Source organism: Arthrobacter sp. Y3221087 (genome assembly GCF_059089905.1).
In genome coordinates, this window is sequence record NZ_JBNHFE010000001.1 from 57,178 (window position 1) to 170,702 (window position 113,525).

The 113,525-nt window shown below is 64.9% G+C and carries 103 protein-coding genes, 1 pseudogene and 1 riboswitch (2 of these 105 only partly in view); of the genes and pseudogenes, 54 read left to right on the forward strand and 50 right to left on the reverse strand.

Translation table 11 applies throughout. The features are described 5' to 3' along the window. A protein-coding gene (locus tag AC5RUO_RS00250) for a LacI family DNA-binding transcriptional regulator (protein ID WP_494102472.1) crosses the window boundary here: on the reverse strand, positions 1–321 show its start. It extends 735 nt beyond the left edge of the window; only the first 321 of its 1,056 coding nucleotides appear in the window; its start codon is at positions 319–321; its stop codon lies beyond the left edge, outside the window. A gap of 188 nt (positions 322–509) precedes the next feature. On the opposite strand from AC5RUO_RS00250, the gene uxaC reads away from it, so the two are divergent. From uxaC to AC5RUO_RS00270, 4 genes are all read left to right on the forward strand, one after another. Then, a complete protein-coding gene (gene uxaC / locus AC5RUO_RS00255) occupies positions 510–1,931 on the forward strand; it encodes a glucuronate isomerase (protein ID WP_494009784.1) in 1,422 nt (473 codons plus the stop codon). 83 nt (positions 1,932–2,014) lie between these two features. Next, positions 2,015–3,367: a mannitol dehydrogenase family protein gene (locus tag AC5RUO_RS00260; RefSeq protein ID WP_494102473.1), complete on the forward strand. Its 1,353-nt coding sequence runs from the start codon at positions 2,015–2,017 to the stop codon at positions 3,365–3,367. A 22-nt stretch (positions 3,368–3,389) separates the two neighbouring features. Then, positions 3,390–4,619, forward strand: coding sequence for a D-mannonate dehydratase ManD (manD, locus tag AC5RUO_RS00265; RefSeq protein ID WP_494009782.1), 1,230 nt, complete (start codon positions 3,390–3,392; stop codon positions 4,617–4,619). A 10-nt stretch (positions 4,620–4,629) separates the two neighbouring features. After that, a complete protein-coding gene (locus tag AC5RUO_RS00270; protein WP_494009781.1) occupies positions 4,630–5,151 on the forward strand; it encodes a gluconokinase in 522 nt (173 codons plus the stop codon). A gap of 242 nt (positions 5,152–5,393) precedes the next feature. On the opposite strand, the gene AC5RUO_RS00275 is transcribed toward AC5RUO_RS00270, so the two are convergent. From AC5RUO_RS00275 to AC5RUO_RS00295, 5 genes are all read right to left on the reverse strand, one after another. Then, entirely contained in the window at positions 5,394–6,272 is an 879-nt protein-coding gene (locus AC5RUO_RS00275) for a 2-hydroxy-3-oxopropionate reductase (RefSeq protein WP_494102474.1), read from the reverse strand. Positions 6,273–6,316: 44 nt separating this feature from the next. Next, on the reverse strand, positions 6,317–8,149 hold the full coding sequence (gene uidA / locus AC5RUO_RS00280; protein ID WP_494009779.1) for a beta-glucuronidase: 1,833 nt from the start codon (positions 8,147–8,149) through the stop codon (positions 6,317–6,319). Positions 8,150–8,222: 73 nt separating this feature from the next. Continuing rightward, positions 8,223–8,657 (reverse strand): GlcG/HbpS family heme-binding protein, encoded by a 435-nt coding sequence (locus AC5RUO_RS00285; RefSeq protein ID WP_494009778.1) that lies wholly within the window; start codon positions 8,655–8,657, stop codon positions 8,223–8,225. A 22-nt stretch (positions 8,658–8,679) separates the two neighbouring features. Beyond that, positions 8,680–10,881, reverse strand: a complete 2,202-nt coding sequence (locus tag AC5RUO_RS00290; protein WP_494102475.1) for a malate synthase G — start codon at positions 10,879–10,881, stop codon at positions 8,680–8,682. After that, positions 10,881–12,356: an FAD-binding oxidoreductase gene (locus tag AC5RUO_RS00295; protein ID WP_494102476.1), complete on the reverse strand. Its 1,476-nt coding sequence runs from the start codon at positions 12,354–12,356 to the stop codon at positions 10,881–10,883. Before AC5RUO_RS00295 ends, AC5RUO_RS00290 begins: the two co-directional genes overlap by 1 nt. A gap of 748 nt (positions 12,357–13,104) precedes the next feature. Here AC5RUO_RS00295 and AC5RUO_RS00300 point away from each other — a divergent pair. The 4 genes from AC5RUO_RS00300 to AC5RUO_RS00315 all read left to right on the forward strand — a co-directional run bounded on the left by AC5RUO_RS00300 (position 13,105) and on the right by AC5RUO_RS00315 (position 14,965). Then, positions 13,105–13,884, forward strand: a complete 780-nt coding sequence (locus tag AC5RUO_RS00300) for an alpha/beta fold hydrolase (protein WP_494009775.1) — start codon at positions 13,105–13,107, stop codon at positions 13,882–13,884. Positions 13,885–14,012: 128 nt separating this feature from the next. Beyond that, positions 14,013–14,159 (forward strand): hypothetical protein, encoded by a 147-nt coding sequence (locus AC5RUO_RS00305; RefSeq protein ID WP_494009774.1) that lies wholly within the window; start codon positions 14,013–14,015, stop codon positions 14,157–14,159. Between the two features lie 54 nt (positions 14,160–14,213). After that, the gene (locus AC5RUO_RS00310) at positions 14,214–14,465 is read left to right on the forward strand and encodes a hypothetical protein (RefSeq protein ID WP_494009773.1); all 252 of its coding nucleotides are present in this window, start codon (positions 14,214–14,216) and stop codon (positions 14,463–14,465) included. 5 nt (positions 14,466–14,470) lie between these two features. Further along, positions 14,471–14,965, forward strand: a complete 495-nt coding sequence (locus AC5RUO_RS00315; RefSeq protein ID WP_494009772.1) for an SDR family NAD(P)-dependent oxidoreductase — start codon at positions 14,471–14,473, stop codon at positions 14,963–14,965. Positions 14,966–15,823: 858 nt separating this feature from the next. Here AC5RUO_RS00315 and AC5RUO_RS00320 read toward each other — a convergent pair. Genes AC5RUO_RS00320 through AC5RUO_RS00335 form a run of 4 tightly spaced genes read right to left on the reverse strand, consistent with a single transcriptional unit; the run spans position 15,824 to position 21,545 of the window. Continuing rightward, on the reverse strand, positions 15,824–17,899 hold the full coding sequence (locus tag AC5RUO_RS00320) for an alpha-amylase family protein (RefSeq protein WP_494102477.1): 2,076 nt from the start codon (positions 17,897–17,899) through the stop codon (positions 15,824–15,826). A 48-nt stretch (positions 17,900–17,947) separates the two neighbouring features. Further along, on the reverse strand, positions 17,948–18,814 hold the full coding sequence (locus tag AC5RUO_RS00325; protein ID WP_494009770.1) for an ATP-binding cassette domain-containing protein: 867 nt from the start codon (positions 18,812–18,814) through the stop codon (positions 17,948–17,950). Continuing rightward, entirely contained in the window at positions 18,814–20,634 is a 1,821-nt protein-coding gene (locus tag AC5RUO_RS00330) for a dipeptide/oligopeptide/nickel ABC transporter permease/ATP-binding protein (protein WP_494009769.1), read from the reverse strand. Before AC5RUO_RS00330 ends, AC5RUO_RS00325 begins: the two co-directional genes overlap by 1 nt. Continuing rightward, entirely contained in the window at positions 20,604–21,545 is a 942-nt protein-coding gene (locus AC5RUO_RS00335) for an ABC transporter permease (protein WP_494009768.1), read from the reverse strand. The genes AC5RUO_RS00330 and AC5RUO_RS00335 overlap by 31 nt, the downstream gene beginning before the upstream one ends. 688 nt (positions 21,546–22,233) lie before the next feature. Here AC5RUO_RS00335 and AC5RUO_RS00340 point away from each other — a divergent pair. Both AC5RUO_RS00340 and AC5RUO_RS00345 read left to right on the forward strand, forming a co-directional pair. Continuing rightward, positions 22,234–23,259 carry a D-2-hydroxyacid dehydrogenase gene (locus AC5RUO_RS00340; protein ID WP_494009767.1) on the forward strand — a complete coding sequence of 342 codons (1,026 nt, stop codon included), beginning with the start codon at positions 22,234–22,236 and terminating at the stop codon, positions 23,257–23,259. Between the two features lie 32 nt (positions 23,260–23,291). After that, on the forward strand, positions 23,292–24,833 hold the full coding sequence (locus AC5RUO_RS00345; RefSeq protein WP_494009766.1) for an ABC transporter substrate-binding protein: 1,542 nt from the start codon (positions 23,292–23,294) through the stop codon (positions 24,831–24,833). Positions 24,834–25,093: 260 nt separating this feature from the next. Here the strand turns inward: AC5RUO_RS00345 and AC5RUO_RS00350 are convergent, their stop codons facing one another. After that, positions 25,094–25,591, reverse strand: a complete 498-nt coding sequence (locus tag AC5RUO_RS00350; RefSeq protein ID WP_494009765.1) for a TetR/AcrR family transcriptional regulator — start codon at positions 25,589–25,591, stop codon at positions 25,094–25,096. Between the two features lie 93 nt (positions 25,592–25,684). Here AC5RUO_RS00350 and AC5RUO_RS00355 point away from each other — a divergent pair, with 93 nt between their 5' ends. From AC5RUO_RS00355 to AC5RUO_RS00385, 7 genes are all read left to right on the forward strand, one after another. After that, the gene (locus AC5RUO_RS00355) at positions 25,685–26,464 is read left to right on the forward strand and encodes an SDR family NAD(P)-dependent oxidoreductase (RefSeq protein ID WP_494009764.1); all 780 of its coding nucleotides are present in this window, start codon (positions 25,685–25,687) and stop codon (positions 26,462–26,464) included. Between the two features lie 101 nt (positions 26,465–26,565). Then, positions 26,566–28,212, forward strand: a complete 1,647-nt coding sequence (locus AC5RUO_RS00360; RefSeq protein WP_494009763.1) for an FAD-binding protein — start codon at positions 26,566–26,568, stop codon at positions 28,210–28,212. Between the two features lie 56 nt (positions 28,213–28,268). After that, entirely contained in the window at positions 28,269–28,724 is a 456-nt protein-coding gene (locus AC5RUO_RS00365) for a MarR family winged helix-turn-helix transcriptional regulator (protein ID WP_494009762.1), read from the forward strand. 99 nt (positions 28,725–28,823) lie between these two features. Next, positions 28,824–30,278 carry a glycoside hydrolase family 43 protein gene (locus AC5RUO_RS00370; protein ID WP_494009761.1) on the forward strand — a complete coding sequence of 485 codons (1,455 nt, stop codon included), beginning with the start codon at positions 28,824–28,826 and terminating at the stop codon, positions 30,276–30,278. A 306-nt stretch (positions 30,279–30,584) separates the two neighbouring features. Then, a complete protein-coding gene (locus AC5RUO_RS00375; protein ID WP_494103355.1) occupies positions 30,585–31,781 on the forward strand; it encodes an MFS transporter in 1,197 nt (398 codons plus the stop codon). Positions 31,782–32,075: 294 nt separating this feature from the next. Then, on the forward strand, positions 32,076–32,702 hold the full coding sequence (locus tag AC5RUO_RS00380) for a TetR/AcrR family transcriptional regulator (RefSeq protein ID WP_494009760.1): 627 nt from the start codon (positions 32,076–32,078) through the stop codon (positions 32,700–32,702). Further along, complete coding sequence (locus tag AC5RUO_RS00385) at positions 32,699–34,300, forward strand: MDR family MFS transporter (protein WP_494009759.1); 1,602 nt, start codon at positions 32,699–32,701, stop codon at positions 34,298–34,300. The genes AC5RUO_RS00380 and AC5RUO_RS00385 overlap by 4 nt, the downstream gene beginning before the upstream one ends. 12 nt (positions 34,301–34,312) lie before the next feature. On the opposite strand, the gene AC5RUO_RS00390 is transcribed toward AC5RUO_RS00385, so the two are convergent. After that, positions 34,313–35,626: a glycoside hydrolase family 1 protein gene (locus tag AC5RUO_RS00390; RefSeq protein ID WP_494102478.1), complete on the reverse strand. Its 1,314-nt coding sequence runs from the start codon at positions 35,624–35,626 to the stop codon at positions 34,313–34,315. 256 nt (positions 35,627–35,882) lie between these two features. Further along, a complete protein-coding gene (locus AC5RUO_RS00395) occupies positions 35,883–38,507 on the reverse strand; it encodes a hypothetical protein (protein ID WP_494102479.1) in 2,625 nt (874 codons plus the stop codon). 267 nt (positions 38,508–38,774) lie between these two features. On the opposite strand from AC5RUO_RS00395, the gene AC5RUO_RS00400 reads away from it, so the two are divergent. Next, complete coding sequence (locus AC5RUO_RS00400) at positions 38,775–40,283, forward strand: ABC transporter substrate-binding protein (RefSeq protein WP_494009756.1); 1,509 nt, start codon at positions 38,775–38,777, stop codon at positions 40,281–40,283. A gap of 220 nt (positions 40,284–40,503) precedes the next feature. Here the strand turns inward: AC5RUO_RS00400 and AC5RUO_RS00405 are convergent, their stop codons facing one another. Next, positions 40,504–41,106 carry a TetR/AcrR family transcriptional regulator gene (locus AC5RUO_RS00405; RefSeq protein ID WP_494009755.1) on the reverse strand — a complete coding sequence of 201 codons (603 nt, stop codon included), beginning with the start codon at positions 41,104–41,106 and terminating at the stop codon, positions 40,504–40,506. Positions 41,107–41,279: 173 nt separating this feature from the next. Here AC5RUO_RS00405 and AC5RUO_RS00410 point away from each other — a divergent pair, with 173 nt between their 5' ends. Further along, entirely contained in the window at positions 41,280–41,663 is a 384-nt protein-coding gene (locus tag AC5RUO_RS00410) for a VOC family protein (protein WP_494009754.1), read from the forward strand. A gap of 11 nt (positions 41,664–41,674) precedes the next feature. Here AC5RUO_RS00410 and AC5RUO_RS00415 read toward each other — a convergent pair whose 3' ends face one another. Then, on the reverse strand, positions 41,675–42,343 hold the full coding sequence (locus AC5RUO_RS00415; RefSeq protein ID WP_494009753.1) for a GntR family transcriptional regulator: 669 nt from the start codon (positions 42,341–42,343) through the stop codon (positions 41,675–41,677). 124 nt (positions 42,344–42,467) lie between these two features. On the opposite strand from AC5RUO_RS00415, the gene glyA reads away from it, so the two are divergent. The 7 genes from glyA to purU are packed head-to-tail and all read left to right on the forward strand — an operon-like array spanning position 42,468 to position 51,355. Continuing rightward, entirely contained in the window at positions 42,468–43,808 is a 1,341-nt protein-coding gene (glyA, locus tag AC5RUO_RS00420) for a serine hydroxymethyltransferase (protein ID WP_494009752.1), read from the forward strand. After that, positions 43,805–45,025, forward strand: coding sequence for a sarcosine oxidase subunit beta family protein (locus tag AC5RUO_RS00425; protein ID WP_494009751.1), 1,221 nt, complete (start codon positions 43,805–43,807; stop codon positions 45,023–45,025). Before glyA ends, AC5RUO_RS00425 begins: the two co-directional genes overlap by 4 nt. 28 nt (positions 45,026–45,053) lie before the next feature. Then, positions 45,054–45,464, forward strand: a complete 411-nt coding sequence (locus AC5RUO_RS00430; protein WP_494009750.1) for a sarcosine oxidase subunit delta — start codon at positions 45,054–45,056, stop codon at positions 45,462–45,464. Next, positions 45,461–48,403 carry a sarcosine oxidase subunit alpha family protein gene (locus AC5RUO_RS00435; RefSeq protein ID WP_494102480.1) on the forward strand — a complete coding sequence of 981 codons (2,943 nt, stop codon included), beginning with the start codon at positions 45,461–45,463 and terminating at the stop codon, positions 48,401–48,403. Before AC5RUO_RS00430 ends, AC5RUO_RS00435 begins: the two co-directional genes overlap by 4 nt. Beyond that, positions 48,396–49,040: a sarcosine oxidase subunit gamma gene (locus AC5RUO_RS00440; protein ID WP_494102481.1), complete on the forward strand. Its 645-nt coding sequence runs from the start codon at positions 48,396–48,398 to the stop codon at positions 49,038–49,040. The genes AC5RUO_RS00435 and AC5RUO_RS00440 overlap by 8 nt, the downstream gene beginning before the upstream one ends. Beyond that, positions 49,040–50,455 (forward strand): L-serine ammonia-lyase, encoded by a 1,416-nt coding sequence (locus AC5RUO_RS00445; RefSeq protein ID WP_494102482.1) that lies wholly within the window; start codon positions 49,040–49,042, stop codon positions 50,453–50,455. Before AC5RUO_RS00440 ends, AC5RUO_RS00445 begins: the two co-directional genes overlap by 1 nt. A gap of 3 nt (positions 50,456–50,458) precedes the next feature. Next, positions 50,459–51,355 (forward strand): formyltetrahydrofolate deformylase, encoded by an 897-nt coding sequence (gene purU, locus AC5RUO_RS00450; RefSeq protein WP_494102483.1) that lies wholly within the window; start codon positions 50,459–50,461, stop codon positions 51,353–51,355. A 75-nt stretch (positions 51,356–51,430) separates the two neighbouring features. Here the strand turns inward: purU and AC5RUO_RS00455 are convergent, their stop codons facing one another. Continuing rightward, on the reverse strand, positions 51,431–52,036 hold the full coding sequence (locus AC5RUO_RS00455) for a TetR/AcrR family transcriptional regulator (protein WP_494102484.1): 606 nt from the start codon (positions 52,034–52,036) through the stop codon (positions 51,431–51,433). 155 nt (positions 52,037–52,191) lie between these two features. On the opposite strand from AC5RUO_RS00455, the gene AC5RUO_RS00460 reads away from it, so the two are divergent. From AC5RUO_RS00460 to AC5RUO_RS00470, 3 genes are all read left to right on the forward strand, one after another. Continuing rightward, on the forward strand, positions 52,192–52,536 hold the full coding sequence (locus AC5RUO_RS00460) for a cupin domain-containing protein (RefSeq protein WP_494102485.1): 345 nt from the start codon (positions 52,192–52,194) through the stop codon (positions 52,534–52,536). An 8-nt stretch (positions 52,537–52,544) separates the two neighbouring features. Beyond that, entirely contained in the window at positions 52,545–53,873 is a 1,329-nt protein-coding gene (locus AC5RUO_RS00465) for a flavin monoamine oxidase family protein (RefSeq protein WP_494102486.1), read from the forward strand. A 91-nt stretch (positions 53,874–53,964) separates the two neighbouring features. Further along, positions 53,965–55,440 (forward strand): APC family permease, encoded by a 1,476-nt coding sequence (locus AC5RUO_RS00470; protein ID WP_494102487.1) that lies wholly within the window; start codon positions 53,965–53,967, stop codon positions 55,438–55,440. Here the strand turns inward: AC5RUO_RS00470 and AC5RUO_RS00475 are convergent. Next, on the reverse strand, positions 55,437–56,069 hold the full coding sequence (locus AC5RUO_RS00475; protein WP_494102488.1) for an AmiS/UreI family transporter: 633 nt from the start codon (positions 56,067–56,069) through the stop codon (positions 55,437–55,439). The two genes, AC5RUO_RS00470 and AC5RUO_RS00475, sit on opposite strands and share 4 nt — an antisense overlap. A gap of 191 nt (positions 56,070–56,260) precedes the next feature. On the opposite strand from AC5RUO_RS00475, the gene gdhA reads away from it, so the two are divergent. Next, positions 56,261–57,598, forward strand: coding sequence for an NADP-specific glutamate dehydrogenase (gdhA, locus tag AC5RUO_RS00480; protein ID WP_494102489.1), 1,338 nt, complete (start codon positions 56,261–56,263; stop codon positions 57,596–57,598). Positions 57,599–57,613: 15 nt separating this feature from the next. On the opposite strand, the gene AC5RUO_RS00485 is transcribed toward gdhA, so the two are convergent. The 3 genes from AC5RUO_RS00485 to AC5RUO_RS00495 form a co-directional block, all read right to left on the reverse strand. Continuing rightward, the gene (locus tag AC5RUO_RS00485; protein WP_494102490.1) at positions 57,614–58,573 is read right to left on the reverse strand and encodes an AraC-like ligand-binding domain-containing protein; all 960 of its coding nucleotides are present in this window, start codon (positions 58,571–58,573) and stop codon (positions 57,614–57,616) included. Between the two features lie 131 nt (positions 58,574–58,704). Next, a complete protein-coding gene (locus tag AC5RUO_RS00490; protein WP_494102491.1) occupies positions 58,705–59,811 on the reverse strand; it encodes an alanine racemase in 1,107 nt (368 codons plus the stop codon). Continuing rightward, entirely contained in the window at positions 59,808–60,398 is a 591-nt protein-coding gene (locus tag AC5RUO_RS00495; protein ID WP_494009737.1) for a TetR/AcrR family transcriptional regulator, read from the reverse strand. Before AC5RUO_RS00495 ends, AC5RUO_RS00490 begins: the two co-directional genes overlap by 4 nt. Positions 60,399–60,521: 123 nt before the next feature. On the opposite strand from AC5RUO_RS00495, the gene AC5RUO_RS00500 reads away from it, so the two are divergent. Together AC5RUO_RS00500 and AC5RUO_RS00505 are read left to right on the forward strand one after the other, a co-directional pair. Then, positions 60,522–62,462 carry a primary-amine oxidase gene (locus AC5RUO_RS00500; RefSeq protein ID WP_494102492.1) on the forward strand — a complete coding sequence of 647 codons (1,941 nt, stop codon included), beginning with the start codon at positions 60,522–60,524 and terminating at the stop codon, positions 62,460–62,462. Then, a complete protein-coding gene (locus tag AC5RUO_RS00505) occupies positions 62,446–62,865 on the forward strand; it encodes a hypothetical protein (RefSeq protein WP_494102493.1) in 420 nt (139 codons plus the stop codon). The genes AC5RUO_RS00500 and AC5RUO_RS00505 overlap by 17 nt, the downstream gene beginning before the upstream one ends. Here AC5RUO_RS00505 and AC5RUO_RS00510 read toward each other — a convergent pair. From AC5RUO_RS00510 to AC5RUO_RS00525, 4 genes are all read right to left on the reverse strand, one after another. Beyond that, positions 62,862–64,547: an alkaline phosphatase D family protein gene (locus AC5RUO_RS00510; RefSeq protein ID WP_494102494.1), complete on the reverse strand. Its 1,686-nt coding sequence runs from the start codon at positions 64,545–64,547 to the stop codon at positions 62,862–62,864. The genes AC5RUO_RS00505 and AC5RUO_RS00510 overlap by 4 nt on opposite strands. Positions 64,548–64,605: 58 nt before the next feature. Beyond that, positions 64,606–65,355, reverse strand: a complete 750-nt coding sequence (locus AC5RUO_RS00515) for a ThuA domain-containing protein (RefSeq protein ID WP_494102495.1) — start codon at positions 65,353–65,355, stop codon at positions 64,606–64,608. Next, positions 65,355–66,488 (reverse strand): Gfo/Idh/MocA family protein, encoded by a 1,134-nt coding sequence (locus AC5RUO_RS00520; RefSeq protein ID WP_494009733.1) that lies wholly within the window; start codon positions 66,486–66,488, stop codon positions 65,355–65,357. The genes AC5RUO_RS00515 and AC5RUO_RS00520 overlap by 1 nt, the downstream gene beginning before the upstream one ends. A 137-nt stretch (positions 66,489–66,625) precedes the next feature. Beyond that, on the reverse strand, positions 66,626–67,624 hold the full coding sequence (locus tag AC5RUO_RS00525; protein WP_494009732.1) for a LacI family DNA-binding transcriptional regulator: 999 nt from the start codon (positions 67,622–67,624) through the stop codon (positions 66,626–66,628). A gap of 289 nt (positions 67,625–67,913) precedes the next feature. On the opposite strand from AC5RUO_RS00525, the gene AC5RUO_RS00530 reads away from it, so the two are divergent. Next, positions 67,914–69,203, forward strand: a complete 1,290-nt coding sequence (locus AC5RUO_RS00530; RefSeq protein ID WP_494009731.1) for an ammonium transporter — start codon at positions 67,914–67,916, stop codon at positions 69,201–69,203. A gap of 115 nt (positions 69,204–69,318) precedes the next feature. Here AC5RUO_RS00530 and AC5RUO_RS00535 read toward each other — a convergent pair whose 3' ends face one another. Further along, positions 69,319–70,326 (reverse strand): family 43 glycosylhydrolase, encoded by a 1,008-nt coding sequence (locus tag AC5RUO_RS00535; RefSeq protein WP_494102496.1) that lies wholly within the window; start codon positions 70,324–70,326, stop codon positions 69,319–69,321. A 195-nt stretch (positions 70,327–70,521) separates the two neighbouring features. On the opposite strand from AC5RUO_RS00535, the gene AC5RUO_RS00540 reads away from it, so the two are divergent. The 3 genes from AC5RUO_RS00540 to map all read left to right on the forward strand — a co-directional run bounded on the left by AC5RUO_RS00540 (position 70,522) and on the right by map (position 74,157). Then, positions 70,522–71,568 (forward strand): DUF808 domain-containing protein, encoded by a 1,047-nt coding sequence (locus AC5RUO_RS00540; RefSeq protein ID WP_494009729.1) that lies wholly within the window; start codon positions 70,522–70,524, stop codon positions 71,566–71,568. 56 nt (positions 71,569–71,624) lie between these two features. Next, positions 71,625–73,220, forward strand: a complete 1,596-nt coding sequence (locus AC5RUO_RS00545) for an HNH endonuclease signature motif containing protein (protein WP_494102497.1) — start codon at positions 71,625–71,627, stop codon at positions 73,218–73,220. A gap of 154 nt (positions 73,221–73,374) precedes the next feature. After that, positions 73,375–74,157, forward strand: a complete 783-nt coding sequence (gene map / locus AC5RUO_RS00550) for a type I methionyl aminopeptidase (RefSeq protein WP_494009727.1) — start codon at positions 73,375–73,377, stop codon at positions 74,155–74,157. Positions 74,158–74,194: 37 nt separating this feature from the next. Here the strand turns inward: map and AC5RUO_RS00555 are convergent, their stop codons facing one another. The 8 genes from AC5RUO_RS00555 to AC5RUO_RS00590 form a co-directional block, all read right to left on the reverse strand. After that, the gene (locus tag AC5RUO_RS00555) at positions 74,195–77,662 is read right to left on the reverse strand and encodes a DEAD/DEAH box helicase (protein ID WP_494103356.1); all 3,468 of its coding nucleotides are present in this window, start codon (positions 77,660–77,662) and stop codon (positions 74,195–74,197) included. A 119-nt stretch (positions 77,663–77,781) separates the two neighbouring features. Then, on the reverse strand, positions 77,782–78,669 hold the full coding sequence (locus tag AC5RUO_RS00560; RefSeq protein WP_494009911.1) for a sugar phosphate isomerase/epimerase family protein: 888 nt from the start codon (positions 78,667–78,669) through the stop codon (positions 77,782–77,784). After that, a complete protein-coding gene (locus tag AC5RUO_RS00565) occupies positions 78,669–79,505 on the reverse strand; it encodes a carbohydrate ABC transporter permease (RefSeq protein ID WP_494053583.1) in 837 nt (278 codons plus the stop codon). Before AC5RUO_RS00565 ends, AC5RUO_RS00560 begins: the two co-directional genes overlap by 1 nt. Continuing rightward, positions 79,499–80,299 (reverse strand): carbohydrate ABC transporter permease, encoded by an 801-nt coding sequence (locus AC5RUO_RS00570; protein WP_494009725.1) that lies wholly within the window; start codon positions 80,297–80,299, stop codon positions 79,499–79,501. The genes AC5RUO_RS00565 and AC5RUO_RS00570 overlap by 7 nt, the downstream gene beginning before the upstream one ends. Positions 80,300–80,481: 182 nt before the next feature. Next, positions 80,482–81,801 (reverse strand): ABC transporter substrate-binding protein, encoded by a 1,320-nt coding sequence (locus AC5RUO_RS00575; protein ID WP_494102498.1) that lies wholly within the window; start codon positions 81,799–81,801, stop codon positions 80,482–80,484. A gap of 179 nt (positions 81,802–81,980) precedes the next feature. Further along, positions 81,981–83,084, reverse strand: a complete 1,104-nt coding sequence (locus tag AC5RUO_RS00580) for a LacI family DNA-binding transcriptional regulator (protein WP_494102499.1) — start codon at positions 83,082–83,084, stop codon at positions 81,981–81,983. Positions 83,085–83,143: 59 nt separating this feature from the next. Then, complete coding sequence (locus AC5RUO_RS00585; protein WP_494102500.1) at positions 83,144–84,022, reverse strand: PfkB family carbohydrate kinase; 879 nt, start codon at positions 84,020–84,022, stop codon at positions 83,144–83,146. 99 nt (positions 84,023–84,121) lie between these two features. Then, positions 84,122–85,123 (reverse strand): SIS domain-containing protein, encoded by a 1,002-nt coding sequence (locus AC5RUO_RS00590; RefSeq protein WP_494102501.1) that lies wholly within the window; start codon positions 85,121–85,123, stop codon positions 84,122–84,124. Positions 85,124–85,384: 261 nt separating this feature from the next. Here AC5RUO_RS00590 and AC5RUO_RS00595 point away from each other — a divergent pair, with 261 nt between their 5' ends. Then, positions 85,385–86,233, forward strand: a complete 849-nt coding sequence (locus AC5RUO_RS00595; protein WP_494102502.1) for a DMP19 family protein — start codon at positions 85,385–85,387, stop codon at positions 86,231–86,233. Between the two features lie 53 nt (positions 86,234–86,286). Here AC5RUO_RS00595 and AC5RUO_RS00600 read toward each other — a convergent pair whose 3' ends face one another. Next, positions 86,287–86,943 carry a DUF5655 domain-containing protein gene (locus AC5RUO_RS00600; protein ID WP_494009719.1) on the reverse strand — a complete coding sequence of 219 codons (657 nt, stop codon included), beginning with the start codon at positions 86,941–86,943 and terminating at the stop codon, positions 86,287–86,289. A gap of 151 nt (positions 86,944–87,094) precedes the next feature. Here AC5RUO_RS00600 and AC5RUO_RS00605 point away from each other — a divergent pair, with 151 nt between their 5' ends. From AC5RUO_RS00605 to AC5RUO_RS00615, 3 genes are all read left to right on the forward strand, one after another. Continuing rightward, positions 87,095–87,772 carry a protein tyrosine phosphatase gene (locus AC5RUO_RS00605; protein ID WP_494102503.1) on the forward strand — a complete coding sequence of 226 codons (678 nt, stop codon included), beginning with the start codon at positions 87,095–87,097 and terminating at the stop codon, positions 87,770–87,772. Positions 87,773–87,967: 195 nt separating this feature from the next. Further along, complete coding sequence (locus AC5RUO_RS00610; protein WP_494009717.1) at positions 87,968–88,531, forward strand: RNA polymerase sigma factor; 564 nt, start codon at positions 87,968–87,970, stop codon at positions 88,529–88,531. After that, a complete protein-coding gene (locus AC5RUO_RS00615; protein WP_494102504.1) occupies positions 88,524–89,306 on the forward strand; it encodes a hypothetical protein in 783 nt (260 codons plus the stop codon). Before AC5RUO_RS00610 ends, AC5RUO_RS00615 begins: the two co-directional genes overlap by 8 nt. A gap of 55 nt (positions 89,307–89,361) precedes the next feature. Here AC5RUO_RS00615 and AC5RUO_RS00620 read toward each other — a convergent pair whose 3' ends face one another. Further along, positions 89,362–89,925 (reverse strand): COG4315 family predicted lipoprotein, encoded by a 564-nt coding sequence (locus AC5RUO_RS00620; protein WP_494009715.1) that lies wholly within the window; start codon positions 89,923–89,925, stop codon positions 89,362–89,364. Positions 89,926–90,092: 167 nt separating this feature from the next. Between AC5RUO_RS00620 and AC5RUO_RS00625 the strand changes: the two genes are divergently transcribed. Next, positions 90,093–90,590, forward strand: coding sequence for a sigma-70 family RNA polymerase sigma factor (locus tag AC5RUO_RS00625; protein WP_494102505.1), 498 nt, complete (start codon positions 90,093–90,095; stop codon positions 90,588–90,590). Beyond that, positions 90,587–91,246 carry a zf-HC2 domain-containing protein gene (locus AC5RUO_RS00630; protein WP_494102506.1) on the forward strand — a complete coding sequence of 220 codons (660 nt, stop codon included), beginning with the start codon at positions 90,587–90,589 and terminating at the stop codon, positions 91,244–91,246. The genes AC5RUO_RS00625 and AC5RUO_RS00630 overlap by 4 nt, the downstream gene beginning before the upstream one ends. Here AC5RUO_RS00630 and AC5RUO_RS00635 read toward each other — a convergent pair. Together AC5RUO_RS00635 and AC5RUO_RS00640 are read right to left on the reverse strand one after the other, a co-directional pair. After that, positions 91,233–91,718, reverse strand: coding sequence for an SRPBCC family protein (locus AC5RUO_RS00635; protein ID WP_494102507.1), 486 nt, complete (start codon positions 91,716–91,718; stop codon positions 91,233–91,235). The two genes, AC5RUO_RS00630 and AC5RUO_RS00635, sit on opposite strands and share 14 nt — an antisense overlap. 44 nt (positions 91,719–91,762) lie before the next feature. Then, positions 91,763–92,620, reverse strand: a complete 858-nt coding sequence (locus AC5RUO_RS00640; protein ID WP_494009711.1) for a DUF1206 domain-containing protein — start codon at positions 92,618–92,620, stop codon at positions 91,763–91,765. A gap of 256 nt (positions 92,621–92,876) precedes the next feature. On the opposite strand from AC5RUO_RS00640, the gene AC5RUO_RS00645 reads away from it, so the two are divergent. Both AC5RUO_RS00645 and AC5RUO_RS00650 read left to right on the forward strand, forming a co-directional pair. After that, positions 92,877–94,451 (forward strand): fimbrial protein, encoded by a 1,575-nt coding sequence (locus tag AC5RUO_RS00645; protein WP_494102508.1) that lies wholly within the window; start codon positions 92,877–92,879, stop codon positions 94,449–94,451. Between the two features lie 2 nt (positions 94,452–94,453). Beyond that, on the forward strand, positions 94,454–94,897 hold the full coding sequence (locus AC5RUO_RS00650; protein ID WP_494102509.1) for a hypothetical protein: 444 nt from the start codon (positions 94,454–94,456) through the stop codon (positions 94,895–94,897). Positions 94,898–94,930: 33 nt separating this feature from the next. Here AC5RUO_RS00650 and trmB read toward each other — a convergent pair whose 3' ends face one another. Beyond that, complete coding sequence (gene trmB, locus AC5RUO_RS00655; protein ID WP_494053566.1) at positions 94,931–95,854, reverse strand: tRNA (guanosine(46)-N7)-methyltransferase TrmB; 924 nt, start codon at positions 95,852–95,854, stop codon at positions 94,931–94,933. A gap of 78 nt (positions 95,855–95,932) precedes the next feature. Further along, positions 95,933–96,355 (reverse strand): hypothetical protein, encoded by a 423-nt coding sequence (locus AC5RUO_RS00660; RefSeq protein ID WP_494009707.1) that lies wholly within the window; start codon positions 96,353–96,355, stop codon positions 95,933–95,935. A gap of 134 nt (positions 96,356–96,489) precedes the next feature. Between AC5RUO_RS00660 and AC5RUO_RS00665 the strand changes: the two genes are divergently transcribed. Further along, positions 96,490–97,806 (forward strand): MFS transporter, encoded by a 1,317-nt coding sequence (locus AC5RUO_RS00665; RefSeq protein ID WP_494102510.1) that lies wholly within the window; start codon positions 96,490–96,492, stop codon positions 97,804–97,806. Between the two features lie 9 nt (positions 97,807–97,815). Then, on the forward strand, positions 97,816–99,201 hold the full coding sequence (locus AC5RUO_RS00670; protein WP_494102511.1) for an MFS transporter: 1,386 nt from the start codon (positions 97,816–97,818) through the stop codon (positions 99,199–99,201). A gap of 68 nt (positions 99,202–99,269) precedes the next feature. Here AC5RUO_RS00670 and AC5RUO_RS00675 read toward each other — a convergent pair whose 3' ends face one another. Continuing rightward, the gene (locus AC5RUO_RS00675) at positions 99,270–100,019 is read right to left on the reverse strand and encodes a class I SAM-dependent methyltransferase (protein WP_494009705.1); all 750 of its coding nucleotides are present in this window, start codon (positions 100,017–100,019) and stop codon (positions 99,270–99,272) included. 316 nt (positions 100,020–100,335) lie between these two features. Here AC5RUO_RS00675 and AC5RUO_RS00680 point away from each other — a divergent pair, with 316 nt between their 5' ends. Further along, complete coding sequence (locus AC5RUO_RS00680) at positions 100,336–102,222, forward strand: DEAD/DEAH box helicase (RefSeq protein WP_494009704.1); 1,887 nt, start codon at positions 100,336–100,338, stop codon at positions 102,220–102,222. Here the strand turns inward: AC5RUO_RS00680 and AC5RUO_RS00685 are convergent, their stop codons facing one another. The 7 genes and pseudogenes from AC5RUO_RS00685 to AC5RUO_RS00715 form a co-directional block, all read right to left on the reverse strand. Next, entirely contained in the window at positions 102,223–102,873 is a 651-nt protein-coding gene (locus AC5RUO_RS00685; protein WP_494009703.1) for an MBL fold metallo-hydrolase, read from the reverse strand. It abuts the gene before it with no gap. A 37-nt stretch (positions 102,874–102,910) separates the two neighbouring features. After that, a pseudogene (locus AC5RUO_RS00690) lies at positions 102,911–103,719 on the reverse strand (aldo/keto reductase). Between the two features lie 30 nt (positions 103,720–103,749). Continuing rightward, the gene (locus AC5RUO_RS00695) at positions 103,750–104,376 is read right to left on the reverse strand and encodes a nucleoside/nucleotide kinase family protein (RefSeq protein WP_494009702.1); all 627 of its coding nucleotides are present in this window, start codon (positions 104,374–104,376) and stop codon (positions 103,750–103,752) included. A 29-nt stretch (positions 104,377–104,405) separates the two neighbouring features. Beyond that, on the reverse strand, positions 104,406–104,783 hold the full coding sequence (locus AC5RUO_RS00700; RefSeq protein ID WP_494009910.1) for a DMT family transporter: 378 nt from the start codon (positions 104,781–104,783) through the stop codon (positions 104,406–104,408). Then, on the reverse strand, positions 104,783–105,106 hold the full coding sequence (locus AC5RUO_RS00705) for a DMT family transporter (protein WP_494102512.1): 324 nt from the start codon (positions 105,104–105,106) through the stop codon (positions 104,783–104,785). The genes AC5RUO_RS00700 and AC5RUO_RS00705 overlap by 1 nt, the downstream gene beginning before the upstream one ends. A gap of 9 nt (positions 105,107–105,115) precedes the next feature. Then, positions 105,116–105,181: riboswitch (guanidine-III (ykkC-III) riboswitch) on the reverse strand. A 68-nt stretch (positions 105,182–105,249) separates the two neighbouring features. Beyond that, positions 105,250–105,780: a ferritin gene (locus AC5RUO_RS00710; RefSeq protein ID WP_494009701.1), complete on the reverse strand. Its 531-nt coding sequence runs from the start codon at positions 105,778–105,780 to the stop codon at positions 105,250–105,252. A 99-nt stretch (positions 105,781–105,879) separates the two neighbouring features. Further along, positions 105,880–106,461: a HutD/Ves family protein gene (locus AC5RUO_RS00715; RefSeq protein WP_494102513.1), complete on the reverse strand. Its 582-nt coding sequence runs from the start codon at positions 106,459–106,461 to the stop codon at positions 105,880–105,882. Positions 106,462–106,569: 108 nt separating this feature from the next. On the opposite strand from AC5RUO_RS00715, the gene AC5RUO_RS00720 reads away from it, so the two are divergent. Beyond that, positions 106,570–107,181, forward strand: a complete 612-nt coding sequence (locus AC5RUO_RS00720; RefSeq protein WP_494009699.1) for a phosphoribosylanthranilate isomerase — start codon at positions 106,570–106,572, stop codon at positions 107,179–107,181. A 106-nt stretch (positions 107,182–107,287) separates the two neighbouring features. Then, positions 107,288–107,689 (forward strand): YccF domain-containing protein, encoded by a 402-nt coding sequence (locus tag AC5RUO_RS00725; RefSeq protein WP_494009698.1) that lies wholly within the window; start codon positions 107,288–107,290, stop codon positions 107,687–107,689. A 15-nt stretch (positions 107,690–107,704) separates the two neighbouring features. Here the strand turns inward: AC5RUO_RS00725 and AC5RUO_RS00730 are convergent, their stop codons facing one another. Continuing rightward, complete coding sequence (locus tag AC5RUO_RS00730) at positions 107,705–108,532, reverse strand: 2-phosphosulfolactate phosphatase (protein ID WP_494009697.1); 828 nt, start codon at positions 108,530–108,532, stop codon at positions 107,705–107,707. Continuing rightward, positions 108,529–109,398, reverse strand: coding sequence for a DUF4031 domain-containing protein (locus AC5RUO_RS00735; protein ID WP_494009696.1), 870 nt, complete (start codon positions 109,396–109,398; stop codon positions 108,529–108,531). Before AC5RUO_RS00735 ends, AC5RUO_RS00730 begins: the two co-directional genes overlap by 4 nt. A 118-nt stretch (positions 109,399–109,516) precedes the next feature. On the opposite strand from AC5RUO_RS00735, the gene AC5RUO_RS00740 reads away from it, so the two are divergent. From AC5RUO_RS00740 to AC5RUO_RS00755, 4 genes are read left to right on the forward strand one after another with little or no spacing between them, the layout of a single operon-like run. Continuing rightward, on the forward strand, positions 109,517–109,927 hold the full coding sequence (locus AC5RUO_RS00740; RefSeq protein WP_494009695.1) for a TOBE domain-containing protein: 411 nt from the start codon (positions 109,517–109,519) through the stop codon (positions 109,925–109,927). Continuing rightward, the gene (gene modA, locus AC5RUO_RS00745) at positions 109,924–110,709 is read left to right on the forward strand and encodes a molybdate ABC transporter substrate-binding protein (RefSeq protein WP_494009694.1); all 786 of its coding nucleotides are present in this window, start codon (positions 109,924–109,926) and stop codon (positions 110,707–110,709) included. The genes AC5RUO_RS00740 and modA overlap by 4 nt, the downstream gene beginning before the upstream one ends. Beyond that, the gene (locus tag AC5RUO_RS00750) at positions 110,706–111,554 is read left to right on the forward strand and encodes an ABC transporter permease (RefSeq protein WP_494009693.1); all 849 of its coding nucleotides are present in this window, start codon (positions 110,706–110,708) and stop codon (positions 111,552–111,554) included. Before modA ends, AC5RUO_RS00750 begins: the two co-directional genes overlap by 4 nt. Then, positions 111,551–112,609 carry a sulfate/molybdate ABC transporter ATP-binding protein gene (locus tag AC5RUO_RS00755; protein WP_494102514.1) on the forward strand — a complete coding sequence of 353 codons (1,059 nt, stop codon included), beginning with the start codon at positions 111,551–111,553 and terminating at the stop codon, positions 112,607–112,609. Before AC5RUO_RS00750 ends, AC5RUO_RS00755 begins: the two co-directional genes overlap by 4 nt. A gap of 90 nt (positions 112,610–112,699) precedes the next feature. Here the strand turns inward: AC5RUO_RS00755 and AC5RUO_RS00760 are convergent, their stop codons facing one another. Further along, complete coding sequence (locus AC5RUO_RS00760) at positions 112,700–113,083, reverse strand: YciI family protein (RefSeq protein WP_494009691.1); 384 nt, start codon at positions 113,081–113,083, stop codon at positions 112,700–112,702. Between the two features lie 155 nt (positions 113,084–113,238). On the opposite strand from AC5RUO_RS00760, the gene clpB reads away from it, so the two are divergent. Continuing rightward, positions 113,239–113,525, forward strand: the 5' portion of a protein-coding gene (gene clpB / locus AC5RUO_RS00765) for an ATP-dependent chaperone ClpB (RefSeq protein ID WP_494009690.1). The gene runs 2,356 nt beyond the window's last position; the window shows 287 of its 2,643 coding nt (coding positions 1–287); it begins with the start codon at positions 113,239–113,241; its stop codon lies beyond the right edge, outside the window.

A 113,525-nucleotide genomic window follows, 5' to 3' on the forward strand; every position in this document is an offset into this window, starting at 1 on the left:
CTCTGCTCCTCGTATCGTTCCAAAGAACGTCGGGTTGGCTATGTCAGCAACGATAAGGCCGATCGTGTTCGTCCTCCCGGTAGGGAGAGCTCTCGCAAAAGGGTTGACCTTGTAGTTCAGTTCGGCGGCAGCGTCCTCGATAAGCTTCCTGGTCCCCGCACTGACCCGGCCCGGCTTGCTAAGGGCCCTTGAGACGGTGGACGGGTTGACCCCTGCCAGCTTGGCGATGTCGTAGATGGTGGCATTGGGCTTGCCCGCCTTGCCATCGGCTTTGCCTCGAGGAAGCTCGGCCTCTACTTCAGGGACAGGAAGTTTAGTCATGGCTCAATGATATCCGCTCATGCAGCAAATCCCATCCGGTTGCCAAATAATCGAATGATGTCCCTGCGGCAGCTAGTCAGGACGGCGGCTGGTCGGCCTGCTCTCGGGCTCTATTGACGTCTTCCGCGCGAGCAACCGTTTATGGCAACCGGTTGACAAAGACCGCGTGCTAAGCCACGATGGGTGCCATGCCTCAGTCTCTCGCCCACCCAGACCGGCTCCTGCCCGCTGACCCCGGAATGCGGAGCATTGCCCGCGATCTGCTGGCGCGCGTCCAGGACTTGCCCATCATTTCTCCCCACGGCCACGTTGACGCCGCCGTCATCGAGCACAACACGGCATTCCCGGACCCGGCAGCGCTGCTTGTCAGCCCGGACCATTACGTGACCCGTTTGATTCACGCGAGCGGCGTTGACCACAACCTGCTGCGCCCCCAGGCCGGAGCGCAGGGGGACCCCAGTGCGGTTCCGGATGCACGGTCGGTCTGGCGCGAGTTCTGCAAAGCCTGGCCCCTGTTTGAGGGAACGGCCTCGGGCTACTGGCTCCGGAATCAGTTCCAGAGTGTTTTCGGTCTCCGGCAGGAGCCGAGCGCGGACAACGCGGATGTCAGTTACGATGCCATCTCGGCACGGCTCCAGGAGCCCGGGTTCCGTCCCCGGGAGCTTTTCAAGGACTTCAATATCGAGGTGCTGGCCACCACTGATGATCCGCTCGACAGCCTTGCCAGCCACCAAACAATCGCCGCGGATCCCTCGTTCCACGGCCGGGTCCTACCCACCTTCCGGCCAGACCAGTACCTGGACGTTAGCCACCCGCAGTGGCAGGGCAACGTGGAACGGCTCATCGCGGCAGCAGGCGATGGCCGCACAGGCTACACCGGGTACATTACGGCGCTGGAGAACCGCCGCCAGTATTTCGTGGAAAAAGGGGCCGTCTCGGCGGACCATGGTGTCCGCACGCCCGCGACGCTCAAGCTCAGTCAATCAGAGGCAGCTGGCCTTTTTGAACGGGCACGCTCCGGCAACGCAACGCCGGAGGACCGGGACGCCTTCGAAGCGCACATGATGTACCAGATGGCGCGGATGTCCGTGGAGGACGGCCTGGTGATGACCATCCACCCAGGTTCATACCGCAACCACCACGAACCCACGTTCAACACCTTCGGTGCGGACAGCGGCCATGACATTCCTTTCGCAGTCAACTACACCGAGGCTATCCGGCCTCTGCTGCAGGATTTCGGCACCGCCAAGGACTTCCATCTGGTGCTCTTCACCTTGGACGAAACTGTCTTCTCCCGCGAACTCGCGCCCCTTGCCGGGTTCTACCCGTCTGTCTACCTTGGCGCGCCGTGGTGGTTCCTCGACGCGCCGGATGCCATGCTGCGCTTCCGCTCTGCCGTCACCGAAACTGCCGGGTTCTCCCGGTCCTCCGGCTTCATTGACGACACCCGCGCGTTTTGCTCCATCCCGGCCCGGCATGACGCCGCCCGGCGTGTGGAGGCTTCGTTCCTGGCCCGCTTGGTCGCAGAGCACCGGGTCAGCGAGGACCGCGCCCACGATCTCATCATCGATATTGTTGACGCCTCACCCCGAAGGGTCTTCAAACTGTGACCGGGGGAGTCGACTACCCGGTCACGACGCCAGTGAAGATACAAAACCTCAGCCGCTCCCTGTGGCCATCCCCTACGCCTCCAGTGCGAATCGTCCACCTTGGCCTTGGTGCTTTCCACCGTTCACACCAAGCCTGGTACACCCAACACGCAGGCGACGCCGCCGAGTGGGGTATTGCAGCGTTCACCGGGCGGCGTCCTGACGCTGCAACCGCCCTCGCGGAACAGGACGGGTTGTACACTCTCGTGGAACGAGGCGACACCAGTGACACCTTGGAGGTCATCGGCAGCATTGTGGAAGCGGTGGACGGCGCAGACATCGGCAGGCTGACTGCGCTGATCGCCGCGGCACCCACCGCCGTCGTAACGCTGACTATCACCGAAGCCGCCTACGGCCTCGGCCCGGACGGACGCCTTAACCCCTCCGCCCCCCATGTTGCCGCGGACCTTCAGGAACTGCGGGCCGGCGCTTCCGGGAGACCCGCCACGCCGGTGGGCCGCTTGGTCGGTGCCTTGGCTGAGCGCAAACGTGCCGGCGCCGGTCCACTCGCCGTCGTCTGCTGCGACAACCTGTCCAACAACGGCATCGTGGCACGCAATGCCGTGGTGGGTATGGCCGAAGCATGGGACCCGGAGCTCGGAGTCTGGATAGGGGACAACATCAGCTTTGTCAGCAGCTCAGTTGACCGCATCACACCGCGGACCACTGAGGCCGACGTCCAGGCCGTGAGAGAGGCCTGCGGCTACCTGGATAACTCCCCGGTGGTGGCCGAGCCTTTCCGCAACTGGGTCCTGAGTGGCCGCTTTCCGGCCGGGCGTCCCCGCTGGGAAGATGCGGGTGCGGTCTTCGTGGATGAGATCGAACCTTACGAAAACCGCAAGCTATGGCTGCTCAATGGCGCACATTCCCTGCTCGCTTACGCGGGCCAGCTGCGCGGTCATTCCACCGTTGCCGAAGCATTGGCAGATACTGTGTGCCGGTCCGCCGTTGAGGGTTTTTGGGATGAGGCGGAAGCGAACCTCGCCGGACCGGCAGCGCATGGTGCCGACCTGCAGGTTCCGGCTTACCGGGCGGAGTTGCTGGCCCGGTTCCGGAACGCCCGGATTGCCCACCACCTCGCGCAAATCGCCATGGATGGCAGCACCAAGCTGCGGATGCGTGCCGTTCCGGTGCTCAAAGCTGAGCGAAAGGCCGGACGGTCGGGATCTGGTGCTGCGCTCATGATCGCAGCGTGGATCGACTATTCCCTGTCGGCTGCTGTGCTCCAGGATCCACTGGCAGAGGCCATTGCATCCGCCAACCTGCTCAGAGGCGCGCAGCGAGTTCGTGCCCTGTTGGAACTTGTCGATGGTGAATTGGCCGCCGATGCCGCCGTCGTAGATCTCGTCGCTGGTCAATGCGGCGCTTTTTCCCTGCCCAATCAAGATTTGAATTAGTCTTTTTCAGAAAGGACCTGCTGTGAAAATCACTGCCGCAGAAGTGTTCGTGACCAGCCCCTCACGGAACTTCGTGACCCTCCGGATCACCACCGAGGACGGTGTCACCGGCATCGGTGACGCCACCCTGAACGGCCGGGAACTGGCCGTTGCCGCCTACCTCAAGGAGCACGTTGCGCAGCTGCTGATTGGCAAGGACCCGCACCGGATCGAGGACACTTGGCAGTTCCTCTACCGCAGCTCCTACTGGCGCCGCGGCCCGGTTACCATGGCCGCGATTGCCGCCGTGGACATGGCGCTGTGGGACATCAAGGGCAAAATGGCCGGCATGCCGGTCTACCAGCTCCTGGGCGGGGCATCGCGCAATGGGCTCCGCGCCTACGGCCACGCCTCCGGCTCGGACATCCCGTCGCTGTTCGACTCCGTCCGTGAGCACCTGGAACTGGGGTACAAGTCCATCCGCATCCAGACCGCTGTTCCCGGCATCAAGGCCGTGTACGGTGTCGCCGCGCAGGCGCAGGCCTCCGGTGAACGTTACGACTACGAGCCCGCCGGCCGCGGCGCATTCCCTCTGGAGGAGGACTGGGACACGCGTGCCTACCTCCGCCACCTGCCCACCGTGTTCGAAGCGGTCCGGAACGAGTTCGGCCCGGAAATCCCGCTGCTGCACGACGGCCACCACCGGATGACCCCCATCCAGGCGGCCAAACTCGGCAAGGCACTGGAACCGTATGACCTGTTCTGGCTCGAGGACTGCACCCCTGCTGAAAACCAGGAAGGCCTGCGCCTGGTCCGCCAGCACACCACCACCCCGCTGGCCATCGGTGAAATCTTCAACACCGTGTGGGACTACCAGACCCTGATCAAGGAACAGCTGATCGACTACGTCCGTGCCGCGTCCACCCACTTCGGCGGGATCTCCCCGCTGAAGAAGGTGATGGACTTCGCTGCGCAGTACCAGATCAAGTCCGGCTTCCACGGCCCTACCGACATCTCCCCGGTCGGCTTTGCCGCCCAGCTGCACGTCGGCCTGGCCATCCACAATTACGGCATCCAGGAGTACATGAAACACTCCGATAAGACCAACGAGGTCTTCGAGCAGTCCATGACCTTCAAGGACGGCTACCTGCACCCGGGCGACAACCCCGGCATCGGCGTCGAATTCAATGAGGAAGCCGCTGCAGCCTACCCCTACCAGCAGGCTTACCTGCCCTATAACCGCCTCGTTGACGGCACCGTCCATGACTGGTGAGGCGCAGGCAATGACCAAGCACCGGATCATCGTGATGGGTGTGTGTGGCTGCGGTAAGACCACCATTGGTGACCTCGTGGCCCGCGAACTCGGCGTCCCCTTTTTGGACGGTGATTCGCTCCACCCGGTGGAGAACGTGGCCAAGATGGCGGCCGGGACGCCGTTGACGGACGAGGACCGCTGGCCCTGGCTCGCCACCGTGGGTTCCGAGCTGGCCAAAGCAGGTGACGGGGGCATGGTCCTGGCATGCTCCGCGCTGCGCCGCAGCTACCGGGATGCAATCAGGAAGCAGGCGCCGGACACCGTTTTCCTGCACCTGCACGGCAGCAAGGAAGTCCTCAGCCAGCGCCTTGAAGGCCGGTCCGGGCACTTCATGCCGGCAGCACTGCTGGAATCCCAGCTCGCCACGCTGGAACCGCTCGAAGCTGACGAAGCCGGGATGGTCGTCGACATCGCGGCCCCCGTTCAGCAAGTAGTGGCCGAGGCACTTGCCGGGATTGCCAGGGTGAAACTAACTGCCGGGCAGGTGTAATAGCTGCCCGGCCTAATCCAAGGTCCCCCCGCCCTTGATTGAAGGGACGGGGGGTTCTTTGTTGGTAGTCATACCGGGATTTTGGTTGGCACTTCTGCAAGTACGCGCCCTTGCAACGACCCTTGTTAAAGAGGTCGATAAACCACAGCATCCAAACGGGTTAAACGCAGAAAACCGCCGTCGTGATGTACGACGGCGGTTGTCCCGTTTGTGCTTGTTATCGCGCCTTTGGCGCGGGTGCTTTACTTCCGGCCGCTGAGCTGGAGGACCTGCTTGAAGAGTCCGGAGTGGTCCAGTGCGCCGTCGCCCTGGTTGACGGTGGCGGCGACGAGCTGGGCGACGACGGCGCCGAGGGGGACGGCGACGTTGGCTTCACGGGCGGCGGAGGTGACGATGCCGAGGTCCTTGTGGTGCAGGGCGAGGCGGAAGCCGGGGTCGAAGTTGCGGTCCAGCATCTTCTGGCCCTTCTGGTCCAGGACCTTGGAGCCGGCCAGGCCGCCGCCGAGGACCTTGAGGGCGGCGTCGGTGTCCACTCCGTAGGCCTCGAGGAAGGCGATGGCCTCGCCGAGGACCTCGATGTTGACGGCGACGATGAGCTGGTTGGCGGCTTTGACGGTCTGGCCGGAGCCGGAGGGGCCGACGTGGACGATGGTTTTGCCGACGGCGTTCAGGACGTCCTGGGCGGCGTCGAAGTCTTCTTTGTCGCCGCCGACCATGATGGACAGGACGGCGTCGATGGCGCCCTGTTCGCCGCCGGAGACCGGGGCGTCGAGGGGGCGGATGCCGGCTTCGCGGGCTTCGTCGGCGAGGCGCTTGGCGACGTCGGAGCGGATGCTGGACGCGTCGATCCACAAGGTGCCCTGTTTGGCGTTGGCGAAGACGCCTTCTTCGCCGCTGACCACGCCCTCAACGTCAGGGGAGTCCGGGACCATGGTGATGACCACGTCGGCGTCCTTGACGGCGTCAGCGATGCTGGTGGCACCCTTGCCGCCTTCGGAGACCAGCTTGTCGATCTTGTCCTGGCTGCGGTTGAAGCCGGTGACCGTGTGGCCGGCCTTGACCAAGTTGATGGCCATGGGCAGGCCCATGATTCCGAGTCCGATAACTGCAACGTTGCTCATAAGACTTTCTTTCACGTTTCTAGGATGGATTGGGCAACCAGGTGCTAGTGGAAAACCGGGTTTTCCACGGGGGTCTGGAGCTCGGGAGCAGTAGCTGAGGGCTTGCGGTTGCCGATTCGCCGCCAACGGGCGCGAAGCGCATGTGCCGCAGCCTTGGGCTGCCGTGCCCGGGTGAAAACACCCTTTTTGTTGCCGTCAACGCGGTGAATGCCGTTGCTGGTCTGGAAATCCGCGAAGTTCCATATCTGTTCCCCTACGAATTGCGGAAATTCGTCGAAGACACGGTGATGCATGTCCAGGAACGCTGTCTGGTATTCCTCCGACCAGGGCTGATCCCATACAGAATGAACGCCCGGCTGCGTATCGGCGCCGTACTCGGTCATCATGATGGGCTTGTCCACCCGGTCAATCCAGCCCTGGATATCCATCCGGAGATATTTTTCTGCGGACTCGAGGTCCCCGCTCATGATGTACCAACCGTAGTAGCGGTTCAGGCTCACAACATCGAAGAGGTCAATGATCTGGTCATTTTTGAAGGTGGCAAACATGACGATTGCGTAGGTGAGGGGCCGGGTAGGATCCAGTTCCCGGGCCAATTCCACCAGCGGCGAAAAGTACTCGCGTGCTCCGTCCTCGTTGGAAGCGGGTTCGTTGGCGATGCACCACATGACAACGCTTGGGTGGTTCTTGTCCCGGGAGATGAGCTCACGAATGTGCTGGGCGTGCGCCTCCCGGGTCTGGTCATTAAAGGTGTCAGTTGAAAATGACGGCGTAGTCGGCTTTCCTGAAAGCCCGCCCTGGACGCCGAGGTTCAAGCCAACTGCTGCTGTCTCGTCGATGACCACAATGCCGTGCCGGTCCGCGAATTCGAGTACTTCCTCTGCGTAGGGGTAGTGGGAGGTGCGGAATGAGTTTGCACCGATCCAGTCCATGAGCTGGAAATCGTGCACCAGGTAGGCATCGTCATGCCCCTTACCGCGGATGGCAGTGTCCTCGTGTTTGCCAAAGCCGGTGAAGTAGAACGGCTCACCATTGATCAGGAACTCCGTTCCACGGACTTCTACAGTCCGCACCCCAAAGCTTTCGGTGTAGGAATCGACAACCGCCTCACCGTCCAGGAGTTCAATGAGCAATCGGTAAAGGTACGCGGCGCCAGGCTGCCAGAGCCTTACTGCATCGACTTCAAGGGATCCGTGCAGCCCGTTGGACGTCCCAACCTGCGCTCCCTCTTCGTCCAAGACCGTAACCCTGGCTTCTGCTATGCCGTCTGCCTGAAGGTTGTAAGAGACGATGCCCGTTGTTCCGTTGACCTCCGTCGTGATTGTTACGTCCTGCAGATAGGTCCGCGGCGTGCTGTAGAGCCAGACCGATCGGGCAATGCCGGCATAGTTGTAAAAATCGTGAAGGTACGACTGGGTCCGGCGGCCGCTCTGCGACACGGAAATGGTGCCCGGAGGAATGGTTACGTTGGTGAGCTCGTTCCCTACTCCTACGGTCAGCCGGAACTCCTCGCCCGGGGTGACGAGGTCGGTGATGTCGGCATCAAAGGGTGTGTAACCGCCCACATGTTCAGCGACCTTGGTGTCGTTGACATAGACCCGGCTTTCATGGGTTACTGCATCAAAGCGCAGGACGATCCGGTCTTCGGCCCAACCTCTAGGGACACGCACTGCCTTCTGGTAGTACACCCAGCCCACATGGTTCCGGACCTCGGGGGAAACAAACTGATCGTTGTAACTTGCCGGTACGGCGGCTTCAAGCTTGGTGTCCAGGGTGCGGGTCCAAGGCGCCTCGCCGGCTTCGGTATCGAGGGCAAAGAGCCACAATCCGTCCAGGTTGACCAGCTCGCGGGTTGGTGTGGAACGGGGTTTAAGCATCTGGGTCTCCTGGAAGTTCAAGAATAGTTGGTCTGGTTTTGCGGCGTCTTCAGCTGCTGACTGCGTGGGCCGGTCAGTTTCCGACCGAAAGCCGTTCACTGCTCAGGGCGTCCAGGACTGCCTGTCCTATTTCGGCGTCCTGGTCCGGAGTTCCACCAGCGATACCCAAGCCGCCCAGGTGCTTTCCGTCCAGGGTCAGCGGGAAACCTCCCCGGATGTTCGTGAGCAGGTTCCCCGTTCCCATAGGCAGGGCGGTTGCGAAATCGCCTTGCATCCAGCCGCTGGGCCTCCGCGACGAGGCGGCAGTGTTGGCTTTCCGCCGGCTCGTTTCCACGCTGTGTGGCATGGACCCGTCGGCCCTACCGAAAGCCACCAGGCCCATAGTGGGGTCAACTACGGCGACTGATACGAGAACGCCCCGCTTTTCCCCTTCTTCCACTGCCAAGGAAACAGCGCGGGCGGCGGCGGCATAGCTTACCGTGACTGATTCAACGTAATACTTTTCCATGTCTAGCTCCTGCCGTGGGGGTTCAGTTGTGGATGGTCATCGCGGCGGCCTGGGAGAATTTTGATTTGGCCTCCCGGCGCCGCTTGTGCAGGAGGGGTTCGGTGTAGCCGTTGGGCTGGTTCCTTCCCTCAAACACCAGATCCGCAGCGCACTGGAAAGCAATGCTTTCCTCGAAGGTGGGTGACATGGGGCGGTACAGGGGGTCGGAAGCATTCTGTTCATCGACGACGGCGGCCATACGGCGCATGCTTTCGTGCACCTCCTCTTCGGTCACCACTCCATGGCGAAGCCAGTTGGCAATGTGCTGGCTGGAAATGCGCAGGGTTGCCCGGTCCTCCATCAATGCCACGTTGTGGATGTCCGGGACCTTCGAGCACCCCACCCCTTGGTCGACCCAGCGCACCACGTAACCAAGCAGTGACTGCATGTTGTTGTCGAGCTCCTCCCGGCGCTCTGCGGGCGACCAGTCGGGGTGAGCGGCGACAGGCAGTGTCAGTATGTCCTCGAGGGTGCCACGCCTGCCTCCACCGGCGATCTCCTGTTGCCGGGCCTGTACGTCTACACGGTGGTAGTGGATGGCGTGCAGGGTCGCCGCGGTGGGAGAAGGCACCCATGCGGTAGTGGCCCCGGCCTTGGGATGGGCAATTTTTTGCTGGAGCATGTCGGCCATCAGGTCCGGCATGGCCCACATGCCTTTGCCAATCTGGCCGTGGCCTGGCAGCCCTACTTCAAGGCCGATATCGACGTTCTGGTCCTCATAGGCTGAAATCCACGCCTGGTTGCGCATCTCTGCCTTGCGGACAGAAGGCCCAGCCTCCATGGAGGTGTGGATTTCGTCCCCGGACCTGTCCAGGAAGCCGGTGTTGATAAAGACCAGCCGCTCCTGTGCTTCCGCTATGCAGGCTTTTAGATTCACCGTGGTCCGCCGCTCCTCGTCCATGAGGCCGAGTTTAAGGGTGTTCGGTGGCAAGCCAAGGAGGTTCTCCACTCTAGAGAATAGTTCCACCGTGAAGGCTACTTCGGACGGTCCATGCATCTTTGGCTTGACGATATAGATGGAGGCTTCGGAGCCGTTTCGCCGCGGGTTTGAGGGGTTCCGGCCCGGGAGCGCAGCCAGTGCGGTGATGACCGCGTCCATGATGCCTTCCCCGATCTCATTGCCGGCAGCATCGAGTACGGCGTCGGTGGTCATGAGATGGCCGACGTTGCGGACAAAAAGCAGAGCCCGTCCCGCTTTCAGGACCTCGCCTGCTCCGTCTGGAGAGGTGTAGCGGCGGTCGTCGGCCAGTTGCCGAACCACCAGTTCGTTGCCTTTTTCGAAGGTGTCGGTAAGGTCACCTCGGTTGAGTCCCAGCCAGTTTCGATAGCAGAGAATCTTGTCCTCTGCGTCAACAGCCGCTACGGAGTCCTCGAAGTCAACGATGGTGGTGATGGCGGATTCCATGATGACGTCGGAGATACCGGCGGCGTCTCTTCGGCCGACTTCCGTCGCGGGATTGATGGTGATCTCGACGTGGAGCCCATGATGGCGCAAAAGGATTGCCGTCGGGGAGTCCGGTGTGCCTGTGTAGCCGACCAGAAGTCCGGGCTGGACCAGATTGCTGACGGTCCCGTCTGAAAGCTCCACGGTCAGTGCACCGTCCCGTACCGTGTACCTGACCGAGTCCACGTGGCGTCCGGACGCCAGGGGAAAAAATTCGTCCAGCAAGCCGCGAACATAGGAGACAACAAGTTCCCCCCGTGCTGGATCGAAACCCCTGGATGCTGTGGCCGGTGCCAGCGCATCGGTCCCGTAGAGGGCATCGTAAAGAGAGCCCCACCGTGCGTTGGCGGCGTTGAGCGCGTAACGAGCGTTCGAGATGGGCACCACCAACTGGGGACCTGCAACAAACGCAACTTCATCGTCAACACCTGTGGTCACCACTTGTACGTCGTCCGGCTCTGGAAGGATATAGCCGATGTCTTCCAGAAATGACCGGTACGCGACGGGATTGACGGGAGCGGGATTCTCGGCATGCCATGGGTCGATTTGTGCCTGGAGCTCGTCGCGCCGCGCGAGCAACTCGCGGTTCCTCGGTGACAGGCTCTGGACAATATCTGCGAATCCCCGCCAGAAGTAGTCTGGTTCGATGCCCGAGCCGGTCAACGCTTCATTCTCAATAAAGCGGTGTAGTGCAGGGTCAACGGCAAGGCCGGCAACGTGGATGCGATCTGCCTGTGTCATCAGAGTCCTGTCCTGGTGGAGCCGGGTGTACCGGCGGCGAAAATAGAGCCGGGGTTGAGAATTCCTGCCGGATCAAGGGCGCGCTTCACGTTGTGCGAGATCTCAAGCAGGTCTTCGCCGATTTGATCCACAAGCCACGGCCGCTTCAACCGGCCCACGCCGTGTTCACCGGTGATCGTGCCTCCCAGCTGAATGGCGAGATCCATCACTTCTCCATAGGCGAGGTAGGCGCGTTCCTTCATGTCGGCGTCGTCCGGGTTGAAAACAATCAAGGGGTGGGTGTTGCCGTCGCCGGCATGGGCGATAAAGGCAATGACCACCTCCCGGGCTTTGGCGATTTCCTCAACGCCGAGGATGAGTTCTCCAAGCCGGGGGATGGCGACGCCCACGTCTTCAAGCAGCAATGTGCCCATTCGTTCCACAGCAGGGATCGCGATCCGGCGTGCCTGGGCAAACCTTTCACCTTCCTGCTGGTCTGCGACTTCAAACGCCTCGAAAGCGCCGTGCCGCTGGAAGGCCTCCAGCATGATGGTGGCTTCGGCGCCGCTGGGGCTTTGGTCATCGGAGCGCGCAACGACGAGGGCGGCGGCATGCCGGTGCAACCCCATGCCGAGCTCGTCTTCGACTGCATTGATGGACGTTGCGTCCATGTACTCGAGCATCGAGGGGCGGATGCTTGATGCGATATCGAGGATCGCGCCGGCAGCCTCCTTGCTACTGGAGAACCAGCCGATTACCGTCCGTGCAGGCGGCGCTGGCGGCAAAAGGCGCAGGGTTAGCTCTGTGATGATGCCCAGTGTTCCCTCGCTGCCTACGAAGAGCTTCAGCATGGACAGGCCTGCCACGTCTTTCAGCCTGGGGCCTCCAAGTTTTACGGCGCGGCCGTCAGCGGTAACGACTTCCATGCCCAGGATGTAGTCGGAAGTAACTCCATACTTGACGCAACACAGGCCGCCCGCATTGGTAGCCGCGTTACCGCCGATGGTGCAGATTTCATAGGACGCAGGATCCGGCGGATACCAGAGCCCTTTCTGTGCAGCGGCCGCCTTTACCTCAGCGTTGAAAAGGCCAGGCTGCACGACGGCAGTACGGGTAATGACGTCGATGTTGATGTTGCGCATCCGCTCGGTGCTCAGCACGATTCCGTTGCTGAGGGCAGTTGCTCCGCCGGAGAGCCCGGTCCCTGCACCTCGGGGGACGACCGGAACCTGGTGTTTAGCCGCCCACCGCATAGTGACTTGAACCTGCTCGGTGGTTGCGGGCAACACGACCGCCAAGGGCATACCCGCAGCGGGATCCAGTGCCCGGTCCTGCCGGTAGGACTCCATGAGACCGGGATCAGTGCACACAACATCTGACGGCAGTGCGAGACGGAGTTCGTCGAGAGCCACCGGTCCGCCTGAGAGGGGCTGGTCCTGTGCAGGGGATGCGTGGGTTTCGATGGCTGTATCCTGCAAATTCGCAGCTTTCGACATGTCGTCTTGCTCCTTGCGTCAATGTTGATGAATGTGTGCCGCGCACGGGGTTGAAGTGGCATCAATAGGGCTAAGCCCCATGCACCAAGACCAGGCAAAACAACCTAAGGCGCCTGGGGTTTTGGCAAGTGCAAACCAAGCAGAAGGTGCTGAATAAGTTGGGTTGGCGTAGCTGGTTTGAGCTGATGCCATCCGATCCGATGCCCTCTCCGTGCAGGATGCGCGGACAAACGAAGCCGTCGCCGCCGGGCAATAGTCGCCGTCGGTGGACAACCGCCCCTTGAAACTGATGGCATCGCGACCCCTTTGTCGATTGCTTCTACCCATACCTTGATGGCTTGAGGTCCGCGGTAACGCTGCCTGCCAATACCGCATGAAATGAAGTAAAGCATGCGCAGCTCGTTTTGACAACCGCTTGCCGCTTGAGGTGGCACGAGCAGGCAAAGGCGGAAATACGTGAAGTTCCAAATCGTAGCGGGTCTGAATAGCCCACATAGTGGGGTGAGGGGGGTATGTGGGAAAGCTGGCTTGGCAACCGGTTGACACTAGCATGATTTGGCAGTGATACTTGCTGGAGGCATTTATCGTTGGGTGTCCTGTTGCGGACGTCCAGCTGGCTGAAAAATCCAGGGCCCGGAAAACTCGAAGATGACGGTGGCCGCAGGTTTCAGGTAGGTCTACACGGACCTCACCTAACCCCTGTCCTGCAGCGCCGCTGAGCATCGAACCTTTGAAAGGAAGTCATGCCATGAGCGGTGGCGGTTTTAACGCAGTTATCGAAAGAAGGCTTGGTTCCGGACCCGGCCAAGAAACCATCATCTTCGTCAATTCTCTCGCCACCACCAGCGGCATGTGGGACGACGTGGTTGCCAACGTCCCACCTGACTTCGACGTGGTTCGCTTTGATCAACGTGACCGCGGAGGCCCGAAAGGGAACAGCCCATTCCATCTCGATGATCTGGTCGGGGATCTGTTTCACGTTTTGGACACCGAAGGAATCGAACAGGCACACATAGCCGGGGTCTCCCTGGGAGGGCTGGTCGCTTTGCGGGCGGCAGCCCTCCGGCCTGAGCGGACAAAGTCCGCTGTGGCGATGTGCTGCGCGGCGCGGTTTTCCCGTGATGTCTGGGTGGACCGGGGTGTCATGGTGCGGTCTGGGGGAATTGATCCAATGGTTCCCCAAATTATTGACCGTTGGTTTACAGCTGAGTTCCAGCAAAAGCATCCCGATACGGTTGGCCGGCTCCGCCAGATGCTCGCATCCACTGACCCCGTCGGGTACGCGTTCGCGTGTGACCTTCTTGCGGAAGCAGACGTGCGGGCGGACCTGCCGGCCCTGCAGGTGCCGCTGCTTGTTATCAGCGGGGAAGCCGATAATGCCAACCCGATTGACGACCAAAAGCTGATCGCGCATCTTGCGCCCCATGCCCGACACGAAGTACTGCGGGGAACTGCTCATCTCGCTCCGGTCGCGGAACCTGCGCTAGTCGCCCGGCTTGTCTCGGATCACGCCAAACTGAACAGTTAGCGGCTAACAAGATGAAACCTGCAGCTCAGTTGATCAGCCCTGCGCCGCCTGCGACGTCTGACATTCGCGTTCACAGCTGCAGCCAGGTGTCCCCAGGGGACGCCATAGAGGCCAGGGTAGGAGTCATCGTGCACGTATTGGGTCATGTAACCGACGTCCTGCCGCTGATGGAATTGTTCTGGGTCGTAACACCGGATGGAAGCAGGCGAATTGTGGAACTCTCCGAATTCGACGTCTACCTGGCAGCCTCGCCCTGGCTTCCTTCCGCACTATAAACACTCCTCGAGCAATGTCTGTAAGCGATGCATTGGATAGATGGGACCAAAATCATGGCATCACTTTCTGCTAATACCAGTATTGGCGCATGGCTCGACCATCCTCTTGGTGGTGAGGTGGTGCGGGGCCTGCTTGCGCAGATAGGTGCAAGTGAGGAATCCCTTGAACCGATCAGGGGGCTTCCCCTGCAGCAACTGGTGGTGCTTAGCCAGGGCAAGATGCCCCAGTCGGTCATCGATGACCTGGTTTTGAATGTCAACGGAGGAGAAGAACCTGAACAGGATCCGGCTGGCAGGAACAAATGATTGGGGTGGCCGCGGACATCACGGACCAAGCGGCCATTGACGCCGTTGTCCGCACAGCAGGGGAAAAATTGACGCGCTTTGCCAACATCGCCGGAAACAAGGAGGACCTCTCTCCTCTGCATGAAACTTCGGACGCCGTCTGGGAGCGCGTCCTCGGCGTCAACCTAACCGGCGCCTTCAAACCTACCCGGGCTGTGTTGCCACTCATGTTGGAAGCCGAAGGCGGTTTCGTCGTTAATGTCTCCAGTGAGGCAGGTCTTCGTGGAAATGCTTCAAGGAAACGCATACTCAGTGTTCAAACACGGCGTATCGGGCTCACTAAGTCGGCCGCCTATATGTACGGCCCCAGAGACGTCCGAGTAAATGCTGTTGCAGCTGGCGGGGTCGCTACCCGCATTCCTCTCTGCAAGCACGTATCCGAGGCCGGTTTAGCATGTCTGCGCCCGTTCCAGGCACAAACCCTACTGTCGCAACCGCGGATCAGCTGGCCGCTTCAATAACGTTCCTGCTCTCCGATGACAGCGTCAACATCAACGGAGCTATTCTGGCCTCCGACGGAGGATGGTCCGTCCAATAATGCCCCAGGCTTCAGACACCAGACCTTGATCGACGCGCGCTCGATCTAGCCTCCCGGCAATTGTGCTGGGCATCTGTGGCTGGTGCTAGCACCAGGACCCTGCGCCTGGCTGCCCGGTGTGGCCCGAATAAGCGGGGTTGCAGCCGAGGTGCCATCCCTCGGCCCCAGGTAGCGAGAGCAACTTCCTGCCACAAGGCCACACGGCCGACCCCGAGATGGACCCGCCGGAAGACGGACGTTCCCGTGCCAACCTGCTACCCCGGATCCCTGCGTCTCGGCTCGAGACTTTGATACCAACACCCGCTGTTGTGTAGGGCCAGCTGAGAGCGGCAGATATCGCACGAGGTCCCGTTACCAAGCGCGGCGTCAACCCATTCGGCTGTACACGCCGCTGGTGCGACAATGGCTGGCCTTGGCATGGGCGCCAGAAGCGTGTGAACGCAACACAGTAAACACCAGGGCGCAAGTGCCGCTGATCTTGCGGAGAGTGGATGGTGATTGAACACTGTCCATCACTCTAAGCAATGTTATCCAGCCGGAATGGCGGCGTGTTAGGTCCCAACCCTCGCTACACAACCGGCCCCGAGTATTCTCGAATGATCCAAAAGGACAGCCGAGAATGCTTGGGGCCGTTTCGCGCTGTCTCTTTGCCAATGGACCTGGCCGGCTCGATTATGTGGTTCCAACAGCTCCCGCAGTAGCGGCCCCATTACTACCCGCCCTGGGTACTAATGGGGCCGACAACTTGGATGCTCGGCCGATACTGGCGGCCGCTAATTGGTCATGCGGGTGTAATCGTCACGACTTGAAAGAGATTGATCGTTGGAAGGTCGAAAACCAAGTCATTTCCTTCGTTGCGCTGTGGCAGGGTAGCTCCTCCAACGAGCGCTTGGGCTGCGACCTTCGCACCGGCTTGTCCAATAAGTCGCAGCTGGCCTCCCGAGATCGGAATGTGGGGACGATATGACCGGCGGCGAGCTCCGCTGTGGTTGATCAAATGAACGACAGTGCTCTTTCCGCTTTGCCCCAGTATCGTCTCCACAGACTCGTGAATGTCTGTAGTAACGCTTGGTTGCCACACTGAGTGGATCAAGTTGATGATGTGGTCCCGTGATTCTGATTTTACGAATTCACGGTAGGACCGTCCCACTGTCCATGGAACATGCAGGACGCTACCGCGGCCGTAGGTGGCGCGAACAGCGCCCGGGTCGCCGCTCATTATATGGCCGTAGCACAGTTCTGGAGGCCCAAACGGGGCACGAGGAAGGACAGCCCCCACTTTGGTTGCACCTGGTTTCCAGGCAAACCGCTGATAGCGCCCTACAACAGGGACCAGTGGCCCGGCGTAGCGGTACTCATCGACCCGAGGCTGCGGGGCGTCGGTGACAAAAGTTGAGCGCAGGTCGTTGCCCTCAAGTACCGGCACCAACGCCTGGAGGGCAGGAGCACTAGCCAACTCCACGGATCCGGCGTGGCTCAGGCCTGAGGACCCGGTCATGAGGAGAGCGCCCCCTCCCTGCACGTACTCGTCGACCGCGCTGGAACCATCGCGGAGTGTGCCAATGTCAGGCAGCACCACGAGGCGATACCTGGCAAGAGAACCATTGTCAGCAAGGGTACTCACTCGATCGACTGGTACTACGTCGAACGGAATATGCGCCTCCTGCAGTGCGAGATAAAAGCCCCGGAACTCTTCCAGTGCGTTCCAGTAATACCCCCGGGGGGCAGAACCGTAGTCCGGTCTTACCAGCGCTACATCGGCGGCCGGGCGGAGGCCAGCGTATAGCTGCCGGTTTCGCGCCTGAAACTGCATTACACCCCGCCCAACCGAGATTGCCGGTTCCATGGGTAGGCGCCCGGGTGCTCCGAAGAAGTAGGCTGAGGGATTTCCACCGCGAGCGATCGACTGCACGAGATACTGGGCAAAATGCTCCGGCTCCTCGTTGGCCAGCCGATAGGTGCTGTCGACAAAGGCCACACAGTTCACCATTACTGCCGCCCCAGGGCGTGAGGAGACGTGGGCACTGACCGCTTCTGCAACCGCATGGGGCCACAGCTCGTTGCCAGGCATTGCTTTGTAGTGATTGTTGCCCTCCACATATTCAATAGGGGCGCCTCGGCGGAGGATCACGCCCACATCCTCCTTCCGCTGGGCGACATGGTCGGCGATCCTCGTCGTCAGCTGGGCCAGAGTGGCGGCAGTGTACTGCCGATACAGGCCGAACGTTGGGGACGACATGTCACGGGGGTGTTCGCTGCCATTGCTGAATTTGGCGAAGCCTTCTGTGCACCCTTCGCAGTGGCATGGCCCGTGCATCACTTCGTCATAGTCACGTTCGTTGAAGTTGAACCAGTTGAAGAAGACGGCGTCAACGTCATACCGTCCCAGCACCTCGTCCAGCACATCAAAGGCGCGCGACTGATAGTACTCACCTGAGGGGCAGGTACTGTACAAGTTGTTGTAGATCTGTGGTTCCCCGTCGGCTGACCGGTAGAGCCACTCCGGGTGTGCAGCTGCAATGCGAGGGGCGACCTTAGACATGTCGAACCGGGCGATGATCTTGATGTCGCGTCGTTTCGCTGCCGCCACCGCGTCGCCCAGAAGGTCGCCCGACTCCCTTGCATCGAGCAGCGGGTTCCGTGTCTGAAACGGCAGGTCGGTCGGGTAGAAGGACGATATTCCGCCGGCATTAAGAAGCCATGTGTCGGCGCCGTATTCCAGGACCGCATCAACGGCGGCCTCTACGTCCATTCCTGCATCTATGTCCTGGAGATTTGTTTGCAGGACACCGAACGGCTTAAGCCACCGGCTGCCGGCAGGCAGATCGCGTTCCGTTGGGGCGGGATTTGTGGGCATGGGAAACCTAACTAAGTGAAGATGTGATCGTCGAAGGACCGGGGGAAGCTACCTGGCGGGGGAGGGAGCGGTGCCGCGCTCCAGCAGTTCCTCCTCAGCGAGCAGGCGCCGTTCCTTGCGACGGCGGCGCTGTTCAATGGGGTCTGCCACGGGCGCTGCGAGGAGGAGGCGCTTGGTATAGGGGTGTTCGGGATTCGAGGTGACCTTTGCCGCGGGTCCCGTCTCAACGAGGTCACCCTTATATATGACCGAAACCCGGTGACTGATGTGTCGGACGACCGCGAGATCGTGCGAGATGAACAGGAACGCTACTCCCGTCTCGGCCTGGATATCCATCAGCATTTTCAAGACAAGTGCCTGTGTCGACAGGTCCAGGGCGGAGACGGGTTCATCGCACACAATGAGTTGGGGCTCAGGTGCGAGTGCCCGGGCGATTGCGACCCGCTGCCGCTGTCCTCCACTGAATTCCCGTGGTAGACGGTCTACAGCATCATGCGGTAGTTGCACTTGATCAAGGAGGCCCTTGACGCGGCTGCGGGCGTCCTTCGGGGTCGCGCCTTGGACAATCAGTGGCTCGCTGAGAATGTCTCCGACGGTGAGTGCAGGATTAAGGGATGAGTACGGATCCTGGAACACTACTTGGATGTTGCGCGCCAGTTCCCGGCGGCGGGCCTGGTGGGCGTGGGTGATGTCCTCACCCTTGAACCGGATCGTTCCGCCACTTGGTTTGACGAGTCCGAGAACGGCTCGGCCGATGGTGGTCTTGCCTGAGCCTGATTCCCCGACCAGACCCAATACCTCCCCGTCGGCGATGGAGAGGGACACACCGTGGAGTACTTCATGGGTCTTCGCCCGGAACCCCTGCCCCTTGAACTCAACACGGAGGTCCTCAATTTCAAGTAATTTCTTGGGCATCAGTTGGATTCCTTCAATAGGTCGCCGGCCAGTCCGGAGTGGTCCTCGCGAACGGTCGTCTCGTCGAGAATTGAAGCGAGGAGCTTGCGTGTGTACGGATGCTGAGGGTTGCGGAATACTTCCACCACGTCACCGGATTCCACGACAACACCGTTTTGCATAACCGCCATGCGGTCGCAGATGTCAGCTACGACACCAAAGTTGTGGGTGACCAATAGTATGGCCATTCCCATTTCCTTCTGCAGGTCCCTGAGAAGGTCCAGAATCTCGGCCTGGATGGTAACGTCCAGCGCGGTTGTCGGCTCGTCGGCGATCAGGACCCGGGGCCTGCACGCGACAGCGGTGGCGATGAGCACCCTCTGGGCCATGCCTCCTGAGATCTGATGAGGATACGAACGCATCGTCCGCTCAGGATCAGTGATTCCAACGTGTTGAAGTAGTTCGAGAGCCCGTTGCTTTGCCTCTGAACGGGACAGCGAGGACGCCGCCCGGATGCTTTCGATCATCTGCGCACCGATAGTGAACGACGGGTCCAGGTTCGACATCGGTTCCTGCGGAACATACGCGATTTCTTTACCGCGCAGGGAGCGCAGTTGCCGCTCTGAAAGGCCTATAAGTTCCCGGCCGTCGAGCTTGATGGACCCCTTGGGAATGGTGGCTTCCACGGGCAGGACGCCCAAGACGGAAAAGGCGGTCTGCGTCTTGCCGGAGCCGGACTCACCAACAAGTCCCATAGTTTCCCCCGGGCGAACGGACAGCGAAACGCCCTTCAGAACAGCTTTGGCGTTGCCTCCTGGATCGGGGTAGTCGAGGTGCAGATCCCGAATGCTCAGCAGTGCATCATCGTCGGTGTCCGAAGATGCAGTGTCCTCGGCAACGCTGTTGGAGAGAGCGGACTTGGTCACCTTTGAAGGCTTGGGACGTGCACCCTCAAGGGCGTCGCGGAGCGCGTTCCCAAGTAAGACCAGGGCGGCGGTGGACATCCCTAGCAAGAGGGCCGGCCAAACAAACTGCATGGAATCTACATACAGGTTAGTGAACCCATCGGAGATCATGGCGCCAAAGCTTGGAATATCGGTGGAGCCCACGCCCAGGAATGCAAGGCCTGCCTGCACGCCGATCGCCGAGCCCATGAGGAATGCCATCGAGATAATGACGGGACCCCGCACGACGGGCATCACGTGGCGTCCGAGGATTCGAGGCGTTGAGAGACCTGCGACGCGTGCAGCGTCGACATACAGTTCATTCCGTACGCCCACTGTGATGTTCCGGACCAACCTGTAGATTCCGGGTGCCAGCAGCACACCGAAAATAAGCATGGTTATCCGGAAGTCGCCCTTCGTCACGGGCATCAGGACGATCAGAAGCAGGAGACCGGGAAAGGTCATGATGAGGTTGAAGAGCCATTCCAGCGAGCCTCTGACGCGGCCGCCGAAGTAGCCGCCAATCAGCCCGAAGGTCAGGCCGATAATGACACCAATACCAGCGCCGATAACAGCGGAGATAGCACTCGTATTGATGGAAAAGAGTAGACGCGCGAAGATGTCCCGCCCGTTCTGGTCGCCGCCCAGCGGATAGCCGGGCGTGCCGATTGGGGCGTTCACCGCCGACAGCGAGGCATCATTCGGTCCGTGGCTTGTAATCCAGGGTGCAAGAATGCCCAGCAGGACAACGATCAGCAGGAACGCCGCGGTAATAACGGCCTGGGGATCTTTCAGCAGCTTCCGGACGACGGAGCGGCGCGGTGCTGCCGGTGTCGGCTCGATCAGGGCAGATGGTTCTTGGATGCTCAATGGATTCTCGCCTTCGGGTTTAGCCATCCGTTGATGAGGTCTGTCAGAAGGTTCACACTTACAACGAGCAGTACGCTGAAAACCGTAATGCCCAAAATGCTCGGAATGTCACCTTGGATGGCTGAGTTGAATGCAAACACGCCGAAACCTGGCAGGGCGAACACGTTCTCAATAATCAGTGTGCCCCCCAACATGGAGAGGAACTCCAGTGACATGACCACCAGGGCAGGGGCCGCGGCGTTTCGCAGAGCGTGCTTGTAGACGATGGACCAGGCGGGGACTCCCCGGGTACGGAGAGTGCGAACATAATCCTTACGCAGTTCCCCGATCATGGTCCCTCGAATTTGTGACGCCATATTGGAGATGCCGTTAATGACGAGCACGATCACGGGAATGGTGATTGAGGCGGCCCAGCCTGAGGGGCTCTCACTGAACGGGACAAAACCCGTTGCCGGCAATAAGCGCAGATTGATGGCGAGCAACACCACGAGACCGATGGCAATGAGCAGGTTCGGCAAAAGGAGGCCGAGCAAGGAAACGCCCTGCGCCAGCCGGTCCACCGCTCCGGCCCGGGAGGCAGCCAGCACGCCCAGGGCCACACTGACAACGATGGTGAGCGCCATAGCCACAAAAATGATAGACAGGGTGACTCCGAGTCGCGCGGTGACTGCTTCTGCGACCGGCTCGCTCGTGAAGTACGAAATCCCGAAGTCTCCCCGGAACATGCCGAAGAACCAGTCGAAGTACTGGACGAGGAACGGCCTGTCCAATCCCATCTGCATCTTCAGCGCCACGACTGCCTCTGTCGACGCCGCTGGACCCAGGATGTTTGACACTACCCCGTCGAAGGAAAAGCTCAGGAGCCAGAAGGTAATGAAGGTTACCAGCACGGCCAGAATGACACCCGTCGCTGCACGACGGAGGATATATGGAAGCATCAGCAACCTCCACTCAGGCAGGTGCCTGCTCCGGTTTCCCGGAACCAAGTTCGTATCGGCTTGCATAAGAAGCGATAGAGCATCGCTAGGACCCCTTTGTCAGGAATTGGCGGGATCTCGTCCGGTGGGTTCGGACTACGGGGTTTCCCGTACCGCAGTAAAAACAAGTAAAACATGGCCCAGCTCACATGACAACCGGTTGCCGGAGTCGAGTGTAAAAATCTCGAGGGATCGCTTGTTACACCTCCCCTAGTGCCCAATGCAGGAAGTCACGCGTATGTCCACTTCCAGCGATTGTCCGTGCCGCATTCTCGGATCATGATTCCCAACAAGCATCTGGAATGCTTGTTACCTTCTCTGGGCAACCGATTGGCACCAGCCCGTCTGCTATCGATGCTGACAGCGAAAGGGCGAGGAGTCGCCAGGGGTAGGTGGAGTAGCTTTCATGTTTTTTTGGCCTGGCGTGTCTGTTTCTGGACGCGGTGGCCCACTTGCGCCTTCGAAACGGGTTGCATCGATGGCTCGCAGGCAACCGATTGGAAGCCCAAGTCCCGCGGTTGCAGGTGGACCAAAAGTGTTTTGGCCCTTTTTTCTGGCAACCGGTTGACATGCTCTAGTCCCGGCCGTACGCTGGCTCGGAAGAGCCAAAGATTCTTCAGGCTCGGTTCATACAAAGGAGTTCATACCGATGCAAGACGAGCTTCAGCCACGCGAAATCCATACTGTGCTTTCAACTGTGCTGTACCACCCGCATGAGGTTCAGCAGCTCCGGGAAGCTTTCGCCCCCGCTGAGTTCATCCATCTGCACCCCCGCGACTCCGCTGGCATTGAGGATGCCTTGCAGCGAGCTGATGTTGCCATCCTGCCGATCGACATTGATGACAGGTTCCTGGCTGCGCCTCATCTCCGCTGGGTACACTGCGACCACTCAGGGCTCGCCAAATCGGCGCGTCCCGAAACGTTCGAGCGCGGACTTATCATTACGGGTTCGGCGGGACGGTCAGCAGAGGCCCTGGCACAGCACGGCTTTTACTTCGCCCTCGGACTCACCTTCGACGCCCATCGGCTTTTCCAGATGCAGGAGGCGCATATTTGGCGCGGTATCCCCGACTACCATAACCGTCTGGCGCTGTGGGGAAAGACTCTCGGAGTCGTAGGATTCGGCAACACCGGTGAGGCCATGGCCAAGCTCGGGAAGGCCTTCGGCATGCGCGTCATCGCCTCACGCCGGCGAGCAGGCCAATCACACCCCGCAGTAGACCTCATGCTCTCCACGGACGCGGGGGACTCCATGGATCCGCTCATCCGGGAGTCGGACGTAATTATGATTGCTGCACCCTTGACGGACGAGACTTACCGTCTCTTCTCATCGCAGCAGTTCGCTGCCATGAAAAACGACGCATACATCGTGAACATGGCGCGGGGCCAGCTCATAGACCAGGACGCGTTGATCGAGGCCCTTACGGAGGGCCAAATCGCCGGGGCCGGGCTCGACGTCACTGATCCCGAGCCGCTGCCGGAGGATTCACCCCTCTGGGACATGCCCAACGTCATTATTACCCCTCATATGACGCCAGCGCTCCCCGACAGGACGCAACGCTCCATCAGCCTGATCCTGGAGAACCGGGACCGGTACCTGCGAGGGGAGCCACTTTTGAATGCAATTACCCCCCGTGACGTTTTCAGTAAATCCCCAACCCAAGTTCACCCCTAGCCACTTGGCACCCCTGAGTAAAGGAGCTCCCAATGCCAAATAAAACACCTCGTAGGCTCACGTATGGCGCCGCAATCGCCATATTGGGGCTCGCCTTGACCGGATGCGGCGGCGCTTCCGAAACCAAGACCGACAACGCCCAAGGTGCAAAAGCGACTGACGGCACGCTGACCTTCGGCATACAGGCGCCGCCGAACTCGTTCGACCCCGCCCAGATTCACGACGGAACCCAACGCTACGTATGGGGCTCGCTTTACGACACCCTGCTCTACAACGATAACGAAGGTAAACTCCAGCCAGGCGCTGCAGAGAGCTGGGAGTACTCCGACGACGCACGCAAGCTGACACTCAAGCTGCGCGACGACATGAAGTTCAGTGATGGTGACCCTGTTACCTCCGAGGCTGTCAAGGTGACACTTGAACGCACCAAGAACACGGCGGGCCCGCAGCAGAGCAACCTGGGTGCAGTCGATTCCATCGACACCCCTGACGACCACACGGCAGTGCTTAACCTGAGTCGCCCCGACCCGAATCTGCTGGTGGCACTCTCCTTCGGTTCTGGTGTGGTCGCCGACCCCGACACTGTCAATGATGAGAAGTCAGCATTGGACCCCGTGGGATCCGGCCCTTACGTGCTCAACAAAGCCCAGACTGTGAATGGAAACAAGTACGTACTTGACCGGCGGGACGATCACTGGAACGTCGAGGCCTACCCATTCAAAACCATAACGGTTCGCGCAATCCAGGACCGTACTGCCTTGTTCAACGCCCTTAAAACCGGCGAGCTTGACGCGGGCACCGTTGATGCGACGCAGGCAAAGCAGCTCGGCGGGTCGCTTAAGACCACCGAGGTCAAGGGACATACTGTTGGCCAGGTAGTTTTGGCCGACCGAAACGGCGAGGTGGCGCCGCCACTTTCTGACGTACGGGTTCGACAGGCAATCAATCATGCCTTCGACCGGCAGAAAATCATCGACGCCATTTACCAGGGTATGGGAACGCCGACGACACAGATCTTCAACCCGATGTCACCCGTTTATGACGAAGGTCTTAACGACAAGTACGAGTACAACGTCGAAGAGGCAAAGAGGCTGCTCAAAGAAGCGGGCTACCCGGATGGATTTACACTCACCATGCCGGCGAATCTGGCCGTTCAGCAGATCCAGCCGACCCTCACGCAGGCATTCTCCGATATCGGCATTAAGGTCGAATGGGAGCCGGTGCCCGCGCAATCATCCGGTCAAACCACCAGGTGGGGAATGTACTTCAACCAGGGCGCCGTAGCACCGCCGTCACGTACCACCGTTCTTTACTTCAGGGAGAACGGTTCCCACAACCCGTTCAAGGTCAAGGACCCTAAGCTGGACGCTCTCCTGGAAAAGCTCGCCACGGAAACCGACCCCGAAGCCGCGAACGAGATTTACAAGGACATCAACGAGTTCGCCATCGACAACGCCTGGTTCGCACCGATCTACCTGCAGACGGCAGTTTGGGCAACCAAGAAGGAAGTGGACTTCGTTGGTACTGCCAGCTCGCTGTTCGACGTCCGTACCTTCGCAGTAAGCGGCAAGTAAAGAAGATCCCAAGCTGCTCCCCACTGTTCAGGCTGAGCATTTCAGTTCTGAATGCTGGGGAGCAGCTCCGTTAACGGAAGCGCCCGCATCCCACCACCCTCCACGGAAGCCGGTGCTCCGACCTTCAGGCGTAGGAGGTCAAGCCGAACGAGCAGGTCAGGGCCTGCCCAGATGCAGGACGGCCAGCGCTGCCTGCAGATGCGCGGTGGGGGAAGGCTCGTTGCCGGCCGCCCACTGCAGCCAGGCTTCAAATGAGGCGCCTATGAGTGCGGCGCACAGATATCGCGCTGTCGCCTCGGGAACGCCTGGGCAGTCAGGTAGGAACGCGTCCTGTCGCGTTGTGTCCCCAGGAAGTCGTAGCTTCGGCTCATCAGTTCCGGATGTTCCGCAATCAGCCGCAACCGACCGCGGGTAACCGCCAGATCGGGAAGGGCGTTCACCCCCGCAATCAGCGCATCTCGAAGGCCAGCCATAACCTCTTCGGCCGACATATGAGGAGCTGGAGGCACCTCCAATAGAGGTGCGGAGGCTTCGATCGCCGGTTCCATGCCGCCCCAGACCAGCTCAGCTTTATTTGCGAAATGGCGGTAGAGCGTCTTGCGCCCAACCCCGGCCTCGCGGGCAATGTCCTCCATGGAGGTGTGCTCGTACCCGCGCTCAGCAAACATATGCAGCGCAAGGGCTGCAATGGCCTCAGGGTTGATGCTAATCGGCCGCCCCACTGACCGGGTGGGCGTCACCAGTTCGTCCGTACACATCCCATCAGTATTCACCCTTCCATAACGATACTGTGTGTCATAAAGTGGGCGAAGGCAAAAAGCCGAACCAACTCCAACGTCCGAAGGGACATCATGGGCAACGAAGCCACGTGGCAGGAAGCCATCAGCACTAACCGTTTTGCTGGAAAAACCGTCATTGTCACCGGTGCAGCCTCCGGGATCGGGCAGGCCACTGCCCTGCGCGTCGCGAAGGAGGGCGGCAGGGTCATCGCCGCGGACATCAGCAAGGAACGCCTCGACACACTGGTTGAAGAGAACCGCGGCCTGGACCTGGTCCCCGTGGCCGGTGACATTTCCACCGAGGAAACCGTAGCCGCTGTCGTTGCTGCCGCAGGAGGACGCGTCGATGCCCTGGCCAACGTCGCCGGGATCATGGACAACTTTGCCCCCATCCATGAGGTGGATGACGAACTTTGGGACCGCGTCTTCCGGATCAATGTCACTGCCCTCATGCGCCTCACCCGCGCCGTAACGCCGCTGATGCTCGACGCCGGTGCGGGCTCAGTCGTGAACGTCTCCTCCGAGGCCGGTATTCGAGGCTCGGCCGCCGGCGCCGCCTACACCGCGTCCAAGCATGCCGTCGTGGGCCTGACCAAGAACTCGGCCGTGATCTACGGACCCAAAGGCCTGCGCTTCAACGCGGTGGCGCCCGGGCCCACGATCACCGGGATTGTGGCGAACTTCGGGTCCCGGATGGCCGCAGAACGCCTCGGCCCAATCATGCAGGCCAGCATCCCCACCCCGGCCACCGCCGCGCAGCTGGCTGCCTCCATCACCTTCCTGCTCAGCGAGGACGGCACCAACATCAATGGTGCCGTCCTCGCCTCCGACGGCGGCTGGTCAGCCCTCTAATGAACTGAAGCGGACGACGGCGGGAGGTTCCGCCGTCGTCCGTGTCCAGAGCCTGTCCGAGCCAAAAGCGGAACGGCGTCCATGAAGTGAAGGAGCAAAGCATGTCAGAGTCAAAACCTTTTGACCACAGCTATGACGTCGTTGTCGTCGGCACAGGCGCGGCGGGACTGGCGGCCGCCATGGGTGCCGCAGATGAGGGACTGCGGGTCCTCCTGCTGGAGAGCACCGAAAAGTGGGGCGGCAACACGGCCATGTCCGGGGGCGGCATGTGGCTGCCCAATAACCCGCTGATGCAGCGGGACCGCGCCGGCGACTCCCGTGACGAGGCCCTGACCTACCTCGAGGCGACGGTCGGCGACGAGGGCCGCGCCACGGCGCGCACCCGCAAGGAGGCGTTCGTCGACGGCGTCGCCGACTTTGTCACCACCGCGGAGAAGTACGGGGTGACGTTCGTGCGCGCAGCGGACTACCCGGACTACTACCCCGAGCTCCCGGGCGGCAAGATCGGGCGTGGCCTTGAGGTCAAACCGTTTGACGTCAAAAGGATCGGGGGCTGGTGGAAAACCTGCCAGGCACCGGCCGCGCTGCCGATTAAAACCGACGACGTGTGGCTCCTGGGCCGCGCCTGGTCTACGCCCGCCGGATTCATCCGCGGCGCCCAACTTGTCTTGCGCGCCCTCGGCGGCGTAGTCACCGGCAAGAAGCTCGCCGGCATCGGCGCTGGATTCGCAGCTGCGTTCCTCGATGTGGTCGTGCAGAAGCAAGGTGCCGACCTGTGGCTGAATGCCCCGCTGCAGGAACTCATCGTCGAGGACGGCCGTGTCGCAGGGGTTCGAATTACCAGGGACGGCAAGCCCCTGACCATCGGTGCCACGCGTGGCGTGATGCTGGCCGGCGGCGGCTTTGACCACAACAAGGACCTTCGCCAAAAGCATCACGGCATTGATGGCGCCCCGTCTGGCGCTCCGGGCAACCTCGGGCTCCCCATCGAGATCGCGCAGGAGAACGGAGCTGCACTTGAACTGATGGACGACGCATGGTGGGGAGGATCTGTCGCCGGGGCGCCTGGCCACGGCCCCGCCTTCATCGTCGGTGAACGCTCCCTGCCCTACTCAATCATTCTCGACGCCCAAGGAGACCGGTTCGTGAACGAGTCCGAGTCCTACGTCGACCTCGGCCACCACATGCTCGAACACGACAAAGACGGCCCGTACTGGCTGGTCGGAGACGTGCGGCACGCCCGCCGCTACCTGCGCACCTTCGCAATCGACCCGAAGAACAACAAGGCCATGAAGGACGCGGGGATCATGGTCAAGGCGGACACGCTCGCCGAGCTCGCTGCGAAACTCGACATGGATCCCGCCCGGTTGGAGGCGACCATCGACAGGTTCAACGGCTTCGCCCGCTCCGGTGTGGACGGCGACTTTGGCCGCGGTAACTCGGCATACGACCGCTACTATGGCGACCCCACCGTCCACCCCAATCCCTGCCTGGGTCCCCTTGAAAAGGGCCCATTCACCGCATTCAAGGTGGTGATCGGAGACCTCGGTACCAAGGGTGGCGTGGTCACCGACTCCGATGCCAGAGCCCTGCGCGAAGACGGTTCCGTTATCGAGGGGCTCTACTCCGCGGGCAACAACTCTGCCTCCGTCATGGGACGGACGTACCCCGGCCCTGGCTCCACCATCGGCCCAGCCGTCGTTTTCGGCCTCCGCGGTGCCCGCCACATGGCACGCCAAGGCGGCTGAAGGCTCAGAAAGATTGCACTCTCCGGTCCTCTAAACAAGGAAGGAGCTCATAAGTTATGACAGTCACCACGAGCACGGCAGCAGCCTTAGCCTATGAAATATTCGACCTCCAACGCGCAGTCCGCTGTATTGCTGTCTCCGCTGCCCGCGGCGAGGAAACCGGCCTCGCTGTTCAGTACGTTCTCCGCCTAGTGGGCGAGGGAGAGTCCCGGGCTACCCGTCTAGCTGAGCGGCTGGGGATAGGTGCACCTGTGCTCAGCCGCCATATTGCGGAATTGGAGGAACAGGGTTGCCTTATTAGGGCGAAGGATCCGGAGGACGGTCGGGCCCAGGTTTTGGCCCTTACTCCGGCAGGAGCTGACCGACTCCGGCGCATCGAAGAGCGGCGGATAGCCATCCTGCAGGAGCGCCTCCAAGATTGGAGCGAGGAGGACGCCGGCAACACGGCCAGGATCCTGCACACCCTTAGCAAATCACTGACCAGCCGGGGGAAGGCGGCAGCCGCTGCATAAAGCTGGTGTTCTTCCCCCGATACCACGGTCGTCCAAGCCTCAAGGAGGAGGAGCTCCTTTGCATGCCGCACGGAAAGATCGATCGAAAGACAGTCATTTATGAGTGCGCTTATCCTTCCAGGATTCCACCCGGACCCTTCCGTATGCCGGGCCGGCGATGAGTACTTTCTCGTTAACTCCACCTTCGAGTACTTTCCGGGTGTGCCCATCTTCTCGAGCCGCGACCTCCTTGACTGGCGCCAGGTGGGAAATGTGCTCGATCGGGAGACACAACTCAATGTGCGTTCCGGTATCGAAGGAGCAAGTGGCGGCATTTACGCACCGACCATCCGCTTCTACGCTGGCCGGTTCTGGATGACGACAACCAACCTGCACAACGTGCGTGAGGGCCACCTTATCGTCTCAGCCGAGCACCCCGATGGCCCCTGGAGCGACCCCGTATATACACCAGGACTCGTCGGCATAGATCCCGACCTAGCCTGGGATGAAGAAGGTAACTGCCATATAACGTGGTCCGACGTCGTGCGCGGTGGCATATCACAGGCCAAGATTGATCCGCAGACGGGACACGTACTGTCCCAACCACAAGAAATCTGGGGTGGCACGGGGGGTGCCCATGTGGAGGGACCGCACCTCTACGAACGGAATGGCTGGTGGTATCTCTTGGCCGCAGAAGGCGGCACGGCGGCTGGCCACATGATCACCGTCGCTCGGGCGCGAGCAATTAGCGGCCCGTATACTCCCAATCCGGAGAACCCAATACTGACGCACCGCAGCACCTCGCACCCGGTACAAGCGGTAGGTCATGGAGACCTGCTCGAACTACACGACGGAAGCTGGGCGTCGGTACACCTTGGGACACGCCCCCGCGGGTCCTTCCCGAAGTGGCATACGAATGGGCGGGAGACGTTCCTCGCCGGAGTCGACTGGGTGGATGACTGGCCGGTCGTCATCCAGGACAGATTTGTTGCACCGGGCTTGGATACCTCATTCGAAGACCGGTTTGCCGGAGACCGGCTGCACCCCCGGTGGATTTCTCCCGGCGCTGCTCCGACCTCATTTGCTGAACCGGGCGAAAACGGGCTTGTTCTGCGGGCGGGGCGCGAGCCCGATTCTGCCCAGGCTGAGCGCCTGCTTGGCGTTCGTGTGAGAGATCTCGAATGGAGCGCAAGCGTTCACGGCATCGGCGACCTGGCCCTTAGTGTGCGAATCGATGACCTGCACCAAGTTGCCCTTCAGAGGGTAGGTGCCAAGGTAACGGCCCGGGTGGTAATCGGTCCAACCGATCAGAATTTGGCCGTGCACAATTCTGTAACTGAAGATGATGCGCTGACAATTTGCTCCGTACCCTTTGGCGGTCAACCAGGCCAGCGGCAAGGGCCTGACCGCCTGATTCTCGGCGTAGGCACCGGTGATGCGTTCCAAGAAATGGCTGCTCTCGACGGTCGTTACCTATCAACGGAGGTGGCCGGCGGATTTACCGGTCGGGTAATCGGAATTGAAGCTCTCGGCGCCGATGCCATGGTGAAGTGCTTCGCCTACAGCTCGCCCTGACACCCGACATAGCGGGGATTTCACCCGCGACTGTAAGCCCAAGCCGGCAGCCCATGTACTGCGAACCAGCTGGCTGGGCTCGAGAACCAAAAGCCAGGAACCAGCTACTAGACCAATGCATGAGAGGCTGTGAACACGTTGGTCCCTAAGAAGGAGGCGGCAGACGGTTCGGAGCCTTTCGAGGCCGAAATCGGGCGGATTCCGAAGTCCAACGTGGCGCTGCCGTCGCCTCCCGACAGCGATTCACCGACACCTGCCCGAAACCCGCAGATGCCTGTCAGTCGGGCGACGGTGGCCTTGCTCGTCATGGCGACCTTTGGTGGTGGTATGGCGATGATCGTACCGATGGCCTTCTCCCTGGCCCTCAGGCTCAACGAACTTGCCCCGGGGCGGGAGGAGTTCCTGGGATACATGCTCGGGGCCGGTGCGCTGTGCTCCCTTATTGCTTCACCGCTCACGGGCATCCTCAGTGACAGAATGCGCTCCCGATGGGGCAGGCGGCGGCCCTTTACAGTCATCGGCACAGTTCTCGGCTTGGCTGCAATACCCGTCATGGCGTTCGCCCCAAACGTTGTCCTCCTTGGGGCCGGTTGGGTCCTGTCCATGGTTGGATGGGGTACGGCTGTTGGTTCCATCGGCAACTACCAGGCGGACAACCTGCCTGGGTTCCAGCGCGGCAAAGTTTCCGGCCTCACAGGCCTGACCATGCAGATTTCCCCTGTCATCGGGATCATCCTCGTCGGACGGGTTACTGCTGACGCATTATGGGTATTCCTGCTCCCGGCTGCCATCGGGGCACTTCTGGTCGGCGCCTTCGTCATCCTTGCTCCGGAAAAGGACACCCGCGGCGCCTCAGCCGGCCCACTTTCAATTGGAAGCGTGTTCAGCAGTTTCGTTTTCAATCCCAAACAGCATCCCCGGTTTGCCTGGACATGGTCGGGGCGTTTCGTGTTCTTCCTGGGACTGTCCTTTACTACCAGCTATGCCACTTTCTTCTACGCGCAACGGCTGGACATCAGTGTTGCTGAGGTATCGACGGTTATCGCTGTCATCTCAGCTGCAAGCATTGTCAGCTCCACCGCCGGTGCATTAGGTGGAGGGTGGTTCTCCGACTGTGCCAACCGCCGCCAACCCTTCATTCTGGTGGGTGCCGTAATTTACGCGGGAGGCACAATGGTGTCGGCCTTCTCGCACGGCTTCATCACCCTTATCGCAGGATCCCTGATCTCGTCCCTGGGAATTGCAGTCTTCATCTCGGTAGGACAGGCACTCGTCCTTGATGTCCTCCCACACCGGGAAACACAAGCAGGAAAGTTCATGGCGATATCGAGCTTCTCGCAGAAGATTCCGGCCGCGCTGGCCCCCGGACTGGCCCCCGTCCTCCTCTCCATCGGGGTGACCGGGACCGACAAGAATTACACGGCACTGTTCCTCGCCGCCGGCGCCCTTGCCCTTGTCGGCGGTCTAATAACAGTGCTCGGCGTCCGCGAATCAACACGGTGACCAAGAAGCGGATTCGTCAGCAGTTGTGACGCGACGATGTCCTATTTTCTCGGCCCCTGCAAAGCGGGGCGAGGCGCCTTCAGCATCTCCCGTTCATCTGTTCGGTCACCTTTCATGTCTCCATCTTCTGGAAAGCCTTACGTTGACGGCCGTCGTGTTTGAGGACCAAACAAAACGCCGGCTGGCTGCAACGCTCTAGGCAAGCAACGAGATGGAACCGTCGAAGGGCATGGCGTCAATGCAGCCGGAAATTCTGCAGTTGTGCATTAATTGCAGTCATGCAAGAATAAACCCATGCCCTCAACTCCTACACCCTCCCTGCGCGAGCGCAGGAAGGTCGAAACGTGGACTGCCATCCATGAGGCCGCAGCCTCCCTGGCGCAACAGCGTGGCCTGGAGTTGACGACGGTGGAGGCTATTGCCGAAAGTGCAGGGGTATCACCCAGGACATTCTTCAACTACTTTCCCTCTAAAGAGGATGCCGTCCTGGGCCTCCGCGAGCCGGTCCTTGACCCCGTCCAAGCAGCGACGCTGACTGGACGGGAAGATCTCCTGGGACAGGTGGCACTGGTCCTTGTCGGCGTTGTCCGCTCCGCACTCGGCGACTCAGACCACGTTCGGCGACGCCAACTCCTGAACCGGCACCCGCAGCTTTTCGCGCGGCAAATGGAGTACATGGCTAAAGCTGAAACGTTGGTGCGCGAAGCGGTAGCGGACGTTCTCGCCGCGGACCCTGGGTGGTCCGAAGGGGTTGCGGGCTTCAGTCCCGAAGAGACCGCACGGATGCTGGTGATGCTCGGAACAGTGCCGCTCAAGTTCAAGGCCAAATCGGCTGATTTCGACCCCGCCGCAGGGCTCACGCCCGAAAACCTGGCACCCGCCGTCGCACTCTTTCACCACCTGCAAAGGAAACTTTCATGACCACGCCTGCCGGCCGCGAGACGACGCGGGCCCCGCAAAGACGGCACGTGGTGCTGCTCTTCGTGGGCCTTATGCTCTCCATGCTCCTCTCCGCACTGAACCAGACCGTCCTCAGCACAGCGCTGCCCACCATCGTCGGTGAACTCTACGGCGTCAGCGACATGCTGTGGGTGATCACTGCGTTCATCCTCACCTCCACCATCAGCATGCCCATCTACGGCAAACTCGGTGACCTGATGGGCCGAAAGTCCCTCCTGGTCGCAGCGATCCTCCTGTTCATGGCCGGCTCCGTGGTGGGCGCACTTGCCAGCGACATGGGCGTGCTGATCACTGCCCGCGTCATCCAGGGCTTTGGCGGCGGCGGGCTGATGATCCTGTCGCAGGCAATCATTGCCGACGTCGTCCCGCCCCGGGAGCGCGGAAAGTACATGGGCATGATGGGCGGCGTCTTCGCGATTGCCTCGGTGGCCGGCCCCCTGCTGGGCGGCTGGTTCACCGAAGGCCCAGGTTGGCGCTGGGTCTTCTGGATCAACATCCCGCTGGGGCTGCTCGCCCTCGCCGGCGCCGTGTTCTTCCTCAATCTCCCCAAGCACGCCGGAAAGCCCAAGCTGGACCTCGGCGGCATGGTCCTGATGGCCGCCGCCACCACCTGCCTGGTGCTCTTCGCCACCTGGGGCGGCAGCAAGTACGAATGGTCCGATCCCATCATCATTGCCTTGATCGCCGGTACCGTTGTCAGCGCGGTCGCCTTCGCCCTGGTGGAGCGACGCACCGCGCAACCCATCATCCCGCTGCACCTGTTCAGGGACCTGAACTTCAACCTCTCCACCTTCGCGGGGCTGCTGATCGGCGTGGCCATGTTCGGCGCCATCGGCTACCTCCCCACCTACCTGCAGATGGTCTTCGATGTAAACGCCACAGAATCCGGCCTGCTGATGATCCCCATGATGGGCGCCCTCCTGGTGGCCTCCGTGGCGTCCGGCATGCTGGTCAGCAAGACCGGCCGGTACAAGTGGATGCCCATCGCGGGGTCGGTGCTGGTGGCTGTGGCCCTTGTACTGCTCTCCACCCTTACCCCGGGGTCACCGCTCTGGATGGTCTGCGCCTACCTCGCCGTCATGGGCCTCGGCCTGGGCCTGAGCATGCAGATCCTGGTGTTGATTGTCCAGAACTCGTTCCCGCTTGGCGAGGTGGGAACCGCCACGGCGTCCAACAACTTCTTCCGTCAGATCGGCGCAACCCTCGGTTCAGCCGTGGTGGGAAGCGTGTTTGCCAGCCGTCTCGCTGAGCTGCTCACCGAGCGTCTGCCTGCCGCTGTCGTGGGTGAAGCACCCGGCGGGTCAAACTCCCTCACCCCGGCACTGGTCAGCGAGATGCCCACGGAGGTCAAGGACCTGATCATCTCCTCCTACAATGACGCCCTGACCCCCGTCTTCCTCTGGGTGGTCCCGCTGGCCGTGATCTCCGCCGTCGTGCTGTTCTTCGTCAAGGAAAAGCCGCTGGCCACTACCGTGGAGCATGACGTGCTCTCCGAATCCATCTCCGAAGGCAACATCCTGATCACTGCCGACGACGAGGATGCAGTGGTGCGGCGATAGTCGTGGCCAGTCCTAAATCTCTTCCCTAAGATCCACTTCCCGAAGGCGTACGACGGCGGCACGCGCCGCCGTCGTACGCCTTTCCTTCAAGACATCTCTCCGGCGTCCAGACCATTGTGCTGGGAGACGCGGCCGAGCCAGGCGAGGCTTGACTTGGGAGTACGGGCGGGCGAAGGTTTCCCTATCGACGGCGACAAGGCCGAACGTGGGCTCCCAGTGTCCCCATTCGAAGTTGTCCAGGAGTGACCAGTGGAGGTAGCCGCGCACGTCGATGCCCTCCGCCATGGCCTCGAGGAGGCCGTCCAGTGCCCCGGTAGTGTAGCGGATCCTTCGTTCGTCATCTGCCGTTGCGATTCCATTTTCGGTGACGAGGACGGGAACGCCGCCGGTGATGTCCCAGGCGTGGCGGACGGCCATGCCGAGGGCGTCCGGACGATATGCGGTGCCGACGAGGGTGTTGTCAGGGTGGGGCGGATGCGGGACGAGGCCGTTGGCGTCCACTTCCTGGCTGGAGTATGCCTGCACGCCCACGAAATCGTCACCGCGGCTGCCTTCCCAGTAGACGTCTTCCTTGCCATAGCGGATCTCGAGCAGTTTCTCCTCGCCGCCAGGTGCCGCTGTGAGCGCCCCTGCCGCAATCGTCCATCCGACCTTGGCGTTGGTGCGGGTGCGGATGATGCTGCGGGCTGCATGGTGGATTGCCGTGAAGGTGCGGCCAATTTCGGGATCAGCGTAGGTGAGGAACTCGCTGTGCGTCTGCTTCTTATCCTCCTCACCTTCGACCGTGGGGCTCCGCCACTGGGCGCCTTGGGTCTGCTGCATTCGGCGCATTGCGGTCATGATCGCTGCCTGCATGTTTGGTTCGTTCATGGTGACGACCCACTCGACGCCGTCGAGGATGCCCGTGGTGGCTTTGACGTAGCGCTGGAACTTTTCCGGAGCATCGGCGGCGAGCCAGCCGCCGTCGTTCGCGAACCACTGTGGAGTGGTGAAGTGCTGCAGCGTGACGACGGGTGTGACGTTTCGTTCAAAGCAGTACTCGATCATGCGGCGGTAGTGGGCGAGCTCTGCGTTCGAGAAGCGACCGGGGACAGGTTCGATCCGGGACCATTCAAAGCTGAACCGATAGGAGGTCAGGCCCGCGTCCGCCAGGAGCGCGATGTCCTCCCGGTATCGGTGGTAACTGTCGCAGGCGTCACCGGAAGGTTCCATGCCGGGCATGGTCAGCTCCCGGGCCCACCAGTCAGTGTTGAAATTATTGCCTTCGATTTGGTGGCCAGCAGTCGCGGCACCCCACAGGAAACCCTCGGGGAAAGTTGTCATCATACATCCTCTTCTATGGTGCGTGTCTTGGGGCCCCCGGGCCGGCCAGGCATCAAAACTGTTGCCGAGCGGTTTGGGTTTGCCGTGCTTACCTCGGAAGGCCGCTGGCCGCCCTGAGATGGCGCCGGCGACGGCGAGGGATCGCCAAAAAGTGCCATAGGATCCAAAACTTCGTCACTACGGCGTCCAAATGCCTCCGGCCGTGCGCACATTCCCGGCACATGCCCAGTACCGCGACTGGACTGGCAGAACGAATAACCTAGTTTGCTTTATGGGGCGTCCAAACTGAACTGTGTACGACGACATAGGGCTGGTTCGAAAGGGTTTCATCAAGGGCGGGTACGAAGACCGGCTGGTGCTTTTTGTGACGTACTTCCGCGCGATACATAAGCGGGTAGGGCGTGTCGGTGAAGTGGGCTGGAATAGTCGCCTTATACCCCTCTTCCGTTCTTTCCATCTCGACAGTTTCAAAGCCCTCAGCTTGGTTCACATGGCGGTATCGGAGAACGGCCCCCGCAAATTCCGCGTCGGGCGCAAGCAGACGCACTTCGACAGGCGCTCCGCGTTCAAATGGATGATCTGGGGCGAAATGGGCATCCGCTTTCCACCGCTCGCTCCGGTGTTCAATCCGGGGAAGCATCTGCCCTTCGCCGGAGTTCGGGGCCCTCTTCAGTTCCGTTGTGAGGAGGTGCAGATCTTCTCGCATCGCCATGATGCGGTCCGACCATGTCCCACGATCTGAAAGGCCAACACCAAAGGCTATATCATCCCGATAAACGCCATGAGCGATACCGGGGATGGCGGCGTATGCAGTTTGGGCCTCCTTTAGAAATTCGATCGCATCCCTTAGGTATTCTGTATTTCCGGTCCGGCGAAACAACGCGTACTCGACCGCGGCGCGAAACTTACCAGCGAAAAACCGTCCAAGCTCCGCGATTATTTGCAGGTCGTAAAATGTGCGTTGCGCCTGAGGATTTGCTTCGAGTACAGATCTGTCAGCCTTGGCGAGGGCAGTTTCTCCTTCCTTCACCATGCCTTCCAGCCATGCAGCCACTTCCAAGGGCGTATATTTGGGCGTCAACTGTCCGCCCAGGACATCGCCGACGTACTCGCCTATACCGTAGAACGTTTCGGGGTCGAAGGAACTTACACCTTCCCAAGTTCTGGGCTCCGGCGTGTCCCAGGCGTAGTGCATGGACAGCTTAAAGTCCGAGATAGGCAAGTCGACGTACATCTCGGGGGAGTAGAAGTTGTTTGCCCCGCTCACGCCATGGACGGTGGTGACCAGTGGCAGGACACGGCTCAAGCTGCCAAGGGCTGCTTCGAAGTGAGGTGCCGCTTCGCCGTAGTCCGCTCGAAGAACACGTTGCCATATGTAGGCGTCAGCGTCGGGGTTATAGAGGAGGTGACCCCATAGGGCATACGTGTAACGGTATTTTCGCCAGTCATGCACTCCCAGGCGCAAATTGTCCTGTTCGTAAGGGTCCCGTTTGCCGTGCTCGCCAGTTCCCCGTCGCCCCTTAAAAGTGAGAGGCTCACAGAATTCGATTCCCCGCGCACCACCAAAAGTCGCAAACCTTCCGAATCCGCTGGCCATCGCCGGGTCTCCCCAGAGTAGAAGCTTCTGCGTTCCTGGCCACATCCGGAAGATAACGTCGGTAACGCGATCTTCGTTCAAGTAGTCGGCATAGCCGTAGCGCGTAAATCTTCTTGCACCATCTGTCACCCCGGTAATGGACTTGTCCATGCCCGGGAAATTGAGCGGCTGGCGCTCCAGCTGGCGGATGGAAGCTTGGTGGTATGGCAGTCCCATGTGCTCTGCAAGGTATTTTGCTGAAATCGTCGTCTGGATGTTCGGCCTTGCGGCGGCGTCCAGCAATGCCTGGTCAACACCTTTGGCGTGCATGTCCACTTCAATGGGCCGGCCGACGCTGGAGAGCGCATCAAATATTTTCCCCCAAAATATTTCGTGGCCCTCATCGTGAATGCCGCCCTCATGGTGGACGCGAAAAGTCACCCCGTCAATCTCGGGAATACGCTTCATCAGCAGTCCAAGGGCAGCAGCGGAGTAGTCGGCATGGATTTCGGGGCTGATGCCCAGGATCGGGTACCAGTGCTTTGAGTCGTACCCGAAGTCATAGGCATGGTTCCAGAGCCCTAACTGAAAGCTGATTCCGCGTCGTTTCGTTTCTTGGGCAATGAAGGCTAAGGATTCCAGGTTGCGATCACGTTCCGCCCGCGTGAGGCCTTCGGCCCGGACCTGGTACCCAGGAACGTCGAGCAGGAACGGATAAGCGAACACTAAGTAATTGTCGGATGCGGTCCGGCTTTCCCAACCCGTGCCGTAGTTGTACTGCATCCCGAGAGCCAGCTGGAAACGGTTGAACCGCTGCGCCGCAAGATTGTCCAGGTACTCGACCCAAAATGCCCGATCATGAAACCAAGGGTTGTCCTCATGAACGCTGGAGAAGTTGCGCTGTATACCGCGGACCGGCGATGACGGTTGTTGGGATTCTTGGAAACCATGTGGCAGCCCTTCAAGGCCGTCCGCCAGAAGCCTGGCCTCGATCTCCCCCAGCGCGTAAACATAACCGCGTTCATCGGTGGCGGCGATGGTTACCTTCCGCTGACCCGCATCAGCGGCGATCCGGAGTGAATAGGACTCCCTCTCCTGCGCGGGCGCCGGGATCCCGGCCGACGCTAGTCCATCCACATCATCCGGTTCCAGGAGAACCACCTCAATGATCCGACCTTCGCCATAACCCGCCAGAGCCCTTCCGGCGCCTGCAGCTCTCCCCAGCCGCTCAAGCGCCCATTGAACGGGCTTCCACTCACTGATGGCCCTAGGGTCGGTGAGCGCGATTCCAGAGAGCATCTTCGACATTACTGAGTCCTATCCGTTGAGGCTGCACGACGGATTGGCAACCGGTTGTTAACCTACGTCCCAAGCCAGTGGACGCGCAATCGAAAATGAAAAAAAGTTTTCGGCAACCGGTTGGCAAGCCGGTATTTAGCTGCTTGACTGTGTGTCCAGTGCGGTAACAGGCGCACACGTTCGTATTGGGCGGCCCGCCCCTCAAAGAGGAGAACCATGTTTATACGAAGCACCAGGAGTGGAAGAGCACGGTCAAAACGTTCCTTCGCTACTGCAGTGACTCTGGCAGCAGCACTTGCGCTCAGCGGTTGCGCAGGCGGGGGAAGCAACCAGGAGCCGGCAGGCCAAAAGCCCCGCGACGAAAGCATCCGGCTAGTCGTGTCGGCCGCACCCCGCTCACTGGATCCGGTGCAGTTGGACGCGGGAAACCAGGCATATGTCTGGGCGTCGCTATATGACACGCTGCTGTATTTGGATAATGACGGGCAGCTCCAACCCAACGCGGCTCAAAGCTGGGAGTACAGCGAGGACGGCCGTACCCTTACGCTCAAGCTGCGATCCGACATGAAGTTCAGCACGGGTAGTGCAGTGGACGCCGCGGCGGTAAAAAATACTCTCGAGCGCAGCCAGAAGACCCCTGGTCAGCAGAAGGACAAGTTCGCCTCCGTGCAAGCAATTGAGGCGCCGGATGCTGCGACAGTCATCATCAAATTCAGCCACCCTGATCCCGCGTTCCTCTACAACATCGCCATGGACGCCGGCGTCATAGCAGATCCTGCCACGGTCGACACTGACCGGACCGCCACAAACCCGGTGGGGTCAGGACCATACGTCCTGGACCAGGGCAAGACAGTGCAGGGCACAACATACGTGCTCACACGGCGGGACGACCACTGGAACGCCGATGCATACCCCTTCAAGACAGTGACAATACGCGTATTCCAGGACCAAACAGCGGGCTTGAACGCTCTACGCGCGGGCGAAGTCGACGTAGCCGGGGTTCCCGGTAACCAGATCGAGTCGGTTAAGGCGGCAGGCAACTTCAAGGTTTCCTACAACCCATCCAATGCCGTCGGGTTTATCAACTTCGCCGACCGCTCCGGAACGCGCCTGAAACCGTTGGGCGATGTACGCGTCCGCCAGGCAATCAACATGGCGTTCGACCGAAAAGGGTTCGTGGATAAGCTTCTTTCCGGCGCCGGAACGCCGACTATCCAGCAATTCAACCTCAACGGCGCCGCCTACGACCCCGAACTTGAGAAGGTCTACTCGCACAACGTCGATCGGGCAAAGGAATTGCTTAAGGAAGCCGGGTACCCCAATGGCTTTGAAGTAAATATGCCAGCCACCGTTCTCTCAAAAAACTACGAACCCTCAATAAGCCAAGCCCTCGCGGACATCGGCATCAAGGTCACTTGGGTTCCCGTCCCGCCCCAAAATGCTGCCGGGGCCGTCGTCGCGGGCGAATATCCCATGTACTTCTTCCTGTCGGGCACCACCGTTGCCCAGCGAGAAATCCCGCGCCAGCTTGGCAGTGCAACGATGAACCCCTTCAAGTGGTCCGCACCGGAACTCGATGCCTTGGTGGGCCAGGCGAACGCCGAACTTGACCCTAAGAAGCAGGCCGAACTCTACAAAAAGATCAACAAATATATCGTGGACAACGCGCTATTCGCGCCACTCTTTTTCGTAGGCAGCAACACCGTGACTACCCCGAAAGTCGAGTATCTAGCCAACGGGTCAAACAACTTTCCGACCATCCGAATGTTCGACATTGCGGGCTAGTGGAATGAGTCAGGCAGCTTGATTCAGGTCACGGACGTGTTTACATAACACTCGCCTGGCACGCTGAAGAATTGGCTCGAAAGCAAGACAGAGCAGCTGGGGCGAGACTGCATCCATGTCTCGCCCCAGCTTGTCTCTCATGGCTGGCAAATGGGAAAAAGTCGTATACCTGTCTGAATTGGACATCAGGGATCAAGAGAACTGCCGTCAGCTCAAAGGATCACCCTTCACCCACGGTCAGTACTGCCAGTGCTGCCTGAATGTACGGGATGGGGTCGGGGTCACCGCTGGTTGCCCACAGGAGCCAGGCTTCGAAGGTTGCTCCGATGAGGGCAGCGCAGAAGTACCGGGCGGTGTCCTCGGGAATGCCCCGGGCGGTGAGGTAGGCGCGGGTCTGTTCACGGCGGGTTCCCAGAAAATCCTGGCTTCGGCTCATCAACTCCGGATGCTCAGCGATCAGACGGAGCCTGCCTCGGGTTACGTCGAGGTCCGGAAGAGCGGCGACGCCGGCAAGCACCGCTTCGCGGAGTCCGTCCAAAGTCTCGCCACGGGATATCGGCGGGGCAGGGGCTGACTCCAAGGCGGAACCGGAAGCTTCTATGACCGGTCCCATTCCGCCCCACACGAGGTCGGCTTTGTTCGCGAAATGGCGATACAGGCTCTTCCGCCCGACCCCGGCCTCGCGCGCAATGTCTTCCATCGAGGTCTGCTCGTAGCCGCGCTCGGCAAACATCTTGAGGGCGAGCGCTGCAACCACCTCGGGGTCGATGCTCACGGGCCGTCCAACTGTGCGGGCGGTGGTGATCAGGTCATTCGAAAGCATCCCACCAGTATTCACTCTTTCATAATGACACTGCGTGTCATGAGCTGGTCTGGATTATCGTTTTAGCCTTCGGAGGGACATTATGGGCAAGGAAGCCACGTGGCAGGAAACCATCATCTCGGCAGTGATGTATGGCGCCATCCTGGCCTCCGACGACGCCGTACACTGGCCCCATGTCATGCCGCATCAGCGAACTGGTCCTCAACTGCGACGACCCAGAGAGGCTCGCCCGGTTCTGGTGCGGCGTCCTGGGCTACGTGGAGCTCGACCGTGAGGACGGGGCAATCGAAATCGGTCCCGCCGCCGGGTTCGGGGGGCTGCAACCCACCATCATCCTGAGCCCCAGCAGCAATCCGCGGACCGGAAGGCTGCCGCTGCACATCGATGTCAATCCTGTGGACCGGGACCAGGCCGCCGAACTGGAGCGGCTGCTCGCACTCGGCGCCCGGCCGGCCGACGTGGGGCAGGCCGGCGACGAGCAGTGGCATGTCCTGCAGGATCCGGAGGGCAACGAATTCTGCCTCCTGCGGAAGCGGCTCGAGCCCCTGGACTCGTAACCCGGCCGCGCCTAGAGCACGCTGCGGATTGCCTGCTCGAAGCTGGTGACGTGCTCCAGGGCGAGCTTGCCCGCCCGCTCCGCATCGCCGTCGGCAATTACCTCCAGCAGTTCCACGTGCTCGGAGACGTGCTCGGCCACGGACGGCACCTTGTCCAGCACCATGCACCAGATCCGGGTGGCGAGATTGTCGTAGCGGATCAGGACGTCTTCAAGATGGGCGTTTCCGGCCGCGCGGTAGATCAGCCGGTGCACCGTGATGTCGTACCGCATGAGGTCGTACGGATCCTCGGCGGTGGCCATCTTCGCAATCGAGGCTGCCGTATCGCGCAGTTCCGCACGAAGGGCCGGCGTGGCCAGCTTGGCGGCGCGCCGCGCGGCCAGGGGCTCCAGCGATTCCCGGAGTTCCGAGACGTCGGCGAGTTCGGTGATATCGACGATGGTGGCGAAGGTTCCGCGCCGCGGATAGGAGATCACCAGGTGGTCGCTCTCGAGCCGCTTGAGTGCTTCCCGGACGGGAGTCCGTCCGATTCCCATCTCGGCGGCCAGCTTGCCGTCGTTGATGGCGTCCCCCGGCCGGATGTCCAGCATGATCAGCCGGTCCCGGAGATGCCGGTAGGCGCGCTCGGCCAGCGAGAGATCCCCTTCGATCTCCAGGTGGTTCTCCAGCATCAGGCTCATCAGGCGCTCTCCAAAAGTTGCTGTTGACTGCTTAGTGACCTGCAACATACTATTGCGTTAGTTCTAATATATCAGTTACAGATCAGTTGTGGATCAGTAACCCAAGGGCTTTTCAAGGAGAACCATGCAGAACGTACTGAACGCCTCACTGGCCCAGGTCGACGCCGATGTAGCTGCCGCCGTAGCAAAGGAGCTGGAGCGGCAGCAGTCCACCCTCGAGATGATCGCATCGGAGAACTTCGCTCCGTCCGCCGTCATGGAGGCCCAGGGGTCGGTCCTGACCAACAAGTACGCCGAGGGCTACCCCGGGAAGCGCTACTACGGTGGCTGCGAGCACGTGGACGTCATCGAGCAGCTCGCCATCGACCGCGTCAAGGCCCTTTTCGGTGCGGAATTCGCCAACGTGCAGCCCCACTCCGGCGCGCAGGCCAACGCCGCCGCCATGTTCGCCCTGCTGAACCCGGGCGACACCATCCTGGGACTCTCCCTGGCCCACGGCGGCCACCTGACCCACGGCATGAAGATCAACTTCTCCGGCAAGCTCTACAACGTGGTCCCGTACCACGTCCGCGAATCCGACCTCCGCGTGGACATGGCCGAAGTGGAGCGCCTGGCACTGGAACACAAGCCCAAGCTGATCGTGGCCGGCTGGTCCGCCTACTCCCGCCAGCTGGACTTCGCCGAGTTCCGCCGCATCGCCGACCTCGTGGGTGCCTACCTGATGGTGGACATGGCCCACTTCGCCGGCCTGGTGGCTGCAGGACTGCACCCCAACCCCGTCCCCTACGCGGACGTCGTCACCACCACCACCCACAAGACCCTGGGCGGACCGCGCGGCGGTGTCATCATGGCCAAGGAGGAGTACGCCAAGAAGATCAACAGCGCCGTATTCCCCGGCCAGCAGGGCGGACCCCTGGAGCACGTCATCGCCGCCAAGGCCGTGGCCTTCAAGCTGGCCGCCGCCCCTGAATTCAAGGAACGCCAGGAGCGCGTCCTGCACGGTGCCAAGCTGATCGCCGAGCGCCTGCTGCAGTCCGACGTCGGGGCCGCAGGCATCTCCGTGGTCAACGGCGGTACCGATGTCCACCTGGTCCTCGTGGACCTGCGCAACTCCGAACTCGACGGCCAGCAGGGCGAGGACGCGCTGCACCGGATCGGCATCACCGTCAACCGCAACGCCGTCCCGTTCGACCCCCGCCCGCCGATGGTTTCCTCCGGACTGCGCATCGGCACGCCGGCCCTGGCCGCCCGCGGCTTCGGCGCCGCCGAGTTCACCGAAGTGGCGGACATCATCGCCACGGCCCTGATTGCCGCAGCCGGCACGGGCACCCTCGCCGAGGACACCGCCGCCGAACTCCGCGGCCGCGTCACCGCCCTTGCCGACAAGTTCCCCCTCTACCCGCACCTCAACGACGACGCCGCCCTGGCCGCCGCCGAGGCAGACCTGATTGGAGCCGCCCAGTGAGCACGCACCAGCTTCCGGAGCACCCGGACTTCCTCTGGCGGAACCCCGAACCCAAGTCGTCCTATGACGCAGTGGTTGTGGGCGGCGGCGGGCACGGCCTGGCCACCGCATACTTCCTGGCGAAGAACCACGGCATGACCAACATCGCTGTCCTTGAAAAGGGCTGGCTGGCCGGCGGCAACATGGCCCGGAACACCACCATCATCCGGTCCAACTACCTCTGGGACGAGAGCGCAGCCATCTACGAGCACGCCCTCAAGCTGTGGGAAATCCTGCCGGAGGAGCTCGAGTACGACTTCCTCTTCAGCCAGCGCGGCGTGATGAACCTGGCCCACACCCTGGGTGACGTGCGCGAAAGCATGCGCCGGGTGGGCGCCAACAAGCTCAACGGCGTGGACGCGGAATGGCTGGACCCGCAGCAGGTCAAGGAACTGTGCCCCATCCTGAACGTCAGCGACAACATCCGCTACCCCGTCATGGGCGCCACCTACCAGCCGCGCGCAGGCATCGCCAAGCACGACCACGTGGCATGGGCCTTCGCCCGCAAGTGCGACGAAATGGGCGTGGACATCATCCAGAACTGCGAAGTCACCGGCTTCCTCAAGGACGGCAACAAGGTGGTGGGCGTCAAGACCACCCGCGGCACCATCAACACCGAAAAGGTGGGCCTCTGCGCCGCCGGGCACAGCTCGGTCCTGGCCGAGATGGCCGGCTTCCAGCTCCCCATCCAGTCCCACCCGCTGCAGGCCCTGGTGTCCGAGCTCCACGAGCCGGTCCACCCCACCGTGGTCATGTCCAACCACGTCCACGTCTACGTCTCCCAGGCGCACAAGGGCGAACTGGTCATGGGTGCCGGCATCGACTCCTACAACGGCTACGGCCAGCGCGGCTCCTTCCACGTGATCGAGGAGCAGATGGCCGCCGCCGTCGAGCTCTTCCCCATCTTCGCCCGGGCCCACGTGCTCCGGACCTGGGGCGGAATCGTGGACACCACGCTGGACGCCTCCCCGATTGTGGGCACCACGCCGGTGGAGAACATGTTCGTGAACTGCGGCTGGGGTACCGGCGGGTTCAAGGGAACTCCGGCTGCCGGAATGACCTTCGCCCACACCATCGCCACCGGCGCGCCGCACAAGCTGAACCAGCCGTTCTCGCTGGAGCGCTTCGAAACCGGCGCCCTCATCGACGAACACGGCGCCGCCGCCGTGGCCCACTAGCCGCCGCCACCACAGAAAGACAACGCACATGCTGCTGATCTCATGCCCCAACTGCGGCCCCCGGGATGAAACCGAATTCCACTACGGCGGCCAGGCCCACGTGGCCTACCCCGAAAACCCGAACGAACTGAACGACGTGGAGTGGTCCCGGTACCTCTTCTACCGCGAAAACACCAAAGGCACCTTCGCCGAGCGGTGGGTCCACAGCACCGGGTGCCGCCAATGGTTCAACATGCTCCGCGACACCGTGAGCTATGACATCAAGGCCATCTACCCCATGGGCACGCCCCGGCCGGACCTGGCCGGAAAGCAGACATCGGAATCCGGTACTGCCAGCACCGCCGCCGACAGCACCACCACCGGGACCGCCGCGCCCGACATCTCCGGCACAAGCATTTCCCCCGCCACCCCTGCAGCCCCGGAAGGAGCAGCCCAGTGACTTCCCAGAACACCCGCCTCGCAACCGGCGGCCGCATCGACCGCACCATCTCCTGGCGTTTCACCGTCGACGGTGAGGAATACACCGGCCACCCCGGGGACACGCTCGCCTCCGCACTGCTCGCCAACGGCCGCGTCGCCGTCGGCAGCTCCCTCTACGAGGACCGCCCCCGCGGCATCCTGGCCGCCGGCGTGGAGGAACCCAACGCCCTGGTCAAGATCGCCCCCCGCTTCCCGGGCCACGTGGCCGAGTCCATGCTGCCCGCCACCACCGTGTCCCTGGTGGACGGCCTGAAGGCCGAACTGCTCAACGGACTGGGCCGGCTGGATCCGGACGAGGACCGCGCCGAGTACGACAAGAAGTACGTCCACACCGACGTCCTGGTTATCGGCGGCGGCCCCGCCGGCTTGGCTGCCGCCCGCGAAGCCGTCCGCACCGGCGCCCGCGTCATGCTGCTGGACGACCAGCCCGAGCTGGGCGGCTCGCTGCTCTCCGGCTCCACTTCGCCGGAGCTTGCCGAGACCATCGAGGGCAAGCCGGCACTGGAATGGGTTGCCGATGTGGAGGCCGAACTGGTCTCCGGCGCCGAATCCACCGTCCTGAACCGCACCACCGCGTTCGGCGCCTACGACGCCAACTACGTCATTGCCGTGCAGAACCGCACCGACCACCTCTCCAGCCCCGCCGCTCCCGGCGTGTCCCGCCAGCGGATTTGGCACATCCGTGCCCAGCAGGTTGTGCTGGCCCCCGGCGCCCACGAGCGTCCGCTGGTGTTCGAGAACAACGACCGCCCGGGCATCATGCTCGCCTCGGCCGTCCGCAGCTACCTGAACCGCTTCGCGGTGGCCGCCGGCCAGCGCGTGGTCATCAGCACCACCAATGACAGCGCCTACGCCCTGGTCGCCGACCTCCGGGCTGCCGGCGTCAAGGTTGCCGCCGTCGTGGACGCCCGGGCGCAGATTTCGCCGGTGGCAGCCGCTGCCGTCGAGGCAGGCACCCGGGTGCTGATCGGCAGCGCCGTTGCCAACACCTCGGCAGACGCGGACGGCCGCCTGAACGGCGTCACCATCCGCAGCCTCAACGACGACGGCGAACTCACCTCGGGCGTCGAGCAGATGGCCTGCGACCTGCTGGCCGTGTCCGGCGGCTGGAGCCCGCTGGTGCACCTGCACTCCCAGCGCCAGGGCAAGCTGCGCTGGGACGAGGACCTCGCCGCGTTCGTGCCCAGCACCGTGGTCCCCAACCAGCAGACCATCGGCTCCGGCCGCGGCTCCTTCGCCACCCAGGACTGCCTCAACGAAGGCATTTCCGCCGGTGCGTCCGCAGCCATCGCCGCCGGCTTCAGCTCCGCCGTCGAGCCGTCCCCGCTGGGTGAGCCAAAGGCCGCCGCCCCCACCCGCCAGCTGTGGCTGGTGCCGGGGGAGAATGGTACCCCGGACGACTGGCACCACCACTTCGTGGACTTCCAGCGCGACCAGTCCGTGGCCGACGTCCTGCGCTCCACCGGAGCCGGCATGCGCTCCGTTGAACACGTGAAGCGCTACACCTCCATCAGCACCGCCAACGACCAGGGCAAGACCTCCGGCGTCAACGCCATTGGCGTCATCGCCGCGGCACTCCGCACGGCCGGCGAAGCATCCCGCGGCATCGGCGACATCGGCACCACCACGTACCGCGCACCGTTCACCCCGGTGGCCTTCGCGGCACTGGCCGGCCGCCAGCGCGGCGAACTCTTCGACCCCGCCCGCATCACGTCCATCCACCCGTGGCACGTGGCCAAGGGCGCCCTGTTCGAGGACGTGGGACAGTGGAAGCGGCCCTGGTACTACCCGCAGGCCGGCGAGGACATGGACGCAGCCGTGCTGCGCGAATGCGCCGCAGTCCGCGAGTCCGTGGGCTTCATGGACGCCACCACCCTGGGCAAGATCGAGATCCGCGGCAAGGACGCGGGCGAGTTCTTGAACCGCGTCTACACCAACGCGTTCAAGAAGCTGGCCCCGGGTTCGGCACGGTACGGCGTCATGTGCACGCCGGACGGCATGATCTTCGACGACGGCGTCACGCTCCGCCTCGACGAGGACCGCTACTTCATGACCACCACCACCGGCGGCGCCGCCAAGGTGCTGGACTGGCTGGAGGAGTGGCTGCAGACCGAATGGCCGGAACTGGACGTGCACTGCACCTCGGTGACCGAACAGTGGAGCACCATCGCCGTCGTCGGGCCGAAGTCCCGCGCCGTGATCGCGAAGCTGGCACCGGAACTCGCTGCCAACGGCGGCCTGGAAACCGAGGCTTTCCCGTTCATGACGTTCCGGGAAACCACGCTCGCTTCCGGCGTCCGTGCCCGGGTCTGCCGGATCTCCTTCTCCGGTGAACTGGCCTACGAAATCAACGTTCCCACCTGGTACGGGCTCAACACCTGGGAAGCGGTGGCCGCTGCGGGTGCCGAGTTCAACATCACCCCGTACGGCACCGAGACCATGCACGTGCTGCGCGCCGAAAAGGGCTACCCCATCGTGGGGCAGGACACCGACGGCACCGTCACCCCGCAGGACGCGGGCATGGAATGGATCGTCTCCAAGGCCAAGGACTTCATCGGCAAGCGCTCCTACTCCCGGGTGGACCAGCAGCGCGAAGACCGCAAGCACCTGGTCAGCGTCCTGCCGGTGGACGGCACGCTGCGGCTGCCCGAAGGCACCCAGCTGGTGGAAAAGGGCCGCTCCACCAACCCGGCCTACGGGCCCGTGCCGATGGAGGGCTTCGTCACCTCCAGCTACCACAGCGCAGCACTGGGCCGGTCGTTCGGCCTGGCCCTGATCAAGAACGGCCGCAACCGCATCGGCGAAACCCTGGTGGCCGCCGCCGGCGACCAGCTGGTGGACGTGGTTGTGGCAGAAACAGTGCTTTTTGACTCCGAAGGGACCCGTAAAGATGGCTGAAACAGCAGCATCCCCCGCCCAGAGCTCCGCGGAAAAGAACCTCTCCGTCCGCATCAGCCCGGCAGCGCAGCTGCGGGAGGCCTTCACGGCCGGCTCGCTGGCGGGCACGGTGGAACTGTCCGAGCGGCCCTTCCTCACCCTGGTGGGACTCCGGGCTGACGCCGGCTCCGAAGCCGGGCAGCGGCTCGCTTCGGTCACCGGCGGCCTGCCCGCTCAGTGCGGCGGCGTCGTGGCCAACGGTGATATCTCGGTCCTCTGGCTGGGACCGGCCGAGTTCCTGGTGGTTGCCCCCACAGAGGCGCACGAGTCCCTGGGCGGCGACCTGATCCAGGCCCTGCAGGACGCCCTGGCCGACGGCCAGGGCCAGGTGGTGGACCTCTCCGCCAACCGGACCACCTTCGAGTTGAGCGGCCCCCGGGCACGGGCCGTCCTCGAGAAGGGCTGCTCGCTGGACCTGCACCCCCGGGAGTTCAAGGCCGGGACCGCCTACTCCACCGAGATCGCGAACATCCCCACGATCCTGTGGAAGACGGGTGAGGACTCCTTCCGGATCTTCCCCCGGGCGTCCTTCGCCGAATTCCTGGGCCGGTGGCTCCTGGACGCCATGCGGGAGTATGCGTCACCCGAGGTCCCCTGATGGCGCTCAGCGTCCTTGACCTGTTTTCCGTTGGCATCGGGCCCTCGTCGTCACACACGGTGGGCCCGATGCGGGCGGCCAAGCAGTTCGCCGACGGATTGAAAGCTGACGGGCAGCTCAGCTCCACCGTCCGCGTCCAGTCGGAACTGTTCGGTTCGCTCGGTGCCACCGGGCGGGGGCACGGTTCCGACAAGGCCGTTGTCCTGGGGCTGCAGGGCCTGGAACCGGAAACCGTGAACACCTTCACGGCCGATGACCAGGTGGCGGCGGCCGCCCTGGACGCTGAACTCCACGTTGCTGGCACCCACCGGGTGGACTTCAACTGGGACGAGGACGTTGTGCTGCACCGGCGCAAGTCCCTTCCGGCGCACCCCAACGGCATGACATTCCGGGCCCTTGACCACAACGGGTCCGTGCTGAGCGAGCGGAGCTTCTATTCAATTGGGGGCGGCTTCGTAGTCGACGGCGACGCCGAGGGCGCGGACAAGGTGGTGGCGGATGACACCGTCCTGCCCTACCAGTTCAGCACCGCGGACCAGCTGCTGGAGATCTGCAGCCGCGAAAACATGTCCATCTCCGACGTCATGCTCGCGAATGAGCTGACCTGGCGGACAGAGGCCGAGCTCCGGGAAAAGCTCCTGGGGCTGTGGGCCGTCATGCGCGAGTGCGTGGAGAACGGCTGCAACGCCGAGGGCATCCTGCCCGGCGGGCTGAAAGTGCCCCGCCGCGCGCCCGCCCTGTTCCGCACCCTGACGGCCTCCGCGGCCAGCGCGGAAGCCGCGGCAGCAACGCCGTCGCCCGTCCAGGCCCCGGCAGACCCGCTGCTCGCCATGGAGTGGGTGAACCTGTTCGCCCTCGCCGTGAACGAGGAGAACGCCGCCGGCGGACGGATCGTTACGGCCCCCACCAACGGTGCCGCCGGGATCGTGCCGGCCGTGCTGCACTACTACGTGAAGTTTGTTCCGGGAGCCGACGACGACGGCGTGGTCCGCTTCCTGCTGGCGGCGGCCGCCGTCGGAATCCTCTTCAAGACGAACGCCTCCATTTCGGGTGCCGAGGTAGGCTGCCAGGGCGAGGTGGGTTCGGCCTGCTCCATGGCCGCCGCCGGCCTCTGCGAGGTGCTGGGCGGAACGCCCGCCCAGGTGGAAAACGCCGCCGAGGTGGGGATTGAGCACAACCTGGGCCTGACCTGCGATCCCGTGGGCGGCCTGGTGCAGATCCCGTGCATCGAGCGGAATGCCATCGCCAGCGTCAAGGCCATCAACGCGGCCCGGCTGGCCCTGCACGGGGACGGCAGCCACAAGGTCTCGCTGGACAAGGCCATCAAGACAATGCGTGACACAGGAGCTGACATGAAAACCAAGTACAAGGAGACCTCCCGCGGAGGCCTTGCCGTGAATGTGATCGAGTGCTGAGCCATGACTGCTACTGAAACCTCCGTCCCCGCCCCGATGGCGCCCACCAGCGTGGAGCATGTCCTCACCCTTGACTGCCCCGAAGGGCCGGGCATCGTCCACGCCGTCTCCGGCTTCCTGCTGGAACACGGCTGCGACATCATCGACAACAACCAGTTCGGGGAGCGGTCCGAGGGCCACTTCTTCATGCGCGTGCATTTCGTCTCCGAGGGGGACGACTCCACGCTGCAGGTCCTGCGGGACTCGTTTGCCCCCGTGGCCGAAAAGTTTGGCATGCGGTGGCAGTTGGAACGCCAAGGCTCCAAGCGCAGGGTGCTGATCATGGTGTCCAAGTTCGGCCACTGCCTGAACGACCTGCTGTTCCGGGCACGGATCGGCGAGCTGCCGGTGGACGTGGTGGCCGTGGTGTCCAACCACCGGGACCACCAGGCACTGGTGGAGTGGCACGGCATCCCCTTCCACCACATCCCGGTCACGGCCGACACCAAGCCCGAGGCCGAAGCCCGGCTGATGGAGCTGGTGGACGGACTGGACGTGGAGCTGGTGGTGCTGGCCCGCTACATGCAGGTCCTCAGCGACGACCTGACCCGCAAGCTGGACGGCAGGGCCATCAACATCCACCACTCGTTCCTGCCCAGCTTCAAGGGGGCCAAGCCGTACCACCAGGCCTACGCGCGCGGGGTCAAGACCGTGGGCGCCACCGCCCATTACGTCAACGCCGAGCTGGACGAGGGACCCATCATCTCCCAGCAGGTGGTGGACGTGGACCACACCTACGGTCCCGAGGACCTGGTGGCCGCCGGCCGCGACACCGAATGCAAGGCCCTGTCCAACGCTGTCCGCTGGCACTGCGAAGGGCGTGTCATCCTGCGGGGCAACCGGACCGTGGTGCTCCGCTAGCCGGACGGTCCCGGCCGCAACAACTGTTCATGCCCCTGTCGGGCGCCAACTGGCGCCCGACAGGGGCATGCTGCGTTAAGAACCGGCGTTCCCTGCCGGCCCGTCCCGGCGGAGGATGATCACTTGGTGCACTTCCTCCAGGGCGGCTGCGATCTCTTCCCGGTCCACGCCGGCCAGGAACTGGAGGACCAGGCCATCCAGGGCCGCGAAAAGCGCCCTGGCCACCACCCGCACCGGTCCGCCCACCCCGAACGCTTCCAGCCCCTCCGCGAGGGCGCTGACGTAGCTCTCATAGAGCTCGGATACCGGCCCCGCCAGTTCAGGGCGCCGCCGCGCCTCCAGGATCATTTCGTACTGGAAAACCTGCAGTTCGGGTTCCGCGAGCAGCAGCCCCATCAGGGCTTCCGTGAGGGTGTCCTCCTGCTGCGCCGCCTCCTGCAAACGGGAGGCGGCAATGGACTGCTCCGAAGCCCATCCCAGGGCCGCCGCGATCAGCGCGTCCCGGGATCCGAAGTGGTGGGCCACCAGGCTGTTGTTGACCCCTGCCTCCTCCGCCACCGCCCGGTACGTCATGCCCCGGAGGCCCTTGTGCGCCACCACGTGCACCGCTGCGCGGAGTAGGGCCTCGCGTCCGGTGCCGTATCTGGAGGAAGCGGCAGCGCGGGAGGGTGAAGAGGCCATGCCGTCGATTCTAGCGAGCTCTTCCGTAGCCCAGTGGGGCGGTTGACTTAAAACTAAGCAATTGCTTAGATTGCTCCAGCGGTGATGCCGGTCACAAGCGCACCGCCTTTTCCACTCTTCCGGCGGCGAGCCCGCCCATCATTTGCGGAGCAACCATGTCACTGTCACCTGCCTTCACCACCTCATCTACCCTGGATCCCGCCAAGAACGAGCCCTTCGAACTGGGCCGGGTCCAGTGGGTGCGCCGTTTTGGCGAGGGGGAACGCCCCACCCTCGCCTGCGGGTACTGGCACGTCAATCCGGTCGAAGCGCCGGAACCCTTCGACCTCGCGATGGAAGCCGACGAAACCATCCACATCATCGAGGGGCACCTGCGGATCGAGGTGGAGGGCGGCGAGGCCTACGACCTCACCGCCGGAAGTTCAGCCTCCTTCAACAAGGGCGCCAGGACCCGCTGGTCCGTGCTGGCGCCCACCGTCGAATTCTTCGTCTACTCGTAGGAACGGCCATGGAGCACGCAAACGTGGACGTCATTGTGGTGGGTGCCGGCTTCGCAGGACTCACGGCGGCGCGGGAACTCACCCGGCAGGGCTTCGCCGTGCACATCGTGGAAGCCCGGGACCGCATTGGCGGCAGGACCTGGCTGGACAGCCGCCTTGGCCGCGACCTGGAGATCGGCGGCACCTGGGTGCACTGGACGCAGCCGTACGTCTGGGCCGAATTGAAGCGCTACTGGATCGGCACAATGCCCAGTCCTGAGCCCCAGCGAGCCTATTGGTGGGCCGACGGCGGCCGCCACGAAGGTTCACCCGCCACCTTGCTGGAGTTGATTGGCCGCCACAACAGCCACTTCGTCAAGGACGCCCGGACCTACTTCCCCCAACCTTTCCAGCCCTTGGGGCAGGACTCGTTCAAAGAGATCGACGACGTATCCGTCCTGGACCGGATCCGGGAGCAGTTCCCGCCCGGCTCCGCCCGGGACATCCTGGAATCCTTCTGGACTTTGAACTTCAACGGTCCGCTGGAGGACGCCGCACTCACCCAGGCCCTGCGCTGGGTTGCGCTCACCAACGGCGACTGGGCCGTCAACTTCGAGGCCTGTGCCACCTACAAGATCGACGGCGGCACTGCTGCCCTCGCCGAAGCGATCCTGCAGGACTCCGGCGCGTCCATCCGCTACGGCTTCCAGGTGGCGGGCATCACCGACGGCGGCACTTGCGTCACCGTCCGGAGTGCTGACGGCCGCACCATCGGTGCCAAAGCCGCCGTCGTCACCGTCCACCTGCACGCCATGCACGCGGTGGCATTCGAGCCGCCGCTGCCGGCCGCCAAGGCGGACGGCGCCGCCCGTGGCCAGGTCTCGAAGGGCGTCAAGGTCTGGATCCGGCTGCGGGGTGAACACCCGCCCTTTGTGGCACTGGGGAACGCAGACTGGCCGCTGAATTTCTTCCAGGTGGAGTACGCGCTCGACGGCGACACAATCGCCGTCGGCTTCGGTCCCGACGCCGCCAGGATCGACGCCGGCCACCCGGCGTCCGTCCAGGCGCAGTTGGAACGCCTGGTCCCCGGACTCGAGGTCGTCGACGTCGCGACGCACGACTGGGTGGCTGACCCGCTCGCGGGCGAGACCTGGCCCATGCACCGCACCGGCTTCCTCGCCACCTCCCTGGCTGCGCTGCAGGCACCGCACGGCAATGTGCTCTTCGCCGGCTCGGACATCGCCAACGGGTGGGGCGGCTTCATTGACGGCGCCATCGAAAGCGGCATGGAGGCCGCGCTCCAGGCCGCTTTCCTGCTGGCCGGTCCGCGCGGCGCTGCGCTGACCGACAACAAGTGATCGCTGCAGGACAAAGCGCTGTTGACGTCCTTTGCGAAGCTGAATTCCATAGCCATTCCCCCAACTCCTCATGACCGCTAAGAGGGATCCAATGAGTATTTCCAATTCCGAGTACCGGACCACTGACGTTCCGGCCAAGGAGCATTCCACTGCCCTCCGCGCCGGCAGCATCGGCGTGCTGGGCATCCTTTTCTTCGTCCTCTCGGCGCAGGCGCCCCTGACGGGCATCGTGGGCGCCTCGCCGCTCGCCGCAGCGTTCGGCAACGGTGCCGGCGCCCCGGGCGCCTACCTCATCGTGGGCATCGTGATCGTCATCTTCGCGGTGGGCTTCGTGGCCATGAGCCGCAGGATCCAGGCCAACGGCGCCTTCTATGCCTACATCACCGCCGCGTTCGGCAGGCGGACCGGGGCCGGTGCCGCCTGGCTGGCGCTGCTGGCCTACAACACCGTCCAGGCCGCGATGTACGGGCTTTACGGGGCCGTGTTCTCCGGGCTGCTGGCCTCCATGGGACTCGAGGTGCCGTGGTGGCTGCTGGCCCTGGCCACCATGGCGGGCGTGCAGGTGCTGGGCTCGCTGAACATCGAACTCGGTGCCCGGCTCCTGGCCCTGCTGGTGGGCCTGGAGGTCGCGGTGCTGCTGCTGTTCGGCTTCACCGTGCTGTTCCGCGGCGGGGGACCGGAGGGTCTTGAGCTTGCGGCGTCCTTCTCGCCGGCGGCAATCGGCGCCGGAGCTCCCGGCGTGGCCATCATGTTTGCCGTGGCGTCCATGTTCGGCTTCGAATCCACGGCGATCTATTCGGCGGAAGCCAAGGATCCGCACCGCACCGTTGCCCGTGCCACCTATCTTTCCGTGGGCGTCATCGCGGTCTTCTTCTCGTTCATCTCCTGGATGCTGGTCAGCTACTACGGCCCCTCCCAGGTGATGGATGCTGCCGGGGCGGCACTGGAATCGGGGGACGCCACCGTCTTCGTCCTGGGGCCCATGGTGGAACTCTTCGGCCCGTGGGCCGGGGTGGTGACCAGCGTCCTGCTGGTCACGTCGCTGCTGGCCGGCATCATCGCCTTCCACAACGGCATCAACCGGTACCTCCACTCCCTGGCTTTGAACGGCTCCATGCCTGCAGCCGTGGCCAGGACCAACCGGCACCGCGCCCCGGCCGTGGCAGCGTGGATCCAGACCGGCGCCGCCGTCGTGCTCGTTGCCCCCTTCGCCCTCCTGGGCCTCGACCCCGTGCTGAGCCTCTTCTCCTGGTTCAGCGGGCTGGCAGTTGCGGCACTGCTGGTGCTGTACATCCTCTGCTCGGTGGCCGTCGTCGGGTTCTTCTGCCGGGAGCGCATCACAGGCCAGCCGTGGCAGACCCTGGTGGCTCCGGCGCTCGCCGCCCTCCTGCTGGCGTGGATCCTGTTCCTGGTGGTCAGCAACTTCACCGCGCTGATCGGCGGCAGCACCGAAACCGCGGTGGCCCTGCTGGTGGCAGTCCCTGCCATCTACGTGGCCGGCGTTTTGGTGGAGGGGCAGGTGCAGCGCCGGCAGGCAGCCGCGAACCTGGGAAGCAGCCGCCTCTAGGACGCCTGCCCGGCAGGACCGGGAGCCAGCTTTTCACTGGCCCGCGGGGGAGCAGCAGCTCCCCGGCGGGCCAGCCTGCGTGCCAGCACGAAGACCCCGGCGAGCAGCACCGCCGCAGCGCCCGCCACGCCGCCCCCGGCAGGCCACAGCCCGGCCAGGCCCAGGAGGGCCGGAACCGTTGCCGTGACCTGGCTGGACAACACCAGGCTCCAGCCGGCCAGCGGATCCAGCCGCGTGACGCCCAAGGCCGCGGAGGCAAAAAGCAGGCCCCAGAGCACGGACCAGCACAGCCACAGGACAGCCAGCAGCGGGTCGGTGCCCAGCCATGCTGCGGCGAGGACCAGTCCGACGGCGGCCACCATGCCGCAGAACCAGCCGACGCCCTTGGATCCAAGGCCCAGCAGGACATCCAGGCCCACGTAGGCGTAGGTGGTGCCGAACAGGAACATCCCCGCGACGGTCAGCGGCGCGGTGCCGCCTACCGCCAGGCAGGCGATGCCGAGCGCCAATTGGGTGCAGCCCACCAGGAGGCTGAAGGCCCCGGCGTCCCGGCGGGGAAGGAACCCCAATGTTCCCAGGCCGTTGATCAGGAGTGCTGCCCCGGAGAGCAGCAGGCAGATGTCGGCCATCAGAAGGCCCCCCGGCGGTTCGTACGAGTCCGGAATTCTTTCACAAGACGGAATTGGAATGTCACATTCCGGATATTAGGCTGGAATCCGCGCCGCTGGCTACAGGCCGCCGGTCATAATCGTATAAGTTGAAGTATCAACTTTTGTGCGCGCCGGAACGGTGCGCCGCGGAACAGGCAAGGAAGCAGTTCATGGATGCACGGCTGGAGGCCATTCGGGACACCGTCCTGGCGCGGAATCCCGGCGAGGCGGAATTCCACCAGGCGGTGGTGGAGGTCTTTGAAAGCCTCGGCCCGGTCCATGACCGGCACCCTGAATTCCTCGACGCCGCCATCCTGGAGCGCCTCTGCGAACCCGAGCGCCAGATCATCTTCCGCGTGCCGTGGACCGATGACGCGGGGCGGGTGCAAATCAACCGGGGCTTCCGGGTGGAGTTCAACTCGGCGCTGGGTCCCTACAAGGGCGGGCTGCGGTTCCACCCGACCGTCTACCTGGGCATCGTCAAGTTCCTGGGCTTCGAGCAGATCTTCAAGAACGCCCTCACCGGGATGCCGATCGGCGGCGGCAAGGGCGGGTCCGACTTTGACCCGCGCGGCCGCAGTGACGCCGAGGTGATGCGGTTCTGCCAGTCCTTCATGACCGAGCTGTACCGGCACATTGGCGAGTACACGGACGTCCCGGCAGGCGACATCGGCGTGGGCGGGCGCGAAATCGGCTACCTCTTTGGCCAGTACAAGCGCATTACCAACCGGTATGAATCCGGCGTGCTGACCGGCAAGGGGATCTCCTGGGGCGGCTCGCTGGTCCGCCCGGAGGCCACGGGCTTCGGCACCGTGATCTTCACGCAGGAAATGCTGAAGACCCGCGGCACCTCGTTCGACGGGCAGCGCGTGGTGGTGTCCGGCTCCGGCAACGTGGCCATCAACGCCATCGCCAAGGCGGAGTACCTGGGTGCCACCGTGGTGGCCTGCTCCGACTCCTCCGGCTACATCGTGGACGAGGCGGGGATCGACGTCGGGCTCCTGCGCGAGGTCAAGGAAGTGGAACGCGGCCGGCTCAAGGACTACGCCGTCCGCCGTCCCGGCGTCTCCTATGTTGACGGCGGTTCAGTGTGGGACGTCGATGCCACCGTGGCACTGCCATGCGCCACGCAAAACGAGCTCGACGGCGGTGCTGCCGCGAGGCTGGTGCGGGGCGGCCTCCTCGCGGTGGGTGAAGGGGCCAACATGCCGTCCACCCGGGACGCCGTGGCAGTCTTCCAGGAGGCAGGGGTGCTCTTTGGCCCCGGCAAGGCCGCCAACGCCGGCGGTGTGGCCACCTCGGCGCTGGAGATGCAGCAGAACGCCAGCCGTGACTCATGGTCGTTCGAGCACACGGAGGAACGGCTGACGGACATCATGGTGGGAATCCACCACCGGTGCGCTGCCACCGCCGACGAGTACGGCGAGCCGGGCAACTATGTCCTGGGCGCCAACATTGGCGGGTTCGTCAAAGTGGCCGAGGCCATGCTGGCGCAAGGCCTGATCTAGCGGACGCGGTGTAGCCTAGCCGCCGCGCCGCCAGTCGCTGGGGGAGACGCCGAACGCATCCCGGAAGGTCCGGCTGAAGTGCGCGGCATCAAGGATTCCCCACCGGGCGGCGATGGCGCCCACCGGCTGTCCCGCGTGCAGGGGGTCCCGCAGGTCACGGCGTGCCCCGTCCAGCCGCTGGCTTCGGATCCAGTTGGCCACTGTGATGCCGGATTCGTGGAAAACGTTGTGCAGGTGCCTGGTGGAGATAAAGTGCGCCGCGGCAATGCTGGCGGGTGACAGCGTAGGATCCGATAAGTTGGCCTCGATGTATTCCCGGATGGATACAGCCAGGAGCGCTTGCGGTTTCATCCGGTCCGGGGTCATGTCCATCTCGGCGTGCAGCATGGTGGAGACCAGGTCCAGGGCGTTGGTTGCCAGGCGGGAGCCGCTGGGACCGTTCAGGACCTCCAGGTTCTCCGAGAGCTGGCGGATGAATTGCCCCACGATGCCGCTGAGGCCGGTGGCGTCCATGCGGACGGCGGCGAGCTGCCCCACGTAGTCCGGCGGCAGGGACAGGGCGTCGCAGGGGAACATCACCACCATAATCCGTGCCTGCTCTTCAAAGGTGAGGGTGTAGGGGCGGTTGGTGTCGTAGATGGCAAGGTCGCCCGGCTGGAGGACTGCCTCGCGGTTGTCCTGGATCAGCAGGCCGCTGCCCTCCAGCTGGAGGTTGAGCTTGAAGTAGCGCTCGCCGGCCCGGGCAATCAGCGCCGGCGTGCGGTGCACCTCGTGCGACGTGGCAGTGACTTCCACGATGGACATGCGGTCCAGCACGCGGGAGCGCATCTGTCCGCGGAAGCCGTCCACGTCCGCGGTGCTGGCGGCCAGAGGCACGAAGGACTCGGCCACCAGGTGCTTCCAGTGGTCGAAGGATGTGGCGGTGCGGGACGTGAGCTGCTGCCCGGCGGACCGGGACGGGCTATGTGCTGGCATGGATGATCCTGACGACGACGGACGGCCATCTGACTTCCCCCGAACTGTGTCACAGAACACAGTCCACTCAGGTTAATGCCGCGCCAATCTTTTTTCAACAGTTGGCGAAAAAAGACCTCCCCGCGGAGGGGCTAGGTGTTCCTGCCGCGGGCGGCCACGCGCCAGCGCTCTACCAGGCTTCCGTTGCTGACGACGGCGACATCGTCCACCAGGTTCATGGCCAGGCATACGTGGTTGGGGATGACGCGTAGCCGTCCGCCCAGCGCCGGCGGTTCTTCCGGGCTGCACCACTCCACGATGGCGTGGTGCTCCGAAAGGGCCGTGATCCTCGCCTCCGGATGATCAAGCAGCCGCCCGTAACCGGTGGCCCAGGAGGGCTTGTCACTGCCGAGGATCTTGCTGCCGGCGTCGACGATAAAGCGGGGCGTCATGCCCGGTTCCACCGCATGATGGCTCACCACGGTGGCTGCCACCGTGAGCGCAATATCCTCCGGGGCGCAGCGGCCCAGCTCAAGCTGCTGGGCGTCGCCGAAAACGTAGACGCCCGGACGGACCTCCGTGGCGGCGGAATTTCCGGTGAGCAGCGCAGTGGGTGTGGATCCTCCGCTGCGCACCCTTGCCGTGAACCCGCTTGCCGCCAGGGCCTCCGCCGCGAGCTGCAGTGCCTCCTGCTCCTGCGCCGCCGCCTCGGCCGGCATGCCCGGAGCGTAGCTGTGGCCGGGAAAAGTGAACACGCCCGCAACGTCCAGCCCGGCGTCGGATGCTGCCCGGGCAACCTCCGTTGCAGACTGCGGGCGTACGCCGCTGCGGTGATGGCCGCTGTCCACCTCCACCAGCACCCTGACGTTTCCCGCCGCCGGCCCCAGTCCCTGGCCAAGCCGGGCGGCACCTTCCGCGGAGTCCACACCCACGGTAAGTTCCGCCCTTCCGGCGAGGTCACGGAGCCGTCCGGCCTTCCGGTCGGACAGCCACAAAGGGTAGGCGATGAAAAGGTCGTCCACGCCGGCATCGGCGAAGACTTCCGCCTCGCCGATGGTGGCCACCGTCAGCCCCGTGGCGCCCCCGGCAAGTTGCCGGGCGGCAATCTCCGGGATCTTGTGCGTCTTGGCATGGGGCCGAAGGATGAGTCCCTTGGCCCGGACGGTATCCGCCATGCGGGCAATGTTCCGGTCAAGGATGTCCAGGTCGACCAAGATGCCCGGCGTCTCGATGTCCGCGGGGATGGTCTCCGCAATCATGCGCCGACCAGGGCGAGGTAGCCGTCAAGCTGGGCGGCGTGGCCAAAGTCGGCCCCGCCTTCCGGGGCAAGCGCCGCCTCGATCTGGGCGCCGAGCAGCATGTTGAGGAGCTGGCCGGCCAGGATGGAATCGTCGACGGCGGCACGGACGTCGCCGGCTTCGCGCGCCTCTGCCAGGAATCGCTGGATGGTGTCCAGCCACGCGGCCATGGACTGCTGGTGGATCTGCGCTTTCTGGGCGTCATTGACGGCCTTCTGCCAGAACGGGATCACGATCCGCGCTTCGTTGACGCGCTCCTCGTCCAGGGGCAGTACCTCCAGGCAGAAGGCCCGCAGCGCTGCAATGCCGTTCTTGCCCGCAGTCACCTCGGCGATCCGCTGGTTGGTCCGGTTGAAGACGTGGCCGAAGGCGAATTCCAGGAGGGTGTCCTTGGTGGGGAAGTAGGGCTTGAGGGCGCCATTGGCGAACCCGGCCTCCATGGCGATCTCGCGCATGGTGGCCCCCTCGAGGCCCTGCCGGGCGATGATCCGCCACGTGGCGTCAACGAGCTCCAGCCGGCGCTCGTCGTGGTCAACTATCTTCGGCACCGCTGGCACTCCCGGGAAATATTTCGCTCAGACTCTTGTGAGCCATGTTACGGACGTTTATTCTCTACAACTATAGAAAATAAACCACCAGCGGCCGGCTGCGGCCCGGACAAAGGTTTCACCATGACTCTTGCACCAACCCACACTGCATCCCCCTTCAGCCTGGCAACGGCGCCGGAAATCCTTGCAGTACGTTCTATCCTGCAGGCAGCAGGCCAGTTGGAACCACAGCACCGGATCGCCTACCTGGGCCTCCTGGAGCCGCCGCGTGGCGCGGCACCCGAGGAGGCGGACCGCCGCTTCCGGGTCTTTGTCCACGATGTCTCCGGCGCGGCGCCGCGCGACATCATCGTCTCGGTCACGCAGCAAAAGGTGCTGTCCGCCGTCGAACTCGATACCGCGGCAACCGGCGAACTGCCGGTCCTTGAGGAGGAATTCGAGCTGGTGGAGTCCCTCCTTGCCGCCGACACACGCTGGCTTAAGGCTTTGGAGGACCGGGGCCTGGATGTTGAAAAAGTGCGTGTGGCGCCGCTTTCGGCGGGCGTCTTTGAATATGCCGAGGAGAAGGGCCGGCGGATCCTGCGGGGCCTGGCGTTCGTCCAGGACTTCCCCGAGGACAGCGCGTGGGCACATCCCGTGGACGGCCTGGTGGCCTACGTGGACGTGGTGAACAAGGAGGTCACGCAGGTGATCGACCTCGGCGCCATGCCCATCCCCGCGGAGCACGGCAACTACACCGATCCGGAACTGACCGGCCCGCTCCGCACCACCCAGAAACCCATCAACATCACCCAGCCCGAAGGCCCCAGCTTTACCGTCACCGGCGGCAACCACGTGGAGTGGGAAAAGTGGAGCGTGGACGTGGGCTTCGATGTCCGCGAGGGCGTTGTCCTGCACAACCTGGCGTTCCGGGACGGCGACCGGCTGCGGCCGATCATCAACCGGGCCTCCATCGCCGAAATGGTGGTCCCGTACGGCGATCCGTCGCCCATCCGGTCCTGGCAGAACTACTTCGACACCGGCGAATACCTGGTGGGCCAGTACGCCAACTCCCTGGAGCTGGGCTGCGACTGCCTGGGCGACATCACCTACCTCAGCCCGGTCATCAGCGACGCCTTCGGCAACCCGCGCGAGATTCGGAACGGCATCTGCATGCACGAGGAGGACTGGGGCATCCTGTCCAAGCACAGTGACCTGTGGAGCGGCGTCAATTACACCCGGCGCAACCGCCGCCTGGTGATCTCCTTCTTCACCACCATTGGCAACTACGACTACGGCTTCTACTGGTACCTCTACCTGGACGGCACCATCGAGTTCGAGGCCAAGGCAACCGGCGTCGTCTTCACCTCCGCGTTCCCGGAGGGAGGCTCGGACAACATCTCCCAGCTGGCCCCCGGCCTGGGCGCCCCGTTCCACCAGCACCTGTTCAGCGCGCGGCTGGACATGGCCATCGACGGGTTCACCAACCGGGTGGAGGAAGAAGACGTGGTCCGGCAGGCGATGGGCCCGGGCAACGAGCGAGGCAACGCCTTCTCCCGCAAACGGACCGTGCTGACCCGCGAATCCGAAGGGGTCCGTGAGGCCGACGCCCGGACTGGCCGGACCTGGATCATCTCCAACCCCGAGTCCCGCAACCGCTTGGGCGAGCCGGTGGGCTACAAGCTCCACTCCCACAACCAGCCCACCCTGCTCGCCCACCCCGAATCCTCCATTGCCCGCCGCGCCGCATTCGCCACCAAGGACCTCTGGGTCACCCGCTACGCCGAGGAGGAGCGGTACCCCACGGGCGACTTCGTCAATCAGCACGCCGGCGGCGCCGGCTTGCCCGGGTACGTGGCCCAGGACCGGGATATCGACGGCCAGGACATCGTGGTCTGGCATACCTTCGGCCTGACTCACTTCCCGCGGGTGGAGGACTGGCCCATCATGCCCGTGGACACCGTGGGCTTCAAGCTCCGCCCCGAAGGGTTCTTCGACCGCAGCCCGGTCCTGGACGTGCCCGCCAACGTCAACGCGGCGTCGGCGTGCCACAGCGAAGGTACCAGCGGTGGCTCCTGCCACTAGCCCGGGACTTCATTCCCGGCTGTGCGCGCTGGTCACTGCGGCGTCCTGCCTGGTGCATCTGTGGGTGGCCACCTCCGGCGGGCACGGCATCTGGCTCGGACTCCTGATGGTGGCGCTCGCCGCCGTCTGCGTCCCCTGCACCGTCCACATCTGGCGCCACGGAAGAGTGGGGGCACTCCACCGGGTGGCTGCCGCCGCCGTGGTGATGGCCGGCCTGCACGCGGTCCTGCTGCTGGGCGCGGGAGGTGCGGGGCACGCCCACGGCGGGGGAGCGCCGTCGTCCGCTTTTGAAGTGACCAGCAGTAGCCGACTGCTGCTGGTTATCGGACTGGAACTAACGACGGCGATGCTCGCCGCCACGCTCGTGGCACGGCTGCGGCGGCAGGCGTCAGGCGGGACCTAACCCCGTTCCCTGGCAGGCTCCCCGGCGTGGCGGGAAGCGACGGTAATCTCCGCCACGCGTTCCAGCCGGGGGTGAAGGTTGTCCCCGCCGTCCACCACGCCTTTCTGCCACCATAGCTTCAGCCCCCCGGGCACCACCTCGAGGCAGGCCAGGTTGTTGTCGAACCACGGGCCCTTGATGCCGGACCACTGGAACGGCGGCGCTTGGACTTTAGCCGAGCGGGCAATGGCGGCGCCCACGGGGGCGGCCAGGCCGTAGGACATGACAGCGCCGAAGGACCGCAGCAGCCGGGGCAGCGGGTTGCGGATGGGGGAGCAGACCGCCTGGATGATCCTGCTGCCTTCGCTCCGCTCCACTTCAGAGACGTAGGAAAAGTGCACGTCGCCGGAAAGGAAGGTCACCGTTTCCGGTGCCGGGCCGCGCCGGCCGTCTGCCACCTCCATGGCCATCGCCGCCACTTGCCGGAAGCTCTTTTGGAAGGCTGCCCAATGCTCCAAATCGAAGGCCTGGCGCAGCTTCTCGGCGGCGCGGGCCGCGCGTTTCCCCCACGCGCCCTCCGAAACGGCCTCGTCCCAGGATTCGAGGTGATGCAGGCCCATCGGCAGCAGGAACGGCAGGGACGTGGCCACCAGCAGGTGCCGGAAGCCGCCCTGCATCCGGTCGTCCAGCCAGGCGGTCTCTGCGTCATCCAGCAGGGCGCGGCGGTCCGGTGCCAGGTTCCGAGCGGCACGGGAATCCACCACGATCAGGCGGGTATCACCGAAGTCGCGGCAAGAACTCCACCGGTAAGCCTCCGGGTTTTGGTCTGCCTGCTCCGCAAAGGTGTCCAGCTCGGTGCTGAGGTCCAATTCCCCGCTGCCGCTGTGAGCGGCAACTTTCTGCCAGAGGCGATCCGCAGCGCGCTCCTGCGGCGAAAGGTTCCCGAGGTGCTGGTAGACCCAGTAGGACGCCAGCCCGGCTACGATTCGCCCACGCCACCAGCTGGCGGTCTGCATTTCCTCCCGCCAGCTCCGCGACGCGTTCCAGTCGTCCCGGATGTCATGGTCGTCAAAGATCATGGCGCTGGGCAGGGTGGACAGCAGCCACCTGTTGGCCGGGTCGGACCAGGCCAGGTAGTAGAGGTGGGCGTACTCCTCGTAGTCCTTGAGCTCCTCGCCGGGAGGCTCCTTAATGTCCCGCCGCGCTTTGATGAACTCCTGCATCTGGTCGCTGGTGGAATCGGCGTAGACCTGGTCTCCGAGGAATGCCACCAGATCGGGCCAGGGTTCCTTTCCGTTCGAGCTCCGGTCCATGGCGTACGCGCGCAGGGCGTCCACGCCATGACTGCGGTTGCCGGAGGCATCATGGGGGACGCTGGTCCGGCAGGAACCGAACGCCAGCCGCAGCGGCTTGCCCGGCTTGAGCGTGGCGATCACCGGCGGCGGGAAACCCGGCTCCTGCTCCGGCCATACATGGCGTCCGTTGATCTCCACCGTGTACGGCGTTACCGTTCCAGGCTCAAGTCCATCCACGTCAACCAGGGCGTAATGGTGCCCGTGCACGGCAAAGGTTGAAGCCGTCCATTCCCTGCCGCCGGCCTGCACGGATACCTGGGAAGAGTCGCGGGTTTCCACCCAGACGCTCGCCGTCGTCTCATCCACGAACCGCATCATGGGACCAAGCACCAGCGCTGAGGAAGTCATCTCTCAGTTGTACCCGCTGGGGCGCGGGGCGGCTATGGGGAAACCCGCAACTTGTCTTCTAGCGCTCCGCGAACCAGTCCCGCGCGGGATTGGTCACGGCGGGTGCCGAGCGGTCCAGTCCGGGCTGGGCAGCCCATTGGACGCCGTTCGCCAGGACACGCTGGATCTGCGGGTGGTGGTACACCGGGTATTCCTGGTCGCCAGGGCTGAAGTAGAAGATGCGTCCCTTGCCGCGGGTGAACGTGACGCCGGAACGGAACACCTCGCCGCCGGCGAACGAGCTGATGAAGATCAGGTCGTCGGGGTCGGGAATATCGAACAGCTCGCCGTACATCTCCTGTTCCGGGATCACGATGGGGCTGTCCACGCCCTCGGCGATGGGATGCGACGGCTTCACTGTCCACACGAGCTCGCGTTCGCCTTCGTTCCGCCACGCCAGCGAGCAGCTGGTGCCCAGCAGCCGGGTGAAGATCTTTGCGAAGTGCCCCGAATGGAGCACGATCAGCCCCATCCCGCCCAGAACGTGGCGCTGGACGCGCTCGACGACGGCGTCGCCCACCTGGTCATGGGCGATGTGGCCCCACCAGAGGAGGACGTCCGTTTCGGCAAGCACCTCCTCGCTGAGCCCGTGCTGGTCGTCGGTGGCGAGGACCGCCGTCGTGATCTCTGACTCCCGGTAAAAGGAGCGCAGGCCTGCTGCGATGGCGCCGTGGATGCCGTCCGGGTAGATCTCCCCGATATGGGCCGGCTCGTTGTTGGCCTCGTGGACACCTTCGTTCCAGACCAGGATCCTCAGTTTTTCACCCACTAGAGACGAACCTCCCTTTGCTCGCGCGCCGACTGGTAGCACGCGTCGATGATGTGTGCCCGGTAGAGGGCCAGCGAGCCGTCATGCCCCCGCCAGGCCTCGGCGCCGCCACGGACTGCTGTCACGAAATCCTCAACCACCGCATCGTGTGCCCGGCCCGGGAGGACCGGCGGCACATAATCCGCGGACTCCCCGTCCTTGTCGGTGAACACGCGGAGCTGGCCGACGGGCGGGAAGGGTGCGCCCTGCACCTTGAGCTCGGCGCCGCCGTCGGTCCCGTAGACGGTGAAGTCCAGCAGGTCGTCGGTTTCCCGGTACGTCGCCCAGCTGGCCTCGATGAGGAGCGTTCCGCCGCCCTCAAGCCGGAGGAAGGCGGACGCGAAGTCCTCCACCTCGAAGGCGTGGCTTGAAGCCAGGGCTGAGTAGGCGCTTCCGCCACCCCGCCCCTGCGGGCCCAGCTCGGAGTGGGTGGCGGCGGACACTGCCAATACTTTGGGTTCGCCCAGCAGGTGCAGGGCGTAGTCCAGGGCGTGGACGCCGATATCGGCCAGGGGCCCGCCGCCGGCGAGTTCGGGGTTGGTGAACCAGCTGCCCAGCGTGGGGATGCCGGAACGGCGCAGCCACGATGCCTTCGCGTAGTAAGGGCGGCCGAGGCCGCCGTCGTCGATGACCTGCTTGAGCGCCTGGATGTCGCCGCGGCGGCGGTGGTTGAAGGCGACGTCCAGGACCCGACCGGCTTTGCGGGCGGCATCCACCATGGCCTGGCCCTCGGCGGCGTTGCGCGCGATGGGCTTTTCGCTCAGGACGTGCAGGCCCCGTTCAAGTGCAGCAACGGCGATGGGTGCGTGCAGGAAGGTGGGCACTGCCACGCTGATGGCGTCCAGCCCACCGTGGTCCAGCATCTCCTGCCAGTCCGCAAACCCGTGCGGAATGCCGTACTCGGCCTGGAGTGACTCGCGGAGGTCCTGTTCCATGCCGGCCAGCGACACAATGCGTACGCCTGGAAGCGCATCGTAGGCCTTCAGGTGCTGCTGCCCGGCCCAGCCGATGCCGACGACGCCGACCCTCAGTTCTGGAACAGGTGCTGCGGCCGGCGTGGCTGCCTGCTGGCCGACGGGCTGCTTGTTGTTCAAGGGTGTGCTTCCTTTGGATCGGGACTTTCACGGTTCAGAGTGGAATCGATTCCACAAGGGGGCTCCGAGTGCATTTGGATAGCCTTGGAATCGATTCCAAAATTCTTTCAGTGCGTGCTCTCTACTGTCAACCCTTTTTATCGGGCCGTGGATTCCCGCACCACCAGCTCATGGGGAAGGAAGGTGCGCCCGCGGCGGGGTTCGCCCGGTCCGGTCATGCGGTCGAAAAGTGCCTCAAAGGCAAGCCGGCCCATGTCGTACGCCGGCTGCCTGATGGTGGTCAGCTCCGGCACGCACATCTCCGCCTGGATCGAATCGTCGAAACCCGCCACGGCAATATCGCCGGGCACGTTCAGGCCGGCATCAGTAATTTCCCGGACGCAGCCGGCGGCCACGGTGTCGCTGCCGCAAAAGACGGCGTCCGGCAGCGGGTCCAGGGTTAGCAGTTCCCTGGTGAGGCGGCGCCCGGCATGGAAGTCGAACCCGCTGTCGGTGAAGAGCGTGTGAGCGGGCGGCAGGCCTGCTTCTGCTGCAGCACTGCGGAACCCTTCCTCACGCAGCCTGCCTGAGCGGGCGGCCCGGTTGCCGATCATTGCAAGCCTCCGGTTGCCGGTTGCGATCAGGTGCCGGGTGATGTCGAAGGCGGCTTGGCGGTCATCGATGGACACGCCGAACGCTGCCTCCGCGTCCCCCACTTCGCACAGCTGCACCACACTGAGCTGGGCGGCCAAAGCCTCCACGTCGTCGTCCGGCATGGTCGGGGAGAACAGCAGCAGCCCGTCAACGGAGCCGTTGCGGAGCATGTCCACGAGCTGCTGCTCCCGCTCCGGGTCGCCCGATGTCGGCGCGATGAGGCTGACATAACCGGACAATGCTGCTGCGTCACCCACTCCGCGGAAGGCCTCGCTGATGATGGGTGAGTCGAGGGTCTTGGCGAGCGCCAGGATGCGCATCGTCCGGTCGCGCCGCAGGTCGCGCGCGGAGGCGAGCGGCCGGTAGTTGAGCTGGCGGATGGCTCCTGCCACCTTTTCCCTGCTCGCTACGCTCACGGCAGGGCTGCCATTCAGGACCCGTGAGACTGTCCCTACGGACACTCCCGCCGTCCGGGCGACGTCCTGCACTGTCGCTCTCGCCATGTCCGTCTCTGTCCTTCCGCCGGCAGGGTTTGCCAAGTTGCCCGGGTTTTTCCAGCTTAGCCGCGCCAGGGAAGCGCAGCTGTGGCGCAGCCCCTGAAACCCGGGTGTGGATGACTGAAACCATCATTTAACACACCCGAAACCCAGCTCAAAACCCCCGCCATACAGTTGGAACCAGACGGCAATAGCCGCCCTCCGATGAACGTGGTACTGACTCCGCGTCCCTCCTCCGGAGTGGCTCTGACAGGCGATTTCCGTTCTCTCCTCGCATCACGAAAGGGGTTTCCCAATGGATTCGGGAAATGTCGCTTGGATTCTGGCCAGCGCAGCGCTGGTCTGCATGATGATCCCCGCCCTGGCCCTGTTCTACGGGGGCATGGTGGGGTCGCGCCGCATCCTCAACATGATGATGATGTGCTTTGGCGGCGCCAGCCTGGTCGCCGTCCTGTGGGCGCTGTTCGGATACTCGCTGGCCTTCGGGAACTCCGTGGGCGGCCTGGGGCTGATCGGTGACGTCACCGAGTTCCCGGGCATGGGGCAGCTGCTGGCCGCGAACGAGGGGGCGTCCATCCCGGCCATCCTGTTCGCCGCGTTCCAGCTCTTCTTCGCCTGCGTCACCACGGCCCTGGTGGCCGGCGCGGCGGCAGGACGCATGAAGTTCGGCGCCTGGATGCTCTTCGCCGGCATCTGGGCCACCATCGTCTACTTCCCCATTGCGCACTGGGTCTTCGCCTTCTCCTCCGCGGACGGCAGCGTGACTGGCGGCTGGATTGCCAGCGGCATCAAGGCCATCGATTTCGCAGGCGGCACGGCTGTGCACATGAACGCCGGCGCCGCCGCCCTCGCCCTGGCACTGGTCCTGGGCAAGAGCTCGGGCTGGCCCAAGATGGAACACACCAAGCCGCACAGCCGGCCTCTGGTCCTGGTTGGCGCCGGCCTGCTGTGGGTGGGCTGGTTCGGCTTCAACGCCGGGTCGGCACTGTCTGCCGGCCAGTCGGCGTCGGTGGTTTTCCTGAACACCGCCGTGGCAGCGTCCGCCGGCCTCCTCGCGTGGGCCCTCGTTGAGCGGCTCCGCAACGGAACCGCCACCAGCATGGGCGCTGCATCCGGCCTGGTCTCGGCACTGGTCGCCATCACGCCCGCCTGCGGCTCGGTCAGCCCGCTGGGCGCGATTGCCATCGGCCTGATCGCCGGCGCCGTTTGCTCGCTTGCGATCGAGCTGAAGTTCCGGCTCGGCTTCGACGACTCGCTCGACGTCGTTGGTGTCCACCTGGTGGGCGGCATCCTCGGCACCCTGCTGATCGGCCTCTTCGCCACCGACGCCGCCCCGAACGCCGTCAACGGGCTCTTCTACGGCGGCGGCCTGGACCTCCTGGGCGTGCAGTCGCTGGCAACGGTCACGGTCCTGGCGTACTCCTTCGGCATCACCTGGATCCTGGCAAAGATCCTGGACAAGACCGTTGGCCTGCGCATCAAGCCGGAGGACGAGATGCGCGGCATCGACCTCGCGGCCCACTCCGAACTGGCGTACCTGACGGACGAGGACCCGGTGGAGCTGGGCTCACCGCACCGCGGCTAGCTTCATCAGGGCCTTGGGCCCGCCCACGAATCAGGCAGGGGCCAAGCCCTGGACCGGTGCCGGCAGCAGCTGGCTTATAGTTCCAGGGTTTGGCCCGCTGTCGTGCGTGCTGCCTTCAGTGTTCGGTGCATACCACGACGCCGTCACAAACTTCCAGGACGGCCGCCCGGATGTGGCTCAGGCGCGTGCGGGGGTCCGCTTCCATGCTGCCGATGTCCTCCCCGCCCCAGTGCGGATGCGTGAAATACACCAGCAGGGCCCGCTCCCCGCCGTCCCCGCCGGCGGGAAGGGGCACCACGTCCGCATGGCGTCCGACGACGGGCGGGTTGCCTGCCGTTTCAGGCGCGGTGAGGATGAGGCCGTCCAGGTGCTCCTGCCGGGTCCAGTCGCCCGCGGCATCTAAAGAGCGGTAGACGGCCTGGCCCCGCCATTCGTCCACGATCATCCAGTACGCCCCGGCCAGCCGGAACACCTTGGGCCCTTCGTGGGGGCGCCCGGAAATCGCGACTCCTTCCAGAACCCACGATGCCGGGTCCTCCGGCGTGTCAGTGACCGCGCTGTAGGTGTTGCAGTCGCGGGTTTCGTCCTTGTACCAGAGCCGGTAGCGGCCGTCCCCGCAACGTGCTACGGCCGCATCGATGGCCCGCGGGGAGTCCAGGTCAACGGCACCAAGGTATTCCCAGTGCTCCAGGTCCTTGCTGGCGAACTGCACGATGCCCGCCTGCCCTGTCCGGTCAGTCCTCACTCCGGGCAGGACGGTGAGGTACATGATCCACTGGCCGCCGATACGGACGACGTCGGGTGCCCAGGGGGTTGCGGGCTGTTCAGTTCCCGGCGGCGTGAGCCCGTCCACGGTGCCCTGGTAGGTCCAGGTGGCACCACCATCCGAGGACCGTGCGACGCCGATACCCGTACCGTGCACCCATTCGACGCCGGTCAGGCCCGCTTTCGTGGCCCGGCGCTGCGTGTAAAAGAGGACCCACTCGCCCCTGAGGTGGTCGGCCACCAGGATGGGGTCAGTGGGGCCGTCCCATACGGGGTCGCGGTAGGGAACTGTGAAGGCGTCGGGGCGCAGGGGAGCCATGGTGGCGATGGCCTCGTCGGTGGCAGGTGCAGCCGGCACAATTCCTCCAACGTTGTAGTTTTGGTTGTGATCCAGCATAAAGGGCAATGAGCGGCGTGAACATTGGCTGCCTCGTTCTTGTTCGGATCCCTTTACCGTCATGCGCTGGACGTATACTCCGAACATGCCAATAACGAGCCTCAACCGAAGCATCCACGCTCAGCAGTCCGCCGTCGGGAAGCGCGGGAGCGAACTGTGAGCGGCGGTCTCGTTGCCCTGCTGGATGACGTCGCAGCCCTGGCCCGGATAGCTGCCGCCTCGGTGGACGACGTCGCGGCCGGCGCCGCCAAGGCAGGAGCCAAGGCCGCCGGCGTCGTCATCGACGACGCCGCCGTCACGCCGCAGTATGTCTCCGGCAGGGACCCGTCGCGCGAACTCCCGATGATCAAGAAGATCTTCTGGGGCTCGCTCCGGAACAAGCTCCTGGTCATCCTGCCGGCCCTGCTGCTCATCAGCGCCTTCGCCCCGTGGGCCATCCCGTTCATCCTGATGCTGGGCGGCACCTACCTTTGCTACGAGGGGGCCGAAAAGGTCTGGCACAAGATCCGCGGCCACCACGCCGCGGAAGAGGACTCTCCGGCGGTTGACCGCGGACCGGGTGCCGAGGCCAAGGTGGTCAAGGGCGCCATCACCACGGACTTCATCCTGTCCTGCGAAATCATGGTCATCTCGATGAACGAGGTGGCCGCTGAATCAATATGGACCCGGGCGCTCATCCTGGTAGTTGTGGCCCTCGTCATCACGGTCCTTGTTTACGGCGCGGTTGCCCTCATCGTGAAGATGGACGATATCGGCCTCCACCTGGCCACCAAGGACTCAGCAGGGTCCAAGCGCTTTGGCGAAATGCTCGTCAAGGGGATGCCCGCCGTGCTGGCGGCGATCACTTTCATCGGAACCATCGCCATGCTCTGGGTCGGCGGCCACATCATGCTGCAGGGAGCCTACGATCTTGGCTGGCACGCGCCGTATGACCTGGTCCATGTCCTTGAGAAACCCTTTGCCGGGATTGCAGTGGTGGGCGGCCTCCTCGCCTGGCTCGTGAACACGCTCTGCTCGGCAGTGCTCGGGTTGGCCTGGGGCCTGCTCGTCATGGCTGTTGTGCACCCGCTGCTGAAGGCGCTGCCGATTGGCAAGAACAAGGGCGGGCACGAGGAAGGCGACATCCGCGCCGAACTCGCCGGATACCGGCCAACGAAACGGGACGGCGAGCCCGCTCAACGGGAAGGCGATGCCGCCCATTAGCCAGTAGGCCGCAGCGCAGAGGCTGTTTTGTCAGACCCTCCTGCAATGCTTTGGGTATGGGCGGCACAACGGCGCAGGGCGTGGACGGCAGAGACGCGGTTGCAGCTGCCCTGGCGTCTGTGACCGGGTTCGCTGACGAGCTTGCGGGTGTTGTTGCCGGTAACTCTTCCGACTGTGAAGAAAGTGATCCATTACGGGCGTTCGCGACGGACTGCCTGGACGGGTTGGCGTTGCTCGCCAGACTGGAGGCGGCGACCGCGGCGGTGAAAGTGCGTTTGGTGGCTGGCCATGCCGGGGCAGTCGCCGCGCTGCAGGACCCGGACGCCGGTCCGCAGTGGGCGGCCGGCCAGCAAATGGCTGTGGTCGCCGAAGTCGCCTGCGTCCTGACCATCGGCGAACGCGCCGCGGGCGCGCTGATCGGTGCATCGCACGCTTTGACCAGCAGCCTGCCTGCAGCATTGGATGCGCTGCAGGCCGGGACGGTGTCGTGGCAGAACGCCCAGGTCCTGGTGGACGAGGCCACGGGCCTGAACGCCGCCGGCGCGTCGGCCCTGGAAGATCACTTCCTCACCCCCGGCGCGGCTGGCCCTGACGCACTTGGGGCCGGGCCCGGGGGTGTGGCGGGGGAGCTGCCGCCGGCGAGGTTGCGGCGGAAGGTACGGTCCTGGCGGGAACGCCACCACCCGGAATCGATCGAAAGCCGGCATGCTCGGGGCGTAGCGGATCGGCGGATGGAGTACTCCCCGGACCGGGATGGGATGGGCTGGATCTCGCTGTTCCTGCCCGCCGATCTGGCCAACGCCACTTGGAACCGCACCAGGGCCATCGCCCGTGGACTCCAGGGCACGGATGAGCCCCGCACCCTTTCCCAACTGATGGCGGATATCGGGGCTGCGGCGCTCCTGGGCGCCGGGAGCAGTGTTGCGCCGGGCGCCGGGGCAGCGGCCGGCCTGGCAGAGGTCCCGTCACCGGCGGCGCAGGTGCTCGTCACCGTGCCGGTGTTGTCGCTGCTGGGGGTCACTGACGAGCCCGCGGTGCTGGACGGGCACGGGCCGGTTCCGGCGTCGATGGCCCGGCAACTCGTCGCCGAGGGGGCGGCGTCGTTCTACCGGGTGCTGGTGGACCCGCGGGACGGGGCACCGCTGGAGATCGGCCGTAAGAACTACCGAATACCGGCAGCAATGCGGCGGTGGCTCCGGCTGCGGGACGGCAAATGCCCGTTCCCCGGCTGCAGCAACGCCTCGCTCGATAACGAAGCCGACCACCTGCTGGCCTGGCATCACGGCGGGACTACCGGGATCAGGAACTTGGGACAGCTCTGCCCGAAACATCACCGGATGAAACACGGCAGCGGCTGGGAACCCACCCCCGCCAGCAAGAACCGGCCGCCAGGCTGGATCTCCCCGGCAGGCCGCACCTACAACAGCGAACACCAGGACTGGGAACCACCACACCTGCCACGCATGGGCGAGGCGCAAGGCCTGCCGGAGGCAGATGACTCATGGATCTTGGCAGACGGGCGAGCGGCAAGGCTGGCCGGACATGCCGCACCCGGACACTTGGCCGGACTTCGACCGCCTGTACCCCGAACCGCCCATCGAGGAGCCGCTGAGCGGGAACTTGGAGGACCCCGACGACCTTCCGGCCGATGATGACCTTTGGGAGGAGTTCTACGCCCTGCCGTTTGTCCTGCCCAGGGACCCGTTCGAGGATCGGGAGCAGGCGCCCGTGTAGCGGCTTGCGCGCTGCGCTGTCCCCGCCGCAGGATGGGGCCGGTACTGTAGTTGGTTTCGAGGAGGCTGCCCCATGATTGAGATCCTGAATGCCGCCGAGGTGGCCCGGGCGAAGGAAACCGGCGCCCTGGTGGCCAACATCCTGCACATGCTGAAGAGCCGCACGACGGTGGGCACCAACCTCCTGGAGATCGACGCCTGGGCCAGGGACATGATCCTCGAAGCCGGCGCGGAGTCCTGCTATGTCGATTACGCGCCGTCCTTCGGGCGCGGACCGTTCGGCCACTACATCTGCACGGGCGTCAACGATGCCGTGCTGCACGGGTTGCCGCACGACTACGCCCTGGCCGACGGGGACCTGCTGACGCTTGACCTCGCCGTCCTGAAGGGCGGGGTGGCGGCGGACTCCGCCATCAGCTTCATTGTGGGCGAAAGCGAGCACCCGGAGAGCGTGGCCCTGATCGAGGCAACGGAGCGGGCACTGCGGGCGGGGATCGCCGCTGCCGGACCGGGGGCGCGCATCGGCGACATCTCGCACGCCATCGGCTCGGTCCTCAGCGACGCGGGATACCCCGTTAACACCCAGTTCGGTGGCCACGGCATCGGATCCACCATGCACCAGGACCCGCATGTTCCGAACGCCGGACGTCCCGGCCGCGGCTTCAAGCTCCGGCCCGGGCTGCTGCTTGCGCTGGAGCCGTGGGTCATGGCGGACACCGCAGAACTGGTCACCGACGCCGACGGGTGGACGCTCCGGAGCGCCACGGGCTGCCGTACAGCGCACAGTGAGCACACGATCGCCATTACCGCCAGCGGTGCCGAGATCCTGACCCTGCCGCCGCAGGGGCTTTCGTAAGTAAACGCCCCTGGCGGGCAGAGCAGGCGGGCAGCCGCTACTCCTTGAACAGCCCCGCAAGGTCCTCGGCCGTGATGGCCCCGCCAGCGAGGGCATCGCCCTCCATGACGTCGGCGAACAGCTGCGACTTCCGGGCCTTCAGCGCCATGACCTTTTCCTCGATGGTGTCCTTGGCCACCAGGCGGTACACCATCACGTTCCGGGCCTGCCCGATCCGGTGCGTCCGGTCCACGGCCTGGGCCTCCGACGCCGGGTTCCACCAGGGATCCAGCAGGAAGACGTAGTCGGCCTCCGTGAGGTTCAGCCCGAAGCCGCCGGCCTTCAGCGAAATCAGGAACACCGGAGCGCTGCCGTTCTTGAACTCGCTGACCACGTCGGCACGGTTGCGGGTGCCGCCGTCGAGGTAGCAGTACTCGATGCCCTCCTCATCAAGCCGCTCGCGCACCTTCCCCAGAAACCCCGTGAACTGGCTGAAGATCAGCGCCCGGTGGCCCTCCGCCACCAGGTCCTCGAGCTGTTCGAACAAGACATCCAGCTTGCTGGACCGGATCCCGGTCAGGGCCGGGTCAACAAGGGAGGCGTCCAGGCTCAGCTGCCGCAGCAGGGTCAGTGACTGGAAGATGGTGAACCGGTTCCTGTTCACGTCCTCGATCAGCCCCAGGATCTTCTGCCGCTCGCGCTGCAGATGCGTCTGGTAGACCTTCTGGTGCCGCGGATTCAGCACCACCTCCAGGATCTGCTCCTGCTTGGGCGGCAGGTCCTTGATCACCTGGTCCTTGGTGCGGCGCATCATCAGCGGGCGGACCCGGCGGCGGAGCTTGTCCAGCTGCCCCTTGTCGCCGTTTTTCTCCACGGGCTTCTGGTAGTACTCCGCGAACCGCTTGGGACTGGAAAACAAGCCCGGCGCCACAATGGAGGTCAACGCCCAGAATTCCATGAGGTTGTTCTCCAGCGGCGTGCCGGTGATGGCCAGCTTGAAGGCGGCCGGCAGCTTGCGGGCGCACTGGTAGGCCTTGGATTGGTGGTTCTTCACGAACTGCGCCTCGTCCAGCACCAGGCCGGACCAGGAGCGGGAGGCGTAGGAGTCGTAGTCGATGCGGAACAGAGCGTAGGACGTGATGACAACGTCCGCATCCGCGAGTGCAGCCACGGGATCCTGCCCGCTCTTGGCGAACGTCTCGCCCACCGCCTGCACCTTCAGTCCGGGCGCGAAGCGGGCTGCTTCGGCCGCCCAGTTGCCCACCACGCTGGTGGGGGCCACCACCAGGAAGGGCGCGACGGCGGCTGGCTGGCTTGAGGGTCCGGCGGCAGCACGGCCGTCGGACGCCTTTGCATCGGCGCCGGCTGCGGCAACAGCCTGTTCCTTCGCCGCGCACATCAGGGCCAGTGCCTGCACGGTCTTGCCGAGGCCCATGTCGTCGGCAAGCACGCCGCCCAGGCCGTGCTTGTACAGGAAGGTGAGCCAGTTGAAGCCCTCCAGCTGGTAGGGCCGGAGCTCCGCGTCCAGCGACGCCGGCAGCGGCAGCCCGTCGGTGCCGCCCTCCAGGAGGCCGCCCACGGCCGAACGCCAGGCCGCAGCCTGCTGGTCCACGATCCCCAGCTGCGCCAGCTCGTCCCACAGCCCTGCCTGGAAGCGGCTGATCTGCAGCGGAGCGTCCTTGTTGTCCTGCAGCGACCGCGCCTCTTCGATCAGCGCCCGCAGCTGGTGCAGCTCCGGCAGGTCCAGCGAGAAGTACGCGCCACTGGGCAGCAGCATCTTGGTCTGCCCTGCGGCCAGCGCGGAGAACACGGCAGCGAAGGAGACCGGCTGCCCCTCGAGGGAAATCTGGATGCCCAGGTCGAACCAGTCGCGCTGCTCGGTGGCCTTGGTGGAGATGGAGACCACCGGTGCCTCCTCGGCCTCCCGGTAGTCGGCGATATCGCCCGCTGTCTCCACCTCAACGTCCGGCGCCTGACGGAGCCGCGGCAGCACCTCCTCGGTGAAGGCCAGCGTGTCCAGGCCCTTCAGCTCGGCCGACGCCGCCAGCCGGGGAGTGCCCCAGCCTCCGGTTGCGGACTCACCCAGGGCAGGAACCACGTCCCAGGGCTGGCCGATGCCTTCCAGGATGCGCGCCTCCGCAGCGTCGTCGCGGTAGCCGTGGTCGCCGGGGTGGCGCCACAACGGCTGGGCGGTGACCAGGTTGCCGCTCTTGTAGTGCCACTCCCAGTGCAGGCGCACGCGGTGGTCGGCGCCGTAGTTTGCCAGCAGCGAGAGGCTGGGAACGGCAAGGGCGGGCAGCTCCACCGACTCGTCCCGTGCAGTTACCCGGGCCTTCTGCTTGAGTTTCGGATAGAAGCCGGTGAGGAACCGCGATTCGTCCTTCGCGGGGATGTGGAGGGTGCTGCCGGCCGTGACGAAGGCCAGGAGCTCCTCGCTCAGTCCGGCCTCCAGCGGTGCCAGGGTGATGACGCCGTCGGGATCGGGGACACCTGGCAGCGCGGCTTCGCCCGTGGTGAAGAACAGCCCGTGCGCAGGCCGTCCGATCGTCCCCACCGATGCGGGATCAACCTGGCTTCCCTCCATGGTGATGGTGGAAGAAAGTTCCAGCCCGCCGTCGGGCGCGGTGTCGTGTCCGCCGTCGCCCCCGGCCTGCGCGCCGTATCGCCCAAGGTTGAGTCCGACGGCGGCGGGGGCCTCTGCGATCCGGACCGGCTCCGTGCCGCGCGAGTGCACCAGTGCGAGCCCGATCTTGCGGGCGTCGGACAGCAGGCTCCACAGGTTCTTGCCCGAGTAGGAGTTCAGGCCCAGCCACAGGCCGGACGAGTTGTGCATCCGGCTGGCGGAGGCGGAGTGGGCGGCTAGGAATTCCTGCATCCACTCGATATGTGCCTCGTTGCACTCCCGGCGGAAGTTCAGGTAGCTCAGGGTGTTCCAGGAGACGTCGCCGCGGATCCACTTGCCCTTGGCGCCCATGATCACCGGACGGGCCTTGAGCTGGCGGACGCTGCGCACCGGATCCCGGCGGCCGGTGTAGGAAAAGTGCGGTGCCGGTTCCTCGATCTCGAATTGGAGCGCCAGCGGGACGCCGTTGGCGGCGGGTGCGTTTCCGGCCTGCGAGATGAGCGGGCTGAGTGCCTGCTCCCAGTCGGACAGGACTGCGCCGGCGGGCTCCCGGGACACCTGGGTGGCAACCCCCGGGGACAACAGCTGCACGCGGATGGCCGGGTTGTCCTCCGCGGCAAAGAGCAGGGCGGCCACGTGCTTGCAGTCCTTGCGCACCGGGCAGCTGCAGACGCCCACCGTGCAGCTCCAGCCGCCACCCCTGCGGACCAGCTTGGCGGTGGTGGAGTAGGGCACGTCGGCACCGCCCCGGACCTTGCCCAGCATGAGCCCGGTCCCGGCGTCGAACGAGATCCCGGAGACGCGGCTGCCCATGGCGTAGGCAAGCCCGGCCGCAAGGGAGCGGTCGTTGATTGCGGGGGTCTGTATTGCCAGATCCGTACTCTCGTCCGGTTGGGATGGAATGGCGCGCGCTACTTTCGGCAGGACACGGCGGAGCCGGGTCCGGTGGTTGGCTATCTGATCCATCTTAGTTCGCCGGGGTGGGAGGCGTGTGTCCCCGTCCCGCCGATGGTGGGCGTTGGTCAGATACGCGTCCGTGGCGTGCTAGCCACAGCGCCCTCCTGCTGAAGTAGGAGGGCGCTGTCCCTGAATGCATTGAGGCACTTCTGGAAGGACGTGCGCGGTTCCAGCGTGTACGATCCATCGCCGAATAGTTCAAACGTGAACGATTTCGTGTACTCCAACTGCCCTAACGCACGCAGGATTGCCGTCAGGTCCAGGTTGCCGTCTCCCCAAGCCAAGTGACCGGCGGGTGAGCCATCTATCAGGTGTACGTGGCGCACCCTTTTCCCAAAAGCCTCGCCATAGTCACTGATCGCATCTCCTGCCACTGCCAATGCCACAGTGTCGATCACCACCCCAAGGGCAGGATGCCCCACGTCCTCGACCATGCGTCGAAGCGATGACAGGTCGGTGACCAGATTCGACTCCACCCGCTGCAGCGGTTCCAATACGCAGGACACCCCCAGTTCCGAGGCCCGTTCACTGATCGCCTGCAGGGCGAGGACGCTTCGTTCCCAGGCAAATTCCAACGGCTCGTCCTCGTAACCGCGGCCGGAGGTGAGGAACAACAGGGGCGATTCCAGGTCACTGCATATTTCGGCAGCCCGGAGGAAAAGCTGCACGCTGCCCTCCCGCAGCCATGCCTCGCCTGAAGCGATGTTGACAGGGTAGGCCACCTGCTCAGGCGTCAGGCAGGCTAGGGAGAGCCCACGTTCACGCAGCAGCTTCGCTACCTTCTTGACCCGGTGCCCGTCTGCGTCCGCGAGGTGCAGGTGGGGAGCTATGCCCCACAACTCCACCTTGGTGCGCCCCAGCTCCACCATGTCGTCCAGGCAACGCTCGAGGGTGTGGTGCTGATACGCGAAGTTGGAGCCACAGACTTGGTCCAAACCGAAACCGGCCATCATCACTTCCCCACGCCGTCTGCCAGGCCACGGATGAAATAGCGCTGGCCCGCGAAGAAGAGCACGATCACTGGGACGGCGGCGATGGCCATTCCCGCAAACACAACGGGATAGTCCGTGCCGTGTTTGGCCATGAGATTCGTAAGTCCCACCGGCAGCGTCTGCAGCGCCCCGCCGCTGGTGAAGATCATGGCGAAAAGGTATTCATTCCAGGTGAAGAGAACGTTCAGCAGGATGGTGGAGATGATGATTGGCCGGCACATCGGCAGGATGACCTGCCAGAACGCCCGTGCCTTGGAGGCGCCGTCCACGGAGGCGGCCTCATCCACCTCCGACGGCAAATCCAGCATGTAGGCACGGATCAGGAAGGTGGTGAACGGAACCCGGAAAGCGGTGTAAAGAATCAGCAGCGCCCAGAAGCTGTTGTAGAGGCCCAGGGCCTGGAACATCTTCACCAGGGGAATCAGGGCCACCGTCGGCGCCAGCATCAACCCGGCCAGGATCAGAATCAGGATGGTCCGGTTGAAGGGAATCTTGACCCTGGTCAGGCCATAGGCAGCCCAAGCACTGATCAGCACTGTGGCTACCGTGGAGGCCAACGTGACAAGTACGCTCGTGGTGAGATAGTCACCCACGCCGCGGTTCCAGGCGGTCACATAGTTTTCCCACCGCCAGGTTTCCGGAAGCGCAAACGGATCGGCGAATAATTCGGAATTCGATTTCACCCCGTTCAGCAGCATCCACAGCAAGGGGTAGATAACAACGATAGCCAAGGCCACCAGGAAGGCCTGGACAAAAACCCGTCCCAGGAGCATCAGGACTGAAGCGCGCGTCACCATTCCACCCTCCTGCGCTTGGCCAGCCGGAGCTGGAGTACTGCGAGGACGAGCGTGATGACGAAAACAGCGGTGGCAATGGCGGCGGCATAGCCGAAGTCGTTGCGGACAAAACCGCTGCGGTAGAGCCAGGTGCCTAGGACCTGGCTGGAATTGTTGGGGCCACCCGTGGTCATGACCATCACCTCGTTGAAAACCTGGAAGGCCCCTGAGACTGTCACTATCATCATGAGGCTGCTCATCTCGCGGACAAGGGGCAGGGAAATAGAGAAGAACCGGCGGACGGGGCCAACGCCGTCGATTGACGCCGCCTCGAAAAGCTCGGTGGGAATACGTTGCAGTGCCACTGCGAAGAGCAGCGTGCAGTAGCCAAAGCCCTGCCACTGGCTCATGCCGATGATGCCGAAGATCGCGGTGTTTTCCTGGCCGAGCCAGGCTTGTGCGAGGTTTCCGAGCCCCAGGGTTTCAAGCGCGGCGTTCAGGATGCCCATACGCGGCTCATAGATGAAATAGAACAGGAGCCCGGCCACGGTCAGGGATATCGCGGAGGGAACGAAATAGATTGCCCGGAGAGCACCCCGCCACCGCTGACTGGGCAGTCCCTCGACAAGAGCTGCCAGAACCAGCGCTCCGAACACCTGGAAGATGATTGAGATCCCGGCATAAAGGGTGTTGTTGACGAGCGATTTCCAGAAAATCGGGTCATTGACCATCTTGACGTAGTTGTCGGCGCCAACAAAGGTCTGCCGACCGCTGTAGATGTCCCACTTGAGGAGGCTGAAGCCCAAATTCTGCACGAGTGGCAGGTAGCAGAAGACACCAAGGAGCACGACTGCTGGCAGGACCCACACCATGTTGCGCCACCGGCGGGCGTTACTCCCGGGCCTTTGCCGGCCGCTGGGGAGACTTCTGGCGTCAGATCCGGAGGCCGAAGGAGCAGGCCTCCGGATCGTGTTGGAAGCTGTCATGGCAGGATCCGCTACCTGGCTGAGTTGGACGCGGAACGTACAGCGTCAAGGACTTGTTGCGGGGACTGGGTCCCGGCTACAAGGGCTTCGCCGCCTGCGAGCCAGGCGTCGGCCACCTCGGGAACGGTGACCGAGTCCAGCCAGATGATGGCGTCGGATGCTTCATTCACCTGTTTGATGCCTTCGACCACCGGTCCGGACGAGTTTTGCTCCGATACCGCGCCCCTGACAGCGCTGGGCTGACCGTAAGGCGGCGCTGAAAGCCTCGTGGCGTTCTCCTTGCTCGTGGCGAATTTCATGAAGTCAACAGCCAGTGCCGCGTTTTTCGATTTGGCATTGATCAGGTATCCCTCCGGAGAACCTTCAATTGCCTTTGTGTCGCCCTTCGCCGTGGTTGAGGGGGGCAGCCTGAAGATGCCCAGACCGTCGTTTTTGAGCCGGGATCCCTCCGAGGCCGTTGTGTCGAATTCGAGGACCTCCTGGTAGTACATTCCGGCGGCACCGGTAGCCAATGCCTGCTGGGCGGTGGTGTATAGGACGCCGTTCGAGTCCTTGCCGCTGCCGGTGCATTCGTTGATGAGCTCCGTGAACTGCTCCATGGCCCGGAGGTAGCCCTGATTCTCGAGCTTCGCCGTCTGGGGATCGAAGTCGGCTTCCAATTCTTCAGCAGGGACCTCATAGGCGAACAACTGCTGCAGGTAGTGCAGGCCCGGCCAGCCGTCTTTGTTCCCGAACGCAATAGGTTCGTAACCGGCCCCTTTGAGTACTGAGCAGGAGGAGATCAGTTCCTCGAAGGTGGACGGCGGGTTGAGGCCCAAGTCCTTAAAAACTTTCTGGTTGTAACCCATGAATTTGCCGTTGTTGTAGAGAGGTACGGCAAAGTACTTGCCGTCCTTCTCGAAGGCCTTGAGCGACGACTCGCCGAAGGTGTTTCCCCAGTCGGTTCCAGGAGCAATAGCCGGCGTCAGATCCGCTGCAAGGCCACCGTCGATGAAGTTGTCTGCCCAGTTCCCCGCCCACGTGAAGTAGATGTCCGGCAGCGCTTGGGATGCGGTGAGGGTCTTCGTTTTGTCCTTGATGCTCTGGTCGGTTTCCTGGATGAGTTCGAAGGAGACATCCGGGTGGAGTTTGGTGTACTCCGCTGCCAGGTCCTCGAAGTACGGTTCGAGGGGATCGCCGCCAAATTTGGTAAGGATGCTCAGAGTTCCCGAGTACTCGGGCTCCTTTTGCAGATCCAACTGTGCAGCGGGCTGGCTCCCGCCGGCGCAACCGGTCAAAGCAAGGGCTGTGCCCGCCAGCAGGGCTGTGATCATGTGCGTGCTTTTCCGCATGGTTTTCTACTTTCGCTCGGATGGCTGAATAGCCGAGGTCCACGGGACGAAGAGCGCCGCCCTCCGTTGGATGGCACCTACACCACGTGTGCTTTTGGGACTAAGTGATACCGGTACCACAGTGAATCATGATTAGCCGCCCCGGGGAAGGGTTTCAGGAGGAAATACTTGCCGTCGGTTTATTCGGCCGCTCGTGAAGGCGCAGGGCCGTCGGAAGAGCGGGCAATAAGGGTGGAGGGCAGTACATGCTTCCTCGGCGCGGAGGAATCACCACCGATGCGGGCGAGGAGCTGCTGTGCAGCGGCGGCGCCCAGCTCGCGCATGGGCTGCTGGATCATGGTCAGGGGTGGTTCCATGACCGCGGCCCACGGGCTGTCATCGAAGCCGATCAGGGACACGTCCTTGAGGATTCGCCGGTTGTGCATGCGTAGTGCATGGAGGGCGCCCACTGTTGCCTCGGTTTCCGTGGTGAAGACGGCAGTGGGGGGATCTGCCAGGGCCAGCATCCCGCCGATGGCCCTGGTTGCCTGTCTTTCATTTTTTAGGACGTGCGTTACCAGGGCGGTGTCGAACGGTATGCCGGCTTCTTCCAGGGCATCCAGATAACCGCGAAGGCGTTCACCGTCACTCCAGAGGGCCTCATCGAGGATTTTGTGCATCTGCTGCAGGTCCGTTGCGGGGCTTAGGGTCACCGGGCCCCAAGCGAAGGCAATCCTGTGATGGCCGTTCGCAATCAAGGACGCGACGGCGGAGCGGGCGGCTTCCCGGTTATCAATGACCACCGAGTCGATATCCAGGCCGTCCACCAGACGGTCGATAAGGACCACCGGTATTCCACGCTCCATCGCGGCGGAGATGTGCGAGACGTCGTCGTTCCTTCCCGCTGCTGACGCAACAACAAGGCCGTCAACCTGTTTGGCCAGCAGAACCCCGATGGCGTCGCGTTCCAGTTCCAGCTTCTCGTCAGTGCTCAAGGTGATGGCATCGTATCCGGCTTGTTTAGCCGTTTCAGAGATGCCCCTGAGTACCCCCGAAAAGAAGGGGTTGGCCACGTCTGCAAGAACAATGCCCAGCGTTTTGGTGATGCCGGTGCTCATGCTGCGTGCCAGGGTGTTGGCTTGATAGCCCAACCGTTCGGCAGCCAGCAGGACCTTTGCGCGGGTGGCATCACTGACCGAACCGTAGTTGCCCAGGGTGCGGGCGACGGTGGCCCTGCCAACTCCAGCGGCAGCGGCAACTTCCGAAATGGTCGGAGCGCCCCCGTGCTGATGATCCGGCGACATCCGGTTCCCTTTCTGGTCTGGAAACGCCCTGGCGCGGTTCCGATGAGGACAATTCTGCTTCAGATCCTAGTTGCTGCCGCGAAGCGATGGCCGTGCCCGAATGCACCTTCAACGTAGCACTGCTCGGCGGCCGTTTCCGCGGCGAAAGCAAGGGCACGACGCAGGGAATCTGCAGTTGGCGGGGCATCCCGCGCCCATCCGGACCGAAGGAGGCTCACGCTCAATCCCGTAACGAAGGCATCTCCGCAGCCCATGGTATCGACGAATCTGTGCACGTCAGTTGGTGCTGCTACTTGCGTGAACAACTGCTCGCCGTCGTACAGTACTGCGCCGGCGGCCCCCCTGGTGGCAACGGCAAGCGAGGCGCCTGCCGCTGTCGCGCGGGCTAACTCTTGTGCAACAGCCTCAAATGGTGCGTTGCCCAGCGATAACAGGGCCAGATCCACGAACGGGGCCGTCCGCCGCAAATATTGGTCAGTCCGGCGCTCAGGCTCCCAGGAATAATCAAAGCTCACCAAGGGTCCGGCCGCCCGCAGTGCCGGGAGTTGGTCTTCGGAGGCGGAGTAAACGCTCGAATGGACAAGAGCTGCAGCGGCAAGGTGGTTCCGGTGTTCAGGCTCGAGTACGAACGGTTGGCTGATGGTGACACCCCCTTCGTTCCAGCCCAGGAAGATGCGGTCTCCGTCGATAACCTTTATGTCAGTGACGCCGTTAGGGCCCTGGCGGGTCTGGCACCTGCTGACATCTACTCCCTCCGCTTCCACCGCGGAACGGACAAAGGCACCCCACGGATCGGAACCGAAGACACCCATGTAGGCGGATTCCAGGCCGAGGTGGCGTGCCATGACCGCAAAGTTAACGCAGTTTCCACCCGGATAAATAACCCCGCGGTCCAGGAACCGGTCCACGATGTTGTCCCCAAATCCAATTACTTTCATGCTTATCCTGTCTTGCCGGCCGTGTCTCCGCCGGCAGCGTCTCCGGCCTGCGGCCAATGCTTGGCCGCGCCCCGGCAGGGGCGCGGCCCACGGTGCCTGTCAGTATTCGACGACCCGGTAGTACCGGCGCAGGTCCAGCGAGTGGTTGCGGACCCGTTCCAGATGCTTGCTGATCCGGCCCGCCACGGTGTCCAAAACCAAAGGTGCCAGAAGCCCCCGGAACCTTGGGCTGATGCCAGCCAGTTCATAGTCCTTGGTGTCCAGGATGGTGGTGTTCTTGTTGTAGTTCTCGGCAAACTTGACCACCCTTTCCATGAGCGGCCTGCTCTCGTCTTCGCCCAGGAAAAGCACCAGGCTGGTGTCTTCCTCGATCAGTTCCAGGGAGCCATGGAAAAACTCGGCACCGTGGACACGCGTGGTGCGCAACCACTGCATTTCCTCGAGGATGCACATGGAGTACAAGTAGGTGAAGCCCCAGAGGTTGCCGGCGCCGACGAGGAAGTGGTAGTCCGCGTCCTTGTTACGTTCCGCAAACGCTTCCGCCACAGGTTCTGCCTGGCGTGCCACCTCAACGAGGACTTCGGGGACGGTCTGGAGTTCGCCCGCGAATTCTTCATACCCCTCAAACTCTCCCCGCGCAGCCAGAAGCCGGGTGGACAGAAGCAGCAAGGGGATGTCGAACGGCCAGGTCTTGGGTTCGGTGATCAGGGCGACATCCAGAGCCTTGGCGAAGGGACTGTCGTCAAAACCGGTGAAGCCGACCGTGTAGGCGCCTTTGGCTTTGGCGAATTCAATCGCCTCGATGATGTCCTCCGTTGTCCCGGAAACAGAGGCAAAAACGGCGATCGATCCGGCCCCGAACGCTGGGTCACCGGTAAGCATCAACTCCCTGCCGATTGCTGCCCGCACGGGAAGGTTGGAACGTGAGCGGATGAAGTGTTCATAGGGAAGCATCGCGGCATATGTGCCACCGGCCCCAATGAGGAAGAGGTTGTCGAAACCCCGCTCCTGGATAGATTCCACGAATTGTTCGAGTTGTCCCCGGAGCGCGAGTGCACTGCGGGTCTGGGCGAGAAATTCCTCTTCTTTGAAGCCGAGCACGGGCTGTCCTTTCGTCTTTTGGGTAGTTGCTGTTGATACGTTTGATACCGGTATCACAACTGCTCGATATGCTTTCACGCCCCTCGCGGGAGGTCAATAGCTGCGCATAGGGAATTCCAGCAACTACTGCTGTTGGCGGCAGATCCCCGAAGATAAAAACTTCGCTTGACGTTCACTTCCTCCTCAACGGGGCGCGGCCCCGGCACACGTAGCGTGAAAAGCGTCCCAAACAGCACCCGCCATCAAGCAGTGAGGATTTCCATGATCACGAGCCAGCCCACCATCCTGACCAGCAGCAGCATCGAAGCAAGCGATGAGGAGGCAGTAGAGGCAAACGTGAGCGTGGTGGACGCCATGCACACCGCCCTTCTGCACACGGACGAGATGTCGCCGGTGGCCGTCCGCAGCTACTACGTGGACTTCTACCTCGCCCAGGCGCTGGAGGGCGGCTTCGCGCAGTACGCCTTCGTGGCTGGTGACAGGGCCGAAACGGACACCTTCGTCCGCGAAGGCATGGCCGGCATGGGCGCCGCCGCCCACCTGGAGCTCTTCAACCGGGCTGTTGAAGCGTATGACCACCTCTCCGACGAGGAGGAGGAGTTCTACCTCGACGGCGGGCTGGACAACACCGGGGAGACCCCCGACGCCGTCCTCCGCATGGAGGAGCTCGACGCCGAGTTCGAGGCGCTGCTTGAGCGGGAAAACATCACGGCGCTCAACGCCGCCTGGCTGCGCGGGCAGGCCGACCTGCTGGTCCTCGACGACGAGGAGGTGGGCGCGTACATCCAGCAGCTCGTTGCCCAGATCCCGGACCTGCCGGAGCGCCAGGCCAAGGCGGAAGCAGAAGCACTTGAAGATGCCCCCGATTTCGAACTCATCATCCGTGAGCTGTGCAGCATCGTGGGCTACGAGCTCGTCAGGATCACCATGGGCGATCCCAACTACATGCACGACGGTGAGAAGACCCTGGCCTGGCACTTCTCAACCGACCACGGCGACTTCCTGATGGTCGAGGAGGACGACGAAGCCTTCATGATCAACCCGGAGACGCTCGAGATCGTTGCCGCTGTGGAGTTCGAAGAGGCCGACGCGGACCTGGTCGGTGCCTAGCAGCCAGGCCGGCGGGCCGGAGCCGGTGCCGCCACGGCGGCATGCGGCCTCGGTCAGCCCCGGCTGTTTTGCTCCAGGGCCGTGGCAAGGATGTCCAGCAGTTCGCCGTCCACCTGCTCCGTGGACGTCACCCGCACCCGGAGGGTGAACGGATCGTCCGGACGCGTCCGGATCCTCTCCAGCCGGCCTTCCGGGGGAAGGTCCAGCCGCAGGGTGACATCAACGGCCGTGTTGGTGGACCGGGTGACCTGCGCGAATTTCCTGCGTGCGCTGTGCAGGGACACATACCCCTTGCGCATCTGGATGTGCACCCCCTCGGTGGTGGACGCCCACGCCAGGATTGAATCGGCGATGGGCCGCAGCTGCGGGTGGCTGGCGTACTGGCCGTCAATCAACTCGTCGGCGTCCCGCAGCATGAATTCCGGATAGCCGAACATCTCCCACGACACGGCGTACTGCGCGTAGCCGGTAACGCCAAAGTTGTCCCGCATCCAGTCGCGGAGCTCCCGATCCGTGCTGATGCCCGAGGCCTGCGCCTGTTCCACCCAGTAGGTGGTGTCCTTGCCGGTCTTGCGCAGCAGCAGCGACTTGTTGTTGTCCACCATTGACTGCCAGGTGCCGGTCTTTTTCCCGGCAGGCTCCTGCGGCCCGTCGTGTGGCCGCCCGGCTGGCCGGGATTCTGGTTGCTGTGGCTCGGCGGTATCAGGCATGCATCGATGGTAAGCACCTTTGCCGACAAGGCGGCCGGAAGAAAAAAGTTTTCCGCCGCCGTAACCTTTCCGCTGCCGGGGGCGATGTAGGAGGTGATGGGTCCGCCAGGCGGGCCCGACCCCCGATAGTTGTCTAGGTTTGGAGTGCTTGATGTCTTTGTTCACCGTTCTCGCCAGCAGTAAAGTCGCCGCGTCAGTCCTGGCCGCCGGAACCCTGGCCGTTGGCGGAACCGGCGTCGCTGCCGTTTCCGGCGCCCTCCCCGCTGAAGCCCAGCAGACCGCCCATGAGCTTTTCGGCGCACCCGCCCCGGAGCTGGCTGCCGAGGCAGCTGCCAGCGGACAGGCCACCGCTGAAGCCGCCACCGACGCCGCAGCCAACGCTGACGCTTCCGCAGAAGCCGATGCGGCTGCTGACGCCGACGCCACGGTAACCGGAGACAGCGTCGCGGCCCAGGCTTCGGGCTCCGCCGCCGCCAGCACCGCCGTCGACGCCGCCGGTGCCGCAGCCTTCGGCCTGTGCACCGCCTTCACAAACGGCGGCCTGAACGCCAACTCCGAGGCTTTCTCCTCGCTGGTGATTGCCGCTGACGGCGAAGCCAACGTTGAAAGCTACTGCGCCGATGTTGTTGCCGAGGCCGGCGCCGCCGCCGAAGCTGGCGCGGACGCCACGGGTTCCGCTGCCGTTGAGGTTGAGCGTCCCGAGGTTCCTGCGGTTCCGGCTGTTCCCGCCGTTCCCGGAGTGGATGGCGGGCCCGCCGTTCCTGCCGTACCGGCCGTTCCGGCCGAAGCCGGCAACGCCGTGGAAGCCCCCTCGGTTTCCGTCCGCTAACCACGGTTAGCTAGGGTGGACCGCAGCTGTTTACTGCTGCGGCCGCCGCCTGGACTGCAGGACCCGCCCCCCCGGGGTCCTGCAGTCCTGCGCTGCCGCCTGATACCGGGGCAGTTACAACCGACCATGGGGACTGGCAATCCACACTGGAAAACCGGAAACGGCAGGAGCCGCCTTCCGGGATGGGAGCCGCTGGTGCTGGACACTCTGGCCCAAGAAGAAACCGACATATTCGACGATGCAGCCGGAACAGATCCCGCTGTGCTGTTCGGTGCTGCCTATCGGTCCTTCGCCGGCCCCGTCCAGGGCTATCTCAAGGCCCGTGGCGTAGACGATCCCGAGGCCGTCACCCAGGACGTGTTCATGGCGTTTTACCACAGGATCGACGCGCTGACCGGCGGCCTGCAGGGCGCCAAATCGCTGATTTTCTCCATCGCCCACGCCCGCATGGTTGACCACTACCGCCGGCTGGAGCGCAGGCCCCAGCTAAGCCCGTACGACCCCCAGCATGATGCCCGCACCACACCCTCCGCTGAGGACTGTGCCGTGGAGCTGACCGGTGGAGCCGCTGACATGCTGGCCGGACTCAGCGAAGAACACCAGGAAGTCCTGGCACTGCGCGTCGTGGCGGACCTGTCCATCGAACAGGTGGCCGCCATCATGGGCAAAAGCACTGGCGCCATCAAGCAAATGCAGCGCCGGGCCCTTCAAAACCTCAAGGCACAAACGCTCTCAAGAAACCAGGCGAATCATGAGTGACACCGCAGGACCCCGCAGCGACGGATTCGTTGACCAGCTGCTGCTGGAAGCGGAACTGGACGACGACGGCCAGCTCCGCCCCGCGCTCCTGCAGCTCCGTGCCCTGGGCGACGTGACGCCGGAGCCCTCCGCCGGCGTCGCCGCCCTGATGCAGCGTGCGGAGGCCGTGCAGGCCGCTGCGCCATGTGCTGCAGCGCCATCCGCTGCAGCGCCATCCGCTGCCGCGCCGTCCGCGGAGGTGGCACCTGCCGCCGCGTCCGCACCTGTGGATGAACTGGCCGCCCGGCGCCGCGCGAAGCGCCGCATCACCCTCACCGCGCTGTCCGTGGCCGTCTCGCTCTCCGCGGGCGGAGCTGTCGCCGTCGCCTCGGACCAGGGCTTCCGCGACTCCTTCAGCAACCTGCAGCGGACCGTCACCTCGTTCGTCACCGGAACCGCGCCGGCCGCTCCCGCCGGGAACCAGGCGGAGGAGCCAGCCGCGCAGGTCCCCTCCGTCCCCGCTGCCCCGGCCACCGTTCCTACCGCCGCCGTCAAGGCCCCGGAGCCCGGGCAGCCCGCGGAGGCAGCGCCGTCGGACGTTCCTGCCACGCCGGCAAAGGGCGCCGGGGAATCCGACGCTCCCGGCAGGCAGGTGGAGGTCCCCGGGGCCAAGGACCTGCCCACCGCCGTCCCCGAAGACCTCACGAACGGGGCCGGCCAGCAGCCGCAGGTGCCCGTTCCAGGCGCGTCGGATCTGCACCTGCCTGAAACGCTTCCCGCAGTTCCGCTGCGGTAAAGGCGCCTGCGGCCCGATTGTCAGCCGCTCCGGCTGCGCGGGAACTCACCCTGCCCTAATAGCCGGCACCGCCCATCTGGATCATGCCGCCCGCCGGGTCGGCCAGGTACCAGACATTGTTGACTCCCTGGCCCAGGATGTCGCCGGGCTTGGTGTCCTGGGCGAAGTAGTACAGCGGCATGCCGTTGAGGGTGACCTGCTGCTTGCCGTCCGGCGTCGTGATGGTGCCGAGCTCGCCCGTCACACCCTCGGCGGACGGCGTGGCGGACGTGGTGAGCACCGGCGGCCACGCTGCCAGGCACGCATCCGTGCAGGCGCTGGTTCCGGAATCCTTCACGTCCTTGGTGAAGAAGTACACGCTCCGTCCGTCCGCACCCACCACGATCTCCCCGGCGCTCGAGGAGGCCGTCTTGAGGTCGACGGCGGCACTGGCCGTGGTGGTTGGCGCCGCCGACGGCGGGGAAACGGACGCAGCAGGTGCGGTTGCCGAAGCAGGGGGAGCACCAGTGGTGACGGCGGGGCTGGTATCCGCCGGTGCAGTTCCGGTGCCGCCGCCGCAGCCGGCCAGCGCCGCGGAAAGGGCCAGGATGGCGAGGCCTGCGCCCAGATGGTGTTTCATGGGTTTGCTCCTTGGCTGGGCCCGGCGTGGGATCACCGGACGCTAACCGTATGACGCATCCGGGTGAAGAATGGTTCACAGCGGCTGCCCCCTGAACTTTTCTGCGGGCAGCAGCGTCTTCAGGTGGTAAGCAGGAATCCTGAACAGGTCCAGGCGGGAGGGACGTCATGCCGCTCGACGAGGACGTGGTGGAGTCCATCTACCGCGAGCACGGCGCTGCCCTCCGCCGTTTCGTCATCAGCGCCTCCCGGGATCCGCAGCTGGCGGAGGACGTGGTCCAGGAAACCGTGCTTCGGGTATGGCAGCATGCACCGGAAATCAACGGCAGCCTGCGCAGCTACCTGTACCGGACGGCCAGGAACATCATGATCGACAACTACCGCCGGGCGCGGCGCCGGCCGGAATCCCTCGAGAACAACCTTCCGGACCCCGCGGACGCCCTGGAAAAGGTGGACGGGTTGCTCAACCGGGTGCTGGTGGAGGAGGCCCTCCTCCGGTTGAGCAGGGAACACCGGGATGTCCTGGTGGCCCTGCACTACCGCCGGTTCACCGTCAACGAGGCCGCCGTGCAGCTCAACATTCCCAGCGGGACGGTGAAGTCCCGCGCGCATTACGCGGTGCGGGCACTGCGGACAATCCTGGACGAAATGGGGGTGGAAGGATGAACGGCGTGGATCCCCACCAGCTGCTCGGTGCCTACCTGCTCGGCGGCCTTGAGGCGCCTGACCGGGAAGCCTTCGAAGCCCACCTCCGTACGTGCGCCGCCTGCCGGGAAGAACTGGCCGGACTGGAGACGCTTCCCGTGACCCTTGACATCCTTCCCGTTCCGGACGCGGTGGCGCTGACGGTCGTTTCAACCCTTGCTGCCGCTCCCAATGCACCCGCCCCGCCTCCGCTCCTTGCGAAACTGGCGCGCCGCCGTCGTGCCGTCCGGCGGCGGTGGGTGGCGCTGGTGGGCGCGGTTGCCGCAGCCTGCCTTGCCGCGGGCATCCTGGCCGGACCACTGCTGGCGCGGCCGGAGCCGCCCGACGCCACGTATTCGGTCCAGTCCGGCGGCGGACTGCAGTTCAGCATCGACCTCGCCAGGAAGACCTGGGGAACCGAGCTGGCGGTGAACGGGAGCAGCCTGCCCCAGGACGGGACGCTCTCACTCTGGGTCCGCGACCGTGCCGGCAGCGAGGACCGGGCCTGCTCCTGGACGGCAACGCCCAGCGGCAGGGCCCGGGTCACGGGGGCCACACCGATTCAGCTGGGCAGCATCTCCAGTGTGGAATTGCGGGACGGGACGCAGAATGCAGTGGCTGTCATCACCGTGCCCTGAGGTTCTCCCTGAATTCGGCCACCAGTGCCGGGTCCTCGCACGCCCTGGCGAACGCCGCAATCCGGCGCTCAATTTCGCGGCCCAGCAGCCAGGTGCCAACCCGTTCCATCAGCGGCCGCAACAAAGCCGGCCGGCATGAGAAGGTGTACTTCCAGACAGCCCGGGTGCCGCCGTCGACGGCCGTAAAGCGCCATCCGCCGCCGAAGTTCCCGAAGAACCAGGGCCCCGAAACCATGGTCATGCCCACGTTGCGCGGCGGAGCGTAGGAGACGTATTCGCTGACCATTGCCAGTCCCAACCGCGAGCGGGTCCGGGTGCGGACGCCCTTGCCCGCCGAACTGGCCCCGTCCAGGAAACCCTGGGAGGAGATGAACGGATCCCACTTGAGCCGGAAGGAGCCGGTGGTCTGGGAGAAGGCGAAGACGGTCTCCGGGTCGAGGCGGATGAGGCGTTCGGCGCGTACCTGGGGCATGGTCCCAGCCTAGCCAGCCGCCACACAATCCCCGCGGTTTGCCGTTACTGGGTCATCTTGGCAAGCCGGGCCCGCACGATCATGAACGCTCCGTAGCAGATCAGCCCGGCTCCCACAGCCGCCAGCAGGTAGACGCCCAGGGGCTGGTCGCGGAGCGCACGGAGGCCGCCGTCCAGGCCGGTGGAGTCCTCCGGGTGGGCCTGCAGGGTGGCGATGGCGATGAGCAGGCCGGTCAGGAACAGCACGATGCCCTTGGCCAAATAGCCGGTCACGCCCAGCACGGTGACGGCCGTCCTGGCCTTCTGGTTGGCCGGCATCACCAGGTGCTTTTCGAAGGACTTCTTCAGGCCACGGATGGCATACACCACGCCCGTCACGGCGATGGCCACGCCGAGCACCACCAGCAGGGCCACGCCGCCCGGCGCCTTCATAAGGTTGACCGTCATGTCGGTGGCGGCCTGCTGGTTGTCACCCCCCGAACCCGTGCCCCTGGCGAAGGACAGCAGGGTCAGCGCAAGCCCGGCAAACACCAGTGCCTGCGCGCCGGCTTTTGCCTTCTTCCCTGCCTTTTCCTTGGTGGGCAGGCGGTTGTAGTCAAAGATGGCGTCACTGGTCTGCCACAGCGCCAGAGCCGCGCAGGCCGCGAAGCTGGCCCACAGCAGGAAGGGCCCGGCGGGCTGGGTTGAAAGTTCAGCCACGGCACCGCTGAAATCGGCATTGCCGGTGCCGCCCGTGGCCAGCCGGATGGCGATTGCACCCACCAGCAGATGCAGGATGCCGCTCGCCGCAAACCCCGCCCTGGCCAGCACCTCCAGCGTCCGCGAGTTGGTGGCGTTCTCTGCAGCGGCTACGGCCTGCTTGAGTTCTCTTTTGATGGCTGTTCCTTTGTGCGTGCGCGGCACCCGCGCGGTGGTTCACTGGTGTGCGTGCCCCACACAACCGTAATGGTCCCACGCGGACCGGGCCCGGAACAGTGTGCGTGGCTCAAGGATTGCCAAGGGCAACTGCCAAGTGCCGGCGTCGGTGGGTCCCACCGGAATCCCGGCCCCGGGAGGGCCGCGGTCCGATGGGGAGGGATCCCCATCGCCCGCTTGGTGCGGCCGTGCGACCATGGGCATCAGCGGTTGAACACGCAGCGCAAATTATCCCGGGGGACCAATGACTTTTTACGGCGCCGACGTCAGCCAGTTGAGGGCGCTGGCCAAGGCGGCCGAGCAGGCCGCATCGCTCCTGAGCACCCGGGCCGGCGTCCTGCAAGGCCAGATCCAGGCTGCGCCGTGGAAGGGTGCGGACGGCGAACGCTTCCGGCGGGAATGGACCGGCACCCACCGCCCGGGGCTGGAACGGGTGGTGGCCGGCCTGCGTGAAAACTCGAAGCTCCTGCTGCAGCACGCCGATGAGCAGGAGAAAGCCTCGTCGCCCTCCGGAGGCGGCACCGGCCTGTGGGACCGGATGGCGATGCTTCCCGGGCAGGCCCGGGACTGGCTCCAGGAGCAGGCCGTTGCGGCGGCCGCGGCTGCGGAACACCGGAGGGGACTGGAGGCAGGCCTGGAACGCATGTTGGATGCCGGCCCCCGGGACCAGGCGGAGTGGTGGGCCGGACTTTCCGCCGCAGACCGGAAGTACCTGATCGAGGGCGTTGGCGCGGACGGCCCGTTCGCCGAGGACCTCATGCGCATGGACGGCGGCATCCCCGAGTCGGCGCAGGAGCAGGCCAAGGACCACCTGCAGGAGCTGGCCAAGGCGGATATTCCTGTCTACTCCGAAACCGGGAAAGCTTCCATCGAAGCGCGGGTGGCCTGGGTGCACGGTGGCGCGGAAGTGGGGACCGAAGTGGTGGAGAACGCGGACGGCTCCGCCACCATGAAGGTGTACGGAAACATGGGCCTGGGCGTCAACGACACCACCGGAACCGCCGGCGTCACCCTCAACGGGCAGGTGTCCCGCGAGTATACGTTCGGCAGCGTCGAGGAAGCCATGGCCGCCCGCGAGCAGATGTACCGGGACCTGCCGCCGGACAGCGTGGGCGAGATCAGGGATGTGGCCGGCAACCCGCCGGACTACATCCTGGACACCATCCACGATGCCGCCGACGACAACGGATCCACGGGCCAGACGGACAAGGCCAAGGGCACCCTCTCGCTGGAGGCCGAAGGGGAGAGCGGCGCGGCTGCCGGCTCCGCGAAACTGGACCTGGCCTACGAACGGAACCTCACGGACGGCACTGCCACAGCCAGCGGCGAGGTATCGGCCCAGGGCAAGCTGAACCTCGACGGCCGGGTGTTCGAGGCCTCCGGCAAGGGCGGCCTGCAGGTCAACATGGACGAGGACAGCAACATCTCCTCCGTATCCGTGTCCATGGACGGCACCGTGGCGCAGGGCGTGGTGGCCGGCACCGACGTGAAGGCGGTGAAGGTGGAGTCCTCGGTAACCGCGGGGACCCAGGGCACGGTGAAGATCGACGTCGACTACTCTCCGGAGAACCGTCCCATCATCGACAGTTACCTCCGCAACGTGGCCCTCGGCAATGAGACCGCCGCAGCCCGGGACGCCGCCAGGCTCTACGAGGCAGGCTCAGCCACCGTCCAGGTCAACAACGTTGTCACTGCATCCAGCCAGACAGGGCTGGACGTGAAGGTGGGTGAGGTGGAAGTCAGTACCGAGAACCAGTCCACCACGAACGTGTCCACGTACTATAAGGTCCCCAACGACACCAGGCTCGAGAGGCTGTGACCATGTCCGTCCACATCGAATCCCCGCTGGGGTTCACGGCAGACTTCCCCGAGCACACCCAGGTACTTGAGTCCTCCAGTGCCGGACCCGGCAGCCAGCAGTACGGCCTGCCGGGCGGCGTCCTGGTGACCGTCATCAAGGACGAGACCTCCGTCCGGGATGCCCCGCAGGCCAATGGGTGGGCGCATCTCATGGCCGGCTTCTACCTTGAAGAGCGCAGCGGGACCCTGTTGGCTGAAGGTGAACTGGACCTGCCTGGCAAGGCCGCCTACGCCGTGGTGGTGGGCTACGGCGACGCGGGCTCGGGCAAGGTAGCCGCCACTGTGGGTGTCAGGGAAAACGAACGGTTCATCGGCGTCGTGGTGATCTGGCCTTATGCCGACCCCGAGGTGGAACCCCGGCTTGGCATGCTGAAGGAGATCGTGGCCGGCATCAGTGTTGGCTGACCCGGTGTGCACGTCCGCCGCTGCCCGTGACTGCTACCGGCGGCGGTAGCAGAGATCGAAGATCAGCCGCCCGGCCTCGTGGGCTTTGGCCTCGAAACTGGTGCGGATCCTGCCCTCGAACCGCGGTGCCCAGCCGCCGGTTTCGTCAATGCCCTCGTTGGGGCCGGTGTGCTCGGTGCTCACCGGTGCGCGGCCTTCGCGGACGGGTGCCCCTCCCACCACGGTTTCGACGCCGGACTGCCAGACCTGCGTGAGCGGGCTTTCGGGTCCCCGGCGCTCGCCGGTGTGCAGGTTTTCGAAGTCCCGGGAATCCGCCAGGACGTCGCGGACATGGATGGCGTAGTTGGACCAGTCGGTGGCGATCCGCCAGAGCCCGCCGGGCTTCAGGGCGCGGGCAGCGAGCGCGGCGAATTCGGGCTGGATGAGGCGGCGCTTGTGGTGCCGGGACTTGTGCCAGGGGTCGGGGAAGAAGACCCATAGTTCGTCCACGGACCCGGCCGGGAGCATGGTGGCGAGGACCTCGGGAGCGTTGGCTTCCACGACGCGGACGTTGGTCAGCCCGCGGCTGTTGATCTTGATGATGGTGTTGGCCAGGCCGGGGGTGTAGACCTCCACGGCAAGGAAGTCCGTGTCCGGGTTCTGCTCCGCGGCATGGCAGATGGCGTCACCCAGGCCGGAGCCGATTTCCACGATCAGGGGCGCCTTGCGGCCGAACTCGGCCTCGGCGTCGAACGTGTAGTCCGGGTGGACGGAGGTGTTGGCCACGTGCCGGGGGACGTCCACCGCCCACCGTTCCGCGTGTTCTTCCCAGGCGGCCTGGCGGCGGCCCTGCAGGCGGGTGCCGCGGCGGACGAAGCTGACCGGCCGGCCGCCATAGGTGCCGAAGGAGGCCTGCGTCCCGGGCGTGACCGGCCTCGGGACATGCGGCTGCTGGGGGTTTTCCGGGGATTCACTCATCCCTTCAAGGATACCGGCGCAGGAACCGCCGGAGGGTCCCGGTACCCGGCGGCCGGAGATGGCTGCGGAAGGGATGCGTCAGCGCATCATGTACACGAACCGCAGCGTCATGATCAGCCCCACAGTGAAGATCGCGCCGTTGATACACAACGCTGCCAGCGCCAGTCCGGACCCTCGGGCGCGGATTCCGGACCTTCGAAGGGCGTAGCCACCCAGCGAGGTGGAGGCAATGCCGAAGATCAGGGGCAGGCTCCAGAACACCAGGGGAGCCAGCCACGGATTCTGCGAAGGACCGCTGTACGGGAAGGTCAGGAGCATGGCAAAACTGGCGAACGGTGCCGTGAGCAGGAGGCTCACAGGGGCCACGATCGCCAGCACAAGGCCGGCAACGGCCTTGGCGATGTGGTCGCCGCCTGCTGGTGCCGGAATCACGGCCTGAAGCTGCGGGGATGTGTCGCCCATCCCGGGGCTGCTGCGCTCGGACTGTGGTGGCATGTCCATGGTTCTCCTTGATTGTGAATGACTGGCCCGGCAGGTGCCCTTCAAACGTAGGGAGGCTACCTGGCTCTCCAAAAGGGCGCAGATGCCGCATGTGGACAACTCCTGCCGCAGCGGGCGCCTGCAACAATGGGCGGGTGACGGAAGCGACAAACTCCGAAGCAAGGAAGCAGCGGCCGGGAATCCCTTCCCGGACGGCGCCGCCGGCCAGGGCTGAGCCCGGCACCCTGGTGGACGCCGAGATCGATGAACTGCCCGCGCCGCAGCCCACCCGGGTGGGAAGCCGGTGCCAGCTTGCCTACCTCGGCCTGTGCCTGGTCCTTATCGGGCTCAATCTGAGGACCTTGTTCTCCAGCTTTTCCGCGGTCCTGCCCGAGGCCACCTTCCAGGCGGCGTTGCCGGGATGGGCGGTGGTGGTCCTAACAACCGTTCCCGTGACTCTTCTTGGAGTGTTCGCTCCGCTCGCCCCCGTCCTGGCCCGCAGGTTCGGCGCCGAGCGCGTCCTGCTTGGTGCCATGGCCGTCCTGACGGCGGGGCTGCTGGTGCGCCCGGCGGATCTGCCAGCCGCAGGGCATCTGCCCGCCCTCCTCGCCGGGACGGCCGCCTGCGGTGCCGCAATCGCCCTCTGCAACGTCCTGCTCCCCGGGCTGGTGAAACGCGACTTCCCACACCGGCTGGGCCTCATGGGCGGGCTGTACACCACCGCCATCTGCGCGTCCGCGGCGCTGGGGGCCGGCTTCACCTACCCGGTCTACGTGGCGGCGGGGGAGTGGACCCTGGCCCTGTGGTTCTGGGCGCTGCCTGCCGCCGTCGTGCTGCTGCTGTTCCTCCCGGTGGCCGCCCGGCAGCAGCCGGTGCGGCACACGGCCGTCAAGGACGGCGTCAACGTGTGGCGGTCCGGCGTGGCCTGGCAGGTGACGCTCTTCATGGTGCTGCAGGCCATGATGTCCTTCAGCGTGTTCGCCTGGCTGGCGCCCATTCTCCGTGAGCGCGGCGTGGATGGCGGGACCGCGGGCCTGATCGTGTCCGTCAGCATCGTGCTGCAGATGCTCGGCTCACTGTTCGCGCCGGCGCTCGCCGCGAAGTTCCGGGACCAGCGGGCCATCAATACGGTGGTCGCGCTGATGACCGGCGCCGGATTCGCGCTCTGCATCTTCGGGCCGCTGGACCTGGTGTGGGTATGGGCGGGCCTGCTGGGGCTGGGGCAGGGCAGCCTCACGGCCGTGGCGCTGACCATGATCATGCTGCGGACCCGGGACGGACACACCGCCGCCCACCTGTCCGGGATGATGCAGGGCGTGGGCTACGGGCTGGGCTCCACCGGGACCCTGATGGTGGGTCAGCTGTACCAGGCAACCGGGTCCTTCGCGGCCGCCGGGTTCCTGTTCCTGGTGGTCGGGCTGCTCGCGGCGGTCTTCGGTTACCGCGCCGGCCGCAACAGGTTCGTCGGTTAGGCCGTGACCGTGCCCGAACCCACCCTTCCAGCCACCCATCCCGCCGCAGGGATCCTGCAGCGGCCCTACCTCTGGGTCACCATCGGCACGTGTGCACTGGTGTTCCTCGCCGCGTTCGAATCGCTCGCGGTGACCACCATCATGCCCCTGGTCAGCCGCGAGCTGGACGGAGCCGGCCTCTACGCCCTGGCCTTCGCCGGTCCGCTGGCCACGGGTGTCATCGGCATGGTGGCCGCCGGCAACTGGTCGGACAGGCGCGGCCCCACCGCACCCCTGTACGCCTCCGTGGGACTGTTTGTCCTGGGCCTGCTGATCGCGGGGACCTCGGCCACCATGCCCATGCTCGTTTCCGGCAGGCTGGTCCAGGGCCTGGGCGGCGGCGCCCTCACCGTCGCCCTGTACGTGCTGGTGGCCCGGATCTATCCCGGTGCGCTGCACCCCAAGATCTTCGCGGCGTTCTCCGCGGCGTGGGTGATCCCGTCCCTCGTTGGCCCGTTTGCCGCCGGGATCGTGGCACAGGTCTTCAGCTGGCACTGGGTGTTCCTCGGCGTGGTGGGCCTGGTCATCCCGGCGCTGCTGATGATCGCGCCCGTTCTGCGGGGAATGGCCCCGCAGCCGGCAGAAGCCGCCAAGGCTCCGTGGGCGGTGGGCCGACTGGCGTGGGCGGCGCTCGCCGCGCTGGCGGTGCTGGCGCTGAACCTGTCCACGGAGGTCCGGATCCCCGGGCTTCCCGCAGCCGCGGCGCTCCTGGCCGTTGCCGCCGTCGTCCTTGCCCTGCTGGCGGTCCGCCCGCTGGTTCCGCGCGGCACGCTCCTGTCCCGGCGCGGCCTGCCCAGCGTCATCCTTGCCCGCGGACTCGCCTCGGCCGCGTTCTTCGGCGCCGAGGTCTACCTGCCGTACCTGCTGATCGAGCAGTACGAATTCTCACCCACCTTCGCCGGGCTCACGCTCACCGGCGGGGCGCTTGCCTGGGCCGGGGCAGCGGCCGTGCAGGGCCGGCTGGGCACAAGGCTGTCCCACCGCACCGCCGTGACGGCCGGGGCGCTGATGGTCCTGGGCGCGGTGCTGCTCGCCCTGGCCCCCACCGCGCTGCACTGGCCGGCCGCGGTCGCCATCGGCGGCTGGATCTTTGCCGGCGGGGGGATGGGCCTGCTCTATCCCCGGCTCAGCGTCATAACTCTGGCCCTGTCCACCAAAGACAACGAGGGCTTCAACAGCTCCGCCATGTCCATCGCGGACTCGCTGGGCGGGGCGTTGGCGCTGGCCACCACGGGCATCGTCTTCGCGGCATATCCGACGACGGCGGCCTCCTTCTCTGGAGTCTTCGGCCTTGCCGCCGTGATCGCCGCAGCCGCGGCACTGGTTGCGCCGCGGGTCACCACCAAAATCCCTTGAGTTTTTGTCCAGATATGCGACTTGCAGGCCGCTGAAGTCGCCATATCTGGACAAAAATTCTTCCTGCGTCAGGGGAGGCGGGTTGCCCGCAGGACGACGTCCGCGATGGTGGCCTGCTCGCCTTCCGGTCCGGTCACCGGGCGTTCCCGGCTGGTGAGGACTTCAAGCTGCCACCCGGGACCGTCCAGCCCCAGTTCGTGAACCAGTTCATCGCCGGTGTAGAACATGTCCCGGTGGTTGTGGTGGTTGGCGCCCCACGGTGGAAGCCGGTCCGGGTGATGCCCCACCACCAGCAGCGTCCCGCCCGGTTTCACAGCCGCAGCGGCCGTCCGCAGCGGCCCCTGCCAGGCCAGTTCCTGGGAGTGGAGGAACTGCGAGGTCACCAGGTCGAAGGTCCCCTCGGGCTGCCACTGTTCCAGATCGGCCTGCTGCCAGGTGATCCGGCTGGCAATGGCACCATCGGCCGCGTGAACGCTTTCCCTTGCCAGCGCAGCTTTCTCGTGCGACTGCGCGCGTTCCAGCGCGACGGCGGACACGTCGACGGCGGTCACCGTCCAGCCCTGCTGCGCGAGCCAGATGGCGTCGGCGCCCTCGCCGCAGCCAAGGTCCAGCGCCTTGCCCGGCCTCAACCCGCCGGCTTCCCGCACCAACTGCGGGTTGGGTTTGCCGCTCCACATCTGGGGTTTGGTGCGGTAGCGCTCGTCCCAGATCGAGGCGGCGTCGTCGCCGCGGATCCCGCTGCCGATGCCACCAGTACCGCCGCCCGGGGAGGCGTCGCCGTGGTGCCTGTCGTGGTGGTGTGCCGCCTGTTCGCTCATGCCTCAACACTGCCCTGCCCCGCCTGCTGAGGCAACGCCCCGGGGCCGGCCGGGCGGGGCGGACCCGCGCGGGATGCTAGACTGGTGAAACTTGATGTGCAGTGATGCCCGGGTTCCCTCCATTTAGGGACTGGGCTTTTTTCATGTGAGAGGCACATCCTGCGTCGATGAACGCGTTCCATTTGGTCCCGGCCGTCGCTTTGCATAAGCGGCAGCAGGCTGGTGTGACCACCTGAATTTTCTTCGGCGAAACCCTTGGGCCAACCGGCGCCGGGGGCCGATATCCGCACGGATACCGCCTGAAAGACCTTTGACTTTGACTACTTTTGCTGCCCTCGGCACGCCCAAAGCCCTTGCCGATACCCTTGCCGCGCAGGGAATCGAATCCCCGTTCCCCATCCAGGTGAAGACCCTGCCGGACACGCTGGCCGGACGCGACGTCCTGGGCCGCGGCCGCACCGGTTCCGGTAAAACCATTGCCTTCGCCATTCCGCTGGTGGCCCGCCTGGCAGAACGCGAAGCGCCGTATTTCCGCAAGCCCGGCCGTCCCATGGGGCTGGTCCTGGCGCCCACGCGTGAACTGGCAACCCAGATCAATGCCACCATCGAGCCGCTGGCCAAGGCCGCCGGCCTGAACACCACCGTGATCTACGGCGGCATCTCCCAGGCGCGCCAGGAGAAGGCGCTGCGCGCCGGCGTCGATATCGTCATCGCCTGCCCCGGCCGCCTGGAGGACCTGATCCGCCAGCGCATCCTCACGCTCGAAGCAGTGGAGATCACCGTCCTGGACGAGGCCGACCATATGGCCGACCTCGGCTTCCTGCCCGTGGTCAAGAAGCTGATGGACATGACCCCCAGCCAGGGCCAGCGCCTGCTCTTCTCCGCCACCCTGGACAACGGCGTGGACAAGATCGTCCAGCGCTACCTGTCCAACCCGCTGACCCATTCTGTGGATGATCCGCAGGCCGCGGTGACCACCATGGAGCACCACGTGCTGGTGGTCAACGACCAGACCGTCAAGAAGCAGCTGATCGTGGAGCTCGCGTCCGGCGCCGGCCGCCGCGTCCTCTTCATGCGGACCAAGCACCACGCCCGCAAGCTCGCCAAGACCCTGACCGACGCCGGCATCCCCGCCGTGGACCTGCACGGCAACCTGTCGCAGAACGCCCGGGACCGCAACCTGGCCGAGTTCTCCTCCGGCGAGGTGCGCGTGCTGGTGGCCACCGACGTCGCTGCCCGCGGCGTGCACGTGGACGACGTCGAACTGGTGATCCACGTTGATCCGCCTACCGAGCACAAGGCTTACCTGCACCGCTCCGGCCGTACCGCCCGCGCCGGCTCCGACGGCACCGTGGTCACGCTGACCCTCCCGGAACAGCAGACCGACGTCAAGAAGCTGATGAAGGCCGCAGGCGTGGACGTGAACTTCGAACGCGTCACGGCCAGCTCGCCCCTCGTCGCCGAGCTGGTGGGCGAAATGGCCGACAAGGTTGATCCCCGCACCCGCGCCGCACTGCTCGCAGCCAAGGCCCAGAAACAGGGCGGCGGCACCTCCACCGGAGCCAACGCCGAGCGTAAGCGCGCCCGCCGCCAGGCTGCCCCCACCGCGGGAGGCCGCGGCGGACGTGGCGGCCGCGGCAAGGTCTCTGCCGAGCCTGCCCGCACCGACGTTCCCCGCGCAGAGCGCCGCGCCGCGACCTTCGAAGGCCGCACCGAGGCACGTGCCGCTGCCGACTTCGTCCGTGAGCAGAACGAGGACCGCGCCATTGCCGCTGCGGCTGCACGCCGCAACGCCCGCGGCCGCGGCACCACCGGCAGCACCCACCGCAACGACGTTCCCGCCGCTGGCGGCCGCGCAGGAGCGGGCCGGGGTTCCGACGGACGCAGCTCGGAAGGCCGCACGGATTCACGCATCACCCGCAGCGACGCTCCCCGCGGAGGAACGGGACGTCCCGCTTCCGGCGGGCAGCGCTCCGGACGCCCGGCCACGGGCCAGCGTGCCGCTGCAGGTGCCGGCCGCTCGGGCGGACAGCGCTCCGGCGCGGGTGCGTCCAACACGGGCGGCAGCAAGGCCGTCTGGTCCTCCAACACCGGCGGAACGTCCGGCGGCTCCTACGCCGGCAACGGCGGCACGGGCCGCCCCGCCCGCAGCGGTCCCCGCCGTGCTTCGGCTCCGGCGTCGAACGAACGCCGCGGGCGGTAGTTACCAGCCCCGGGCGCGCCACTCCTCCAGGTGTGGCCGCTCGGCGCCGAGCGTCGTCGGCTTGCCATGGCCGGGATGCACGACGGCGGCATCCGGGTAGGCGCCGAACAGCCGCTCCGTCACGTCGGACAGCAGCTGGTCGAACCGCTCGGGATCCTTCTGGGTGTTGCCCACGCCGCCGGGAAAGAGCGAGTCGCCGGAGAAGATGTGGACCGGGCCTTCCGGGTCCTGGTACACAAAGGCGATCGAGCCCGGCGTGTGTCCGCGTAGATGGACAGCCGTGAGCTCGAACCCGTCCACGCCAACCGTGTCTCCGTGCCCAAGGCGACGGTCCACCGGAACAGGCAGCGCCTCGGCGTCGTCCGCTCCTGCGGCGGTGGGCGCGCCGGTCTCCTCAACCAGTTGCTGGAGCGCCCGCACGTGGTCCCAGTGCTGGTGGGTGGTGGCGATCAGCGCGAGGCTTACTGCGGCGGAGGTGTCCACTGCCCCGTCTGCCAGCAGCTGCCGGATGGCGGGCGCATCGTCGGCCGCGTCGATCAGCACCTGTTCACCGCTCGTCTTGGCGGTCAGCAGGTACACGTTGTTGTCCATTTCGCTGACGGCGATGCGGCGGATGGTCAGGGCCGGCAGGTCGTGAAGAAGTGAGTCCATGGGCTTCAGTCTATGGACCCGCGGTCCGCGGGACGGGCTATTCCCGGCCCTGCGACACCCAGGTGGGATCCGCTGAGCGGGAGCCGACGACGGCGTCCGAGGCCTGGTCCAGCGCGTCCAGTTGGGCGGGGCTAAGTTCCAGGGCGAGGGCGCCCAGGTTCTCATCGATCCGGTCCCGCTTGCGGGTGCCCGGGATGGGGACAACGGGAAGGCCCAGCCGCCTGCCCTGCGCCAGCAGCCAGGCCAGGGCCACTTGGGCGGGCGTTGCACCCAGCTCAGCGGCCACCGCCCGGACGGCGGCCACCACTGCCTGGTTCGCGGCCGCGGCGTCCGGGGGCAAAGCGGGGGATGTTGCGGCGGAAGTCGTTGTCCGCCAGGCTGGCGGCGTCCACCGTGCCGGTGAGGAATCCCCGGCCCAGCGGTGAGTACGGCACGAACCCTACCCCCAGCGCGGCGGCGGCAGGAACAACGTTGCGTTCCACGTCGCGGCTCCAGATAGACCACTCACTCTGGACCGCCGCAATGGGGTGGACAGCGGAGGCCTCCTCCAGCTCCTGCGCCGTCACTTCAGACAGGCCCAGGTGCCGGATCTTGCCCTGCTCTACAAGCTCCGCCATGGCTTCCACGGTTTCCACAATCGGAACGTGGAGGTTACGGCGGTGCATGTAGTAAAGGTCGATCACGTCGGTGCCCAGCCGCTGCAGGCTCCGCTCCACGGCCGGCATAGTGCAGGGTACGCAGCGCATCCGCCGGGTCCACGTCACCGTAGACGGGGGTCAGGGCCATCCCGCCGAAGCCAAGGGGACTGACGGACAGTCCGTCGCCGAGCTGTACTGCTGGTGCCATCTGGGGCCTCCCTGATGGTGTGCGCATGGTTCAGTTCCAGGGGATGATGCGGTCCGCGGCGGGCCTGGTGGCCTGGATCAGCCGGGCGTTGTTTTCGTCCGGTCCCGCGGCCCACGCCTCCGCGGCGGCCTGGTCCATCCCGAACGAGACATGCCGTGCCACCAGTCGGCGCAGCCGCAGGTCCTGCGGTGTGTCTACGAACCAGACCTCGTCCAGCTGTGCCCGGACCTCTTTCCACGGCTCCTGTTCGGCGAGCAGGTAGTTCCCCTCCGTGATGACCAGGGGCACTTCCGCGGGCACGGCGATGGAGGCGGCCACCGGTTCGTCCAGGGTGCGCCGGAACTCCGGGGCGTACACCACAGGCTCGTCCCGGCGCGCCAGGCGCCGGAGCAGCGCAAGGTACCCGCCGGCGTCGAACGTGTCGATGGCGCCCTTCCGCTGCCGCAGCGGCGTCCCGTCGATGATGGCGTTGCCCAGGTGGAAGCCGTCCATGGGGACCACCACGGCCGTCCCCTCTCCGAGCTGTTGCTGGATCCAGGCGGCGAAGGTGGATTTGCCCGAGCCAGGCGCGCCGGTGATGCCCAAGATAATGCGCGTTCCGGGAACCAGGCGGCGCCGCAGGGCATCCAGGGCCTGGCTGACTTCGGGGGAGTCCATGGCAAAAGCCTAGACCGCCCCTGCTTGAATCAGCGGCGGGCCGATCCGGCAGGTTCCGCGGCCGGCTCCTGCTTCCGGGCCGGGAGCAGCTTCAACCCGGCTGCACACGCCACGATGCCCGCGATGAACAGCAGCTTCAGCAGGCTGAACGGCTCTACGCCCGTAGCCATCGCCCAGCCCACCGTCAACGCGGCGCCGATGCCCACCCACACGGCATAGGCGGTGCCGAGCGGAATGCTGCGGATGGCAAGGCCCAGGCCGAGCATGCTCAGCACCGCGGTGACGATGAAGACCAGCGTCGGCAGGGGTTTGCTGAACCCCTCTGAGAGGCCCAGGGCCGTTGCCCAGACAGCTTCGAGGACGGCGGATGCCAGGAGCACCAGCCAGGGAACGGAACGCTTCAACATCACGCCACCACCTTCAGGCCCACCACGCACGCGGCGATCCCGGACAGCAGGAGCAGCCGCGCCGCCGTCGGGCGTTCCACCTTGGTGATGATCGCGTAGGCGGAGGTCAGGACCACGCCCACTCCCACCCAGACGGCGTAGGCGGTGCCGGTGGGGATGGTCTGCATAGCTATGGCCAGGCCGCCGGTGCTGGCCGCGACGGAGACCACGAACAGGAGTGCAGGAGCGATCCGGCGGCGGCCGGTGGCCTGGAAGGTGCGGTGCAGGGCGGCCGCCCAGACGGCCTCGAGGGCGCCGGAGAGAAGAAGGATTAACCACGACATGACAGATCCTTTGGCCAGTCTTGTCGCGTGCCGGGTACTGAACCGTCGTCCGGAGGCTCGGGTGCGGAGCCTTGGTTTCCAGCCTAGCAACGCACGACGGCGGCTGGCCACGTCTGGTGGCCAACCTCACCAGCGTGCTGGCCCTAGAGGGCGCCGCCGGCAGCCTCGGGGGCGGCGGTGTCGCGGCCGCCGTCGCCAATGGTCTCGCGGGCAATGAAGTTCTCGATGTCGAAGAGGTTGTCCGCCCGCTCCGCGATGTTCAGCAGCGTGGTCATGGACGCCACCTCCTCCACCTGCTCCTTGAGGAACCACAGCATGAACTGCTCGCCCAGGGCGTCGTTCTCGCTGCGGGCAGCCCGGAACAGGTCCTCGATGTTGCGGGTGACTTCCTTCTCCTGGTGCAGGGCCAGGGCCAGCGGCTCCGTGACTTTTGAGAAGTCGTTGCGGACGGCCGGGACGCCCGGGATGGTGAAGGGGATGTCGCGGTCCAGCATGTACTGCACCATCATCAGGGCGTGGTTCCGTTCCTCCACGGACTGGCGGTAGAAGTACTTGGCCAGCTGGGGAAGGTCCTGGTTGGCAAACCAGGTGGCCACGGCAATGTACTGCTGCGATGCAGTGAACTCGTTGGCGATCTGGGTGGACAGGAGCGAGTTGAATGTTGTTCTGGTCATAGCCTGAGTCTAGGGACGGCGGCCAACGGTAACCAGTGTGGAAAGGCTCGTCTTCCCAAGGCGAGGCTGGCCTCTCCGGCGGCTCTGCAGCGGCTCGGATCAGTCCTCGATGCGGTCGATGGACACCACGGCCAGGAAGCCGCGGCCCAGGACCTCCGGTGTGCTGCTGTCCGAGCCCATCACGGCGTCGTACCGGTCCAGGGCCGCCGGTTCATGGGTTGCATCCGCCACGGTGGCCTGGCCCTGGAGCAGCACGCCCACCTGCCCGTCCCACAGGGGCTTGGACCGCTTCTTCGAGAGCTCGATGATGGACGTGTAGGCCTTGTACGCCCCGGACCGCGTGATGACATTGAGGTTCCGGATGTCACCGGTGGGCAGGGCACCCGACGTTGCGGCCCCGCCGTCGAACCGGAAGGGACGATACTTTTCAACCGGATGCTCGGCGCCTCCAACGGTCAGCAGCAGCAGGTCCCCCTCGATCACGGTCAGGACCCGCTCCATCCCCGGGAAGGGGGAGAAGTCGCCGGCCCTGGTGACGTCGGCGATGCTCACCCGCCAGTCCCAGCCTCCGCCCTGGCCGTCCTCACCGGCGGCCGCGGGCCGGCTGGCCAGCTGGCGGGTCACGCCGCCGCCGTTGCGCCATGGTTCGGCTTTGAGGTCTGCGAAGCGGATGATCTGCATCAGCCCAGCCTAGTTCCCCGGCTGGGCCTCCCGCCGTCGCGCGTCCCGGCCTTCCCTGCTACTCTCCTGCGGGGGGTCATCACGAAAACAGCCTGAAGGAGCCCGGGAATGTTCGTCAAAGTGTGTGGTCTCAGTACCCCTGAATCGGTGCGCGAGGCGGTTGAATCCGGAGCGGACGCCGTAGGTTTCGTCCTTACCGCCAGTCCGCGGGTTGTCTCGCCGGGCCAGGTGTCCTCGCTTCTGGCCGATGTACCGGACCGGGTCACCCCCATCGGCGTGTTCCGTCACGAGCCCGTCGCCGACGCACTCGCCATCGCCCGCGCCGCGGGGCTGGAATGGGTCCAGCTGCACGGCGCCCGCACGCGGGAGGACATCGCCACTGTGCACGACGCCGGCATGAAGGTCATTAGGGCCGTCACCATGGACGCCACGCGGCAGGAGATTGAAGACTGGGGCGAGGACCTGCTCCTGATCGACGCCGCCGTGCCCGGCTCCGGTGAAACCTGGGACTACGCCGCAATGACCGAGGTGCCTGAGCTGCAGGAACGCAGGTGGCTGCTCGCCGGCGGGCTGAACCCGGCCAACGTGGCGCAGGCTTCCGCCGCCGCCCACGCGTGGGGCGTGGACGTGTCCTCCGGTGTGGAGGCATCCCGCGGGGTGAAGGACCTGGCCAAGATCCGCGCCTTCGTACACGCCGCGAAGTCGGACGCCACGGTCTGACGCCCGGGGCGGGCCGGGAAGCGGCGCTTCCGGGACCGGTGATTTCAGGGTCCGGTCAGGGGCGTCCCCCACCATGGTGAGGTGCCGGCCGGGGGAAAATAGGTGAATGAAGACGCTGCTCAACATCATCTGGCTGGTTTTCGGCGGCCTCTGGCTCGCCTTGGGATATTTTGTGGCCGGCGTGATCTGCTGCCTGCTGATCATCACCATCCCTTGGGGCATCGCCTCCTTCCGGATCGCCGCCTACACGCTGTGGCCGTTCGGCCGCACCGTGGTGGACAAGCCGGGCGGAGCGGGCATCTTCCCGATGCTCGGCAATGTGATCTGGCTGCTGGTTGCGGGCATCTGGATCGCCATCGGCCATGTGGTCACGGCCTTTGCGATGGCGGTCACCATCATCGGTATCCCGCTGGCCATCGCCAACCTGAAGCTCATCCCTGTGTCCCTGATGCCGCTGGGCAAGCAGATCGTGCCCACCAGCGCGCCGTTCGTGCCGGCCTACCGGTAAAACCGCAAGGCACGGTCAGCGGCGCGGGCTGCTCCGGAACACACCGTCCACCAGGATGGCGACGGCGTCGCTGTCGTCCAGTTCGGCGGCGATGTCCACATCCCTGCCGTAGCCTGCGCCGGCCAGTTCACGACCGCTGGAACAGCCGTGCAGCATGTCACGGAGGTCCGGCTCCGCGGCCTCAAAGACGGCCATTGCCAACTCTGCTTCGGGCGCGTAGCCGTGCCTGCCCTCCCGCCCCTCCGCCGCCTCGTAACCGCCCTTACCGGAGGCCGCCAGCCCCGCGATGAAGGCGCCCGCCCCGATCTGGTCCTCGACGGCGGGGCGGAGGGATCCGTCCGGCCAGCGTTCCCCGGCGGCCACCACGGCAATCACCGCGTCCTCCGGAAGGTTCGCCGCCACCCAGTCGGCGGTCGCCGCCGCATTCCGCAGGCACACCGCGGCCACCAGCGGAACCTCGCCGGCCAGCGCATGGCACAGCGCGGATCCATTGGGGGAGGGCAGGACCACGCGCCCCAGGCGGTCCGCCGCACGGAGGGTGGCGGGGGACAGGCTGAGCCCGCCGCCGTCGCGGGGTCCCGCCAGCCGGGCCTGATGGCGGGCCGCGAAATCCTCGGCGCTGGTGTCCTTCCAGGGGTACGGAAACACCTCGGCGCCCCGGTCCAGGGCGACGCTGACGCAGGTGCCGAAGGACAGGACGTCCACCACCACGGCAAGGTCCGCCCCGGGCACCACAGTCCTGGCGCCGTCCAGGCCCCACTCCATCCGTACCGTGTAGGGAAGCTGCCGGTGCGCTGCGTTTGCGGAATGCACGTGGAGGGCCTTCGAAGACGGGGCGTTCATGCCAGTTCACCTTTCAGGTTCCGCTGGGCGGCATCCAGCCACAGCTCCTTCGCCCGGCCGGTGTGGAAGAGCGGGTCCAGTTCCAGCAGGCGGCGTACGACGGCGGTCCGCCCCGCCGCGAAGTCGGCGTCGCCCACGTGGGCGTAGTCCTTCCGGACGGCTGCCAAATAGCGGGCGTATTCGTCCGGGTCCCCGCCGAGGACTGACAGGTCGGCATCACACAGGAGGGCGCCGTCGTCGTCCCCTGCTTCGGGGCGGTGATCGCCAGTGAGCCGGACCAGGCGCGCCACCTGTGCCACCTCGTCGGGCGGCAGGCCCGCGTCGCGGAGGCGGTCCTCCGCGAGCCGGGCGGATTCCTCCTCATCCTGCAGGGGAATCCCCTGGTACACGGCGTCGTGGAACCAGGCGGCCAGGAGGACGGTGCGGGGCGGGTCGGCCGGTTCGGTGAGCAGGTCCAGGGATTCGAGCACCGAGAGCAGGTGGGTGCAGCCGTGGTAGTGGCGGTGCGGTTCGCTCCAGCGGTCCAGCAGGTCAAGGAACAGGGCGTCATGGCTGGGCATGACGGCATCCCAGCGGAGCTGCAGCGGCATCTTGAGCGACTTGTTCCGCTGCCGGGCCGGGATCCGCAGGCCGCTGGAGATCAGCTTGCGGACCAGCATCCGGCCCTCGACGGGGAGGGCGCCGGCCGCCACCAGTTCATCGAACCGGCGTTCGGGAACGTCGTAATGGTCGCCATCGAATGCCCGCTCAGGGATTCCTGCGGCGTCGGCGAAGGCGTGGAGTTCAGCCAGCGAGGTGTCCGAGACCAGGTGGGAGAAGTGCGTGCCGTGTGCGGGCCATAGCGGCGGGTCGATGTAGATGGCCATGGAGGAAGTCTAGTAGTGCCGGGCGGGGCTGCCGTTGACAAACCGTGGGGAGCAGTCACATTCGGAAAAGCGGAAGAAAGGCAGGATCGGTTCCGCAAATGCGCTTTATAGTGGGCGAATGACCACTATCCGCGTTTCCGAGGCTGCGCGCTTACTCGGCGTCAGTGACGATACTGTCCGCCGCTGGACGGACAACGGTTCCCTCACCCCGCTGCGGGATGACGCGGGCCGGCTCGCCGTTGACGGGCTGGAACTCGCCCGGCATGCCCGGAAGCTGGCGCAGCTGCCGGACGATCCGCACCGGACAGGCAGTTCGGCCCGGAACAGGTTCATCGGCCTGGTGACGGACATCAAGGCGGACAAGGTCATGGCCCAGGTGGAGCTGCAGTGCGGCCCGTTCCGGGTGGTGTCCCTGATGAGCAGCGAGGCCGTTGATGAGCTGGGGCTGGAGCCGGGATCCGTTGCCACTGCCGTGGTGAAGGCCACCACCGTGATCATCGAAACCCCGCAGGGAAAGGGCGCGCTGTGAGGCGGAAGGCCGGCAGCGTGCTGGCGGCACTTGTCCTGGCGTCCGGGCTCGCCGGCTGCGGCGGGGGCACCGCCGCTTCCAACAGTTCCGCCGGCAGAGCGGAAGGGACCCTGACGGTCTTTGCTGCCGCTTCGCTGCAATCCAGCTTCACCGAACTGGCCCGGATGTTTGAGGCTCAGCATCCCGGAACCGATGTCACCCTGAGTTTCGCCGGCTCGTCGGACCTGGCTGCCCAGATCAGCCAGGGCGCCCCCGCGGACGTCTTCGCCTCGGCGGACACCAGGAACATGGAAAAACTGCGGGCCGCCGGACTGCTTGAGGCTGAACCCCGGATCTTCGCCACCAACACCCTTGGCATTGCCGTCCCGCCAGGCAACCCGGCCGGCGTCCGTTCCTTTGCCGACCTTTCCAGGCCAGGCACACGCCTCGTCACCTGCGCCGTGCAGGTGCCGTGCGGTGCAGCGGCGGCCGCGATGGCGGAACAGCAGGGGACGGACCTGGACCCCGTCAGCGAGGAAAATTCGGTCACCGACGTGCTGGGCAAGGTGGTGTCCGGTGAGGCTGACGCCGGCCTGGTCTACGTCACGGACATCCGCTCCGCGGGGGACAAGGTGGAAAGCGTTCCGTTCCCCGAAGCGGTCGGGGCGGTCAACAGCTATCCGGTCGCCGCAGTGGCCGGCGGCGGGAACACCATAGCCGCCCGCGCGTTCGTGGACCTGGTGGCCGGACCCGAAGGCCGGCAGGTCCTGGAACGGGCCGGCTTCGGGGCCGGCACCCGGTGAAGCGGACGGCCTACACGGGGGTGCCCCGCTGGCTCTACGCACTGGCAGTCCTGGCAGCCCTGGTCATTGTCCTACCGCTGCTGGCCATCGTCAGCCGGGTCAACTGGAGCAATTTCCTTGCGCTGGTCACGTCGGAATCCGCCGTGACCGCCTTGGGGCTGAGCCTTCGCACTTCCGCCGCCAGCACCGTGCTGTGCATTGTGCTCGGCGTCCCGCTGGCCCTCGTGCTGGCGCGTGGACGCTTTGCGCTGCTGGGCCTGCTGCGCTCGCTGGTGCTGCTGCCGCTCGTGCTGCCGCCCGTCGTCGGCGGCATCGCACTGCTGTACACGTTCGGCCGGCAGGGCCTGCTGGGCGGGACCCTGGAAGTACTGGGACTGCAGATCGCCTTCTCCACCACGGCGGTGGTCCTGGCCCAGACCTTCGTGGCGCTGCCGTTCCTGGTGGTCAGCCTGGAAGGGGCGCTGCGGACGGGCGGCCAGAAGTACGAGGCCGTGGCGGCCACGCTCGGCGCGCCGCCTGGCGTCGTCTTCCGCCGTGTCACGCTGCCGCTGATGCTGCCGGGCCTGGCATCCGGCGCGGTATTGTCCTTCGCCCGCAGCCTGGGCGAGTTCGGGGCCACCCTCACCTTCGCCGGCAGCCTGCAGGGGGTCACCCGGACCTTGCCGCTGGAAATCTACCTGCAGCGGGAGACGGACCCGGACGCCGCCGTCGCGCTGTCCCTGGTCCTCGTAGCCGTAGCTGTGGCCGTGGTGGCACTCGCCTACCGCCGTCCCCGCGGTGGTGCCCGGCAGGCCCCGGATGAACGGACGACGGCGGACGCCCCGGCAGGAGGGGCCCTTCCGTGACGTTCTCCTTCCACGCAGCCGTGGCTGAGCGGGGCTTCGACGTCGCCTTGGACCTGGCGCCGGGCGAAACGCTGGCGGTGATGGGCCCGAACGGGGCCGGCAAGTCCACCCTGCTGTCCAGCATCGCCGGCCTGCTCAAGCCGGACACCGGTCGCGCGCACCTCGACGGCCGCGCACTCTTCCACCTGGACGGCACCGCGCACCGGTGGACCCCGCCGCACAGCCGGGGCGCCGCCCTGCTCGCGCAGGAAGCCCTGCTGTTTCCGCACCTCACTGCCCTCGAGAACGTGGCGTTCGGGCCGAGGAGTGCGGGGGCGGCCCGGCGGGCGGCGGAGGGCGAGGCCAGGCGGTGGCTGGCGGAAGTGGAGGCAGCGGACCTGGCGGGGCGGCGTCCGGCCGAGCTCTCCGGCGGGCAGGCGCAGCGGGTTGCCGTGGCACGCGCTCTCGCCGCCGAACCCGCCCTCCTCCTGCTGGACGAACCGCTGGCCGCGCTGGACATCCACTCCGCCCCGATGCTGCGCCGCATGCTGAAACGGGTCCTCGCCGGCCGGCAGGCCATCATCGTCACGCACGATGTCCTGGACGCGATGATGCTCGCGGACCGGGTGGCCATCCTGGAAGCCGGCCGCATCGTGGAGGAAGGCCCCACCCGGCAGGTGCTCGAACGGCCCAGGAGCTCCTTCGCGGCCGGCCTGGCCGGGCTGAACTTCGTGCCGGGAACGCTGACGGGCAATGGGGTCAGGACCAGCCAGGGCCGGGAGGTTTACGGGCACCTGGAGGATGCCGGCCAGATGCGGGGGACCGGCCGGCCCGGCGTGGCTGTGTTTCCGCCGTCGGCCGTGTCGGTGTTCGTGACGGATGCGCACGGCAGCCCCCGCAACTCCTTTGCCGTCGCCATCACTGACCTGGAGCCCCATGGCGACCAGGTCAGGGTCCGGGCCGGTGGAATGGCGGCGGACATCACGCCCGCTGCCTCGGCGGACCTGGGGCTGGTTCCCGGCATGACGGTGCACTTCGTGGTCAAGGCAGCCGAGGTGTCCGTCTACGAGGCCTGAGTTTTTGTCCAGATATGGCGACTTCCAATGGCTCAAAGCCGCCGTATCTGGACAAAAACTCTGTGAGTCGAGAGAGGGAGCCGGGCCGGGCTACATGCCCGGCAGGTCCAGGGACTCGTACACTTGGATGCTGGCCCCCGGCATCATGAGGTGCGGGTGGCCGTCCAGCAGTGCCTCAGCGCCGGCGAGGTCCTCGGCCTGCAGGATGCCGTAGCCCGCCACCCCAGTGGTGGCTTCAGCGGACCCTGTGGCGGTGATTTCCTTGCCGGTGCCGAGCGGATTGCCCATGTCCACGATGCCGTCGCCCGCGCGCCCGGCCCACTCCATCCAGGCCTTCATGCCTTCCTGTGCAGCTTCGGGCGTGCTCTCGGCCATCTGGGCCTGGGCCGACTGCGGGGCGATATAGAGAACAACAAACTTCTTCATGTCCTGTCCCGTCTCGAGTGCGCCGGCGGAACCGTCCTCCCCGGTCACACGCCCGATCCTAGGGGCACCATGCTTCCCAAGGGAACTGCGGAACCGAATTGCGCTGCGGGAAAACTGGTGGCCGCAACAGGAAATAAACTGTCCCAAAGCAAAGTTGAGCGTAGTACACTCAACTTGAAAACCGCCCCTGAAAGGAGCTCTCTTTGGACGTCAAATTCACTACCAAGAGCCAGGAGGCTCTTTCGGCTGCGGCCATGAACGCCTCCACGGCAGGCAACCCGCAGGTGGAGCCCGCGCACCTGCTCAAGGCGCTAATGGACCAGCGCGAAGGTGTTGCCGTTGCGTTGCTGCGCGCCACCGGTGCTGACCCGGACGCGGTCAGCGTCCAGGCCAGCAGCGCCATCAAGGCGCTGCCCGCCACCTCCGGCGGTTCCAGCCAGCAGGCGCAGCTCTCCCGCCCTGCCCTGCAGGCCATCCAGAACGCCAAGGA

What these genes read in the sequence shown, in the direction of transcription:
- uxaC (WP_494009784.1), top strand. Translation starts at nt 510, where the DNA reads ATGCCTCAGTCTCTCGCCCACCCAGACCGGCTCCTGCCCGCTGACCCC.
- AC5RUO_RS00270 (WP_494009781.1), top strand. Translation starts at nt 4,630, where the DNA reads ATGACCAAGCACCGGATCATCGTGATGGGTGTGTGTGGCTGCGGTAAG.
- AC5RUO_RS00275 (WP_494102474.1), bottom strand. Translation starts at nt 6,272, where the DNA reads ATGAGCAACGTTGCAGTTATCGGACTCGGAATCATGGGCCTGCCCATG.
- uidA (WP_494009779.1), bottom strand. Translation starts at nt 8,149, where the DNA reads ATGCTTAAACCCCGTTCCACACCAACCCGCGAGCTGGTCAACCTGGAC.
- AC5RUO_RS00285 (WP_494009778.1), bottom strand. Translation starts at nt 8,657, where the DNA reads ATGGAAAAGTATTACGTTGAATCAGTCACGGTAAGCTATGCCGCCGCC.
- AC5RUO_RS00290 (WP_494102475.1), bottom strand. Translation starts at nt 10,881, where the DNA reads ATGACACAGGCAGATCGCATCCACGTTGCCGGCCTTGCCGTTGACCCT.
- AC5RUO_RS00295 (WP_494102476.1), bottom strand. Translation starts at nt 12,356, where the DNA reads ATGTCGAAAGCTGCGAATTTGCAGGATACAGCCATCGAAACCCACGCA.
- AC5RUO_RS00300 (WP_494009775.1), top strand. Translation starts at nt 13,105, where the DNA reads ATGAGCGGTGGCGGTTTTAACGCAGTTATCGAAAGAAGGCTTGGTTCC.
- AC5RUO_RS00310 (WP_494009773.1), top strand. Translation starts at nt 14,214, where the DNA reads ATGGCATCACTTTCTGCTAATACCAGTATTGGCGCATGGCTCGACCAT.
- AC5RUO_RS00320 (WP_494102477.1), bottom strand. Translation starts at nt 17,899, where the DNA reads ATGCCCACAAATCCCGCCCCAACGGAACGCGATCTGCCTGCCGGCAGC.
- AC5RUO_RS00325 (WP_494009770.1), bottom strand. Translation starts at nt 18,814, where the DNA reads ATGCCCAAGAAATTACTTGAAATTGAGGACCTCCGTGTTGAGTTCAAG.
- AC5RUO_RS00330 (WP_494009769.1), bottom strand. Translation starts at nt 20,634, where the DNA reads ATGGCTAAACCCGAAGGCGAGAATCCATTGAGCATCCAAGAACCATCT.
- AC5RUO_RS00335 (WP_494009768.1), bottom strand. Translation starts at nt 21,545, where the DNA reads ATGCTTCCATATATCCTCCGTCGTGCAGCGACGGGTGTCATTCTGGCC.
- AC5RUO_RS00340 (WP_494009767.1), top strand. Translation starts at nt 22,234, where the DNA reads ATGCAAGACGAGCTTCAGCCACGCGAAATCCATACTGTGCTTTCAACT.
- AC5RUO_RS00345 (WP_494009766.1), top strand. Translation starts at nt 23,292, where the DNA reads ATGCCAAATAAAACACCTCGTAGGCTCACGTATGGCGCCGCAATCGCC.
- AC5RUO_RS00350 (WP_494009765.1), bottom strand. Translation starts at nt 25,591, where the DNA reads ATGTGTACGGACGAACTGGTGACGCCCACCCGGTCAGTGGGGCGGCCG.
- AC5RUO_RS00355 (WP_494009764.1), top strand. Translation starts at nt 25,685, where the DNA reads ATGGGCAACGAAGCCACGTGGCAGGAAGCCATCAGCACTAACCGTTTT.
- AC5RUO_RS00360 (WP_494009763.1), top strand. Translation starts at nt 26,566, where the DNA reads ATGTCAGAGTCAAAACCTTTTGACCACAGCTATGACGTCGTTGTCGTC.
- AC5RUO_RS00365 (WP_494009762.1), top strand. Translation starts at nt 28,269, where the DNA reads ATGACAGTCACCACGAGCACGGCAGCAGCCTTAGCCTATGAAATATTC.
- AC5RUO_RS00370 (WP_494009761.1), top strand. Translation starts at nt 28,824, where the DNA reads ATGAGTGCGCTTATCCTTCCAGGATTCCACCCGGACCCTTCCGTATGC.
- AC5RUO_RS00375 (WP_494103355.1), top strand. Translation starts at nt 30,585, where the DNA reads ATGGCGACCTTTGGTGGTGGTATGGCGATGATCGTACCGATGGCCTTC.
- AC5RUO_RS00380 (WP_494009760.1), top strand. Translation starts at nt 32,076, where the DNA reads ATGCCCTCAACTCCTACACCCTCCCTGCGCGAGCGCAGGAAGGTCGAA.
- AC5RUO_RS00385 (WP_494009759.1), top strand. Translation starts at nt 32,699, where the DNA reads ATGACCACGCCTGCCGGCCGCGAGACGACGCGGGCCCCGCAAAGACGG.
- AC5RUO_RS00390 (WP_494102478.1), bottom strand. Translation starts at nt 35,626, where the DNA reads ATGATGACAACTTTCCCCGAGGGTTTCCTGTGGGGTGCCGCGACTGCT.
- AC5RUO_RS00395 (WP_494102479.1), bottom strand. Translation starts at nt 38,507, where the DNA reads ATGTCGAAGATGCTCTCTGGAATCGCGCTCACCGACCCTAGGGCCATC.
- AC5RUO_RS00405 (WP_494009755.1), bottom strand. Translation starts at nt 41,106, where the DNA reads ATGCTTTCGAATGACCTGATCACCACCGCCCGCACAGTTGGACGGCCC.
- AC5RUO_RS00410 (WP_494009754.1), top strand. Translation starts at nt 41,280, where the DNA reads ATGTCATGCCGCATCAGCGAACTGGTCCTCAACTGCGACGACCCAGAG.
- AC5RUO_RS00415 (WP_494009753.1), bottom strand. Translation starts at nt 42,343, where the DNA reads ATGAGCCTGATGCTGGAGAACCACCTGGAGATCGAAGGGGATCTCTCG.
- glyA (WP_494009752.1), top strand. Translation starts at nt 42,468, where the DNA reads ATGCAGAACGTACTGAACGCCTCACTGGCCCAGGTCGACGCCGATGTA.
- AC5RUO_RS00430 (WP_494009750.1), top strand. Translation starts at nt 45,054, where the DNA reads ATGCTGCTGATCTCATGCCCCAACTGCGGCCCCCGGGATGAAACCGAA.
- AC5RUO_RS00440 (WP_494102481.1), top strand. Translation starts at nt 48,396, where the DNA reads ATGGCTGAAACAGCAGCATCCCCCGCCCAGAGCTCCGCGGAAAAGAAC.
- AC5RUO_RS00445 (WP_494102482.1), top strand. Translation starts at nt 49,040, where the DNA reads ATGGCGCTCAGCGTCCTTGACCTGTTTTCCGTTGGCATCGGGCCCTCG.
- purU (WP_494102483.1), top strand. Translation starts at nt 50,459, where the DNA reads ATGACTGCTACTGAAACCTCCGTCCCCGCCCCGATGGCGCCCACCAGC.
- AC5RUO_RS00455 (WP_494102484.1), bottom strand. Translation starts at nt 52,036, where the DNA reads ATGGCCTCTTCACCCTCCCGCGCTGCCGCTTCCTCCAGATACGGCACC.
- AC5RUO_RS00460 (WP_494102485.1), top strand. Translation starts at nt 52,192, where the DNA reads ATGTCACTGTCACCTGCCTTCACCACCTCATCTACCCTGGATCCCGCC.
- AC5RUO_RS00465 (WP_494102486.1), top strand. Translation starts at nt 52,545, where the DNA reads ATGGAGCACGCAAACGTGGACGTCATTGTGGTGGGTGCCGGCTTCGCA.
- AC5RUO_RS00470 (WP_494102487.1), top strand. Translation starts at nt 53,965, where the DNA reads ATGAGTATTTCCAATTCCGAGTACCGGACCACTGACGTTCCGGCCAAG.
- AC5RUO_RS00475 (WP_494102488.1), bottom strand. Translation starts at nt 56,069, where the DNA reads ATGGCCGACATCTGCCTGCTGCTCTCCGGGGCAGCACTCCTGATCAAC.
- gdhA (WP_494102489.1), top strand. Translation starts at nt 56,261, where the DNA reads ATGGATGCACGGCTGGAGGCCATTCGGGACACCGTCCTGGCGCGGAAT.
- AC5RUO_RS00485 (WP_494102490.1), bottom strand. Translation starts at nt 58,573, where the DNA reads ATGCCAGCACATAGCCCGTCCCGGTCCGCCGGGCAGCAGCTCACGTCC.
- AC5RUO_RS00490 (WP_494102491.1), bottom strand. Translation starts at nt 59,811, where the DNA reads ATGATTGCGGAGACCATCCCCGCGGACATCGAGACGCCGGGCATCTTG.
- AC5RUO_RS00500 (WP_494102492.1), top strand. Translation starts at nt 60,522, where the DNA reads ATGACTCTTGCACCAACCCACACTGCATCCCCCTTCAGCCTGGCAACG.
- AC5RUO_RS00510 (WP_494102494.1), bottom strand. Translation starts at nt 64,547, where the DNA reads ATGACTTCCTCAGCGCTGGTGCTTGGTCCCATGATGCGGTTCGTGGAT.
- AC5RUO_RS00525 (WP_494009732.1), bottom strand. Translation starts at nt 67,624, where the DNA reads ATGGCGAGAGCGACAGTGCAGGACGTCGCCCGGACGGCGGGAGTGTCC.
- AC5RUO_RS00530 (WP_494009731.1), top strand. Translation starts at nt 67,914, where the DNA reads ATGGATTCGGGAAATGTCGCTTGGATTCTGGCCAGCGCAGCGCTGGTC.
- AC5RUO_RS00545 (WP_494102497.1), top strand. Translation starts at nt 71,625, where the DNA reads ATGGGCGGCACAACGGCGCAGGGCGTGGACGGCAGAGACGCGGTTGCA.
- map (WP_494009727.1), top strand. Translation starts at nt 73,375, where the DNA reads ATGATTGAGATCCTGAATGCCGCCGAGGTGGCCCGGGCGAAGGAAACC.
- AC5RUO_RS00560 (WP_494009911.1), bottom strand. Translation starts at nt 78,669, where the DNA reads ATGATGGCCGGTTTCGGTTTGGACCAAGTCTGTGGCTCCAACTTCGCG.
- AC5RUO_RS00565 (WP_494053583.1), bottom strand. Translation starts at nt 79,505, where the DNA reads ATGGTGACGCGCGCTTCAGTCCTGATGCTCCTGGGACGGGTTTTTGTC.
- AC5RUO_RS00575 (WP_494102498.1), bottom strand. Translation starts at nt 81,801, where the DNA reads ATGCGGAAAAGCACGCACATGATCACAGCCCTGCTGGCGGGCACAGCC.
- AC5RUO_RS00580 (WP_494102499.1), bottom strand. Translation starts at nt 83,084, where the DNA reads ATGTCGCCGGATCATCAGCACGGGGGCGCTCCGACCATTTCGGAAGTT.
- AC5RUO_RS00585 (WP_494102500.1), bottom strand. Translation starts at nt 84,022, where the DNA reads ATGAAAGTAATTGGATTTGGGGACAACATCGTGGACCGGTTCCTGGAC.
- AC5RUO_RS00595 (WP_494102502.1), top strand. Translation starts at nt 85,385, where the DNA reads ATGATCACGAGCCAGCCCACCATCCTGACCAGCAGCAGCATCGAAGCA.
- AC5RUO_RS00600 (WP_494009719.1), bottom strand. Translation starts at nt 86,943, where the DNA reads ATGCCTGATACCGCCGAGCCACAGCAACCAGAATCCCGGCCAGCCGGG.
- AC5RUO_RS00605 (WP_494102503.1), top strand. Translation starts at nt 87,095, where the DNA reads ATGTCTTTGTTCACCGTTCTCGCCAGCAGTAAAGTCGCCGCGTCAGTC.
- AC5RUO_RS00615 (WP_494102504.1), top strand. Translation starts at nt 88,524, where the DNA reads ATGAGTGACACCGCAGGACCCCGCAGCGACGGATTCGTTGACCAGCTG.
- AC5RUO_RS00620 (WP_494009715.1), bottom strand. Translation starts at nt 89,925, where the DNA reads ATGAAACACCATCTGGGCGCAGGCCTCGCCATCCTGGCCCTTTCCGCG.
- AC5RUO_RS00625 (WP_494102505.1), top strand. Translation starts at nt 90,093, where the DNA reads ATGCCGCTCGACGAGGACGTGGTGGAGTCCATCTACCGCGAGCACGGC.
- AC5RUO_RS00630 (WP_494102506.1), top strand. Translation starts at nt 90,587, where the DNA reads ATGAACGGCGTGGATCCCCACCAGCTGCTCGGTGCCTACCTGCTCGGC.
- AC5RUO_RS00635 (WP_494102507.1), bottom strand. Translation starts at nt 91,718, where the DNA reads ATGCCCCAGGTACGCGCCGAACGCCTCATCCGCCTCGACCCGGAGACC.
- AC5RUO_RS00645 (WP_494102508.1), top strand. Translation starts at nt 92,877, where the DNA reads ATGACTTTTTACGGCGCCGACGTCAGCCAGTTGAGGGCGCTGGCCAAG.
- AC5RUO_RS00650 (WP_494102509.1), top strand. Translation starts at nt 94,454, where the DNA reads ATGTCCGTCCACATCGAATCCCCGCTGGGGTTCACGGCAGACTTCCCC.
- trmB (WP_494053566.1), bottom strand. Translation starts at nt 95,854, where the DNA reads ATGAGTGAATCCCCGGAAAACCCCCAGCAGCCGCATGTCCCGAGGCCG.
- AC5RUO_RS00660 (WP_494009707.1), bottom strand. Translation starts at nt 96,355, where the DNA reads ATGGACATGCCACCACAGTCCGAGCGCAGCAGCCCCGGGATGGGCGAC.
- AC5RUO_RS00675 (WP_494009705.1), bottom strand. Translation starts at nt 100,019, where the DNA reads ATGAGCGAACAGGCGGCACACCACCACGACAGGCACCACGGCGACGCC.
- AC5RUO_RS00685 (WP_494009703.1), bottom strand. Translation starts at nt 102,873, where the DNA reads ATGGACTCACTTCTTCACGACCTGCCGGCCCTGACCATCCGCCGCATC.
- AC5RUO_RS00695 (WP_494009702.1), bottom strand. Translation starts at nt 104,376, where the DNA reads ATGGACTCCCCCGAAGTCAGCCAGGCCCTGGATGCCCTGCGGCGCCGC.
- AC5RUO_RS00700 (WP_494009910.1), bottom strand. Translation starts at nt 104,783, where the DNA reads ATGTTGAAGCGTTCCGTTCCCTGGCTGGTGCTCCTGGCATCCGCCGTC.
- AC5RUO_RS00705 (WP_494102512.1), bottom strand. Translation starts at nt 105,106, where the DNA reads ATGTCGTGGTTAATCCTTCTTCTCTCCGGCGCCCTCGAGGCCGTCTGG.
- AC5RUO_RS00710 (WP_494009701.1), bottom strand. Translation starts at nt 105,780, where the DNA reads ATGACCAGAACAACATTCAACTCGCTCCTGTCCACCCAGATCGCCAAC.
- AC5RUO_RS00715 (WP_494102513.1), bottom strand. Translation starts at nt 106,461, where the DNA reads ATGCAGATCATCCGCTTCGCAGACCTCAAAGCCGAACCATGGCGCAAC.
- AC5RUO_RS00720 (WP_494009699.1), top strand. Translation starts at nt 106,570, where the DNA reads ATGTTCGTCAAAGTGTGTGGTCTCAGTACCCCTGAATCGGTGCGCGAG.
- AC5RUO_RS00725 (WP_494009698.1), top strand. Translation starts at nt 107,288, where the DNA reads ATGAAGACGCTGCTCAACATCATCTGGCTGGTTTTCGGCGGCCTCTGG.
- AC5RUO_RS00730 (WP_494009697.1), bottom strand. Translation starts at nt 108,532, where the DNA reads ATGAACGCCCCGTCTTCGAAGGCCCTCCACGTGCATTCCGCAAACGCA.
- AC5RUO_RS00735 (WP_494009696.1), bottom strand. Translation starts at nt 109,398, where the DNA reads ATGGCCATCTACATCGACCCGCCGCTATGGCCCGCACACGGCACGCAC.
- AC5RUO_RS00740 (WP_494009695.1), top strand. Translation starts at nt 109,517, where the DNA reads ATGACCACTATCCGCGTTTCCGAGGCTGCGCGCTTACTCGGCGTCAGT.